This is a genomic window from Nicoletella semolina, assembly GCF_004345745.1.
Lineage (GTDB): Bacteria > Pseudomonadota > Gammaproteobacteria > Enterobacterales > Pasteurellaceae > Nicoletella > Nicoletella semolina.
The window spans coordinates 1-113889 of record NZ_SLXJ01000002.1; the positions used below are offsets into that span (position 1 = coordinate 1).

Below are 113889 nucleotides of genomic sequence, written 5' to 3' on the forward strand. Positions count from 1 at the left end.
CTGAATCCATTCCGAACTCAGAAGTAAAACGCAGTAACGCCGATGGTAGTGTGGGGGCTCCCCATGTGAGAGTAGGTCATCGCCAGAGCTTTATTTAAATAAACTGAATTCAAATAAACTAATTCAAGTAAACTAAAGCAACTAAACCCCTGAGAGGAATCTCGGGGGTTTTTTTATACTCTATTACCTTTCTTAGCCTCTCTCATTTATTACATCATTCTTTTATTTCAATCTCATACAATTTAAATGAAATTCGTTTTGAGGAAATAAAGCTGGTCAGTTTTGCAAGTTTTTTTGCAGTATGAACCGCTACTTTCCTATTTACCTAGATATGTTACTCCAGTATCGGGAAAATCAGTAAAAACACCAGTTGTTACAGCGTTGAATAATGCTTCATACATTTGATTAACCTCACTAAAAAATGTAGGTAGAGCATCTTGGCGAACCGTGTATGGGGGAATGACTAAGGCGTATTTTACTACTTCTGTCATTGCACCGTCTTTAAATAGCCAGTCATAGTTGTAATTGACCCTGTTTCCTTGTGTATCTTTTTCTTCTGTTTTGTGCCAATCGGTGTATACGATGAGATGAGTTGAACTAATTTTAAGTCCATTTTGAGCTTCGGTAATAATTCAGTTTTGATTCTTTTTAGTTCTTTAAAATTAAAGGTTTGCAAATAAACAGAATCGGATTTTTCATCATAACCATATTTTTTCAACGACTTTAATGTTTCTAAAGCAATATCTTTGCCTTCTTTATAGTATAGCCAATGTACTTTTTGGGGTAGATCCCTATTTTCTTGCCTGTAATAGCAACCTCCTAGCTATATCTTTTTGTTGGTAATCTCTTTCTCATCAAGGTTATGACCTGTTCTGTTTTCATAATAAACCCTCTTTTAGTGATGTTTATTTTCTCTTTTACCCTTTTCTATACTCCATGTTTATTCAATGTAAAGTTTTTTATGGTTTTTGATTGAAAACACACAATTTTATGGAATGGGGAAATAACGGAGTAGATTGATAATTTGGGGCTGAAAGAATTAGGTGGCATAGATAGAGGGGGCTAATATGACTGGAGGGGGGAGATGGCAAGTCGAATAAGGTTGTACAAAAATGTCGCAGAGAGTTCCCCAATCGCCAGCGATGTAATTAATTATGGGTGGTGAGATGGGAGCGGGAATTACCAGAGATTGTGAGTTGCGTAGACTTTTTTACGTGTTACTTAAATGGCGAGATATTGCGACAGGAATACAGGGAGAAATCACGGTTTGTTGCACAGTGGTGTGGTTATGCAGTGAATGATGCATAATCCGCTTGAGAGTGTATTGAGGAAAATGCGATTTTAAAAAATATTGCTCGTCATTGCATTGAAGATACTAAGAAGTTGTTTATTACGCTGCGCGAAAACGATCTTGCTTATTAATCAAGCCCGTATTCAGGCAGGTATAGAGGCAGTAGTAATAGAACATGCTCTTGCTGAACGGCTGCAAATATGCGGGATGTGACGGATTTGGGTTGCAAAAAATTACACAAAACAGATCACTGTACTATTGCAGAATGCCCATTACTAGGGATATCAGAAGGCGTAGAAGAGATGCCAAAAAATAATTTCGTTGCTAAATACAATTCGTCGTTCAGTCGTCTATCGGTAAGGTTTACGAGCCACTCGTTTGTTGAACAACTGTACGTTTTTCTCAGCCTCAACCATATCAATCCGTAGGGGGTGCAATTAACGAGTATTGTCAAGTACGAAAAAAAGCGGTACGCTCGACCCAAAACAAGCAGGACCTGACGGTGAGCGTTTACGTTTAAAAAGTGCGGAATTTTATGATGAGACTTTAAAATATTGTACAAACTGTAAACGCTGTGAGATTGCTTGCCCATCAAATGTGAAAATTGGCGATATTATCGTGCGAGCGAGAAATTCGCATTTAGCTCAACAGAATAAACCACTGACACACAAGTTGCGTGATGCGATTTTAAGCAATACGGATTTTATGGGAAAACTGAACACGCCATTCGCCCCAATTGTTAATCAGATCACAAGCCTAAAAACTACTCGTTTTCTATTAGAAAAAACGCTCAATGTGAGCCAACATCGTTCGTTGCCCAAATATTCATTTGGATCATTTCGCAGTTGGTATCTCAAAAAAGAGGCACAACGGCAATCAGTTTTTACGAAAAAAGTCGCTTACTATCACGGCTGTTATGTCAATTATAACAATCCACAACTCGGCAAAGAGTTGATTGATGTGTTTAACGCTCTTGATATTGGTGTGGTATTGCTTGAAAAAGAGAAATGCTGTGGACTGCCGTTGGCGGTTAATGGTTTTCCAAAGCGAGCTAAAGCGTTAGCGGCATTTAATTTGCAGCAACTGGATAAGACTATTGAGCAAAAACTGGACGTGGTAGGGACTTCTTCAAGTTGTACGATGAACTTGCGTGATGAATACCATCACGTTTTGGGTATGGATAACGCAAAAGTTCGTCCACACATTAATATCGTTACTCGTTATCTCTATCAATTGCAAAAAAATGGACAAAAATTACCGCTTAAATCAATGCCTCTGAAAGTGGCTTATCATACCGCTTGTCACGTTGATAAAGCAGGTTGGGCTCCTTATACGTTGGAGGTGTTAAAACAAATTCCTGATCTAGAGATTGTGATGTTGCCAAGCCAATGCTGTGGGATTGCGGACACATATGGTTTTAAAGCCGAAAATTACCAGACTTCTCAAACGATTGGTAAAAATTTGTTCACCTATATCAATGAGGGGGGATTTGATTATGTGGCTTCAGAATGTGAAACCTGTAAATGGCAGATTGATATGTCCATCCGTCTCACTTGTTTTCACCCCATTACGCTATTGGCGGTAGTGTTAAAGGGTAAATAGGAAAATGTGATATCAGGTTGTACCCACCCCTAGCCCCTCTTTGAAAAAGAGGGGAATTTTTTGTCGCTTGTACTTGAAAAAATGTATTTCTTCCCCCAAATACCCCTTGTTTTTTTAACTAGGAATGAAAAATGACAACGATTGTATGTGTTCGTAAAAATGGCAAAGTGGCGATAGGCGGTGATGGGCAAGCGACATTGGGTTCGTGTGTTGAAAAAGGTACAGTGCGTAAAGTTCGCCGTTTGTATCAAGATAAAGTAGTTACAGGTTTCGCAGGCTCGACTGCCGATGCGTTTATTTTGCGTGATCTGTTTGAGAAAAAACTTGAACTGCATCAAGGGCATTTAGTGAGAGCTGCTGTGGAATTAGCGAAAGAGTGGCGGACAGAGCGTTCGCTTCGCCGTTTAGAAGCAATGATGATCGTGGCGAATGAAAGTGAGTTTTTACTCGTCTCAGGTTCTGGCGATGTGATTGAGCCTGAATTTGATGTATTAGCGATTGGTTCTGGTGGGAATTATGCAAAATCAGCGGCATTAGCTTTACTTCGCACGGAGAATGATTTGTCTGCAAAAGAAATTGTCTCGGAAGCGTTGAAAATTGCAGGTGATATTGATATTTACACTAATCATAATCACGTTATCGAAGAAGTATAATTGTATCACGACAATAAAATGGTAGGGACGCAGTGCCTGAGTTCGTGGACACGCAGTGTGTTCCTACGAATGTCGTGATTTATCATTAAGGAATAAAAAATATGTCAATGACCCCTCGTGAAATTGTATCGGAATTAGATGCACATATTATCGGACAAAATGAAGCCAAACGTGCTGTGGCGATTGCCCTGCGTAATCGCTGGCGGAGAATGCAACTGCCTGAATCTCTTCGTCAGGAGGTTACCCCTAAAAATATTCTAATGATTGGACCGACTGGGGTAGGAAAAACGGAGATTGCTCGCCGTTTAGCTAAATTAGCTAATGCCCCTTTTATTAAAGTTGAAGCCACGAAATTCACTGAAGTGGGTTATGTGGGTAAAGAGGTGGATTCGATCATTAAGGATTTGACTGATGTGGCGGTGAAACTTGTAAAATCTGAAGCAGTTGAAAAAAACCGAATGAAAGCACAAGATGCGGCAGAAGATCGTATTTTAGATGTGTTGTTACCGCCTGCTAAAGATCAATGGGGTAATGTACAAGAGAATGAAAGTTCTACCACTCGTCAAACTTTCCGTAAGAAATTGAGAGAGGGGCAGCTTGATGATAAAGAAATTGAGATTGATGTAGAAGCACAGGTGAGTGTTGAAATTATGGCTCCACCAGGTATGGAGGAGATGACCTCACAGCTACAGTCGTTGTTTGAGGGTATGTCGCCAAATAAAACGAAAAAACGCAAAATGAAAATTAAAGATGCGTTAAAGGTGATGTTAGATGAAGAAGCGGCAAAATTAGTCAATCCAGAAGAATTGAAACAGCAAGCTATAGAAGCTGTCGAGCAGCACGGCATTGTATTTGTTGATGAAATTGACAAAATTTGTAAGAAAAGTGAACATTCTGGTGGTGATGTTTCTCGTGAAGGGGTACAGCGTGATTTATTACCGATTATTGAGGGGGCAACAGTGAATACGAAGCACGGAATGGTGAAAACCGACCATATTTTGTTTATTTGTTCTGGAGCATTTCAAGTAGCTCGTCCATCGGATTTATTACCTGAATTACAAGGTCGTTTGCCAATTCGTGTGGAGTTGAAGTCGCTTACAAAAGCAGATTTTGAGCGTATTCTAACCGAACCAAATGCTTCTTTGACATTACAATACCGTGAATTAATGAAAACTGAAGGGGTGGAAATTGAGTTTACGCCAAATGGGATCAGCAAAATTGCGGAATCCGCCTTCCGTGTTAATGAGAAAACGGAGAACATTGGTGCAAGACGTTTGCATACTGTACTAGAACGTTTAATGGACGGTATTTCTTTTGATGCAAACGAGCGTGCAGGCGAGAAAATTGTGATTGATGAAAAATATGTTGCTGAAGCTTTAAATGATGTAGTGGAAAATGAAGATTTAAGTCGGTTTATTCTTTAGTCTCTGTACATTATTTATATTCTTTCATTTATCTATATTTTTTTAGTCTTATTAAGCACGCTGTTAGGTGTGCTTTTTTATCAAGGTGATGAAATTTTGCACATATGTGCTGCCCATAATGAATACCTTCACATTAAGCCTCTCTTACATAGCCCCCGCTCACTTGTTTTATGATACCCATTAATTCTAAATTAAGCAGTTCAATCAGCACATTATCAATTTCAAGTTGGCAGATTTTAGCAAGATCATCAATGGCGATGGGGTCAACAGTGATTTGATTGTATAACGCTTGCTGACAAGCGGTGAGTTCTAGTTGCATTTTTGCAAATTTTGGTGAGGATTTGACCGCTTGTGGAGTGTTGGGGAATGGCGTTTGGTCAAAAAAAGAGGCTTGATGAGTTGGCTGTTGTTGGAAAGCGATTGCATTGAGGATATCGTCAATAGATTCAACTAATACAGCTCCTTCTTTGATCAGTTTATGGCAGCCTTGGCTATAGGGATTCTGAACGGCATTAGGCAGTGCAAATACTTCACGCCCTTGCTCAAGAGCATAGCGAGCGGTAATCAGTGAGCCGCTATTGATAGTAGCTTCAATGACCAGTGTGCCGAGAGAAAGCCCGCTAATAATGCGATTACGGCGAGGGAAATTTTCTGCCATTGGTGGTGTGTTAGGTAAAAACTCGGACACAATCGCACCGCCTGTTTCAAGGATCTGGTTTGCTAGCTTGGTATGTCGAGCGGGGTAGATTTGGTTTAAGCCACAACCCAGCACAGCAACAGTGATGCCATTTTCTTCTACGACCCTCTGATGACAGAATCCATCAATGCCTATTGCTAAGCCACTCGTTACTGCAAATTGGCTTTTGACAAGTTCTGTGGCAAAAAATTTTGCCCAATATTCGCCATAATGGGAGTATTCTCTGCTGCCAATGATCGCAATTTGCGGTTTTGACAGAGCGTTTACCTCGCCTTTTACAAATAAAATTGGCGGAGCGGTACTAATTTGTTGAAGCAAAAAGGGATAGTTTGGATCAAATAAGCTAATCAATTGATTACCTTTTTGTTCAGCCCAATTGAGTGCAGGTTCAATCCAACGCATTTCAGGCTGAAACCAATGTTGAATTTGTTTCTCATTCCAACCTATTTGGCGTAGTTGTGTTTTGTCATAATGACAGAATGTTGCAAAATCAACTTCAGCCAGCAATCGTCCTATTCGTTGAGGACCTAATTGTGGGATTTGCATTAATTTGAGTAATTCAACTGAATAATTCATCGACTTTCTGGCTAAATTTTAATTTCACTAATCGTAATAAAACGTATAGAATAACCAACCCTTTCTTTGTAATTTTTCGATCGAGATCACAAAAATGGCAGTTTTAGAGGTTGTTATTTATCCAGATGAAACCCTTGCGACAGTATGTGAGCCTGTGGCAGTGGTAGATGAGCAATTAGCAAAATTTATTGATGATATGTTTGACACAATGTACCACCACGAGGGAATTGGGTTAGCCGCCCCTCAAGTGGCAGTATTAAAGCGAGTTATTGTAATTGATATTGAAGGCGATAAAACAAACCAAATCGTGTTAATTAATCCTGAAATAATAGAAAGTTCGGGAGAAACTGGCATTGAGGAAGGTTGTTTATCTATCCCTGGTTGTCGTGCATTAGTGCCCCGCAAGGAAAAAGTCAAAGTGGTTGCATTAGACCGATATGGAAAGCCTTTTGAGTTAGAGGCTGATGGCTTATTAGCTATCTGTATTCAGCATGAAATTGATCATATTAATGGTATCCTGTTTGTTGATCATATTTCTGCCCTTAAGCGTCAGCGTTTTCGAGATAAAATGGTGAAACTGAAAAAACAACTAAAAAAAGATAAATAAGTTAGGGAATAGCAGGGGTGGGAAAAGAAACGTGTAAGCGGTGTAATTTGAGCGTTTTTGCAATTGAGGATAGATTATGATTATTGTAACAGGTGGTGCAGGTTTTATTGGTAGCAACATTGTGAAAGCACTCAACGGTGTAGGCAGACGAGATATTTTAGTGGTTGATAACCTCAAAAATGGTGAAAAATTCATTAATTTGGTTGAGCTTGATATTGCAGATTACTGCGATAAAGAAGATTTTATTGCATCAATTATTGCTGGAGATGACTTTGGAGCGATTGATGCAGTTTTTCATCAAGGGGCTTGCTCTGCAACGACAGAATGGGACGGTAAATATTTAATGCAAAATAACTATGAATATTCCAAAGAGTTGTTGCATTTCTGTTTAGATCATCAAATTCCTTTCTTTTATGCCTCTTCGGCAGCAACCTATGGTGGACGGACGGAGAATTTTATTGAGAAACGTGAATTTGAAAAACCGCTTAATGTGTATGGCTATTCAAAATTTTTGTTTGATGAATATGTCCGTCAAATATTGCCAGAGGCAAACTCGTCTGTTTGTGGTTTTAAATATTTTAATGTTTATGGACCAAGAGAGCAGCACAAAGGCTCAATGGCAAGTGTTGCTTTCCACCTCAATACTCAAATGAAAAATGGCGAAAATCCAAAATTATTTGAAGGATCAGAATCGTTTTTGCGTGATTTTATCTATGTGGAAGATGTGGCCAAAGTCAATATTTGGGCGTGGCAAAATAGCGTGTCAGGGATTTTTAATTTAGGGACAGGCAGAGCAGAATCCTTTCAAGCTGTTGCACAAGCGGTGATTGATTTTTATGGCAAAGGCGAGATTGAACTCATTCCATTTCCGCCACACCTCAAATCTCGCTATCAGACATTTACTCAAGCTGATTTAACAAACTTAAGAGCAGCAGGTTATCAGAGCGAATTTAAAACGGTAGCAGAAGGCACACAGGCTTATATGCAATGGCTAAATAGTTGATTCAGATTTATTTATTGCGATCGTAGGGACACGATGCTTCGTTTCCGTAATATGGCACCCACAAGCGGTTAAATTTCAACAAATTTTTGCAAATTAAAAACGGACTCCAAGCGTGGCGTCCCTACTGTTGGTTTTGTGGGGGATTTGTAAAGCAGGCTTCAGTATTGTAGGAGCGAATTGCATTCGCCTTATTGGGAGGAGTATAAAGATGGATTTTTACAGGTATTTTTATTGAGAATGATCCTGATGATCACATTTGGGCGGAACAGGGTCATCTCCACCTTGGCTAAGAGGGTGGCAGCGTAAAATCCGTTTGAGTGTCAGCCAGCTTCCTTTAAATGCACCGTGCAATCTGATAGCTTCTAATCCATATTGAGAGCAGGTCGGATAAAAACGGCAACGAGGTGCTAGAAATGGGCTGATACAATAGCGGTAAAAATGAATGAGAGCAAGGAAGAGATAACCTAGCAGGGAAACCGTAGTTTGAGGCTGGCGAGCTGATGTTATGTGGTTTGTGTGTTTTTTTGTTTGGCGAGACGAATGTGGCGTTGCCATAATTTCTCCAAAGTTTCAAACAGTTCTTGGTTAGTGAGTTTTCCGATTCCTCCTTTGGCAACAAAAACAAAATCGTGGTGAGGTAATTGATGTTGCTTTAAGCGAAAACTTTCTCGCACAATGCGTTTAATGCGATTACGGTCGTGAGCTCGTTTTAGATGTTTCTTCGCTACAGTTAAACCTAAGCGGGGATTCTCAAGGGAAGTTGGGATTGATAAGAGGGTTAGTTGAGGGGTACTTGCACGATCAGGTTGTGCAAAAACAGCCTTAAATTGAGTAGGAGCTAACAAACGTAGCTCCCTAGGAAAAGTTAGCTTATTCACACTATTTTCTTAGATGGAATGACTATATCCTTAGCTCATTTTACGTAGTTAAAGTATTAGACTAAGGCTAGTTCATCTATGCTTATGCAGATAAGCTTTTGCGTCCTTTAGCACGGCGACGTGCCAAAACTTGACGACCGTTCTTAGTTGCCATACGAGCACGGAAGCCGTGTGTACGAGCACGTTTTAATACTGATGGTTGAAATGTACGTTTCATTGTTATCTACCTAAAAAATAATGTTGGCAAAGACCAAATAAAAATATGAAAAACAGAGCCGAAATTCTACTGGTAAAGTGATCAAAGATCAAGATAAATCACAAACTTTCGTGGAATTGTTCATAATTAATGTGAGTATTTATAACTGAGTGAGGTACTCTCGGTGTTGTCTACTCTGAAAAGGTACAATGAGGATCTCATTTTTTTGATTAAGTAACTGATAAAACTGTGGAAAATTGAAATTATCTGAATAGTCACTTTGCTCTAGGTTAATGCTATCAGCGTAGGCAAGAGTGATTTGTTTGATTCTTTCAACTTTTTGTCCAGCACAGTTAAAGTAGCTTTCCAGTTGGTTTTTTTTATCAAGAATATAGACATTAAAGCTCTTATCAGCGTTGTCTTCAAAGAAAAATTGTAGAAAGCCTTCACTAGCGAAATTGTAAATTTCTTTTGGCGGCTTCAGTGCTGTAGCTGTTGTCATATTTGGGGGAAGGGTCATTGAACAAGATGATGGATTAAATAGCATTTGCCACGAATTTCCCTCAAGGCGAATGAGGTAAGGCTGTTTTTCATATAGCGTGCCGAGTTGAACCGAAATGCAGCGATTTACTAGCTCTTCCACAGATTTTTTGATCGTTTTGCTAAATTGACGGCTGTAGCAGAATACATTAACTGATTGAGGGGGGGCGGAGTTGCGATAAATTTTGTTTGAGATAAATTTTAGCATTTTTAATAATGCATCATTGCCCTCAAGATGTTGGGTAATGACTTCGTTCCACATATTGCGGTAAATTAGACTGATGCTGCCGATGATTGGATAGTCTGATGTACTTAGATTGAGTAAATTGATTGCTGAAAATTCGGTACGAGCTGGGATTTCAATTGTAGGATCGCAGGTTAAATTAACCGCAAGAATGAGATTGCGGATCTCGTTTGGGTGATAAAAATCCATATAGTCCATTGTTGGAGCTTTAATCGGAAACGAGTTGCGTAAATCGGTAATAAATTGACGAAGTTTACTTAAGTTTACACATTGACTTACAATATGTAATTGGGTTTCAGCAGTGATGAGACCATTGAAATACGCCCAAGCAACGAGTTTATTTAAGCTTTTTTGATGCTGTACATAGCGTTTAGCCGGATCATAAGGCATTGATGGAGCATTATTGACTAAATACCAACCAGCCTTAGCGGAACCAGTATCAATAACCTCAATAAAAGTAACCTCATCTTCTGCGAGGTTTTGACCTATTTTATCGTTAATTAAGGTAATTTTCCCTGGTAGCACCTCAAAAACGGAATAGAGTTTACGAGCTAGAATATCTGTATCTTGTGGCATAATGCTGGGATCAATTTGGTATTTACGAGCAAAACGAATGAGGTTTCGGTAACTTTGTAATAATTGCTCAATTAACATTTTTTGATGTCGCATTGCTTGTTTAATTTTCCACTGGCTACGCATTTCCAGTAGCTGAATATCGTTTTCTTGCCAGTGCCAAGTGTAGGCTAATGCACGCAATTTTTGTCGTTTGCGGGGATCGGTCTGTTGTTCAATTGCTTTGATGTAAAAACATTGACGCAAGCAGTCTAATCGAGCGAATTCTTTGCAATTTTCTAGGTAATGAGTAGCTTGCTCTAACATTGCTAAATAAGGATCGAAGAGGTTGGGATCGAAATTGCACGCTTGATCCTCAGAAAAGAGTTGTTTTTTTAATTGGCGTGAGATTAAGGTTGTATTTGGGTAGACCTCTGCATAGCTTTCTAGTAGCAAAATTTTGATAGCAGATTTATACGGATTTTCTATGCCTTTATAAAGCTGCCATAGCGTTGCACCAAAATATTCTCCAGCAGATAAGTTATTAAGATCTCCAAAATCAACCCATTCCTCTAAGCGAATAATATGTGCAGCAACGGCTTGATCAACTAAAACTTGGTAGGGGAGAGAGGTTTCAGGCAAATGCAGCCATAAAATAGGCTTACCCGCAAGACGTACGGCGGAACGATAGAACTCATCAAGCAAGAAGTAGTGCTGTGCTGAACCGCTGTGTTCCTCATTTAATTCACTCGTATATCGGTGGGTTTTAAACTCACTAGGGTTCATTAAATAAAGGTTGATTTCCACCCTAAGAGATTGCCCCCACTGCTGAATTTTTACGATTTTTTCTTTTAAAGCGGTCAGTTGAGCATCTGAAAACGGACGAGAGTAGCACAACCATATATCAAGATCTGAAAGTGAAGTCTGTGTAATTGAGCCAAAGCTCCCCATTGCATATAATCCATCAAAGGCAGTTGAATAATAGTAATGTGGTTCATCAAATAACGTAGCGAGGTAACTTGATTGATCTGCATTAGGTAAAAAATGCGCAATGCCGTGGGGAGCATTTGGTGTATAAGCGACTAATGCTGGGTGATTGTAGTGCAACAATATAGGCAAGAGAGAAAAGACCGTTTTAAATGACTCCGAACAATGGCTTAACGCTTGATAGATACGAGCTTGCTCAATTTTCGTAATTCGCCCTTTTGCAATCTCAATAGAATGGCTTAAATCAGCTATATCGTATGAATTATGTGAAGGTAATGAATGAGAATTTTGATAAATCGGTACACGCTTTTCCATATCTCTTCAAAAATGTGTTCTAAAAGGGCGTGTAATCTAACACGTTAAGAAGAAAGATGAAATGAAAACACAAAATCAATCGGTTAAAAACGTTATCATTTGTAAAATTTTTTCACTTCTTGACCGCTTGCAAAAGGACTATCAAATTAACACAGTTTTGTGGTAATCCTTATTGGTAACTTTCCCTTTTGGTTGGACGTGAGATTTATTCGCCTTCTTCTAAAGTAACCCAGCCACTGTCAAGCCAATCGCACAGACTATCTAGCAATAGTTCCAGCGTATCTTGATTTTTTGCTTTCGAAGCCAACTTATTCCACGAGATAGCATCGCCATTGGCAATACGAATGAGTAGATTGGCTTCAGGCTCGGTTAATTCATCAATCCATTCACCATTGACATAAACCTGCTGTGGCTGCTCGGTATAAAGCATTTTGACATTGGCATCTTGCTGAATCCAGCCACCTGATTCAAGCACTTGTTGTACTTCATCAGGGTAAAATTCCCCCTCTTCAAGCAATTGCACATAACGTCTCGTACTCACTGCCGTTGCAACACTATGAGTAAAAAGTGCATCAAATTGCTCAGAATGTTGCAGTAAATCAATCAGTTGCACCTTCAATTGTTTAACCATTTGCGGATCAAGCAGGGCGTTCGGTTGCATTTTAGGCGATAGCCGAAACGGCAAGGCAAACTGTGAATTTGGCAGTGTTTCGCTTTGATGTTCAAGGGTTTTACATAAGTTTTCGAGTAAATCCGCCGCATTAGGGAAACGCAAGCCAAATGAAAAAGTTAAACAATCATCTTGTGCTACACCGTAGTGGGACAAGCGAGATGGCACATACAATACATCACCAGGGGCTAATATTTCATCAAAAATTAACTCGCCCATATCATCAAAAATACGAATTGGTTGATTGGCTTTAAATTCTGTACTTGAATCGCACCATTTCCCAAGCTGCCAACGGCGATGACCATAGCCTTGTACAAGGAACACATCATATTCATCATAATGACGACCGACAGAGCCACCAGCAGGGGCATAAGAGATCATAATATCATCACGTTGCCATTGCGGAATATAGCCAAACGCTTGCCATAACGCTCCCAATTCAGGCGACCACTGTTCTAAGTTTTGTACCAACACCGACCATTGCTCAGGTAAGTCATTAAAATCTTCACAAGAAAGTGGGCTACGTTTTAGCGACCATTTCTCACCCTCTGGTTGTGAGTGAGTAGTAATTAAGCGAGCCGTTACTTCATCTTGCTGTGCCAGCTCAATAATATCTTCAGGCTCGAATAGTCCAATAATTTGAGGCAAGCCATTACGAATTAATAGCGGTCGTTTTTGCCAATAATTTTGCAAAAAATCTTCAGGCGTAATATTTTCTGGGAGACAAAATGGGATATTCATAGCAAGCTCCTTGCACTGGAAATGGTGAGTTTGGCATTATTCTAACGGATTTCCACATTCTAAGGGAATAAATCGTCATTTATCTTATTGATTTATTCCGCTATTTTGCAAAAAATTTACCGTCATTGACCGCTTACAAGCTATAATGAGCAAATTTTACAAAGTATTCTCTGGGAACAAAAAATGAGTACAACATTTAACGTAAAAACTTTCCAAGGTATGATTTTAGCCTTACAAGACTATTGGGCAAATGTGGGCTGTGCAATTGTGCAACCTTTTGATATGGAAGTCGGTGCAGGAACAAGTCACCCTATGACCGCACTTCGTGCCTTAGGTCCTGAACCAATGGCATTTGCTTATGTTCAGCCATCACGCCGCCCAACAGACGGTCGCTATGGTGAAAATCCTAACCGCTTGCAACATTATTACCAATTCCAAGTGGTGATTAAACCATCGCCAGATAACATTCAAGAACTCTACTTAGGCTCGCTTAAAATGCTTGGTTTCGATCCAACGCAGCACGATATCCGCTTTGTAGAAGATAACTGGGAAAACCCAACACTTGGTGCGTGGGGTCTAGGCTGGGAAGTATGGCTCAACGGTATGGAAGTTACCCAATTCACCTACTTCCAACAAGTAGGCGGTTTAGAATGTAAACCTGTTACAGGCGAAGTAACCTACGGCTTAGAGCGTTTGGCAATGTACATTCAAGGCGTGGACAGCGTGTACGATTTAGTTTGGGCAGATGGTCCGCTTGGCAAAACCACCTATGGCGATGTGTTTCACCAAAACGAAGTCGAACAATCAACCTACAACTTCGAATACGCAGACGTAGATTTCTTATTCGAAGCGTTCGAACAATACGAAAAAGAAGCAACCGAGTTATTAGCGTTAGAAAAACCGCTACCGTTACCAGCCTACGAACGCATTTTAAAAGCGGCACACAGCTTCAATATGCTAGATGCACGCAAAGCGATTTCAGTAACCGAACGCCAACGTTACATTTTACGAATCCGCACCTTAACCAAAGGCGTAGCAGAAGCCTATTATGCGAGCCGTGAGTCATTGGGTTTTCCAGGGTGTAAGTAAGGTTAAATCCCCCCTAACCCCTCTTTACTAAAGAGGGGGATCGGATCTCCAAAATGTTGAGATTTGTGTTCTTCATCAACAATAGAAATTTTAAAATGCGGATTAGTCCACAAAACTGAATTTCTGCACAAACCCAGTCCCCCTCTTTAGCAAAGAGGGGCTAGGGGGGATTTAGCAGAAATGAAAAATGAAGTGTGATATAGCATATTTACAAGACAATTTAAAAAGAGATAAACAATGACAACACAAAACTTCCTCGCCGAGATCGGCACTGAAGAGTTGCCACCGAAGGCACTCAAAAAATTAGCGACCGCATTTGCACAAAATGTAGAAAACGAATTAAACCAAGCAGGTTTATCATTCGAGAAAGTGGAATGGTTTGCTGCACCACGTCGTTTGGCGGTAAAGGTGTTGGGTTTGGCGACGGCTCAACCAAGCAAAGAAATTGAAAAACGTGGTCCTGCGGTGTCGGCGGCGTTTGACGCAGACGGCAAGCCAACTAAAGCGGCAGAAGGCTGGGCGAGAGGCTGTGGCATTACCGTGGATCAGGCAGAGCGTATCGCCACCGAGAAAGGCGAATGGTTAGTTCATCGTGCAGTGATTGAAGGTCAGCCGACTAAAAACTTATTGGCAGACATCATCAGCCGTGCGTTGGCGGGCTTGCCGATTCCAAAACCAATGCGTTGGGGCGACAAAACCGTGCAGTTTATCCGTCCTGTGCATACGGTAACGATGTTGCTTGGCGATGAATTGATCGCAGGCGAAATCCTTGGCGTAGCGAGTGGCACGACTATTCGTGGTCACCGTTTCCTTGGCGAACGTGAGTTCCAAATTTCACACGCAGACCAATACCCAGCATTGCTGAAAGAAAAAGGTATGGTCATTGCCGATTTCAACGAGCGTAAAGCGTTGATTCTTGCAAAATCGCAAGAAAAAGCGACCGCTCTCGGTGGTGTGGCGGACATTGAAGAAGACTTACTCGAAGAAGTAACCTCGCTGGTGGAATTTCCAAACGTTCTCACCGCAAAATTTGAAGAACGTTTCTTAGCAGTGCCTGCAGAAGCCTTAGTTTACACCATGAAAGGCGACCAAAAATACTTCCCAATCTATGCAAAAGGAGAAGGTGATAAAGACGGCAAATTATTACCGCACTTTATCTTTGTTTCGAATATCAACCCAGATGATCCAACAGCGATCATCGCAGGTAACGAAAAAGTGGTACGCCCACGTTTGAGTGATGCGGAATTTTTCTTCAATACTGATAAAAAACAGCGTTTAGAAGACTTATTACCACGTCTTGAAACAGTTTTATTCCAACAACAATTAGGTACATTATTGGATAAAACCAAACGTATTCAATCCCTTGCAGGCGAAATTGCCACCCAAATTGGCGCAGACAGAACCAAAGCGGAGCGTGCAGGCTTGCTTTCTAAATGTGATTTAATGACCAATATGGTATTCGAGTTTACCGACACGCAAGGCGTAATGGGTATGCACTACGCTCGCCACGATGGTGAAGATGAAGAGGTGGCAGTGGCGTTGAACGAACAATATATGCCACGTTTTGCAGGCGATGAATTGCCGAAATCGTTGGTGGCTTGCTCGGTGGCGTTGGCGGATAAATTCGACACGCTCACGGGGATTTTCGGTATCGGTCAAGCACCGAAAGGCAGTGCCGACCCATTTGCTCTACGTCGTGCGGCATTAGGCTCACTTCGTATTATCGTTGAGAAAAATTTACCACTTGATATTGAAAACCTTGTTCGCAAATCGGCAGCATTATTTAGCGATAAATTAACCAATGCGAATGTGGTTGCGGACGTGGTGGACTTTATGCTTGGTCGTTTCCGTGCGTGGTATCAAGATGAAGGCATTGCGGTGGACGTAATCCAAGCGGTATTAGCTCGCCGCCCAACCAAACCAGCAGATTTTGATGCTCGTGTGCGTGCAGTGTCGCATTTCCGTACCTTAGATTCAGCCCAAGCGTTAGCGGCAGCGAATAAACGTGTAAGCAACATCTTAGCGAAAGTAGAAGGCGAAATTTCATCAGAAATTCACTATTCGCTGTTAGTCGAGGTGGAAGAAAAAGCCCTTGCAGAACAAGTACTTGCACTGCAAGCCGAACTTGCTCCAGTCTTTGCCAGTGGGGAATACCAAGTCGCATTAGACCGCTTAGCGAGCTTGCGTGAAACAGTGGATAATTTCTTCGAAAAAGTGATGGTCAATGCAGAAGATGAAAGCCTTCGCCGTAACCGTCAGGCAATTTTGAATAATCTGCGTAACTTATTCTTACAAGTGGCGGATATTTCCGTTTTACAATAATTTTTCTTAAACTGACCGCTTACTACGAGCGGTCAATTTTTATCAGAAATTTGCAAACACAAGGAATAACGATGACAACCAAAATCGAACATTTATTCAGCAATCAATGGGACGTGCGTGTAAGCGATCCTGGCTTAGAGGGAGCTATCAGCCACTATTTTGAAACGGTCTCTCTAACCTTAGATGCCCATATTGATGATAATGGTACAAAGTATGAATTTACTCGAACTGTTGAGAAAAAAGTACAAACGCATTGTGTATTTAGTGAGATTGATGAGCTGTTTAAGTTTCTTGCTGAATATCTTGGACCTGTTGCATTAGGCAATATCGGCGTCAAAATTGGTAAATTAGGGCTGGCTTAATGAGCGAACTTTACGCCCAAACTGCTCCCTACTGGGATTTTTTGCGTATTGAAAAACAACTCAGCCCCCATACGCTGAGCAGTTATCAGCGTCAATTGCTTGCAGTCTGCCAGTTATTGAATGAAGTCTCGGTCAGTGATTGGGAAAACGTTGATACGCACGCTATTCGTTGGCTGCTATCTCAAAGCCATAAACAAGGTTTAAGTACCAAAAGTATTGGGCTACGCCTTGTAGCACTTCGTCAATTTTTGGCTTTTTTGGTTGAGCGAGGGACATTATCGGTCAATCCCGCTCTTGGCATAAAATCACCTAAAGTGGGTAAACGCCTACCTAAAAATGTTGATGCTGAACAAGTTGCACAATTGCTAAATTTTGATCCAAACCAACCGCTTGATGTGCGAGATAAAGCAATGATGGAATTGATGTATAGCTCTGGGTTACGCCTGTCCGAACTACAGCAGCTAGACTTAGGCGATATTGATTTTGCCTCAGGCGAAGTGCGAGTGTTGGGCAAAGGGAATAAAGAGCGTATTGTACCTGTCGGATCAAAGGCAATTATGGCGGTTCAAGCGTGGTTAAAGGAACGCTTAATGTTTCAACCTCAAGATAGTGCATTATTTATCAGCCAGCGAGGGAAACGAATTTCGCACCGCAGCATTCAACTTATAATGAAAAAATGGGGACAAAAGCAAGCGTTGGATAGCCACCTTTACCCCCATAAATTACGCCACTCTTTTGCAACCCATATGCTTGAGGGCAGTAGTGATCTCCGAGCTGTGCAGGAGTTGTTAGGACACAGCAGTCTTGCCACTACGCAAATTTATACGCATTTGGATTTTCAGCATCTTGCCAAAATTTATGATAACGCCCACCCAAGAGCAAAACGCAAAAAAGAGACGGAGTAATAGCTTGGCTAAGCTAGTAGGAAAAACTTCAATGATCATTGGTTGCAAATACGTCTAACGCCAACTTAGTGAGAGCATCTGCAAGCATTAGCTCTAGGTTAATAGCATTGACTTCACGGATAACTTGTTGAGTTTGAAGAATAATTTGATAACCTTTGAGCAATGATTGTACACTTAAGGCTTGGCTAAAGGGAAGAATACCATTGCGTAAATCAGGGTTTATCCAAGTCGATTGTACGGTCATTTTCGCTTTCAGAGCATCACTGAAAAAGTAACTAATCCAGTCTAATTGTCGCAATATGTCCTCTTTTTCTTTGCCAAACTCACTTAACAATAACCAAATGTCGTGGCTTTTGTAAAATCGCCAAAAATTTTGCAGAAAGCGTTTTCGCTGTGATAAGCGGTCAGTTTCCAAAAAATCTTTGCAAACAAGTGGACGCTGATGACATAGACGAAGAGCAATTTCAATATCGTCCAAAGTGAGTGCAGGACATTGCTCTTGTAGCCATTGATATACAATTGAAAAGCTAGGTGGCTGAACCAGCCAAGATTGGCAACGGCTTTGAATAGTTGCTAACAAGGGACTATTTAAGGGAGCTTCTAGCAGAAAATAGACATTATCGTGCGGTTCTTCCAATATCTTGAGTAGAGCATTGGCAGCTGCTTCTGTTAAGCGTTCAGCTGAGGCAATGTAGATCGCACTGTTGCCACCTTGCTGGGCAAATTGTTGTAATTTCGTATTCTGATCACGGATTTGATCGACTCCAATGTCTTTTCCTTCAATGGACTCAATGAAGTGAAAATCAGGGTGATTGCCACTTTGCATTAATAAGCAGCTTTTGCAAGTGCCACACGAAACAGCATCTTGTGGCGTATGGCATAATAACCTTGTGGCAAACTGTCGAATGAGAGTTGGCGTACCCAGTCCGCTCTCTGTTTTAAATAACAAAGCGTGGTGTCCGTGTCCTTGCTCAAAGGCAGAAACAAGCTGCTGGTAGATTGGCTCAAGCCAAGGGTAAAGTGCCATATTAGTTTGCAAAATTAAAGAAAGAAATCACCGCTTGTCGTATCTCTTCAGAGACCTGCTCCATCGATTGTGCGGCATTGATAATGACAGCTTTAGGGTGATGCTGACAGAGGGTTAAATAACGCTGGCGAGTTCGCTGGAAAAATGCAATGTGCTGCTGCTCTATGCGATCTAATTGCCCACGTCCTTTCGCTCGAGCTAGCCCCATTTCAGGATCGAGATCGAGATAAAGCGTCAAGTCTGGTTCAAACTCACCTAAAATAGCGTGGCTGATTTGTTCGACTAAGCCTACTAAACCTCTCCCTCCCCCTTGGTAAGCTAAACTTGACATATTATGCCTGTCGCCCACGACCCACTTTCCTGTGGTTAAGGCTGGCTCAATCACTGTTTCAAGTAGCTGGGTTCGAGCGGCAAACATCATCAGCAGCTCTGCCTTATCCGTGGTATGTTCGCCATCAACGCCTTGTTTCCATAAAGTGCGTAATGCCTCAGCAATCGGTGTGCCACCAGGTTCACGAGTTTGCACGATGTCCAGCCCCTGTTTTGTCAAAAGCTGGCTGACAACCTGCTGGGCATTCGATTTTCCTGCCCCTTCTAAACCTTCTATTGCAATAAATTTGCCACGCATTTGTTACTCTCTTATATTCTATTGTAAGTTATGGTTCATTTCTGAAAGCAGTTGCCAAATGGCAACACGGATTTCTGTCAATTTTACGCTATTTATTCAGGTTCTCACGTTGTTTTTTTCTTTCGAGCTGAATCCATTCTTGCACAGCTCGATTATGTTCAGCTAAAGTTCGACTAAATTTATGCCCTCCAGAACCATCAGCCACAAAATAGAGATAATCAGTGCTGTCTGGTTGAGCCACCGCTTCAAGTGAGGCACGGCTTGGCATAGCAATTGGGGTTGGGGGTAAGCCATCAATCACATAAGTATTATATGGCGTGGCTTCTAGCAGATCTTTTTTACGAATATTCCCCTTGTAATGCTCGCCCATACCATAAATAACTGTCGGATCAGTCTGTAGTTTCATCTTTAAATTGAGACGATTAATAAACACCGATGCCACTTTTGGGCGTTCAGAAGCCACAGCGGTTTCTTTCTCGACAATGGAAGCCAAAATTAACATTTCATAAGGGCTAGCGAGAGGCAAGTCGATTTTTCTTTGCTGCCAAATTTGGGATAGTGCCTGTTGCTGCTGCTGATAGGCTCGTTTGAGCAATGTAAGATCATTGCTATAAGGCACATAACTGTAAGTATCAGGGGCAAGCCAGCCTTCCAATTTTGTATGCGGAATCGCCAATAATTGTGCAATTTCTTGTTCAGATTTGTCCGCTAATGTCTGAGTTAAATAGGGTGTGTTTCGGAGTTGTTCACGCCAGTCCTTGAACGTTTTTCCTTCAATAAATTGTGCATTCAGTTGCACTTCTTTGCCGCTATTTAAATGAGCAAGCAGTTCACTAACAGTGTGAAGATTTTCCAGTGAGTAAACTCCTGCTTTGAATTTGCCTAATGAAGGCGAAAGGCGTAAAAAATATGGCAGCCAATGGGTTTCAGCTACAATATTTCTTTCTGCCAACAGTTGTGCCAATTTTTGGCTTGATGTGCCTTTTTCAATGACCAAAAAGGGCTTGGGCTGGCTCATTAAAAATTGAGGATTTAAAGGCTGATTAGCAAAATTGATAATTTTAACGTAGAAGAATCCCCCTACCCCTATAGCAATCACCAATAATAAACACAATGTAACAAAGATTTTTTTTAACATGCCAAATCAAATAAAAAATAGCGAGCAAATGCTGCTGTTAAACACGGTATTTGCTCGCTTAATGGTTATGGATTACGTTTAAACTTAGCAAAATTTGGCGGACGTTTTTCGTTGAACGCATTGCGTCCTTCTTGCCCTTCTTCTGTCATATAAAATAACATTGTCGCATTACCTGCCAATTCTTGTAGACCTGACTGACCATCACAATCGGCATTCAGTGCTGCTTTTAAGCAACGCAACGCAATTGGGCTGTTACGCAACATTTCACGACACCAACGCACCGTCTCTTTTTCCAAATCTGTATAAGGCACAACCGTATTGACTAAACCCATCTCTAACGCTTCTTTCGCATCGTATTGGCGGCATAAAAACCAAATTTCTCGAGCTTTTTTCTGTCCAACAATGCGAGCCATATAGCTTGCCCCCCAGCCGCCATCAAAAGACCCCACTTTTGGACCTGTTTGCCCAAAAATTGCGTTCTCAGCAGCAATGGTTAAATCGCAAATCATATGCAAAACGTGTCCACCGCCAATCGCATACCCTGCCACCATTGCCACAACAGGTTTCGGACAAGTCCGAATATCACGCTGAAAATCCAAGACGTTTAAGTGATGGACGCCACTGTCATCTTGATAACCACCATAATCACCACGCACTTTTTGATCACCCCCTGAACAGAACGCTTTTTCTCCCTGCCCTGTCAGCACAATCACGCCCACATTTTCATCAAAACGAGCATCAGAAAACGCTTGGATCATCTCTTTCACCGTTTGTGGGCGGAATGCATTTCTAACCTCAGGGCGATTAATTGTAATTTTAGCAATGCCATCGGTTGATTTATGATAAAGAATATCCGTGTAGCCTGTACTACAATCTTGCCATTCTACAGGGGCATAAAGCAGATCATCTTTTGCATTTTGCATTGTGTATTCCTTAATAAAGAATGAATAAAACGGAAAAACTCATAAAGTGGTGTGATTATACTCTAATTTGCAAAAATTTGGGCAAATCGCACCGCTTAGGGCTTGTAATCCGCTCATTTATCCCCATACTACGTCAAATCATTCCTCCAACCTGACAATTCAATTTATAAGGAAACACTATGTCATTAGATTTAAACACAATCTCGCTAGAAAGCGTTGAAGCACAGGGCGGCTACGGTATCGGTTTACAGATTGGTGAACAATTACTGTCCAGCGGTTTAGATATTGAGCCGAACGCAGTAGCAAAGGGACTGTTAGATGTATTAAATCAAAATCCGCCTGCATTAGATATTCAAGTAGTCAGTCAAGCATTACAAACCTTACAACAACGAGCAGAAACAGCTCAACGAGAAGCCTTTAAAGCACTTGAAACAGAAGGCAAGGCATTCTTAGCAGAAAACAAAAAACACCCTAATGTTGTAGAAACAGATAGTGGCTTACAATATGAAATTCTCACGCAAGGCACAGGCAAAGTTCCGACTAAAAGTGACAAAGTGCGAGTGCATTACACAGGTTCATTGATTGATGGCACAGTATTTGACAGCTCAGTAAAACGTGGCAATCCAGCAGAATTCCCTGTAACAGGCGTGATTGCAGGCTGGATCGAAGCATTGACGTTAATGCCTGTTGGCTCAAAATGGCGTTTAACTATTCCACACAACCTTGCCTATGGCGAACGTGGTGCTGGAGCCTCTATTCCGCCATTTAGCACACTGATTTTTGAAGTAGAATTGCTTGATATCGTATAATTTAGGGATAATCTAATTACTCTTTTTAACTTTCTATTTTTAGTACAAGCGGTTAGTTTTGCACAAATATTTGCAACTAACCGCTTTTGGAGTTCATAATGAAAAACGTTCTCTCTATTCAATCGCACGTTGTATACGGCTACGCAGGCAACAAAGCCGCTGTTTTTCCAATGCAATTATTGGGCGTAGATTCTTGGGCATTAAATACCGTGCAATTTTCCAACCATACACAATACGGCAAATGGAAAGGTATGGTTGTCCCTAAAGAACAAATTGGGGAAATTGTGCAAGGGATTGATGAAATTGATGCATTGCACGAATGTGATGCTGTTTTGTCAGGCTATATCGGTGCGGCGGAACAAGGGGCAGAAATCCTTGCGGTGGTCGAAAAAATCAAAGCTAAAAATCCAAATGCCATTTATTTTTGCGATCCTGTAATGGGACACCCCGATAAAGGCTGTATTGTTGCCCCAGGTGTAGCGGAATTCTTGCGTGATGAAGCTATGGCAAAAGCAGACATCATCGCCCCTAATTTAGTCGAATTGCGTGAATTAACAGGCTTATCCGTTGAAAATTTCGATCAAGCGATTGAAGCCATTCAAGCAATCCGATCCAAAGGCGTAAAACGTGTGCTCGTCAAACACTTAAGTAAAGTCGGACAAGATCCAAGCCAATTTGAAATGGTACTGGCAAACGACGCAGGTATTTGGCATATCAGCCGACCACTCCACGAATTTGTTGGTCGTGATCCTGTTGGTGTGGGTGATCTCACAAGTGGTCTATTTTTGGCAAATGTACTCAACGGAAAATCTGATCTCGAAGCCTTTGAACACACGGCCAATGCAGTGAATGATGTGATGAGCATCACTCAGCAACGTGGCAAATATGAGCTACAAATCATTGCTGCTCGGGAGCTAATTGTAAATCCAACCAGCCGATATAGAGCAGTTAAATTGGTATAATCTACGGATTTCTATCTTGGTAAGCACTTAGACATCTTTCCTCTTTAGATTATCTTTTTATCAATGCAAAGAGGAAGGTGATTGGTTTCGGAGTTATTCTGTTATTTATTTGTTTTCAGTAATCCAACTAATTCTTTTAATATCTCAATTTCAGCATCTTTTTGTTTTAATAATTCATCTTTCATTTTAAGTAACGCATTTAATTTTTCGACTTCCGCACTTAACGCTTCATTCGTTCCAAAATGGCTATTTGTTAAGTTATAAGAATTATCGCCACCGACAGCGAAAAAGATGGAGTGATCTTTGCTAGTAATTAATGCACCCATATCAATGTTAAAGACATTAGCAATTTGTTGTAATTTTTCAAGGTTAATATTGCTCTGTCCACGTTTAATTTTTGCGTAGCCATTTGCGGACATAGATAGCCTCTCCGCCATTTCTTCCTGCGACCATTGATTAATCTCTCTCATTACTCTGATTTTATCGTGGACTTTCATTCTTATTCCTTAAAGTGAGGTTTTATGAAGTAGTAGGTTAGATTTTAATACTGTTGGTTTATTGTTAAAGGAACCCAACAAGTGTAGCATAAAGATACTACTTGTTTAACTAAAAATAAAAAAGACAATGTAGTAGAAAATCACGGTATTTGCCTATATGTATTCTTACTCTGTCTTTCATAAAGGAAAAATCAACGATGAATTTTTTTGAAAATCCTATTAGGTTAGCACTTTTTGGGGTGATGCCAGCTCTTGCTGTAATAGTAATTTCTACTGATGCTGTGGCACAGGTGGGAAATATAAATACTCATAAAGTAAATAATGATATAGAACTTAAACAAGCACACTGCACCACTGGTTGGCAAAGATAGCTCCAAGCTAATTGACACCACAGAACAACAGCAAAATACAGTTACACCAAATCAAGAACAACACATTGTAGAGTAGCATCAAACACTGCTGCAATTAATGGTAAAAGAACGCATGAATGCGGCTCGCCGTGCAATGTTATGTAAACCACAAAATCTAACGTGGCAATTTGAGCCAGAAGGTTTGAAATTGCAATTTTATCTACTTGCAGGCAGCTACGCCACCGCATTAGTGCGTGAACTAATTATGCTATCAGTCGAATAAATCCGAGGAAATACTATGAAACTTCCCAAAAGCCAAATAGCCTTTACTCTTGCAACAGCCTTCTCCGCCATCACCATACCCACCACATTAACCCTTATCCCGCAAATGGCTTATGCTCAAGCGACAGGGATTACTACACCAGCAGAATTGATTGCTGCCATTGGTCGTGCTAAAAATGGGGACACCATCACATTAGCTCAGCCAAGTTTTGTTATAGGTTATGGTAATGGTGGCTACCTTGGTTCAATCAATGAGCAGACGGCTAGGGGTAAGTTATATACATTTGATAAAGATATTACTATCGATCTTAACGGAAATGAGTTAATTTTTAGAGGTGTAACGGTAATTAACGAAGGCAGCCTTACCCTTAAAAACGGCACGATTGGTATAATGGACGAGGGAAATTCGGTTGGTAATATATTTAATGACGGGACTTTAACCATCACAGGTTCTGCAACAGAGCGTAACAATGGTTCAAAATTAACGGCTGCTGAATTTATTAATAGTGGTACATTGTTCATCGATCCAAACAGCAATCAAAATATTCAAGATGTGCAAGATCAAGGTGGTACATACAATCGTACTGCTCCACAACCACAATTTTCCCCAGCAACGCCTGCAGTAACTCAACCGCTTGTGCAGTCGCCACCGCCACAACCACCCCAGCCGCAACCACAGGTACAGACCCAGCCACAAGAAACACCTGCGGCTAAAAAAGCTCCAGAAGCTCCAAAAAACCAAGAAGCTGAGGCATTAAAACGCCAGCAAGAAGAAGCCGACCGCAAAGCCGAAGAAGCACGCCTTGCCAAAGAAGAAGCCGATCGCAAAGAGCGTGAACGCCTAGAGCAAGAGCGTTTGGAAAAAGAAGAAGCCGACCGCAAACAGGCAGAAGAAGCCAAAGTGCGTGAAGAAGCAGAAAAAGCCCGCTTGGCAAAAGAGGCAGAAGATAGACGCCTAGCGGAAGAAGCACGCAAAGCTAAAGAGGCTGAGGATAAACGCAAAGCTGATGAAGCGGCTGCAAAAAAATTGGCAGAAGAAACCGCTCGCCAAGAGGCGTTAGCTCGTCAAAAAGCAGCGGAAGAAAAAGCCAAAGCTGATGAATTGCAACGCCAAAAAGAGAAAGAGGCACAAGCACAAAAAGAGCGTGAGCGTTTGGCAGAATTAAAACGCCAGCAAGAAGAAGCGGAGCGTAAACAGGTAGAAGAACAGCGTAAACTTGAAGAGCAAAAAGCCAAAGAAGAAGCCGACCGCAAACAGGCAGAACAAGAAGCCAAAGTGCGTGAAGCGGCAGAAAAAGCCCGCTTGGCCAAAGAGGCAGAAGAAAAACGCAAAGCTGATGAAGCGGCTGCAAAAAAATTGGCGGAAGAGACCGCTCGTCAAGAGGCGTTAGCTCGTCAAAAAGCGGCGGAAGAAAAAGCCAAAGCTGATGAGTTGCAACGCCAAAAAGAGAAAGAGGCACAAGCACAAGAAGAGCGTGAGCGTTTGGCAGAATTAAAACGCCAGCAAGAAGAAGCGGAGCGTAAACAGGCAGAAGAACAGCGTAAACAACAAGAAGCCGACCGCCTAGCTGAAGCGGAAAAACAGCGTAAACTTGAAGAGCAAAAAGTCAAAGAAGAAGCCGACCGTAAACAGGCAGAACAAGAAGCCAAAGTGCGTGAAGAAGCCGAAAAAGCTGAAAAAGCCCGCTTGGCAAAAGAGGCAGCAGACAGACGCCTTGCTGAACAAGCACGCCGTGCCGAAGACCCAGCCAATTTTGCGGTGTTAAATCACTTGTTGCAGGATTCTGCCAGATTGTTGGCTCAAAAAATTGAAGCACGCCAATATACCGCTCGTGTTGATGGCGAGCAGGCGGTGTGGGCAAAAGGCTTGGGAGCTTGGGGAGTGTCTGGCGATGCCAAAACCCAGCATCAAGCGGTGATTGTGGGGGCGGATAAAGCCTTAAGCAATTCACGCATTGGGGTGGCGGTGGCGGTCAGCCAAGATGTCGCCAAAGCCGCTGCTCACACACTCAAAGCCCAGACGGTGTATGGCTTTGTGTATGGCGATTATCAGCTTGACAAGGTGCAACTAAACGGCTTGCTTGGGGCAAATCACAGCCGTGTGGACAGCGAACGACACAGCCAAATTGCCGCCCAAAGCGTGGCTGGCAAGACAAGTTTAACAGGGCTACAAGCGGGCGTGGGGGCAAGCTATGCGTTAAATGACGCCGTTACGCCATTTGCTCGCCTAGACTGGCAAACCAAGAACGCCAAAGCGTTGCACGAACAAGGCGAAGGCGTGGCGTTTACGCAGCAAATTGAGGCAGCACCTTCGGCAGTTGTGAAAGTGGGAGCAAATCTTAGCTTGCCATTGTCTGCAAAAATTCGCCTAAATTCTACCGCTGCTGTAGGGGTGGATTTGTTGCACAAACAGCCACGAACCGTTCAACCTCAAGTTGGCAAATCCTTGCTCAACATCGGTGTGGGCGTGGATTATCAGCTAAGACCAGACTTGACGCTGACCGCCGCCTACCAAACCGAGCAGCGTAAACACATCAACAACCACAGTGCCAATGTGAATGTGAAGTGGCGGTTTTAGTTTTCTCTTCCTCTGCTTGCAGAGGAAGAGAATTTAATATTGATCTAGATTGTTTGAGTTCAGCAAGTAGCGATTTGCTAAATTCAGTTAATTGATTTGACTTATGAAACAATTTTAGGCACGTTTGCCATTCAAAGTGAGCGTTTTTATTCAGTCGATAGGTAATACTTGAAGAACCAAAAAGAAAGGGAACGAAAGCGATCATCCCTTAGATTCAGGTTCAAAAAGTGTGTTCCCTACTTTAATTATTCCGTATTTTCTGAAGGTTCTGTAGTAACTTGAGATTGTGTTGCGTTATTATGGCTTACTGATCGTGCTGGTACGACGGTGGAAATGGCGTGTTTGTAAACCATTTGGCTTACAGTATTTCTCAGTAAAATCACAAACTGATCGAACGATTCAATTTGCCCCTGTAATTTGATGCCGTTCATTAGATAAATTGAAACAGGAATTCGCTCACGGCGTAGTGCATTTAAATAAGGATCTTGTAAAGATTGACCTTTTGCCATTTTATGTTCCTTTTAGTTATTGTTGATTATGGTATGCCAAAGGCGATGTGATGTTACTACAAATTTTGGCATTTTTGCAGCAATTTCTCTTGTATTCTAATGCACGCTTGTTCTGGTAACAAGCTATCAAGCCACTCTAATTCACTGCTCCAACCTCTTAGCCAGGTTATCTGACGTTTAGCAAGCTGGCGAGTTGCACAAATTCCTTTAAAAACAGCTTCATCAAGTGAAATATCGCCCTGTAAATATTCCCACATTTGACGATAACCTACGCAACGAATCGATGGCAAATTAATGTGCAAATCTTTGCGTAAAAACAACCGCTTCACTTCGTCCTCAAATCCTTTGTCGATCATCTTATGAAAACGCTGTTCAATGCGTTGATGAAGTACGCTGCGTTCAGGGGGGGTAATAGCAAACTGAAGAATATCATATTCGATACTCTCGCCCTGCTGTGCGGTTAATTCCGTCATTGTTTTGCCAGTTAGGTAAAATACTTCCAACGCACGATTGATTCGCTGACTATCATTAGGATTGATGCGATTGGCTGAGATAGGGTCAATCTGTGACAATGTTTGGTGCAGCACTGCCCAACCGTGCTGTTTAGCTTGTTGTTCGATCTGTGTTCGAATAAGCGGATCAGCAGAGGGTAAGGGTGATAATCCTTCAAGCAATGCTTTGAAATAAAGCATTGTGCCGCCTACAAGCAGCGGAATTCGCCCACTAGCAGTAATCTGTGCCATTTCACTCAGGGCATCTTCACGAAAATTCATTGCCGAGTAGCTATCGATAGGATCACGAATATCCATTAAACGATGAGGGGCTAAGGCTAATTCTGCTGTGCTTGGTTTTGCTGTGCCGATATCCATTCCTTTATAGATCAAAGCAGAATCAACACTGATGATCTCAACAGGTAAACACTGGCGTAAAGCAATCGCTAGATCTGTTTTCCCTGAAGCGGTCGGTCCCATTAAAAAAATTGCAAGAGGTTTTTGCTTTATCACACTGATTAATAAATTGCCAATAATGCGTAAGATTTTAAATTATTCCCTTCCAAAGGCATAGCAAAAAGAGTGAGAGCGTGAAAATATTTATTTGTACGAGTGTATTAAAGCAATCTGTAGGGACGCCACGCTGGCGTCCGCTGGTTGTTAATTGCTCATTGCAAAAGCAAGGAGGGTTTAGGGAGGGTAAATGGGCTTAAAACCGCCACTTCACATTGATATTGGCACTGTGGTTGTTGGCGTGTTTACGTTGCTCGGTTTGGTAGGCGGCGGTCAGCGTCAAGTCTGGGCTTAGCTGATAATCCACACCCACACCAATGTTGAGCAAGGATTTACCGACTTGAGGTTGAACGGTTCGTGGCTGTTTGTGCAACAACTCTACCCCCACAGCAGCACTTGAATTTAGACGAATTTTTGCAGATAATGGCAAGCTAAGATTTGCCCCCACCTTCGCAACTGCCGAAGGTACTGCCTCAATTTGCTGCGTAAACGCCACGCCTTCGCCTTGTTCGTGCAACGCTTTGGCGTTTTTGATCTGCCAATCTAGGCGAGCAAATGGCGTAACGGTGTCATTTAACGCATAACTTGCCCCCACGCCCGCTTGTAGCCCTGCTAAACTTGTCTTGCTTCTCGTTGCTTTAGCTCTTCTGGAGCTTTGTTAGCCACAGGTGTTTCTTGTGGCAGGGGTGGTTGTGGAGCAGTACGATTGTATGTGCCATTATTGATAAATTCAGCAGCCGTTAATTTTGAACCATTGTTACGCTCTGTTGCAGAACCTGTGATGGTTAAAGTCCCGTCATTAAATATATTACCAACCGAATTTCCCTCGTCCATTATACTAATCGTGCCGTTTTTAAGGGTAAGGCTGCCTTCGTTAATTACCGTTACACCTCTAAAAATTAACTCATTTCCGTTAAGATCGATAGTAATATCTTTATCAAATGTATATAACTTACCCCTAGCCGTCTGCTCATTGATTGAACCAAGGTAGCCACCATTACCATAACCTATAACAAAACTTGGCTGAGCTAATGTGATGGTGTCCCCATTTTTAGCACGAACCAATGGCAGCAATCAATTCTGCTGGTGTAGTAATCCCTGTCGCTTGAGCATAAGCCATTTGCGGGATAAGGGTTAATGTGGTGGGTATGGTGATGGCGGAGAAGGCTGTTGCAAGAGTAAAGGCTATTTGGCTTTTGGGAAGTTTCATAGTGTTTCCTTGGATTTATTCGGCTGGTAGCAGAATCAACTCACGCACTAATGCAGTGGCGTAGCTGCCTGCAGGTAGATAAAATTGCAATTTCAAACCTTCTGGCTCAAATTGCCACGTTAGATTTTGTGGTTTACATAACATTGCACGGCGAGCCGCATTCATGCGTTCTTTTACCATTAATTGCAGCAGTGTTTGATGCTGCTCTACAATGTGTTGTTCTTGATTTGGTGTAACTGTATTTTGCTGTTGTTCTGTGGTGTCAATTAGCTTGGAGCTATCTTTGCCAACCAGTGGTGCAGTATGCAAAATATCGCCCTCAATTAACCGCTTGTTCAGACTATCTAGTTCAGATGGTTGTGCAATAAACCAGCTATTTGTGCCAGCCAGTTGTAGCACATCGCCTGCATAAACTTGTTGCCAACTGTTACTGGCAATGCGTTGTGAGACCACTAGGTTGAAGATTTCACTGCGTGCGGCAGAGAGGTAAAAGCTGCGTTTTTTGCGATCTTTGACACTGATCTCGCCTTTCGCCCAACGCTGTGCCTGCTCTAGATTATGTCCATCACGTCCAAAGCGTTGTTCTGTAAAATAATTAGGAAATCCGACCGCTTGTAGTTGTTGTAAGCGGTGTATTAATTCGTCTTTTTCGACTACATCTCGTAGCAAGATATCAAAATGATTGCCTGCAAGGCTGCCAATGCGAATTTTGCGGTTGTGGCGAGTAATCTCCAAAATTTCTATGCCATCGCAGTCAAACGAGCTAAAGTCAGGCGTTGCCTTGCCTGCGAGGTGTAAACAGAACCATTGCTCGGTGATGGCGTGGCGATCTTTTAAACCAGCATAACTCATGTTTTTGGCAGAAACTCCGACAAATTCAGCCAGTTTTTCCCCAACAAAGAGGGTGTTAGCGTTGATTTTGCGGATTTTTACTGCAACAAATTCCCCCTCACCAGCGAGCGGATAGCCAAGTTCTTCACGCACGATAAAGTCTGCAAATTCTTGCTTTAATCTGCCCGCTTGTTGGGGTTCGCCCCATAAATAGTTGAGTGTTTGCATTGCTTGTGTTTTGTTGGTTGTATTCCGATAGATTATGAATGAATGTGATTTGTTAAACAACGGTACTATTCGTTAAAAAATCAAGCGATTTTAGCCGTACACATTTTATCAGCTATTTATCTGCCTTGTTATAATTTTTTGGAAAAAAATCTTTCTTTATTTTGTAAATCCTTGTGTAAATTTGATATAGTTGGCTAGGTTTTTATAGGTTTTATTTTTTAATATTAGGAGAAAAAAATGGCTCGTCGTCCGCTTGTAATGGGAAACTGGAAACTCAATGGAAGTAATGCGTTCACGAAAGAGTTGATCGCTGGTTTAAAAGCTGAACTGCACGATGTTGCTGGGTGTGATGTAGCGATTGCTCCGCCAGTAATGTATTTGGCTGCGGCACAAAGTGCGTTAAATAGCTGTGGTTGCTCAGATAAACAGTTAATTTCCCTTGGCGCACAAAATGTCGATATAAATGTACAAGGTGCTTTTACTGGTGATATTTCAATTGAAATGCTCAAGGAGTTTGATGCGAAATATATCATCATTGGACATTCAGAACGTCGTACTTATCATCAAGAAAGTGATGAGTTTATCGTCAAAAAATTTGAAGCGATTCAAAAAGCGGGTTTAGTTCCCGTATTATGCATCGGAGAGACAGAAGTGGAAAATGCAGCGGGTCGTACTGAGTCCGTTTGTATGAGGCAGTTAGATGCTGTACTAGATACACTAGGTGTTCAAGCTTTTAATGGAGCGGTGATTGCCTATGAACCTGTTTGGGCGATTGGTACGGGTAAATCTGCTACTCCAGCACAGGCACAAGCTGTTCACGCCTTTATTCGTGGGCATATTGCGGCGAAATCGCCAGCTGTTGCTGAGCAAGTGATTATTCAGTACGGCGGTTCAGTAAATGAGACAAATGCTGCAGAATTATTTGCACAACCAGATATTGATGGAGCTTTGGTTGGTGGTGCTTGCCTTAAAGCTCCAGCCTTTGCAGCGATTGTCAAATTGGCGGCAAAAGCAAAAGTAAGATAATTTCATACATATCAAATACAAGGATACGATACCTCGTATCCTTGTCCAAATTAAGTGCTTTAATGAGGAGATTAATGATGAAAAAGAATATTATAGCTTTAAGTATTTTGGCTGCCATTGGGCTTGTGGGGTGCGGCAGTGGCGGCGGTCAGAACCACGCTGCCCCAAACACTCAAACGAATAAAGCAGTCGAAAATAAGTCTGTTGAAAATAAAGTTATCGAAAATGAACCTGTCGAGAACAAATATAGCTATGTCATTTCTGTTCCTAAAACAGCAGGCAATACAAGAGAAAAGGATTTCTCTGATTTAGCAGATCTAAATCAGCTTTATATCGAAGATGAGCAACAAATATTCACGATATATAGAAATGATGAGTTAAATAAAACTGATCTGAAAATTGATAATTCAACAAATAAAGATCGCATTTATCCCAATAATTATTCACTTTATGGCTTAATCAGCCAAGAAAATTTAAGAAATCATTATTTGTTTCTCCGTGGTACTCAGCCTTATGACACAACGAATTTAACAGGTATTGTAACTTATGAAGGAAATGCTATTCAGCTCAAATTAGACGAAAATACAAATCTTAATGGTTTCACAAATGGCAAAGTCAATCTTGTAGCGAATTTTGATAACAAGACATTAAATGGGGCGGTAACAGGTGATTTTAAACCTGTAGAGATTGTTGCTACGATTAAGGGAGAAGCATTCCAAGGTGGAAAAGAGAATTTTACGGTTAAGGGTATATTCTTTGGACCTGAAGCAGAAGAGGTTATCGGACGTTATACAAGAAATAAAACCGCTGATCCGAAAGACACCACTATCGGTGTTTTTGGTGCAACTAAAAAATAATATAAATTGTGATATTTAATAAGCATACGCGACAGTGAAATCCACAACACCTCCTAGGACTGAGACCAGTAAGACTTCCAAAAGTAAAAAAAGGAAGGCTCACTTTGTGCCAATCTGTTTAAAATTATTGCTGCTTGCTGTCAGTTATGTAGGATTTTATGGTATTTATCTTGATGGTAAAATTCGTGAAAAGATGGAGGGGCAGATTTGGCAGCTACCTGCACAGGTCTACAGCCGTATAGAACAAATTTCTCTTTCTGAGCAGCCTGCCTTTGAGCAGGTAAAGTTGCGTTTATTAGACAATGGTTATCGTGACGTGTCGCAGATTGCTACTCCTGGGGACTTTAAAATTGAAGGAGATGTTATTGAGAGCAGTATCGTACTTTTACGTCGAGCATTTCAGTTTCCTGATATGCCAGAGGCACAACGTTTATTGCGATTGCGTTTTACTCACAACACTTTAACTCGTATTGAAGATTTAGTCAGGGTGCGCCAAATTAGTTCATTTCGTCTTGACCCGAAACTGATTGCAATGTTGCATTCAGATAATGATGAAGAACGTGATGCTCTGCGTTTACATCAGTACCCTCATTTATTAATTGAAACGCTGTTACTGACCGAAGATAAGCGTTTTTTCCAGCACGATGGTATTAGCCCTATTGGTATTGTTCGAGCTATTATCAGCAACTATCAAGCAAGGCGTACCGTGCAAGGCGGTAGCACGCTGACACAGCAATTGGTTAAAAATCTTTTTCTTACTCACGAAAAATCATTACTGCGAAAAGCGAATGAAGCCTTGATGTCGCTGATTTTAGATTTCCGTTACGATAAAAATCGTATCCTTGAAACCTACCTAAACGAGATTTATCTCGGACAAAATGGCAACCATCAAATTCACGGCTTTGCACTAGCAAGCCAATTCTATTTTGGTCGCCCAATTCAAGAACTTAATTTAAATCAAATTGCTTTTTTGGTCGGCATTGTCAAAGGTCCATCGCTCTACAATCCGTGGAGAAACCCAACAGGGGCATTGGAGCGTCGTAATGTAGTATTGCGTATATTATTAGAACATCAAACGATCAACCAAGAATTGTACGAATTTCTCTCAAAGCAACCGCTTGGCGTACAACCTAGAGGTCAGATTTATCGCCAACAACCTGCATTTATGCAAGCGCTCCATTCTGATTTAAAAAATGCAATTGGGGAGGAAAAAATTGCACAGCTATCAGGGGCAAAGGTTTTTACAACGCTCGATCGTAAACAGCAACGTTCAGCAGAATTAGCCGTGATCAATGGTGTTGCAGAATTAGAAAATAGTAGTAAAAAAGTCAAGGATCTGCAATCTGCTGTGGTGGTGGCAGAATATGGTACAGGTAAGGTTCGTGCTATCGTCGGCGGTGTACAAACTCAATATGCTGGGTTTAATCGTGCCCTACAAACTAAACGCCAAATCGGCTCGTTAGTTAAACCTTCTATCTACGCAATTGCATTATCTCACCCTGAACAGTTTCGTTTAAACACGCCAATTGATAATCAACCGATTACGATTAACGTAAAAGGCAGCCCACCTTGGTCACCACGCAATTATGATCGCAAATTCAGTGGTTCAGTGATGCTAATGGACGCTCTTGTCCGCTCGCTAAATATTCCAACAGTCAATATTGGTATGAAAATTGGCTTATCAGATGTGATTGCAAAACAGAAAGCAATGGGCTGGGATCAGGCTGAAATTCCACTCTATCCTGCCACCTTGCTAGGCTCCTATGCAATCTCACCTTATGACGTAACAAAATCCTATCAAGTCATTGCCAATAGTGGTACAAAAATTCCACTAACTACGATTGAAGCGGTACTGGCTGACAATGGTAAAATCCTATATCAATCCGATACCAATCCTAAAAAGAATCAAATTCTACCTGAACCTGCTGCTATTCAAACTCTTTATGCTATGCAACAAGTCGTTGAAAGAGGAACGGCACGAAGCTTGCAGAATGAATTTTCATCACTTCATCTAGCAGGAAAAACAGGTACAACCAATAATGCCCGTGATACTTGGTTTGTGGGCATTGACGGAAAAAATATCACCACTGTATGGCTCGGTAAAGACGACAACAGTGACACATATTTAACAGGGGCAAGTGGTGCATTGCGTGTTTATCAAGAGTACCTTAAACGTGCGGAACCATCGCCATTTCAGCTCCCCACTTCACCATACATTCAATGGGTTGGCATTAATCAATATGGCGGCTGGGATTGTAATAGCACAAGAAAAATCCCTGTTTGGCAACATAACGGACAACCTCTCTGCTTAACATCAAATGCAACCGATAATCTACGCCCAAGCGTATGGGACGCTCTCTCTTTCAGTCAGCCCTAACAGTGCTGACGCAAAACAGCCTCAAAAGGAAATTGATTGATACCCCTAGCCATTGCAAGATAGATCAGAAATTTACTATCGAATTTTAATTATTTGAATACGACAGATTGAGAATACTATGCAGACTCTCTTATTAGCACAATCAATGGTCTCTTCCCCCTTTCCACAAGCAGTGCTGACGTGGTTTAGGTTATATGGGCGTAAGAACTTACCTTGGCAGCAAAATAAAACTTTATACAGCGTGTGGTTATCTGAGGTGATGTTACAGCAGACGCAGGTTGCGACGGTGATCCCTTATTTTGAGCGGTTTATTCGACGTTTTCCTACAGTAGTTGATTTGGCTGATGCACAAATTGATGAGGTGTTGCACCTTTGGACTGGACTTGGCTACTACGCTCGTGCGAGAAATTTACATAAGGCTGCAAGACAGATTCGAGATGAATTTAATGGTGAATTTCCCTCTGACTTTGATTCCGTTTTGGGGCTATCAGGTATCGGCAGAAGTACGGCAGGTGCAATTTTATCCTCTGTGTTAGATGCTCCTTACCCTATTTTGGACGGTAATGTAAAGCGAGTGTTGGCTCGTTATTTTGCGGTTGAAGGTTGGAGTGGTGAGAAAGCTGTGGAAAATAGGCTGTGGGAATTGTCGGCCCAAGTTACGCCTCAGAGTCAAGTGGCTGATTTTAATCAGGCAATGATGGATTTAGGGGCAATGATTTGTACACGTTCAAAACCGAAATGCTCACTTTGTCCTATTGCTAATACCTGTGAAACTCATCGTTTAGAGGCTTGGGAACGATTTCCAACCAAAAAGCCTAAAAAAGTATTACCTGTGCGTGAGGGCTATTTTTTAATTCTAAAGCAAGGCTCGAAAGTTTGGTTAGAGAAGCGTGAAGATCAAGGGATTTGGGGTGGATTATTTGCTTTTCCACAATTTGATTCACTAAACATACTCAAGCGGTCAATTTCTATGCAAAATTTGCAAATTTCCCAGCACTTAATTGCTTTTCGTCACACATTTTCGCACTTTCATCTTGATATTTTTCCTATTCTTGTTGATGTGCCAATAAATTTTGTGGAAGAAAAATCAGGAAATTACTGTTCTATCATATCTTCAACCGCAGATTGTTGGTATGATTTATGTCAGCCAAGTTCGGTGGGATTGCCAACACCGATTAAGCAAATTTTAGATGAACTATCCATATTAGTGAGGAAAACATAATGTCTCGAACAGTTTTTTGTGCATTTTTAAATCAAGAAGCGGAAGGTTTGGATTTCCAGCTTTATCCAGGTGAGTTAGGTAAGCGTATTTTTGATTCGATTAGTAAACCTGCGTGGGCAGAGTGGATAAAAAAACAAACAATGCTAGTGAATGAAAAAAAGTTAAATATGATGAACCCTGAACACCGCCAGCTACTTGAAACTGAAATGGTAAATTTTTTATTTGAGGGAAAAGACGTGGTGATTGAAGGTTATGTACCAATAGTCGCAGAATAATTTGAGTATTGTGATGAAAAAATTAACTAAATTTTTACCCTTTTTAGTCATTATACCGTTTCTCGCCTCTTGTAGCAGTTCGCCAAAAAAGCAGAAAACGGGACGGATAAAACCCGATTATGGTAAGGATACCAATGGTCTAGATATTTTAACTGGGCAATTTTCTAGAAATATCGATCAAATTTGGGGAGTAAACGAATTATTACTTGCCAGTCGTAAAGATTATGTGAAATATACCGATCGATATTACACTCGTAGTCATATTAGTTTTGAGGAAGGACAAATTACTATTGAGACGCTCGGCGACCAAAACCATTTACGCAACTCCATTATTCATACCTTACTAATGGGGTCAGACGCTTCAGGTATTGATTTATTTGCCTCGGGTGATGTGCCAATCAGTAGTAACCCATTCTTAGAGGGGCAAGTAGAAGATCAATTTGGTCGTCAGATCTCAAATGTAGCTATTGCCAATGATTTTGCCAGTTATTTGCTTCAACATAAGCTAAAAACACGCCGACTTGCTAACGGATACAATGTTACTTATGTAAATATCCCAATGACTGCCAATCACGTTGAGGTGCGAGCAAGACGTTATTTACCTTTAGTAAGAAAAGCCTCAAAGCGTTATGGGATTGATATGAGCCTTATTCTTGGTATTATGGAGGTTGAGTCTTCTTTCAACCCTTATGCCGTGAGCTATGCCAATGCCATTGGATTAATGCAGGTTGTACCTCGTACAGCAGGGCGTGACATTTTTGCTCGTAAAGGTTTGAATGGTGAGCCAAGTAGTGATTATTTACATAATCCAACACAGAATATTGATGCTGGTACATTGTATCTAGCCATTTTGCGAGATGAGTATCTATATGGCATTACAAACCCTGTGAATAAACAGTATGCAATGATTTCTGCTTATAACAGTGGTGCAGGTGCGGTGCTGCGAGTATTTGATCGAGATAAATTAAGTGCGATTAACAGACTAAATAATTTACAATCTGATGCGGTTTATCATATATTGACAACCGTGCACCCCTCAGCACAAGCTCGTAATTATTTACAGAAGGTAACGAAAGCACAACAAAAATATAAAAATGTGAGATGAGTTATCTGTTTTTTAATCAAATCGCATAAAAAGCGATCTGTTAAACATCTTTTTGTAATATTTTATAAAAATATGTTTGACGAAGGCGGTAGAAATCAGCATAATGCCCCCCGAAAACGACGAGTCGCCTCGATAGCTCAGTCGGTAGAGCAGGGGATTGAAAATCCCCGTGTCGGTGGTTCGATTCCGCCTCGAGGCACCATTTCTACTCCTCCTTAGTTCAGTCGGTAGAACGGTGGACTGTTAATCCATATGTCGCTGGTTCAAGTCCAGCAGGAGGAGCCAACTTTGTTGGTTAGTAATGTTACAAAATCCTATCTAATTCCTAGTCGATACTTCATTAACAATAGTTTTGTTAAGAGAGTATCAAATGGAAAACTTAAACTTATCTAAAAAACCATTCATTATTACCATCGCCTCAACCAAAGGCGGTTCAGCAAAAAGTACAAATGCAGCGAATATTGGTGCATTTTGTGCAGATCACGGGTTAAAGACCTTATTAATTGATACCGATACGCAACCGACACTCAGTGCTTATTTTGCCTTAGATTATGTTGCACCAGGTGGTATCCACGAGTTCTTGACCTATCAAGATGTCGATCCCGCCCATATTATTTCAAAAACAACCCTGTCAAATTTAGATTTAATTCAATCCAACGATCCCACAAATAATGTCAGCCAGATGCTACGCAATGCCCCTGATGGGGCAATACGGTTTAGCTTTTTGCTGAAAAAGCTCAAAGGCTATGATGTGATTATTGTGGATACACGCGGAACGCGAGATATTACGGTAGATATGTCCGTACTTGCTGCAGATTTGTTATTTTGTCCTATCTTGCCACATATTTTATCCGCAAAAGAATTTATTCGCGGTACGATTGGAATGTACCAAGAATTGCAGACCTTTGAAGCATTTGGCTTTTCGCTCCCGCCGCTCAAGGCTGTGCCTAACTGTGTCGATCATACCAATGATGTTAAATTTGTGCTTGGTCATCTCAAACAGCTTTTTGAACAAAACTTGAGCGCAGATAAAACCCTCCTTGATTTCCATATTCCCGATAAAGTGGCTTACCGTGAAGCGGCAACCTATTCACTGCCCGTCTATCGACATAGCAAAGCAGAGTATGCCGTAATCCAAGCCCTTTGTATGCATTTATTGCCTCAATTTGCTCTCCAATTTGAGCAAGGGTTAGGAGGGCATAATGCGTAAAACGAAAAAGTTGTCCGCTGAGCTTTATTCGCTTGAGGCAGAACATTCGGTCATTGGTGGGCTATTGATTAATGCAGATTGCTTTGATGATGTGGCGATCATTCTCAATGCTGAAGATTTCTATCTTATACAGCATCGCTGTATTTTTGAAACTATCGCATCACTTGCGAACCAAAATAAAGCCGTCGATATGCTTACGGTGTCGGAATATTGCAAAGAAAAAGGCACCTTGGAAGAAGTTGGTGGTTTCGCTTATTTAGCTGAAATGGCACATAACACGCCATCGGTTGCCAATATTGTGGCTTATGCGGAGCTTGTCAAACAATATAGTCGGCAACGTCAATTTCTAGCCTTGGGGCAGTTTATTTTAACTGAAATGACCGAGCCTAAGAATGCGGAAAATTTGGCAGCACTTGCCGAGCAAATTGAACAGCGATATACGCAAATTTCGTTAAATCAAACCGATAAAAGTGCGGTGAAATTAGCGGACATTTTTTCGCAAATGTTTGACAAGATGGAGCAATCAACCTTAAGTGCTGACCCCGTTACAGGCACACCATTAGGTATTCAACAAATTGATGAGTTGACCACTGGTGGGCAAGCGGGGGAACTGATTATCATCGCTGCTCGCCCTGCGATGGGAAAAACGGCACTTTCTCTCACGGCAACGGCAAGTATTCTGGATAAGATGACAGATCAACCCGTGTTTTATTTCAGTCAGGAAATGCCTGCCGATCAGATTTTGCAACGTTTTATGGCAATGAAATCAAGAGTAAGCCTGCAAAAGATTCGTCGAGCAACAGAACTTGCGGAAGAAGATTGGAGCAAAATTACGGATTCTGCGGGCGATATTAAACAAAACTGGGACAAGCGTTTAATTATTGATGATGAGGGGGCATTAACGATCCCTCGATTACGCAGTAAAGTTCGTCAATATAGCCGACAATATGGCTTGCCTGCAGCGGTATTCATTGATTATCTCCAATTAATGCGAGGCACTGGCAGAGTAGAGAACCGACATCTTGAAATCACGCAAATTTCAGGGGCATTGAAAGCCTTAGCCAAAGAATTAGGGCGTCCTGTTTATGCCCTTTCACAACTCAATCGTAGTTTAGAACAACGCACCAATAAACGCCCTGTCAATGCGGATTTACGCGAATCTGGCTCGTTAGAGCAAGATGCTGATGTGATCCTATTTATCTATCGTGATGAAGTCTATCACCCAGAAAGTGTTGATCGGGGGCTAGCTGAAATCATTATCGGCAAACAACGTAATGGACCATTAGGGAGCGTGAAATGCCGTTTTTATGGTGAGTTTAGTTTATTTGAAAATGAAATGAATTTAGGTGGATATTACGATGAACACTAAGAACAAAAAATTATCAGATGCCGTGGCACGAAATTTAAATGTTGCACCAATGGTGAATACCTCGCCTTCTTATGTGGGGGTGGCTGCGACGCATTACCCAACAACCTCTCAGTACATTACGGTAACTTTAGATAAATTACGCCCTTATGAGCATAACCCACGCAAAACCCGTAATCCTAACTTTGAGATGATCAAAGAATCCATTCGACGTCGCGGACTCGATCATAAGCCCAATATTACCCAACGTCCAGGTGAGCCGTTTTATATCATCGCAGACGGGGGAAATACACGGATTCAAGCCTTAAAAGAGCTATTTAGTGAAACTCAAGATCAACGTTTTTGGGCGATTGAATGCTTGTATAAACCTTGGAAAGGGGAGACTGCGGACAGTGTGGAAGCTGAACTGGATTTGCTGATCGGTCATTTAATTGAAAATGATACCCGTGCAGATTTAACCTTTATTGAGAAAGCCCTAGGGATTCAGCAGGCGAAGGAGTATTACGAGAAAAAATTGGGGCGTTCATTATCCGCTCGAGAGCTTTCAACTGAATTGGAAAATGATGGGTATATTATTCATTATACAATGGTATCTAAAATGGGACGTTGTTTAGAATTCTTATATCCATTTATTCCTGATGTATTATTTAATGGATTAGGCAATAGCCCGATTGATAAACTCTTAGCCATTCGCAATAACGCCCTTGAAGTTTGGCAGCAATACCAATTTGATACAGAAATCACGTTTGAAGCCATTTGGCAAAATAGCCTGTCTCGTTGTAATGATGATTACCCATTCAATGTGAAAACCTTTCAAGATGCGTTAATTAATGAGATGACGGATGCCCTTGAGGGCAAAGTCAGCTATGAAATGCTCTATATGGAAGTGGATCTCGATGAGCGTAAATTCCAAAAATTGGCGAAAAAGCAGCAAGAAATTGATGCCCAAATTCAGCATAGTGAAGAAGATGTAGCGAGATTTCAGCAACAGCAATTGGAAAAATCCCTTTCTGAACCTGTTCAAAACATTGAGATGACCGAATCAGAAAGCACAAATGTCATTACGCCAATCTTTGATGAACGTGCCGAAAATGCAGAAAAAAATGACCGCACTTTTGTAGAAGATGCCAACCACGATAGTTTAGAAACGGAAGCAGTCAATGACATGGTGAATACTGAAACAGTTGATGAGGTTTCTAGTTCTGAACCAACCCAAGATCTCGCCCAGCAATTTGCCCAAAATTACGGTATTACGCCAGGAATGAGCATTCAGACTCAACGTGAGCAGCAAGCCATTGCAAATGGGCTGGAATTTGCTTGTGTAGGTCGTCAACCTGTTGCGGATATTTGGCAAGTGTACCCAAGTCGCCAACATAAAGCAGAAGCCTATTCGCTTGCCTTAGATATTGCCGAGCAGTTTGGGTTAGATGAACTCGTTGAACACGTTGTGAACCAACCTGTCGATTATAGCTTTCAGATGAAAGCCGTCGAAGATTCTTTAAAAGATGATACCCAACGTACCATTTATGAGTTACTCAGTATGTTGCAAACACAGAATCTAGCCTATTCGGAAGCCTGTTTTCTTGATACGGCATTATTGTTAGGTTCAACTGATCGAGAACCTAAAATTGATGATGTTACCTTGGTGAAATTATTTCGACTCATTCGTCTTGTTCGCTATTTGCGGGCTTCAGCTTAAGGGAGGCGTTATGCTTGATAATTTAAATAAAGTGATTTTAGACCACATTGTAAATAATATCCGCGAAGGCAATGTGAATACCTGCCATCACCTTGGCTTTTCAACGGCAGAACTCAGTGAAATCCAACAGCTAAGCATTGATGAAATGTACGATATTGCCCAATCTAAAGTGCCGATTGCGGCGATTAGTATCGATCACAGTGCCTTTTGGAAAATGGTCAAAATGGCACAAGTCAATTCGCAGGAACGAATGATTATTGATCGTGCTTTACTCCTTGGTGCGTCTATCCAGATGTTGAATGCCTACTTTGGTTTGAGTACGACGAAAGTCTCAGCAAGACGCAGTTTATTGGGGATTCGTGAAGAGCCTGGACGAAAAGCCACAGCCACAGATGAGCAAAAGACGCTTTTATGGGAGTTATGGTGTCAACATAAAGGCAGTATCCAGAGTTTAGAATCAATGGAAGGTCTGGAATTATTAATGTTGTTTGCGGAAGAAACGCAAATTAATTTGACTGCGATTTGGCGTGCAGTTGAGCCTTGGTATCGTCATAAAAAATAAAAAAGAGTCCCCCAAGGTGAGTATCAGGCTCTTCTTGGGGGATCGGGATTGCTATATGGAGCATTCCCTTATAAGTGGCTTTGTTAAGAAAGCGAAAGCATTATAACGAAATACAGACCCAAAACAATCGGAATAATTAAATACAGGTTTTGGAGAATTAAATATGACAATTTTTGAGCAAATCACCACATCGCCCAATACAGAGCAGGGGTTACTGTTTTTTGGGAATCAGCACGAAACCGTGCCCACACGGCTACTTTATGATCCTTATTTAACCCCGCGAGCCAAATTTGCTTGGCAGCTTATCAAGCATAAGGCGAGGGAGTTTCAAGGGGGATTATTTCCATCTTACGAGGTGTTGGGAAAACTGCTTTCAGATAAGCCTTACCTGAATGCGAGCCTATCGCGTAAAACCGTCAGCCAAACCTTATTACTGCTACGCCTAACAAGGTGGTTGACCCTTTGTGAAACCGTGCGTAATGAATTAGGGCAAGTAAAAGGGAATGTCTATTTACTGCACGATGAGCCTATTCCCATATTAGATGCAATTCAACTTAACGAAGATTATTTACATTTACTCCATTCAGCCACAAAACATAAAGACGTTGTAGTGAGAGGGGTTGCAACGCATATTGTCGATAATATTCTTTCAGATAAAACCCAATGGCATTATGTTTCGCATATTGATTGGATGCAAGCTCGTTATCAAGATTATTGTTCTCGTCTCGGAAATGAAAAAGAGGCTGATTTTTCTCATTTAAATTTAGATACTGTGCAGCAGAATTTGCTGCGTTCCAATAAGGAACGCAGTCAAAACAGCAGGGAACTCAGTGAAAAAACAATCAATTTACCGAGTTCCATTAAGGAACTCAGTCAAAATGACCTAAGTTCCAATAGGGAACTCTGCCAAGAAAAACAGGCTAAGTCATTGATTTTAGGCTCAGTTCCATTAAGGAACTCAGCAAGTACCTCGTACAAGTATAGTACGGTATTTATAAATAAATACTGTACAGGTACGGTAGAGGAAATTGATTGGACGCTCAACTTAACCCCTTTTGAGAAACGTACTGTAGTTAAAGCAATGGAAGGGCTTGATTTGGGGCTGTGTCAAGCTATTTTGTTTGAAGCGGGTGAACGCCTTGCAAAAGGAACCATCAAGAAACCACAGGGATATTTGCTAAGCCTAGTGAGAAAAGCTCATTTAGGGCAATTTAATCCCTATTTACTTGAACAACACTTAAGCCAATGTCATACGCCTGCGGTGAATCAATCTCAGCCACAAGCGATTGTGCCAGAGCGAGAACAAACGCTATCGTCTGTGCCAACGCTTGAACAACGTCAAGCGAGAGCGGCAATGATACGGAAATTTAAAGCACAGTTGTTGAATTGAGAACAAAAAATAAGCACTGTGTAGGGGCTACACAAAGTACAAAAAATAGCCGCTGTAAAGGGGCTTTACAAAGTACAAAAATTAATCACTGTAGAAGGGTTCTACAAAGTACAAAAAATAATCACTGTAGAAGGGTTCTACAAAGTACAAAAAATAATCACTGTAGAAGGGTTCTACAAAGTACAAAAATTAATCACTGAAAAGGGACTTTTCAAAGTATAAAAATTAATCAGTGAAGCGGGACGCTTCAAAGTACAAAAATTGACCACTAAATAGGAGTATCAATATGACAACCACTGATCTTCAAAATCAACGACCAGGACCACTACGCAGCGCACCTGAAATTACCATCAATACCCATCATGCCTCTAAATTATGGGTGGGGCGTGCAGCTGTACGAAATGAACAAGGCAAAATTACCCGTGCAGGGATCATCAGTATGCCGAACTGCCTGAGTTTATTGAGTCAAATTCAGCGTGCGGCAACGAATGATGATCCTTATGCAGATGACTATTTACTACGGTTTGAAACCAAAGTGCTGGGTTATCGTCAGGAAATGCAGCAATTGGTTGATAAGGTAAATTACCTTTATAGTGAACAAATCCCTGCAGCATTTCATATGGAAAATTCAGTATCAGTAGAGCCCGCACGTTATGCATTGACCTTTAATTCTCAACTTGGCTATCAATTAATTTTCCTTTTTTTGAAATTTGATGAGCTCGCTTGTGCGGTAATGGCCGCATCTCATATTGCCTTAATAACCCGTAGCGAAGCCTCGGATTGGATTGAAGCTGGGGCAAAATTAATTCGTCAGTGTTTTGGCTTGGTTGAAAATTATCGTCATTCAGGGATTACCCGCCGCGATGCAATCGAAAATAATGCACGCTATAAAGCTGCGATAAAACGAATGAAGTATGAATTATCCCCTGAAATTTTATCGGGTGAAAAACGTGCAAATTTTGCTCCAGTCATAAAAAATGCCTCGTCATCTGAGGCTGAACCAGAACAAGATGAGTTTGTTGAGAATGGCTCAGAATAAAAGAACATCATAAGAATGGCACAGTGCTAAGAGGGAAAGAATGAAAAATGAGTTAATTCCAAAAAGTATGTACCGTGATTTAGCGGTGCATACCCCACTTAATTTGGCATTGAAACAGTTTTTTAGTGAGATAGCCAGCATAGAGGATTGCGAACAATTACAGCTCTCGCTTTATCAAGTGAGAGAGCATTTAATCAGTCAACATCAAGATGTTGTCCAGAAACTGAGAAGCAATGAAATTACAAAAGCCTTAGGGTTTCGTTTAATGCAAGATAAAGCCTCTTCTTCAGGGGGCCATTTTTTACGTTGGCGTATCACTATTGGGCAAACTAACCAATCCGCTGAAAAAGGCGGGTTGATTTGGAAAGGATTGGTTGAAGATAGTGCGGTATCTGACGGCATTAAAAAACGTATTGCTCAGATGGAAAAAGAACGTTTAGTGTTAAATATGCAAATGTCGGTATTAAATTCGATGATGCGACAATTATCCGCAACCATTGATAAATTAACCGAAGTTGAAGCCATCATTCAAGGTGAGCTGTCGCCTAATTAAAAAGTTTGTAATGGCTGGATTTTCAAGTTTGTACTCATTGGATTTTCAAAGTTTGTACTCACTGGATACAAAAGGCCTTTTAAAGGTAAGGGGACAAGCCCCTTACCTTAACGAAGAAAAAGCCTTTACCTTTGAACAGCTTGTCGGCTCTGATATATTATACAGAGCTAGCTATGCAATCAATAAAGAACGATTTGAGAGGGAATTGAGATGAAAACTCCAAAAGAAGTAATCAAAATAACTGTTATTACTCTAGTTATTATTCTAGCTATTATATCCCTTAGTTACGCATTATATTTTAGTTATGCCTACTATTTTGACCACGCGTTCCAACCACAAGAAGGGATAGCCAGATTGATTTATATTTTCGATATTTTTATGTTTATGTTCTTATTAGCTGGAACAACGTATTATATTAGACTTTTAATAATGCTTTTATCAGTAATTATTGGTCTATTTAAATGATTTGATGCGGCAATAAAGGATTCGCCAAAGGTAATACTAAGTTTTTCTGACATATTGGATATCCTATTTTTGTTGTAGTAGATAAAAATGGAAATTCAATATACCACATAGAGTCGGTGTGGCTAAATCTTCTCGAAATTCATTTCAATGGAATTTTAATTAAATGATTTTTTCTTAAACTGAATCAAGTTTAATAAGCTAAATATAATTCATTAAGGAGCAAAACAATGGCGGGCGTAAATAAAGTGATTATTGTTGGATACCTCGGTAATGAGCCTGAAGTGCGAACTATGCCAAATGGTGAGGCTGTAGCCAATATTAGTGTCGCAACCAGTGAAAGTTGGATAGATAAGAATACAAGTGAAAAACGTGAATTAACCGAGTGGCATCGTATTGTGTTTTATCGTCGTCAAGCTGAGATTGTGGGAGAATATTTACGCAAAGGCTCGAAAGTTTATGTCGAGGGGCGATTAAGAACCCGTAAATGGCAAGACCAAAATGGGCAAGATCGATACACCACAGAAATCCAAGGCGATGTACTTCAAATGTTAGATAGCCGTCCTGAGCGCTATCAAGCAGGGCAGGCAACGCAAGTTGGAGCGGCACAACAAGGTCGTAATCAATATGCGCAACAGAGTCAGCCTGCCTACCAAACACCACAAACTCAAACTTCAGCATCTCAGCCTGTACCACCGCCTATCCCTGATGATGGCTTTGACGATGATCTGATTCCTTTCTGAGTTGCAATGATGAATATTGAACATTTAATTATTTTGGGGTGGAGTTAAATGCCATTCTGGCTAGCAATTCGGAGTTGATATAATGAAAACATTAAAAATAACGACCGCACTTTTTATATTAGGCATTCTCTCAGGTTGTGCAGAACTTTCTGCGTTCAATCAAAAAGTGGGCGATTGGGCAGGAGAAATTAATCGTACGCTCAATGCAGATAAACAACAATTCTCGGATACCTTAACGTCTAAACGAGATATTGATACCCTGTATGTACGCATTAAGCGTAATGTAGGGTTTGAAACAATGGAAGAAATGTTGAAATGCGATCCTGAATCAAATAAGAACTGTGCCTGGAAGAAAGCTGCAATTGCCGAAGGCGGCTATGTTCATGAAAAAACGCCTGGTGTTTATTATCGAATGGCGGATTCTTTTGGTAAAGAGGGGCGATATTATGCCGCAGTTACCTTAGAAAAAGAGGGCAGAAATACCCTTATTTCTTGGAAAGTGAAAGGCTCCCAAGACTTTGCTAATCAAATCAAAGCAGATATTTTAAAAGCGGTTAAATAGGTTTATTTGCTCAAAAACCTCAGTATTGCCCAATCTTGATGATTGGGCTTTTTTGTTTGATATGTAATAAGAATTAAGAGATGCAATTAATCTCTCTTTATATATGATTGAAAATAAATCATTTTTTAGGTAAATGGGAATGAAACAATCTAATTCTATTGATATTAATTTACTTTTTGATACTCTTTTAGCTGTCAGTGAGTTATCTTTAAAGCTAAATTTTCTTTTGAAAAACGCCCAAGATCCTATAAAAATCACTAAGATAATTAATGTGATGAGCAATCTTACATTAATTAGCTCAGCTTATACGGAGAACGGGATTGATATTGACAGTCTAGCGTTATTCCGTTCGATGATTAATGATTTAGATTATCCAGAGTTAAATAGGTTAAATCATATTATTAATAAAGCTATTGTGGCTCATAAAGATTAATATTAGTTAGCTTTTCAAGCTCTTTGTTTAGCTCTAGTAGCCCATAATATCCTTCTGAATATATACCTGCATATTTTGCAAGTAAAATAGCATCTTCTTCACTGTAAGTATAGACTGGAAACTGCTGTACACCATTGGCAAGCAACCAAATGGTTCGCGTTATTCCATTGATAAAGGAGCAAGCGGTTTTAGTATTTTGAGTATATCCAATTAATTTATTAAACCAAAGAAATTGTTTAACATATACAGGTTCTTGTTCTATATATTGCTCACAGCTTACCTCGGCAAGTGGCACTGGATTTGAGTGACCATAGCTAAATCCTTTTTCTGCATACTGGAATTTATCGTCATTACGCCAATCTGCTTCATTTCCAAAGCTAAGTTTAGGCACTTGTGGAAATTGCATATTTCTCCACATATTTAAAAATTTTGTTGATTTAACAAAAACGATATGCTTTTCATTATCGGGGGCAGGATAAATAGGGTGCTTCATATAGACAAATCTTTGCGTATTTGTCATCAGCTCAAAGACGAGATAATTTTGGAGGTGGTAAGTAGGACGATCAATATAGATATTATGATAGAGAAATTTTTTCAGTTCCATTTTTGATTGCCTCATTCATAGAATATTAATTTGATAAATTCTCTAAATTGATAGTTGAGTTCTTTCTTGTGAATGGATTGTCATTTATGAACAATAAATTGTCAAGAATATCCAGATAATTAGAGGAACTAATGAAATTATTTTTATGTGAAAAACCCAGTCAAGGACGGGATATTGCAAAAGTGCTGGGGGCAACACAAAAAGGGGAAGGTTATTTATCTACTACTGATGGCACAATCGTTGTGACTTGGGCAAGAGGGCATTTAGTTGAACAATTCTCGCCAGAACAATACGATCCTGCCCTTAAAGCGTGGCGATTAGATACCCTCCCGATTATTCCTTCACAATGGCAAGTTTCCCCTAAACCCGATGCAAAAAAAGAATATAAAACCGTGATGACATTGCTGAAAAAAGCACGCACGGTAGTAATTTCAACCGATATTGATCGTGAAGGAGAAACGATCGCCCGTGAGTTATTAGATATTGCGGGCTATCGTGGACATATTCAGCGGCTATGGATCACCGCACTTGATGAAATCAGTGTGCGTAAAGCACTCAGCCAACTTAAAACCAATGAAGAAACCTTGCCACTTTATTATGCTGGGCTTGCCCGTAGTCGGGCAGATTGGTTAATTGGAATGAATTTTAGTCGAATGTTTACCCTTTTGGCACAACAACAAGGCTATCAAGGTCCGCCGCTTTCGGTGGGGCGAGTGCAAAGCCCTACATTGGCTCTCGTAGTGAATCGAGATAAGGAAATCGCGAATTTTGTGCCAAAATCTCATTATGCCCTGCTCGTTCAAGTAAGCGCTGACAATGCGACCTCTTTTTCTGCAACGCTTTTTGTACCAGAGCAATATTGTGATGAAGAGGGACGTTGTTTAGAGATAAAGGTTGTTCAGGAGGCAGAACAACAGATTCGTCAGGCGGGTCAAGTGTGCGTGCAGAATGTAGAAACAAAGCGAGAAAAAGAAAGCCCGCCGTTACTTTTTGCATTAAGTGATTTGCAGGCAGAATGTAATCGCCTCTATGATTTAGGCACGCAACAAGTGCTTGATATTGCCCAATCCCTCTATGAAAAACATAAGGCAACTACCTATCCACGTACGGATTGCGGTTATCTCCCTGAAGCACAATTACTTGAAGTGCCTCAGGTCATCGGTAGCCTAATGCAGTCAGATCCTAAGTTACAACCTTTGCGAACACAGCTTAATTTGAGCCAAAAATCCCGTGCGTGGAATGATAAAAAAATTACCGCTCACCATGGGATTATACCTACTACACAGCCCGTCGATATTAGCAAAATGGACGAGAATGAGTTTAAGGTTTATGACTTAATTCGTCGTCGTTATCTCGCTCAATTTCTACCGCACTTTGAAGTGGATAAAACCCAAATTCGGTTATCTTGTGGCGAACATCAATTCATTGCCAAAGGTCAAGTGATTGTGGTTTCAGGGTGGAAAGCCTTGTTTCGTGCGTCTAAAGAAGAACAGGGAGAGAAACAAGGTTTGCCAATACTGAATAGTGGGCAAATATTGCAAGTGATGAATACAGAAGTTAAATCACTTAAAACCACACCACCTGCACATTATACAGAAGGCACCTTGCTCACGGCAATGGTGAATGTTGCCCGTTTTGTTACCGATGAACGGCTAAAGAAACAATTACGCGAAACGGAGGGGCTGGGGACAGAAGCCACCCGAGCCAGTATTATGAAAACCCTTTATGATCGCGGTTATATCAAGAAAAAAGGGAAATCCATTGTGGCGACAGAGGCTGGTATGATGTTGATTGATAATTTACCGACGGTATTAAAAGATCCTGGTTTAACGGCATTGTGGGAACAAGCCTTAAACCAAATTGCCGAAAACCAAATGAGCTTGCAAGGATTTATGCAAAAGCAAGAACAGTTTATTCGGCATCTTATTCAAACCTGTGGGCATCAAGGTATCAAAATGGGCAAGATAGACATTAAAAAATGCCCGCAATGCGGTAAGGGACTTCGAAAAATGAAAGGGAAAAATGGGGACTTCTGGGGTTGTACGGGCTATCCACAATGCAAATATATTGAATCAAACGCCAAGAAAAAATCCTCTGCCAGAAAAGCAACACCAATTAACCTTTCTCAACAATTTGCAAATTTGCGTCAATCTGTCAAATAAGGTAGTATGGCAGGCAAAAGTAAGCCGTTTTAACATTGTCGGTCATCAATGTTGTGCCGAAATACCCTTAGCACTCTGAAAGAGGGTTCAGTGATATTGGGAGTGTGTGTTTTATCTTTTTATCGACAATCGCGTGATTGCTAAGTCGTCATCGCATTTTATTAAGTGTTATGACGACTTAGCAATACGTTGCTTCTTTATCCCAGCCAGAGCCCACTGGTGAAAAATTGGGTGCCCTTTGTATCGATTGAGATGCCTCCGTTATACTGATTAAAGACCACAATGTAATCAGGTAGATGCGATAGGAAATCAAACATTGTAACGAAGATGGGAAGATTTCAATCATCCATTTATATTGGTCTGTCATTCACACAATTTTTTCAAATTGTTATCTTAAAAAGTAAATAAGCCATAAGTGAATTGTTCATTTATGGCTTATTTACTTTTGGATCAAAATTCTTTTCTATTAATATTTAATTCTTTCTATACGAGAGAGACGATTTTGCGGTTTAATGTGGGTATTAAGTCGCTACGTTGTAGCCCTTAGAAGTTGCCAAACACTTGAAAGAGCAACGGACTAGCCCGCAGTGGTAGTTGTGTTAATACCAGCCGAAATGTCATCAGCATTCTGAAAGATGACGCTGTGAAAACAGGAATGCTGCCTCATCTGTTAACCCTGGCGGGGAACATTTTTCCCGTGTTGGGTAAGGATGTTTCTCCGCTTTTTTTATTTTTACTCTAGGAGAAACATTATGTCTAACTCATCTACACAAAAAAATTTCTTTGACCTTCATACTCAAGGTTTAGGCTACTTGAACAATATCCGTTTAGTGGAGCCGAAAAAAGGAACGCCTTTCTACTCTTGTGATATTGCTGCATTAGTAGGGGAATCATCTCAGCCTGAATACCGTTTTTTCAACTGTAATGTGGTTGGAAAAGATACGGCAAATCTGGTTAAACGTTGTCAAGATGCTGTAAATGCTAACAAAAAAGTCCTGATCGCCTTTGTGATGTCAGACCTTTGGTTTGATACGTTTACCTATCAAAAAGACGGTAAAAATCACAAGAAAGGTGATACAGGCGTGGCATTGAAAGGTCGCTTGATTAACATAAAAATGGTTAAAGTTGATGGTGAACTCAAATACCCTAATCCGACGGAAGCAAAAACAGAACATGTTGAAAATGCCAACGTAGAATTAGCCACACCAAACGCTTAATCATTACACTCAACGGAAAGACTGGCACGCTTGTCAGTCTTTTTCTTTATCCTCATTTTTCTTTTTAGTAGGAGAATACAATGAAACAAGGTATTTATGTTAACGGAAAACCTGTTTTCACTCAGATTGCTCACGGCAATGTGAAAAATATGGTTGTCTCATCACAAACTATTTCAATAGAAAATGGACAAGTGTCAATCCAAGCCCCACAGCTTACCATTGATGGTCAAGTGATTGTGCTTGAAAAAGCACCTGTCTTACACATCGAAGTTTTCGGTAATGTGAATCACATTGATGCTGGCAGTGTCGCCGATATTGCGGTAACAGGTAATGTCGAACGCATTGAAACGGTCAGTGGTGATGTGTCGATACACGGTGATGTGTCTGGTAGTGTAAAAACCGTAAGTGGTGATGTACAAGCACAACGGATACAGGGTGCAGTTAATACGGTTTCAGGTGATATTTATCGCGATGATTAACCGTTGATTGCCTGTTTTAACATTCACTCAACCCCACATAGGGAATGATGTCCCTTGTGGTGTCGTTCCCTTAATTTTATGAAAGGCGGTGAACGATATGTTTACTTTTAAGCGGAACCATCAATTTAACCATCGATGGAATCTCAAAACCCTTCGTCGTATCGGAGAAGATTTGCGTAAGGCGGGGGCGATTACTGGTGTCGGATTTGTTGGATTGGTTTTACCAAATGATAATATTGGATTGAGTGAGTCTTTGTTACTTGCACTATTTGGCATATTATCGTGGGGTATTGGCTTGTACCTAGAGTATGTAGTCGATACAATATCACCGAAATCACGACAGTCTTTCTATAAAAGAAATAGAAAGGCTAATCAACCATAGGAGGCGATATGAATGTATGGCTGATTGCAGCAATGGCAATGATTTTAGTGCCTGCTATCACCTTAGCCGCGTGGGTAACTTGGGATTATCGAGATATTTTGTTTGAAAACAAAAAAGCACGAAAAACCCGTTAACCTTATTCACATTAAATCTACCTATTTTTGAATAGGTCGATTCCAACTTTACCCATAGGGGAATATTTTCCCTTGTGGGCAGATATTCCCCGTTTTATTAGGAGAATATCTTATGTCACTTAACACTTATGCAAAATTTGTCCCAAACGTATTTTTGGCGAAATGTGCTGAACCTCATCAACGAGGCGAAACCATTACACTAACGAGCAAATATGGCAAAGAAACAGAAGTAGAAATCTATAACCTTGTGAAGCAACAAGATGACTTCTATTTTTATTCTTTCGTGCGTTGTGATGGATTAAACCGTCAGACCTATGCACTTAAAAAAGCTGCACATTATCAAACGGTGGCAGACAATGCACAAACGCGTAGCGAACAGTATTGTGAAGCGGCAAATGAAGGACGTGAGTTTTTAAGCCTGGGTGAACCCATTAAAGTGGGACATCATAGTGAAAGACGACATCGTGCTTTAATTGGGCGTAATGCTAAACGTATGGATAAAGCAGTCGAAGAAATGCAAAAAGCCGAGCACTATGAGGACAAAATCCCTTATTGGCTAGAGCGTGCAGAAGTCATTGATTTATCTATGCCAGAAAGTCTTGCGTATTTTCAGTTCGAGTTGGAAAAAGCCAAAGCTAAGCATCAAGAACTAAAAGAAAATCCAGAAAAACGCTTGAGTCGATATTCATTAACTTATGCTAAAAAAACAGTTAATGAATTGGCGAAAAAAGTTGAGCTAGCTCAGCAGCTTTGGGGCTAATTGCATTTATCTTTAACGTTAAAAGTGCAGTGAAAATTGACCGCACTTTATTCACCCATAGGGGGAAACATTCCCTTATGGGGCGTTTCCCTTTCATTTTTTATCAATTAAGGAGAAACACCATGACAACATTAACGGTAAACCAAGTTTTGGAAGCTGCTCAAATTTACGATGAAACCGTAAAAAATATTCAGCAACGATTCATCTATTTAACCTATAAACTCTGCGATCGCGTTAGTGAATTGACGCATCTGTCCTCAGTGAAAAGGTTTTATCATCAATTATCACAATGCCAACGTGAAATTGAAAATGATGAATCAACGAGTATGGATTTTGCCTGTATTCAGGCGTTTGAGCCAGAACATGCTTGTTTTCAAAAAACAATGCAAAACCAAGCCTTTATTCAACAATGTCAACAATTGTTAAATGGCAACCATGCACTTTTAGCCTTTGGGCGTCCATTTGAGCTCAAACCAACGCACTGGGATTTTCAACTAATCTCAGAGCAGGCGTTAGAGGCAATGGAACAAATTAATGCACAAATGTGTAATATCTCTTTTACTTCGCCAGGTAAAACCTATTTGGTTAACAGTTTAGTCATTGAGCTTGAAAGTATTATGCATAAAGCACAATGTGTTATTGATCTTGTGAAACAACGTGGTTTTGCTGAAGTACCACAAAATCCGTGGGAGTTATTACAACAGTGGAAAAAGCAAATCCATTTTTTGTTGAATGATGCACTTGTAATTATTCAGCAGGAAAAAGGACGTGCTATTTTACATACCTTAGCAAATCAATAATTGCAATAATATTCAACCCCAAAGGGAAACATTCCCTTTGGGGGCGTTTCCCTGAATTTTATCTTTTAAGGAGAAACGCGAATGTATTATCAAAAAACCTATAACACGATACCACGGCTTTATATGGGCGGGGTGAGTGAAAATTTAGCAGGTTGGGAAGATATTCTCTTTCATTTTGATGTCAGCATTGAAGATGACGAGGTTTGGGAGATTGCTCGAGGTTGTAAGGAAATTCCTCACCTTGGTAATATTTACCAAAGCCTGGTTATTGGACGGCTCGAAAGTCTCTTCTTTGAGCATATTGGTTTAGAGGAGGACAATGAGCGGGTTAAGGTGTTCACCTTTGTGAATGACTTTGATAGCCATTTTTGCATTGATGGTGAAGCGATTAACACGCTTGATGCGTTTATGGCAAAAGTGGAAGAAATTAAGTCCACATTGCACTGATATCAACGTATCGTTGATATTTATTTTACTTATTCCTAAGCCCATTTATTTTTTAATAAATGGGTTTTTTATTTATGTTCTGTAAATAATAAATCATTCCACTTCTGCCTTATCTTCTCCATAGTAAAGCCACAATTTATCAATTTATGCCTTGGAGAAGAATAATGAAAAAATCCGCTTTTTCACTTTTAATCGTAGGGTGTGTGAGTGCGACAATAATCGGCTGTGTTCAACGCCCACAACAAGATTTGTCTGCTACCGTTGAAACGCAGCCCTTGCCTGTTACAGAAGTCGTTATTGAACAGAATGCCTTTCAACCTTCAGCGAAGTTTGAGCAAGTTATTGTGCCAGATATTTATCAAGGCTTAGATGAATCGAAAACCCAAATCATCCGTCAAGGTCGTTATACCCTGGTGAACACCTCACCTGAAGAAGGACAAAAGTATTTATTAGAGCAAATGGTTACGGTAAATATGAAGCCAAAACGAAAAGGGGGGAGCATAACAACTGTTGAGCAAGGATTAAAAACAACGCTATCGGGGACAGGGTTACGTCTTTGTCTTGGTTCTTCACTAAATCAAACTACCGCACTTTTTTCTCTGCCACTACCTAAAATTCATCAGCAATTTGGTCCGATTAAACTTCGTGAAGCCCTCCAAATGCTGGCAGGGCCTGCCTATTATGTTACGTTAAATGATATTACGCGTACCGTCTGTTTCAAACCGCGTGAAACGCCGATTAATATTGAACAAAAACGTATAGAAATTATTTTAACCACAACCGAAACCGAGGTGATCAATGAATAAGGTTGCCCCGTGGGTTGGTTTATCGCTGTTAGGGTTGTTCGTTTCATTGAATGGGAATGCTGATACTTTAAGCCGTAACTCGCCTTTACTTTCAGCAACGTCAAATCAGACGACAACGCTTGAAAAACAGTTGGATACAAACACGCTGACTCAATCAGCACTACAACAAAACGCCCAAGAATGGGGATTAACGACGGAAGAATGGCTACGTTACCTTCAATTAAAAAAAGGTGAACGTGGAGTATGGTCGCCGAATCTTGATCCATTAACTACGTTGGGCATTGAGGCGAAAACGGAGGCAGACCGCAATCGGTATGCCGAAATGTTGGTGCGCAAGATGTATGAACGGATTGAGCGAGAGCTAGCCTTCCAGCGAGCTTACGATAAAGCCTTTGCCAAGCTTTATCCGAATGAATTACCTTTTGAGGTTGAACCTCATATTTCTCAATCCGCTGGACGGGTGATTTATTTTACTCGTTTAGATAATTGTGCCAAATGTGAGATTGATGTGAGCCGTATTCTTTCTCATGTAGGCAATAGTACCCCTGTTGATATTTATGTTGTTGGCAGCAATGATAAGGCGATTCGTGAGTGGGCGAAGAAGCATCAAATTGATCCAATTAAAGTACAAAAACGTTTAATTACCTTAAACCACGATAAAGGGTATTGGCTGCAGTATGGGAAAGGCAAAATACCTGCTGCGTTTCAAATTCAACAGGACGGACAATGGCAATCACTCGTTTATTAGTGGGTATTTTTCTATTGAGTACCTGTACGGTTTCAGCACAGGCGTTTAGTTTTGGTCGAGATATAGATCAAGATATTCATAATGCAGCACGATACTATCAAGTGAGCGAGGAGATGTTAAGAGGTTTGGTGAAGATGGAAGATGGTTGGTATGGAAAACGCTCTCCTACAGGTGCATTAGGCGTTGGGCAGTTTACGCAAAAAACATGGAATTGGTTAGCGCAGACAGCGCGAGGGAAAGCGCTTGGCATGAGATTAATTACATCCTCAAATCGAGGTACCGCATCCGATCCTCGCCGTCATCATCGCACTAATACCTATGCCACGGCACTATTGGTCCGTTGGCATCTGGAACAATTTGCACAACGAGGCATAAAGCCTACTGATGAGCATCTTTATCTTGCTCATAACATTGGTTTAGAAGGGTTACATCGCGCTTTATTAGGACGTGCGAATAACGAAGATATCCGCAATATGCGTCGTAATGGAATGCGTAAGGGAATGTCAGTGACACAATTTTTGGTTTATCAAGGCCAGCGTTATCGAGTGCATAAACAAATTGCCAATAACCAAATCCATTTAAACGAACAGAATTATGCTTGGGTTGTGTCTAAAAGTGCGGTGCAAAATCAAGATATTTTTTGGGTTGAACCACAAAGTACACCGCTTGTTTGGGTTGAGCCAAAATAGGAGAAAAATATGATGAAATATATTATTGATGCTGTGAGGGCAGATATTCAAGGATATTTATTTAATTGGCGATTAACGCCTTATGTAAGCACATTTTTTGCAATTTGTATATTCCTGAAATGTATTTTGGTCATTGCTTTTAATACATTAGCATTTGCCTTTATTTTATTATGTGGACGACTTATTCAGAGCTTGCCAATTACCATTGATTCATCAAATGACTTAGAGGCCATAATAATGGATATATTGGCTGAGAGTTTTTATTTATGTTTATCCATCACAATATTTATGTATGTATTTAGATTTTTTAAATACATTATCAACATAGAAGAAAAATGGCGAGATTTGAAAAATGATGAATAAAAGAATGACTGCCATTATCAAATTTATTTTCAGCGTTGGGGTTTGTTTTCTTGTCGTTTATGGTTGTGTATGGCTGTATTTTTTCTCACCCGCTCATTTTGAGACAACGATAGCCCAATTAGCCAGATTGCAAGGTTATCCTTTAGCCTATCAAGCCTTATTTAATCAGATTTATCAAATTGCATTACTCATTGGTGTGCATTTTGCAATAGTCGTTTATGCCATCCGTTTTCTTTATATAAGGAGAAAATAAATGAAACGCTTTATTTCATTCATTTTGGTCTCTATAAACTTCCTTTTAATAACAGGGAGTTGTGTATTGGGTTTTTATGGTTATTTTTTCTACTCACAGGAAACAAGAGAGCAGCTGGCTAATATCTTGTTAGCTCTTAATACTCTCCTTGAGCTACTTGAGCTATTTGTTCCTTCAGTCTATATAGGCTCAATATTAGGTTTAATAGGTGGCGTGATTTATTTCTTTCATGGGAGAAGATAAATGACCCGATTAAGTTTAGTCTTTTGGGGAATGATGCTTTTAGGCGTAAGTCCTGTTTCGGCAGAACTGCCCGTCATTGCCGATTTAGGGGGTGAAAGTGCGGTGCGTTTTTATGAAGGAATTCAGCCTGAGGCGGATGAAAATACCGCCCATTTCCCGAATGCAATCCCTGATACCATTAGTGAGGCCGATATGCTCCCTGTGGTTTCCCATCGTTTAACCCCTGGCAAAGTTAATCCAATAGCCCTTGACTTGACAGGAATGTCGCCACTGTTTTTAGTCGGCGTCGATAACTTATCTCGTCAATGGCTTAAACAACATTATGACGTATTATTAGCCAATCAAGCAGTGGGATTAGTGGTGAATGTGGCAACCCTTGAGGAATTGACCGCACTACGCGAGCTTGCCCCAAATTTGCCATTATTACCAACCAGTGCGGACGATTTAAGCCGCCGTTTGAAGCTGAATCATTATCCTGCACTGATCACTGAAACAGGAGTATCACAATAATGGCATCGAAGTATTTATTAGAAGGGCTACTGCGTCCCCCTGTGGAATTTTATCCCGCTGCGGCTCATGCTGCTTGTGCCTATATTTGTGCGGTAGCACCTTGGTCTCTTGCCTTAAATCCGATGATTGGCTATGGGCTTGCCGCAGGCTTTGGCGGGATCAGTTATTTTCGCTTTCGACAAGGGTGGCGTATTGTGCGTTACCATCGGAATTTAAAGCGATTGCCTTATTATGCGTTAACCAGTCGTCAAATTCCTGTTAGCCAGAAATTTTTATTTCTGGGGCGCGGGTTTGAATGGCAACCTGAACATACTCAGCGATTGTATGATTGCTTTTCAGCAGAGGGAAAAAAATACCTTCGCCCATCTAAACTCTTTCTGCGTGCTAGAGAATATGAAAAACATCACGATAATGTGATCACCAAGTTCACCACCTCAGATTCTCCTTTTAATCCCGTCAGACCCTTACCGCCTGTTGAGGGGATCCCCGCAATTCACGGGATTGAAGTCAATGAAATTGATGTGATGCAGCCGTTAAATTCACGCGGTGGGCATACAGCAGTTTTTGGCACGACGGGGGTAGGGAAAACCCGTTTTGCTGAGGTCCTTGTTACGCAAGATATTCATCGAGGAAAAACGCAAGCCGAGCGTGAAGTGGTTGTCTTTTTTGATCCCAAAGGCGATCCCGATATGTTAAAACGGATGTATGCCGAAGCGAAACGGGCTGGGCGTGATAAGGAATTTTATATGTTCCATTTGGGCTATCCTGAACGTTCAGCACGCTATAACCCGATTGGACGCTTTGGGCGTGTTTCAGAGGTTGCAGGGCGGATTTCAGGGCAGTTAAGTGGGGCGGGCAATTCTGCCGCCTTTAAAGAATTTGCTTGGCGTTTTGTCAATATTGTGGCAAGAGCCTTGGTTGAAATGGGGGAGCGTCCAAATTATTCGCAAATCTCTCGTTTTGTACAAAATATTGATTCTCTGTTTCTTAATTATGCGAAAACCTATTTTGATACCCGTGATCCTGCACTTTGGCCACAGCTATTAAGCATTGCCGCAGGCGTTGATGTAAAAAATTTATCCTTTGGTATGAAAGACCGCCCACTGATTTGGGTGATCAATCAATATATTTTGGAAAATAAAATCTTCGATCCTGTGCTTGAAGGATTGGCGACGGCGGTACGTTATGATAAAACCTATTTTGATAAAATTGTGGCGTCATTATTACCGCTCTTGGAAAAATTGACCACGGGGAAAATCGAAGAGTTATTATCGCCAGACTATACGGATGTGAATGATGAACGACCAATTTTTGATTGGGAAGAGGTGATCCGTAAACGGGGCATTGTGTATGTTGGGCTTGATGCACTTTCTGATGCCACGGTTGCAGCGGCGGTAGGTAATAGTATGTTTGCCGATCTCGTTTCAATGGCTGGACATATTTATAAGCACGGTGTAAATGAAGGATTACCTGAGGCATTTGGCGGTCCAAATAAACCTGTAAAAATCAATTTACATTGCGATGAGTTTAATGAGCTAATGGGTGACGAATTTATCCCCCTTATCAATAAAGGACGTGGGGCAGGAATGCAAGTGACTGCCTATACCCAAACCATTGCTGATATTGAAGCCCGTTTAGGCAATCGTGCCAAAGCAGAGCAAACTATTGGGAACTTTAATACCTTGATTATGTTTCGGGTTAAATCGCCTGCAACCGCAAAATTGCTTACCGATCAACTGCATCGGGTGACGATTTTACAGAGTATGGTTACCTCAAGTGTGACCGACTCAAGTAATCCTGATGATGACAAAGCCTTTACCTCCAATACAGGAGAGCGGATTTCACAAAAAGAAGTGCCGTTATTAGATGTGGCAAATGTCACTAACCTCCCTAAAGGACAGGCATTTATTCTGATGAACGGGAGTACGTTATATAAAGTGCGAATGCCGTTGCCTGCCATTGATAAAAACGATGTAATTCCAGCCTCAATGCAGGAACTATTGGAGAAAATGCAAAAGCATTACCATGTGGCGACAAATTGGTGGGAGCCTGCGTTTAAGGAATATACCCCTTCAAAAGATATTGCGAGTTCATTTGAAGAGATGATTGCAGAAGAACGCATTGCCAAGGTAGAGGTGGATTGGGGGAGCGATATTGATATGCCCGAAGAGGAAAGTGATGCCATTAGTCAAGTGGATACCGATGATGATATAGGAGAAGAATGATGTTTGAAAATGAAACCAATGTGCTTGATTTACCGAATCAATATATTAATTTTGAAGCGAATTTTGCGGTGTCAAGTGGGCTACCAAATGCCGAAGCGTTGCTTTTTTATCTCGAGCCCTATTTAAATAAATGGGTCGAAAGCCAAGATTCCGTACATCAATTTGCCACAAAGTATGCCGATGAGGGCATCTCACTGTGGACAGCCAGTGATGTTCCTTTACGCGAAGAAGATATTGCAAAACAACGAACCTGCTTTTATTTAGTGTCAACGAAAAATGAGCAAGGTTACGTCCTTATTCACTGTCAGTTATCGTATAAGGAAGCACTTCAGTGAGTGAACAAACCTCAAGTTCAAGCAAGAAAAAGGGGCCTTGTCATACAGTTTCAGCCTTATTGGCTGCATTGTTTATCTCCCTATTATTAAGCATTCTCTTTGAATGGTTAGGGATTGCCTTTATTTGGCCTGAACAAGGTCATCTGCATAGCCAAGCGATGATGATTCAGGAATTAGGCTGGATTTCAGAAAGTGCAACACGCAGCCTCTTTAGTTATTCACCCAGTGAACTTGCCAATACGCTCACCTTAACTGTGCACGATTGGCTGTTTGTGAAAACAGGGTTTCAATCTTGGTTACAGTCGCCCAACAAACACAGTGATTGGGAATACCTGATTTACCATTATACGCGAGCCTATTTAGAGTCCATTATTTATGTGTCGATTACCTTTGTTGTGCGGTTGATTGTGATTATTTTTACCAGCCCGTTGTTTTTATTAGCTGCCTTTGCGGGCTTTACGGAGGGGTTAATGATGCGTGATTTGCGTAAATTTGGCTCAGGACGAGAATCAAGTTTTTTGTATCACCATGCAAGACGCTACATTAAGCCTGTGATGATAGGTTCTTGGGTACTTTATTTGTCCATTCCTGTTTCTGTTTACCCGAATATTATTTTAATTCCAGCCGCCTTTTTATTTGGTTTATCCATTTGTATTACGGCAGCGAGCTTTAAAAAATATTTATAACCTCGCACTGCATAGAATGAAGTTTGAAGGAAATAGCCAAGATTTCCTTCAAAATGTATGAATATGTTTGTAGGGATTACGCATCTCTTTCGAGAGACTCGTCAATACCTTTGGAGCGGTGTTTATTTTATGTTAGGAGGAGGTATGTTGGCGTTAGGATTGCATTTTCTGTCCCCGTTTTGAAATATACTCACTGTTGAATTTTAGCGAAACGGTGTTTCCTTGATAGATGAGTTCGTTAAATCAGAAAGTTCGGTTTCATATTGTGAGAGAATATCATTTAGTATTTTCTGTGAACTTGCTCTCGTAACCCCTGTTTTGATTTTCTGTATCTCAGTTTCTAGCCAAGCTATACGAAAGTGACGGGATTTATTAACGAGGTGAAATTCATCTAAAAAAACAATCTTGTTCATAAATGCACATACCCATTATTCTATTCTTATATGATGTAATAATAACATAACAATAACCTATATATCTTTAATTTTTTTCCTAAAAACTCTCTCAATTCTGAATAGAATTTCTCATTAAATTCCCATTGTGTTTTTGGCAACCTTAACCCGAGTCAATTTAAGTTAAGGAGTTGTCGATGAATACGTTAGGAAAAAAGGTTTTACTCACCGTCTCTGTGTCTATGATGGTATTGACTGTACAGGCTTCCGAAAATGCCCAGTTAGCTCAGGCTATCAAGCAACTTGAAGCCGCTCAGCATTCGCTTACGCGTGCGGAGGTTCTGGCTCAGACCTCGGAGAAAAACCGTGAATATTTTGATTATCAAGCTGCACGTCGAGATATTAATGCGATTAAAAGTGGCATTAATCAATATATCAATCCAACACGTGCCATTCCTCGCGATCCCAACGCCTCTCGTCGCTTGCAAGAAGATTACACCAAATTAAGACATTAAGGAGGACAGTATGGCAAGTGATTATACCCCGCTTAAGGCCTTTGAAATTGCCAGTGGCTTAAATGCCACAGAGCTTCGTGCCTTCTTTGCGATTATTTTCGTGGCATTGTTGCTGTTTGCTTATGTGTGGGCAATGAAAAAAGGTTATAGCGGGTTATTTAGTGGGTTTAAGGGAGATCTCTTTGACTACTTAAAATTGATTCTGAAAGGGGCAGCAGTGTTAATTGTTGTCGTGCTATTTTTCGTTTCTGAGAGGTAATTATGACTCTTTTCCATTCTTTTTTTCAGCAAGTAAAACGCACTTGGCAATGGGGTGCACAGCGTTATTTGGCTTTTTCAGTTCTGTGTTTTGGGGCAGTGCAAAACGCCTTAGCCGCAGGACCTGACGCATCCAAAATTCCTGATTTTAAAATTCCTGGCATTGATAGTAATACGACAGATCCCCTTGAAATAGTTTGGATTGTATTCAAAGGTGTTGCAGTGATTGCGGCAGTCTGTATTGCAGCATTATGTATTTTGGTTGTAGCAAAATCCTTAATTAAGACCTATAACCAAGCAACGGAAGAAGGAGACAAAAAAGGTTGGACACCTTTCATTATTGCATTGATTGTAGGGTTTGTGATGATTTTCTTCACCCTCTGGCTCGTAAAAATGGCGATTGGTTTGTTTTAATCTTTTTCGTTCACAGGATAAGTTATGTCACATCAAGACAACATTCAATTTTTACCCACCCGACTTAATCGAGAAGCGACCGTGTACGGTGGGATGACAGTGCCTGAATTTGGTATTGCCGCAGCGATCGGATTTGGGGTTGGGTTGGTGATTGGCATTATGCTGTGGGCGATAGGTGCATCTTGGATTCTCGCCCCTGCTTTTGCGATGTTGATGTGCATTATTTTTGTACTGATTGGCAAAGTGCTGTTCGCACGCTTAAAGCGGGGAAAGCCTGAAGCCTATTTAAACCGTCTGATTGAAGAACGCATGGATTCGCTTTTAGGCGGCAATAAATTTATTCGGCGTGTCGGCTTTTGGGCCACTCGTCGTTCTTCAAGAGGACTGTTCTAAATGAGTAGATTGAAAAGTGAACTGAATCATAAAGATCGCCAATTAACCGTCGCCAAGATTGCGATCGTTTGCATCACCCTTATTTGTTTTGCCTTAATGTTTATTATTTACACCTTCCCAAGTACCTTGAAAATCTTACTTCCCCCTGATTTAAGGGCTGGCAGCCAGCGACCTTGGTGGGAAGTGCCAACATCAACCGTCTATGCCTTTGCCTATCAAACCTTTCAGCAACTTAATCGTTGGACACTTGATGGGACTCAAGATTACGAAAAAAACATTGAAGCACTTAAGCCTTTTTTAACCCCCTCTTGTGAAGCCTTTTTGCAACAAGATTATGAGGATCGCCAACGTCATAGTGAATTGCGTGATCGTGTGCGTGGCGTGTATGAAATCCCAGGACGGGGATTTAGTGATGATCGCGTGATTGTCCATAGCCGAGATAGCTGGACGGTGAATTTGGATTTAAGTGTCGATGAGTATTACAAAGACGAACCTGTCAAACGTGTTTTAACCCGTTTCCCTATCAGTATTGTGCGAATGGATATTGATTCACAGCGTAATCCTTGGGGATTAGGTTTTAACTGTTATGCCTCCATACCCTTACGTTTAGAGGCAAGTGAGAGTGGGGAGAAAAAATAAATGAAGCGAAAAACCTTACGAAATTTGACCGCACTTTGTGCCGTTATCGCATTGAATGCCCAAGCCGAGCTTTTAATGAAGTGGCAGCGTCTTCCTTTGCCGATTGATTTGCAGGTGGAGAAAGAACGGGTCATTTTGGTCGATAAAAACGTCAAAGTGGGCTATCCAAAAGCCTTAGAGGGGAAAATCCGTTTACAATCCACAGGTGGGGCGGTGTATCTTAAAGCCTTAGAACCCTTTCCTACCGCACGGTTACAGCTCAAAGATATGCTGACCAACGAAATTATTTTGCTAGATATTACCGCAAAAGAAAAGGTGGCCAATCCTCAAGAAACCGTTCGCTTACTTTATGAGGGAAAAGTAGAAAATCAATCAGGCAGTCTAAATCAAGATGAAGAGGGAGAAGAACAGGCCTTAGCCTCCCCTCAATTACCTGTACCTGCTGCCCTGACCCGTTATGCCGCCCAGATGCTTTATGCCCCATTGCGTACGGTTGAATCCGTTCCAGGTATTCGCCAAATTGCACACGGCTTGCCGTCAAAAATCACCACGTTATTACCTGCATTACCCATCACTGCAACGCCATTAATGAGCTGGCAATTAGGGGATTATGTGGTCACCGCCATTCGCCTACAAAATAAAGGCGCCTCACGCCTTGACCTCGACCCGCGTGAGCTGCAAGGGCGTTTTTATGCGGCGACTTTTCAACATCATTGGTTGGGAGGTAGCGGTTCAACGGAAGATACAACAACCCTTTATTTGGTCACGGAAGGGCGACCAAATCAAGCTATCATTCCTGAATCGAAAAAATATGCGCCACCGAAAAAAGTCAAACGCACCAAAATTGTGGTGAAAAAAGTGATTGAGCAAACTCGCTCTGCAACAGTGAAGGAGGCACAGAATGAAAGCCAATAAGATGTTTATTGTCATTGGTGCGATTATTTTCCTTATGGTCGGTGGTGTATCCTATCTCTTATTTAGTGGTTCGTCATCGTCTTCAAGCACAAAACCCAGTGTGTTGGATACCGCACTTAAAGATCTGACCCCTGAAGAAATCCGTCAATTGGGTTTAGAGGGGGATACCAAAAATGACACGGTACGCACGTTAATTGGGGCGGCGAAAGAAAGTAACCGTCGTTATGAGAAAGTAATCTCGCAAAATGAAAAAATCCTCAAAGAAAATGAAACCTTGCGTAAACGTGAGCAAGATGTGCAGCAACAAGTTGATGAGGCGGTACAAAGCAAAACGCGAGAGCTACAAAATATGGTGGCGATACTTCGCGAAGAAATGTCGCAGTTAGTTCAAGGTCGCACGTCCTCTAATGAGTCAAGCACTTATCAGGGCAATACAACCAATGGGATTGGCGTTGAGGAGGATACTCCGCTTCCTATCGGAAATGGTCAAGGGGGAACGGGGACAGCGGAAAACGGACAGCGCGTTGAATGGGTTAATCCTGATGATCAAATCGAAGATGAACGTAACCCTGCTAAAATTGGCTTCCCAAACCTTAACGTATCCAATACCACATCGGGTAAAAAGGGATTACCTTTTATTTCAGGCAGTGATGAGAATGACCGTGGCACAACCTCTTCAAGCTCATCGAGTGGGAAACAAAAAAATAAAATTGCGGTTTACACGATCCCTGAAAATTCAACGTTGATGGGCTCAACGTCAATGACCGCCTTATTAGGGCGTATCCCAATTGGTAATTCAGTAAATGACCCTTACCCGTTTAAAGCCATTATTGGACGGGATAATTTAATTGCCAATGGGATTGAACTGCCTGACATCGAACAAGCTATTGTGTCAGGGACGGCAACAGGGGATTGGACCTTATCTTGTGTGCGTGGTAAGGTAAAAAGTCTGACGTTTGTATTTAGTGATGGACGGATTGTTACCCATGGCAACCTTGGCAAAGGGGATGAAAACATTGGCTGGTTATCCGATCCACACGGTATCCCTTGCATTCCTGGGGAGCGAAAAACCAATGCCCCTGAATATTTAGGCACGCATTTCTTGTTGGCTGCCGCAGGTGCTGCCGCACAAGGTTACTCACAAGCCCAAACCACGACAGTAGTTGATGGCAACACGGTTGTCGGTGCAGTAACAGGGCAACAAGGCAAATATGTGGTCGGGCAAGCACTTGGGCAAGGTATTCAAGAAACCGCAAATTGGTTTAAAGAGCGTTATGGGCAGAATTTTGATGCCATTTATGTGCCACCTGGCCACCCTATTGCGATCCACATTGATAAAGCCATTGACATTGATTACGACCTCAACGGACGTAAAGTGAAATATGCCCAATTTTCTCGTTCCACTCAGCTTGATTAAGACTTCAATTAAGGAATTTGCTATGAAAAGAAGACAAATTTTTACCGCACTTATTACGTTTTGTGTATTGTCTGCGTGCTCAACCTCACAGAAAGCCTTATTGCCAACGGGTGAGGAAACGATGCAGGCGATTTGGAATAAAGGGGGCAGTGGCGCACAGTTACAGGTTTATCGCGATAGCAATAACCGTCAGCTTGATCCTGTCAATTATATCGAATTTAAAGAACAACGGGATTATACTCGCACGGCAGAAAATGAAATTAAAAACCTTTTTCCCAAGCTCCCTAATCCAGATTTAATTATGTATGTGTATCCTCATTTATCGGCATCAGGTGAGCCAATGCCGATCCCAGGGTATTCCACGGTGATCCCCTTTTATAGTCGCGTACAGTACGCACAACCAGGCGAACGGACAAGGGGGTTATAATGGGCGTGTTTTCAGAGGTATTGGCGTCCTTTTTTCCTGATAAGGTGGCGTCTCGTCCAGAAAAAAGCAATTGCGTAGAAAAAAACGTTGAGAAAGAAACGCATTCAGTTGAGCCTGCATCTGAGCTTTCCGTGCCTCACACTGTGAAGCGGAGTGGAAAATTAACCCAAGCGGCACATCATCAGCGACTATATAGCAAGCAGCCCTCTTTTGTAGATTATTTGCCGTGGGGCGAATTTTTAGAACAAGAAGGCGTGATGTTATTAGATGATGTACGCAGTGTTGGTGTGGTATTTGATGTTAAACCTATTGGTACGGAAGGGCGTGGCGAGGACTATTTAAGTCGTGTACGCAGCCTTGTTAAAGACGCACTGCAAGACAGTTTTGATGAATTAGATAATTACCCGTACGTTGTGCAGTTTTATTGTCAAGATGAACAAGATTTACGCCCTTATGTGGAAAGCCTGAAAGCCTATATTGCCCCTGAAATTCAACAAAGTGCGTTCACGCAAGAATGGCTGAAAAATACGGCGAAGCATTTAAAGGATATCAGCAAGCCAGGGGGATTATTTGTTGATGATCGCATTACTAATACGCTCTGGTCTGGGCGTATTCGCCGTACGCGAATGGTCATTTACCGTTATGTGGGAAAAAATGAAGAACAAAGTGCGGTAGAAAGTTTAAATAATGCCTGTGAGCGGGTGGTTGGGGCATTGACGACTGCAGGCCTTCATTTAACACGCCAAACAGGCGAGCAAATTCATCAATGGTTACTCCGTTGGTTTAACCCCAATCCTGCGATGGCGTTTGATCTCGATAATGGCAGCTGCTATGACAAACTGCATCAACCAACAAGCGATGATCTGCCGTTTGTTGGGCAAGATTTTTCTGAAAATCTCTTTTATAACCAGCCTGAAAGCAAACAGGATTATTGGTATTTTGATGGGCTACCCCACGAAGTGGTGGTTGTTGACAACCTAAGAAATACCCCAGCCATCGGGCATTTCACAGGTGAGGTTCGGCGTGGTAAGAATATTAATGCCTTATTTGACTTGTTGCCTGAATCGACCATTATGGTGACAACCATTGTGGTATATCCTCAAGACAAATTAGAAGCCCATCTTGAACGAATCAGCAGCCGTGCGGTAGGCGAAAATTATGAATCGATTTACCTGAAACAAGATGTCAAAACCGTGATGGAATACCTCAAAGATGGCCACAAGCTCTATCAAGCAAGTCTAGCGTTTTATCTTCATGGTAAAGATGAAAAAGAGCTCAAACGACGTTCTCGTGAACTTCGAACCATTTTACTGAGTAACAATCTTGTGCCTGTCAAAGAAAATGCTGAAATTGCGCCGTTGAACAGTTATCTCCGTTGGTTGCCAATGAATTTCAATCCGCAGTTGGATATGAAAACCCATTACTATACCAAGTATTATTTTGTGCAGCACCTCGCTAACATGTTGCCTGTCTTTGGGCGTGAAACAGGCACGGGACACCCTGGCATTACCTATTTTAATCGCGGTGGTTCCCCCCTGGATTTTGATCCCATTAATCCGAAAGACAGAGCCAAAAATGCCCATAAATTGCTGTTGGGGCCAACAGGGTCGGGCAAATCAGCCACATTGAATGCTCAAATGGCACAACTGATGGCAGTACATCGACCACGTCTCTTTGTGGTTGAGGCAGGAAACTCCTTTGGCTTATTTGCCGATTACGCCCAACGTTATGGTTTAACGGTCAACCGTATATCCCTTGAGCCGAGCAGTGATATTGCTTTACCGCTTTTTTCCGAAGCCCATAAACTCCTCGAAATGAACGTCGATGTTGAGGCGGTTATTGATGAGGAAGAGGACGATGAAGAGGGCAGTGAGCAACGTGATTTATTAGCTGAAATGGAATTGACCACACGCTTAATGATCACGGGCGGCGAGATGAAAGAAGATGACAAAATGAGTCGTGCCGACCGAGCCCAAATCCGTCGTGCCATTATGATGGCCGCCGAAAAAACCTATGCTGCGGGGCGACAAACCCTAGCTGGTGATATTCGCGATGCTTTAGAGGCGTTGAGTCAACACCCCGATACTCGAGAAGAACGACGTGCAAGATTGGCTGAAATGGCAGAAGCGATGGATATGTTTTGTACGGGAATTAATGGGAAGTTTTTTAACCGTGAAGGGGAAATTTGGCCAGAGGCAGACATCACCCTTGTGGATTTAGCGATGTTTGCCCGTGAAGGCTATGAAGCCGAGCTTTCCATTGCGTATATATCCTTAATCAACCATATCAATAGCCTTGGGGAAAAATACCAGCACAGTTTTCGCCCTATCGTCAATATTACCGATGAATCCCATATTATCACCGTCAATCCCTTGCTTGCTAAATTCTTGGTAAAAGGGTCAAAAATGTGGCGAAAATTGGGCATTTGGTTGTGGCTGGCTACGCAAAATATGGAGGATTTTCCGAAAGAGGCAGCGAAATTGCTCAGTATGATTGAATGGTGGGAGTTGCTGAATCTCACCAATGATGAGATCGAAGAAGTGAACCGTTTTCGTCGTCTTTCTGAAGCACAAAAATTGATGCTGCTGTCTGCGAAAAAAGCCGATAAAAAATATACCGAAGGAGTGGTGCTGGCAACGAATATGGAAGCTTTATTCCGTGTCGTGCCACCGAGTATTTATTTGGCTCTGGGTATGACAGAAAAACACGAGAAAGCACAACGCCGAGCCATTATGGCTGAGCATCAGTGCAGTGAACTTGATGCAGCCCTGATAATGGCAAAACAGATTGATAAAGCAAGAGGAATTACTGATGAGCCAACCTAAGACAAGTCGTGTCGGCCTCTTATTTCAAGCTGACCCAATTATTCGTCCTTTTAATCTTGAGCCAGTTTTGCAAGATTTAGAGCGGCTTTGTAAGCAGATTTTAGCAAGAGTAGGGAATGTACAACAGTTTATTTTGTATCCGCATCGTGTGTTCAAACAACGTGCGTGGCATATTAAGGTGATTGGCGAGAAAGGGATCACTTATCTTTTACTCAATATTGGTGGGTATTATCAATTTGTTAGCGAGATGAATGCCACACGGCTTTCTTTAAGTGTTGCCGATGACATTGATGCCTTTTGGTTTGCCTATGCGTTGAGTGAAAAACTCGAGATTTCCCCAACCATTCCGACTGGGCTATTTGGAGGAGACACACAATGAAACCCCGTTCAAAAACACGCAAAATATTGGCCGCACTTTTAATCGGCGTATTGCTCTTTTTAAGTGTGCTTTTACTTGGCGTGGTATTGGTTACCTATATGCCAGGACTTAATTTAACACAGTGGCTGCAGGAAACCGCCAATGGCTGGTTTGCTTGGCGGCTTTTCTTGTATGCAGTGGTGATAGGATTAATGTATCGCATTTATCGCATTCGTCCGTTCCCCGTTCAACTTTGGCGATTAGTGATAGCGGTATTCCTCATCGTTGAAGGGCTGAATGTACTCTATCGATTATAAATGGGAGGAAAAGATGACGTTTAATGTGGACAGCTATCTTGAATATTTTCTTACATTATTGGGTTGGATAATCAACAATGGTTTATTTGGATTGCTGGTCAGTACAGGCTTATTTATTGCTCCTTTAATTGGTGTACTGATCAAAACGTGGTTAGAGGTGAAAAAGCAAGGGGCAGATGAGGGAAACAAAGGCGAATTGCTGATTGATTGGCTAGGCATGCAATTTTTTCCTGCAATGCTGGTGATTGTGATCACCCTTGCCCCAATGTTACCGATTTCGCTCAATAATATGGCTTACAATGTGGAGCAATCGAAGCATTGTGGCTATAAAGTGCCATTAGCCCCTGAAAGAACAGGTTATGCCAATATGGTGAGTGAATTTGCCGATAAACAAGCCAAAGTGCCCTTGTTGTGGGGCTTGATGCACGCGGTGAATAAAGGGATTTTACACGGTGCGGTTTCAACCATTCCTTGTAAGCCTGATTTGCGTCAAATCCGTTTTGAAGTGCAACACGAAAAAATTAACAACCCCGCACTGCTGACCGAAGTCCGTCAATTTGTGCAGCAATGTTATTTGCCTGCTCGTCGTAAAGTGTTGGATAGCCAAGTAGCAATGAATGCCGCACAAGCTAGAGAGGTAAGCTGGCTTGGCGGGAAAATTTTAGTGAATAATAGTGAACTTTATCCTCGTTATCGTGCGATGCAACCGATGCAACGTTGGGCTTATGACCCTAACCGCGATCAGGGATTACCCAATACGGGCGAGGGCGGTTTCCCTCATTGCGATGAATGGTGGGCAGATAGCCAAGTGGGGCTAAAAGATATGCTACTTACGGATATGCGGCAAAACCTATCGGTGAAATTAGGCGAGTTGTTTACTGATGCAAATATTCAAGATGAGGCGTTACTTCGCACCTTATTACGCCCTGAAAATATTAATATCTCAAGGGGGAAAGCCTATGAGGGGTACGGCGGTAGTTTAGATTCTACGCTAACCAATAATGTTTCTTCTGTGGTATCCGCATTGGGGATTACTGCGGGCAGCCTTGCTGCTTACCCTGGTTTTGATGCAATGCGTAATGCGTTGCCTATGATCCAAGCCTTGCTGATTATGGCAGTCATTATTTTAACGCCGATTGTCATTATATTTAGTGGGTATTCCTTAAAAGCGATTGTAACGTTGATGTTTGTGCAGTTTGCATTAGTGACCGTGTCATTTTGGTGGGAGCTAGCACGTTGGTTGGATTCGTTTCTGATTAGCATTTTGTATAATTCCCCTAGTCATCAATCAGAAATTAGTTGGGCGTTTCTCCAAAATAGCCGTGATGATGTGATTATGAGCTTTGTGTTAGGGGTAATGTTTTTGGTTTTGCCTGGGGTTTGGGTTACGGCAATGTCTTGGGCTGGAGTAGGGCTAGGAAATTTGGCGAGTCATTTTGCTAATTCATCGAAACAGGTTCAAGCTAGTGGTTCTGAGGGGACAAAACTACTAAAACCTAAGACTAAATAATCTAAAAAAGAGCGAATTAGCTCTTTTTTAGAACTTAATAAGATAAATTTACAGATATCAATCATGGAGTTTTATGTCGTTACTATCGTAGTAACCGTAACCAGAGTGCCCCACTCTATACCCTTCATCTAGACTGTAATCAAACTCATATTTATTGCTGTTATCATTATTTGATAGTATTTCACCTAAGAAATTTCTCACTTCTTTTGGGAGAAACACGAAGGCAATAATTAAAGCGAAGACAACTATCAGTGTAGTTAAGTAGTAGAATAATGTAAAGAGCAAAACAGAAATGCCGAGAATGATAACCGCTTTAAGCCATTTAGACACCTGCCAGCATTTAAATTTGTTAATCACATTTTCTGTCTTATCAACGAATTTCGCAAAACCTGTCATTTTCATTTTTGCCTCCCGTTATTGGACGTTATCCATTAATTTTTTTGAATAAATAATTTTATTATCTTTATCTTTAAGAGTATAACTGAGAACCGTTCCTGTTAAATTGTCTAGTCCATCGGCAGAATTAAACTGAATATTTACAGATAATACTATGTTTCTATTAATATTACCAAATTGATCTTTTCTGTGTTGTATAAATTTTTTGGCTTCTGCTTTAGGCATTTGAATACCGTCAATTACTTCTGGGTTAGATACATAAAGATTGATTCGTCTTGGTAAAGTTTTGGTATAGTGAGTAATTAGCCCCCCATCTATATATAAATGACCATTCATTAACGGTTGATAAGTAAACTGATTTTTTTCAAAATCATACTCGCCAAATTGAGTATCAACTAAAATCGTAAACTCAGGGGAGAGCGGTGCTTTTTCTACCAAGGTTTTCAGTTTTTTCCCAGCTTCTTCCACTTTATCTTGGAATTCAAATTCATCATTCTTATACTTATGGTAAGTCGGTTTATCACTATATAGCAGCCACTCTTCAGCAAGTGGTTTAAAATCTGTGATATTATTTAAACGCAATGACTCAATCAATATATTGTCATAATTAAATTTTTTTACTGCAGCAAAAGTTGAAAGGGGGATGAGTAAAAAAGTTCCGATAACTAATAAGGCTAATTTTTTGGCAAAGAAAAACATTTATGTCTCCTTGGTTAATGATAAGTGGTGAGGTTGATTGTATGGTTTAAACGCTATCTATAGAGAAATTTACAATTTATATTTCTTTAGTCCAATCAACAACTTTTAACCCTTCTACTTTTGAAAACTCTTTAATATTATTTGTTACGATAGTTAAGCCTAAACTTCTTGCATGGCCTGCAATCATAGCATCGTATGGACCAATAGGTTGCCCTTGCTTAGCTAATTCTGCTCTTATTTGCCCACTATGGTATGCAGCCCTTTCATCATAATTTAGAATAGTCAATCTTGAGCAAAAAGACTCAATAACGGATAAGTTATGAGCTACTTTGGCACTTTTTTCTGCACCATAGATGAGTTCCATTAGGACTATTGAACTCATACAAATCATAGTCTGATTTTCATTAAATAGAGGTAACATATGCACAGGTTTGTTTTTTATCGTAAAAATCGCGATATTAGTATCTAGCATATACTTTAGCATTAGAACGATTCTCTTTCTTGCATCTGTGGTTGTTCTCTATCAAGCATAAAATCATCTGATACGGTATGCACATCATTAAACCAACTATCCCAAACTTTATTGATTGGAGTGATAATACGAGTATTGCCCTGAACAATAATATTTACATTTTTTATTTTTTCGGGCAATTCTGCAGTTTTAGGGATTCTAATTGCCTGACTTTTATTGTTCATAAAAATAGTTGCGGTTACTATACTCATACTAATCTCCTGCTTGTATATGATTTTTGTATATACTATGCGATGTGTAATGTATTGTAAAGTAAAAAGCACATAATTTAGACAAATTTAATTATGTGCTTTTATTATTTAGTGTTGTTATTTTCTACATGCTGCTTTTAAAGACCTGTTCGCCGAATCTGTGTTGAAGCGAAGTTTTGTTTAATCGCTTTTTTTACATTACATTCGATAGAGTCGTCATATTGCCCATTCTTGTAAATGTCAACGCTAGGGTTGTCAATCGTGTTGGTACCTCTACCTTGAAGAAAACCAACACGGTAAGAAATTCCGTTATTTTTAAGTTCCATTACATTCGTAATAAATCCTGAACCTACTGAAATTTCAGAGTTTTCATTGGCAATAACTTGTTTGATTGGATTTTTAAAGCTAAGTTGGCCATAGCTGTATTCATAATCATTGCCAACTTTTTTCACCATGATGGGTTTACCATCTGTTGCTGTGCAAGAAAAAATAATATTGCTATTATTTGCCGCAAATGCCGTAGTAGAAAAAAAGGCAGCTAAAATGATACTTGAAAAAAGAGATTTACGCATAAAAAACTCCTATTGTCTGTGTGTTAATAATGTACCAATGAATGATTAAAAATGCGACTATTTTTTAATTTGTTCTATTCATTACATAATCAGCTTCTTGATTTCGGCGTCGAGCATTTATTCCACCGTTATCAACTTGACGTCTTCTGATTGCGTTAGCTAATGCTGTCATATCTCCTGTATTTGCTGAAACATTCGCTGCTTTTACAACTGATTCTAATTTAGTCAGAGAGCCGTAATTATAAGCCATTGAGATTAAAGCTGCTTGTGCATTTGGGGGTAATTTATCCCAAGTTGCTGCGGAGACATTTTTTCTTGCAATATTTGCAAACTCTTGGGTTCTTCGTGTTAAATCTCGTTCCGCATCTTCCCGAGTTACTGTCATTCCAGGTTGGACTTTGATCACTGTACCATCCGCTTTGGTAATAGTGTCTGAGCCGTAGCCTAGGCGATGGGCATTGACGTCCCAATCTGCTTTACCAATGAATCCCTCAAACTTTCTTAATAACCCTGTTGCTTGATCAAGGGAGGAGCCACTAATGGGGGTGATAGGCTTATAATTACCTGAATTATTTCCTCCTTGACGACTGCCCGTATTATAAGGTGGTCTGTAAGATATTGTATTGTTTGTCATAGGAATATCCAGAGCAATATTGTGGCGAGGTAAGGAAATATCGCTTGCCTCTATATGATCTTCGGTATTTGGCGTGCCGTAAACTAAATCATTCGCACGTTTGTCCACGCTGTCATAGCTATTTCCATGATTACCTACATTGGCTTCACGATTGAGTTTGTTTTGAATCACCACAGAAGCCGTATTGCTAGTGATCATCTTTTGCATATCCATTTCAAGTTTTACTTGAGAAATTTCTAAATCAATTTTATTTAAGGCTTTTTCTAGCTCCTGTTGTGCATTTTGATCGGCGGCCACATAAGGCTCTCGCATTCCCGCAAGTATTGCTCGGCGCGCTAATAGCATTTTTTCCATCACTTTGGCGGTGGCAATTTCTGCAGATAAACGCTGACTGAGAACCTCTACATCAGGATCTTCGCGTAAGGCTTCAATTAACCCCCGGGTAACAGGGATAGTATTTGAACTGAGTTCGACTAATATTTCTTTACTTGGTGTATCCATATTTAGCACTTGTTCAAGTTTTTCTATGGTTTGGATATTTTCTTCTTCAATAGCTGGACCAAGCCCTGTACCTGCTCTTGAACTCGTTTGGGGACCGCAATCTGCTGTACAGGTGGAGATGGACTGCTCACCAATGATTCTTGTTAGGAACTCTGAGAGTTTTTGTGGTGAGTCGAAAGTTTGACAGAGAGCTCCCGTACACGCTTTTCCTGTAAGTTGGCTGGCATCTAAAGCTTGGCGATTTTGTAATAAGTTATATCCTGCTTTAGAGACATCTTCGATGAGTTTAATTTGCTTTTGATATTCGCCCCCTCGCTTTTCACCGCCAACCCATTCTTTTCCTTTTTTACCTTTATTCTCTTCTGAGCTCTTTTGTGCTTTTTGCGCATCTGGCTCGGTCGCTACGATATCTTTATAGTTTTCCAAGTCGGCGGATTTTGCCCAGCGACCATTTAGCGTATAGTCAGCAAGTTGTTTAGACATCGCTTCACAGCTGGTTTTTAGACGGTTGAAGTCAATGCGGCCTTGATAAACTCCATTTGTTAGAAGATCATAGAGTTGAGGATTGGCACGCTGGATAACCATGGCAGGCAAGCTTGCGACAGCGCCTTTAGCAGATTCAATAACATTGCCCATTAAATCTTTAAAGCCTTCTGTCAGGCCATTTAATTGGTTTTTTACTGTTGTCTTAATATCAAAATTACCGCACATTAAGTTAGCTTTCCAACCAATCCCAAACTCAATCGCTTTTAGCGATTTTGCGCGAGTAGGTGGCGTCATATAGCCTGAACCACCGCCGATTTGATAGTAAATTTGGTCTGATAAGACAGAGTCTGATTTATTAAATTGAACTTTATCTAACAGTGAGTCATCAGCGTAAATGGATGAAGTACTGAGTGCTAAAAGGACTGCAATACTCACTTTATTGAGTTGTTTCATTGTATTTCCTTTTCTTCGTTATCGTTGTACCAATCAATACTATAGAGAAAGGTTTGGCCGCGACGTTTACAGCATTTATAAGGACGCCATAATGCCCAGGCATAATTCCCTTTTTCAGATAACATTGTGGGCGGGGTATCGGGGAATGCGCTACACGATTGTTGCGTTTCAGGGAAGAGTTGTTGCCATTTGTGGTTTTTAGCATTGCCTTCTTTTACCGGCTTTGGATACCAAGTACCTGCACCGCCCGTTCTGGCCGCAGGTTGATAAATATGTAATTGCCCCATACGAGTAACAATATCTGCAACACGCTGTGCAATAACCGCTGAAGCCTTGTAATCATGAACTTGAGTAACAGCACCGCTACGAGGGAAAATATTTCCCCACATCTCAGCACTAGAACGCACTTCTCGCATTCCCGGTGTGAATGCTTCCGGATAGAACATTTCAGGTAAATTTTTTGTCCAAGCAAAATAGTCTAGGCTGCTTAGGAAATAAGGCATAAAAGAGGTCGTCTGGCTTTGACAGTAGTAGCCAGTATTATTTAACATACTGGATATAGCGCCTTGTGGATGCCCAATGGCAGTTGCGTTTTTAAAGTTAAACTGGCTGTAATTTTTTTGTGGAGAGCGATACTCACCGCCTTTGACCCCTTGAGACATCACATTCATTTCTGACCACGGATTTTGCCCATCGTGGTTATAGGCTGAAATCACCATTTCAGGTAAAAAGTGGCGTACTTTTGTTGAGGTGCGAACTTTGCAGCCAAAATAAGTGCAGAAGAGCCAAAAACAGGTCCCTACCACCTTGTATTCTAAGCAGCTAGTTGAAGCACTTGATGCCATAATGGTTGCGGTATTGATCTCACCTTGTACCGTTGTCGTAAAGGCAAGTGCGGTACAAAGTGCGGTCAGTTTTTGAGGGCATTTTTTTATCATCTTATTTCTCCCCTTTTTGCTGTATCCATTGTTCCCAAAGTGTTATTGCCTGTTGCACATCATTTACCCCATAAACCACCGCTTGACCAAATTGCGGGCTGTCAAATAACACTGCAGGCACTTTGCGAATACCCATTTGCCAGCCGATAATCACGCCTTGATAAGCCTGTTGTAATTCACGGATTTGGGGTTGGCTATCAGGACGTTGAAAGAAAGCTTTCGCTTGACTTTCCGCTTGTGTGGGATTGCTACTTAAGGTTTGGCTAAGCGCATCTTCCCATTGTTCGACACGGTCGATATGGTAAAGATGCTGAGCCAGTTGGGCATTTTGAATGGGGTAGGCTTGCGTGCTGAAAACCGTGATATTGACTTCGCTTGGAAGTTCAGCCCAAGCCGCTATGCTGATGCCTAAACATACAAGGAGCGTTCGCTTTATCATGACCTTTTACCAAATGAAAGAGAAATAGCCCAACCTTAGCGAACTTCCAAAATGAACTGAATAATTAATTCTCTTTGAAATAAAAACAATTATTGTGCAAAGAAACAGCAAAAAAGGATTTTTTTATGGAAGTGAATTTTGTATGATAAGGGCATTAAGTCAGCTACCTTGGTAGCCCTTAAAACGTTGCAGAACACCTGAAATAGCAACGGACTAGCCCGCGGTGGTAGTTGTGTTCATTGCCGAAATAACCTCAGCATTCTGAAAGAGGTTTCAGTGATTACACTGTGAATGTGTCTTTTATCTCACCTGTTCAGGGAAAACTGTCCCTGCAGGGCATTTCTCCTTGAACCTATGTTTAACTTCAATGGAGAATGCATTATGAGCAATTCACTTCCTTTCGATCCGTTTGGATCATCTCAACAACCTGAAAAAGCCAAAAAATCTTTTTCCTACGTTTTAGGGCGGGGTTTAGGCAAAGCCGTGGTTTTTGCACGCAACAAATTATCAGGCGTGAGCCAAGCGGTTCATCATAGTATTGAAGATGATGTTCAGCGACGTTTGGCTGAGCAAGAAGCCTTTCACGAAATGTTGCAACAGCAACAGGAAATTTCCTATTGCGAAGAAATCGAAAAACTTAAGCGGCGTCATTTAAAAGTCGTTCTCTCAATGAGCTTAATTGGCTTATTAATGGGAGCCGTGTCCGCAGCTATCTTATTTTGGTATTACTAAACTAACGTTTAGATAACCTTGCTACGTCCTTTGGGGAAACACATTGCTTCCCACAAGGAGGTTGTGTTTCCCCACTATTTTTAAGGAGAAACACAATGAGAGTGCAAATTTTACTCTCGGCAATTGGAGATTATATGCCGAAATATCAGCATCTTGATACGAAACCCCAGCAAGCCTTGATTGATGAAGTTATTCAGCAAGCTAAGGCTGTTTGGGCTGCTCGCCAACCACAAGAAAGTGCGGTGCGATTTTTACAAAAAATGCCTGCTCAGAATGGTTCACATTTTCGTTTTTTAGAGGTGACTCAAAAAGACGAAAATACCTTGTTGGTTTCAGGAGGGCGAACAAGATGAAAGCCAAGCTAAAGGCATTATTCCATCATTTACAGACAGTAACGTTATTACGCTTAAGTGGTGATTTACGCAAAGGGGCTTACCTGATGGGACTTGGACTTGTAGGAACGGTTTTATCTTCAGACAACGTTTCTGTTCTTGAAGGGATTTTTCTCTTTCTTTTTGGTGCAGTTACTTGGATAATAGGTCATCTTTGTGCTTATTATACAGATATTAAGTCAAAACATACGCAAGGAGAGAAAAAATGAACTGGCCACTCTTTGTTATACTCGGTTTGTCAACGCTCTTTATAGGCACGTTTGTTGGGCTTTTATATTGGGCGAATTGGGATTTAATTAAAGCAGAGTTTTCAGAAGATGAAGCACTTGCTGACAAAGATCCCGAAAACAAATCGAATTAACCTTTCAACACCTATCTTAATCGTATCACGATAAGATATTCCTATCCTTAGGGGAAAACGTTTCCCTTGAGGAAATGTGTTTCCCCTTTTTATTTTGGAGAAACATAATGAATATTTTACACACTTATTTTGACAATAAATTGGTTGAAGCTGGCTTTCCAAGTGAATTAACGATTGAAAGTTCGCTTTCTTATAGCCAAGGCGATGGCGTTGCCTTTTATGGTCGGCTTTATTCTGATGATTGGATTAATCTGTATAAACACATTTATCCTGAACAAACAGAGAAAGCCTATCGCCGATTTGCATTTATTGCCGAATATATTGGGGCGAATGAGTATTTCAATGTGCTTGACATTACGCGTAATCATTTCGGTTATCGCTATTCCCATTGTAATACGATGAGCCTTGATACGCGTCCAGCGGAAGAAGCGTTCTGCTTTCGAGATATTCGCAACAAAGATAAAGCTATATTCAGAGAAATCTGGGACAACTTTATTGCGGATTTGGGCGAATACATTAAAGACACCTCAACAATACTGGAACGTCTTGGGTATCGTTTGTTGGAATCAATGTATATTGAACCAGAAGAAAAACGTCGCACCATTAATACTAAGCAGTATCGCATTGAATTTACGGTTGAACCCGTGCCTTTTCATTATGGCTATTTTAGCTCAGAAGATTTTGGCTATGAGGATACCAATCAATTTTGCGAAGCCATTTTGAATGGCATGAAAATCGTTGATTTAAGTGCTACGGTCTATCACAAAGCACTCGACATTCAAATGGGCGAAAGTTCATTAGGTTGGTGTACTTACTTGAGTGAGGATACCACTTACGGTGGCAATCAACGTTATTTAATCCTTGATGCCATTCGTGAAGCGAGAACTTTTGCACACAAGCTGGCAGGCTTAACGCAATTACGTCAGTCTCAATAAATTGACTTTCTTTTCAACCCAATCGGGGAACATTCTCCGATTGTGGAGTGGTTCCCCTTTTTATTTAGGAGAACCACAATGAAAAATTCAACACAGAAAAAAGATATTTATCAAGAAATTACTGATAGAATTATCACCGCACTTGAAGCTGGCACGGTTCCTTGGCTAAAACCTTGGGATAACCCAGAGGGCAATTTAGGCATACCTTGCAATGCCGTGTCAGGACGATACTATCAAGGAATAAATATCTTACTTTTATGGATTGCTGGCGCAGAAAATGGCTATCGACAATGTAAATGGATCACCGCACGGGCCGCTAACAAATTAGGTGGCTATGTGCGTAAAGGTGAGAAAGCCACTATTGTCGCCAGTTATTGCCCGATTGAGCGTGAAAAATGTGATGACGAAGGTAACCCGATTTGTGATGAAGAGGGCAACCCTGAAATGGAGCAGTTTGCCATTTTAAAACGTTATCCTGTTTTCAACATCGAACAATGCGACGGTTTGCCGAAAGCAATGTTTGATAAAACGCAAGAACGTGCAGTAGATGCTGAGCTGACCCAATACCAGATTTACGCAGATATTCGCAAAATTATCGACGGTATGTCGCTAACGGTTAATATCGGGCCAAGCCCTAACGCTTTTTATCGACCGAATGCCGATAAAATCGTGATGCCTGAAATGAAGCAATTCCATTCAGAGCAGGATTTTTACAGTGTACTTTTGCATGAAATGACGCACGCCACAGGGCACGCCTCGCGTTTAAATCGAGAAGGTATTGCCTCAGGTAAAGCCAAATTTGGCAACAAAATCTATGCCTTTGAAGAGCTAATTGCTGAAATGGGCGGGGCATTTTTATGTGCACATCTTGGGTTTAATCAAGTTCCACAAAATGCCGCCTATATTCAAAGTTGGCTCAAGATTTTGAAAGAGGATAATCGTGCCATTCTCAAAGCCTCAGGATTTGCCCGCAAAGCCTGTGAATATATGCTTGAGACACTTGATGTTCAAAAACAATATGAACATTACTATCCTGAAGCAGCGTAAACTATACGGAGTGGCATCATTTAATGATGCACCTCTTTCTTTCAACCTTTAAAAGTGCGGTTAAATTTCACCGCACTTTTTCCCAATGGGGATAAAGTGGTATTACAAGGTTGTGATAGTACTATAAAGAGCAAAGGATATATTACTCTTTCGGAGCCTTGCTGTGGATCAGGTGTTATGGTGATCGGTTGTGTTAATACACTGTATGAATATGGATTTAACCCTCAAAAACAGTTTTGCGTGCATTGCCAAGATGTTGATTTCACAGCTGCGATGATGTGTTATATACAACTATCACTTCTGCACATTCCCGCTTGTGTCGTTGTAGGGGATACCTTATGTGATGAACAACGTATCTGTATCTATATGTTAGCGTATGTTATGGGGGATTGGTCATCAAAATGGGCACTCAGTGATATTCAAAATAAAGTAGAGGCAGATATTGTCGATGCTGAAGAACGGATTGAAACTAAATCGACATTAAAGCCATCGTTTTTCCCAGCCATTTTGGAAGAGGAAGAAGTACTTGATGAAGATGAAGTGATTTTTTACTGATAGAACAAAAGCACTCAATAATGAGTGCTTTTTACTATTACGGCAATGTCAAATACATTAGATTGGTATATAGACTTACTGCTTTCTAAGCATGTATTCAATATTATCCAATGTGTCCAATAGTGCTGTTACAAGTACTTTGTTGTCTGATTTCTTTTGTAGTAATTTAGATATACATCTGTTGAAGTAGGTTGAATTATGCATTAACAATCCAAAATTTGGAGCGGTTGTTATCGTTGCCGTTTTGATCTCATTTCTAAATTTAAAAGTAAAATCTATAACATTATCTCTACAATAAAATGCGAATATCATGCATAGAAAACAGAATAATAAATTTATAAATCCTGTCTGTGTAAAGGCACAATATAAAGCAAAAAATAAACTGCACATAAGAAAGCCAGAACATATATAAATTAGGATATTACTATTCTGTCTAATTTTCCGTTCTCTTTCTTTTAAGAATTTCCTTAAGTAGTTAGAAAATTCAGTAAACTCAAATAGATACTTTATTAATTCTTGTTTTTCGTTCATTTTGTTTTTTCCTATGTGCATCTTTATTTAATAGGACTATTTTGAGTAAATGTCGCATTCAGTTTTAAAATGTTATGGTTCATGATATTCCTCATTACCGTTTTTAATTATATTAAGTTTTATATTTTCGCCAAACCCGTAATACCGTACTTTCACTTGTATTAAGGATCGCCGCAGTCTTTTTGATAGTCGTGCCATTTTTACGCTGTTCAATGATGGCGTTATGTAGCTCAATGTTAGGTTGCCGACCACGGTATTTTCGTTGCTTTCGAGCAAGGGCAATACCTTGATGCTGTCGCTCTTTACGTTTTTGATAATCGTTATAGGCAACACTGACCGCGAGCTTAAAAAACATATTTTGCAGTGCTGAAAATAAATCAGACATCAAAAAGTGAGGATCAAATACGCTAGCTTGTCCCCCAATACTTTGTGAGAGGGTATTCATATCAAAGACTTCGGGGACTTGAATTTTTGCTCCTTTCGATTGTATGGCATCAATCAACTCAAGAGCTTTTTTCGGCTCTAATCGTGTTAAACGATCTATACTCTCAGCAATCACGACATCATTTTGTTGTAAATCCCCAATCAATCTTGCAAGTTCTGGGCGTTTTTCCCATTCCGTTGTGCCTGAAATTTTTTCACGATAAACCGCAACCACATAAAATCCTTTTTGTTTTGCGTCTTCGATCAATTTAATATCATAAAGAAATAAATAATTATTTTTAGCCTTTTATCCTAAAATAATAGGTGTGCAGAAATCTGGTTTCTAGTTAGGTGCAAATGAATTGGTGCATTTCTCATCTTAGTCAGTTTTTTTCTGCTATTAATAAATGCTTGCCAGTTTGTTAGTGACTCAAGGTAAATGTAGTCGATAGTAGTGATAATAATTGGATTTCTTAAGGTTTCTAATTGCTTTATGATGATATTCAATTCTTGAAAGTTTGAAACATCGAGACCTAAAATATCCTTGTCATTTAGATTAGGGGCTTTATTATTTAAGTCAAGTAGTGAATTAATCAAAACTACGCTTTTGAGTTTTGCTATTTTGCTTAAGAGAGTTGATTTTCCTGTTGCAATTTTTCCAGAAATAATCACCAATATAGAGCTGGTGATGCTATCAAGGTGTTCTTCTAAATAGTTATTAAAACGAATATTAATAGGACTATTTTGAGTAAATTTCGAATTAAGTTTTAAAATGTTGTGCTCCATGATATTCCTTATTATTGTTTTTTAATTATATTAAGCCTTATATTTTCGCCAAACTCTCAATACTGTACTTTCACTTGTATTAAGGATTGCCGCGGTCTCTTTAATGGATGTCCCATTTTTTCGCTGTTCAATAATGGCGTGGTGCAATGCGATATTGGGTTGCCGCCCTCGATATTTTCGTTGCTTTCGAGCAAGAGCAATTCCCTGATGTTGTCGTTCTTTTCGTTTTTGGAAATCATTGTGCGCCACACTGACGGCGAGTTTTAGAAACATATTTTGCATTGCTGAGAAGAGGTCTGACATTAAAAATTTAGGGTCAAAAACCTCTGCACTTGTACCGAGGCTTTGTGACACGGTATCAAAATCAAATACCTCAGGAACCTGAATTTTTGCCCCTTTTGATTGTATGGCATTAATTAACTCAAGGGCTTTTTTCGGTTCTAATCGTGTTAAACGGTCGATACTTTCTGCAATCACGACATCGTTTTGTTGCAAATCACTAATTAACCGCGAAAGTTCTGGGCGTTTTTCCCATTCCGTCGTGCCTGAAATTTTTTCACGATATACGGCTGCCACATAAAAGCCTTTACGTTTTGTATCATCGATCAGCTTTTCTTGCCGTTGTAGATCTTGCTCTTCGGTGGAGACTCTCATATAGATTCGTGCGAACATAAAATACTCAACATACCTTCATTAAGGTCATTTTTTTATGACCCTGTTATTGAACCCCATTTTCAGTCTAAATGACGGGGGCATTTACTGGATTTTTGCCAGTGTCATTGAGGTATACCCTAATGACGGTCACTATTTTGCAAAATATCAGGGGATTTTAGGAGAATTAATTGTTTTGAAATTTCAGAGAATTTAGGAGAGGAAAAGTCATTTAGGATAAATATACTGGAACAGGAGGAATGAGATCACATAACAATGAGAGCTTTGATTATCGTTATACCCCTTCTTTTTTCAAGTTGGGCCAATGCTCAAATTCAAGCGAGCCAAATTTGCCACGCTGATCCTGAAGTGACAGCGTATAACTATGCAGGCTTATGGGAAAAATTTGAAGATGGTTGGATTTGTAACTATTGGCAGTTTTTATCAGAAGATGAATGGGAAGAAGTGATTATAGAGGAAGAAGGATTGGAAGCAGAAATTGATGAATAAAAATAAACCCCAATTTCATCAATTGGGGCTATCTCTTTTGCAAAGGGGGGTCCAGCTAATCAATGATCGCTATCTTCACAGTCCCTAAGTCTTCCTATATGCTATACTTCAATGATATCGTTGTCAATGTGTTAATTAATATGGCTTAAAATTATGGCATTTAAAATTAGTGAGCTTCACACTCTATTATCCCAAGCAAGAATAGAAACGTATCTGTCTTACTTCAAAGATGAAGACGACCTTTCATTAAAAGATATGCAGGCATATGAACTCTATATTTGGAACATACAAATAAGTGCCGCACTTTTGGAAGTGATTAGCCTATATGAAGTAGCATTACGAAATGCCATTATTAATGCGCTAGAACCTAGTTATAGGGCACATAGTATTTTAAATGATAACTTTATTCGAGCATTAAAACCTGCAACAAGAGAAGAATTGCTCCGAATTGTAAATAAGTTGTCTTCACACAAAACCTACGAATTCCATTTCACCAATGGACGCTTACAGCCATTAAGAATAGATACTAATGAGATTTCGCCAGGAAAAGTTGTGGCAGAGCTTAACTTTATATTTTGGGAAAATATGTTATCACGAACTCATCGAGAGAGATGGATAAGTCATTTTAATAAAGCATTCCCTAATGCTTGTATTTCCTCCCCTAATGAACGTGATTTAATAGTGAATGAGATACATAACATAACAAGCAGAGTGCGTTATCTAAGGAATAGAATTTGTCACCATGAGCCAATTTTCGATGAAAGTAAGATTGATCTTATCAACGTATTTAATAATATAAAACAGGTGTTATGGTACATTTCGCCTAAAACGGCAGACATATTGGAGCAACTTGAGCGTATAAGTCAAACAATCGCACGAAAACCTCAAAAAGGAAAAGGCATAAGGGAAATCCCCTAAGGGATTTAATTTAAGGGGAATCTTTCCAAGGGGAAAGGACTCACTCAAAAGGGCCAAAGGGCTTGTGTTTTTGTAAATAAAATTATTTGTGGCTGCATTAACAACTCTATCAGGCATAATTTTCTTTGTAATTACAGGGAGTAAGGTATTGGTCTTGTTGTTTTCAACAACCGTATAAACTTTTCCTTCTCGTTTCAACATACCAAAATAATTTCCATCAAGTTTGATTCCATCAGTAAAAACTTCATTGGCATCTTGTAGCTGATCACTTCCTTGATTTTGTAATAAAACAAGGCTTCAGAATTAGGGTTAATTTCCAATAAATTTACTGTGGAACGGGGTGTCACTTTAAGCACAAAAAACTAGCTTTTATGTGTAAATTTCTTTATTTTACAATGGGTTACTCTAATTTTATAGGCGGATATAGCTGCTAATTCAATACAAATCAAATTATTTTATAATTTTTCCTTGCAAAAATTTCATTAATATGATAGGTTTCTAATTGGTTGTTTTTTGATCGCTTATTGCTTTTTGGTTTTTCAGTGCTGGAGAAAAATATGTATAGATATGATTGTCATACTGTAGCGACGGAATTAGAGATGAGTTCATTGCTTTGTTTATATAATCAACAATTCTATAAGAAGTTATCTCAATCTGAATTAACTAAGCTCATTAACCAGCATATAGAGCAAAGTAATGCAGACTATGTTTTGCCCATCTCCATTTACAAAAACGATAAAATTATATCTTTTTGTATTGTTCATCTTTATAAGAAAGAAAAAATAAAAAATATTGGAAACCTTACTTTCTCACTATTAATAAGCGATTTAAAAGAGGATTCTATATCGTTATTATTTAGTAGCATATTTAAAGAAATTAGAAGTCAAGGTTTCAATTTAGATCATATTGTTGGACCAATACACAATTCTATCTTAATTCCTAGAGGGTATCGTATTTTTGATGACAACATATATACTTATGGGATGCCAGATAACAATTTAAAGACTATTTTAGCATTGGAGAATTATGGTGCGGTAAAAAGAAAAGATATTGTTGAAATTTTATATAAATATAATAAATATGACTTAATTTTAACATCACTAGATAGTAAATTTTTAAGGAGAATTACAGATTGTAAATTCGAGTTAATAGATAAAGATAAAATAAAGAAAAATAGTTTAGAACTTGCAGAGGCTTATAATCAGATTTGGAAAGATAATTGGGGATTCAGTGGAATTACTTCAGAATTAATATTAGTAGCTGCTGAAAGCATACCAAATATTCTAGGGATGATTGCAAAGAAAGATAATAATATTATAGGTTTTACGATGATGCAATATTGTGAAGGTATGGGGAGAGCTTTTATGGCTGGAGTCCTTAATCTATATAAAAATAAAGGTCTTTCTATTGCTCTGATATCTCATTTATCTAAAACATCTATTAGTAGAGGTGTTTCTATGTATAGTATAGGATGGATGTTAGAAGATAATAAGCAAATCATAAATACTATGAAGAAATTTACTAGAAATGGTAATTCAAAACTTAGAAGCTACAGAATATATGAAATTAAATACAATGTCTAAAATTAAGAGGAATGATTATGAATATTTTTGAGGTATATTATAAAAAATCACTTAAAAAAATACCAAAATTCTTTCCTAGAATAAGATCTCATACAGATAGAGTCTTATTTTTAGAGGATGGTACTATTAAATTAAATTTTTCTTCTTGTGATTATTTAGGATTATCAAATAATAGCAAGATGAAAAAAGCGGCTATAGAGGCGATTAAAGAATATGGGACAAATATTAGTGGCCCGATGGTTTTCTGTGGATATACTAAGTATCACGAAATGCTAGAAAATGAATTAGCTAGAATATATGGCGTAGATGAAGGGATTATATACACTACTTCATATCAAGCCAATATAGGTGTAATTCCTGTTATTGCAAAAGAAGTTGATCTTATTGTGATGGACAAACTGAGCCATGTATCACTATATAATGCGGTAGCTATAAGTAAAAAACCTTTTCGGGTATACCCACATAATAATTTAGAGTTCTTAGAAAAAATTATAAAAAATAATAAAGATAAAACTATATTAATTATATCTGATGGTGTTTTTTCTGCTGATGGTGATTTTTGTGATATAAAAACACTTTCAAAATTAAAAGAATTATATGGAAATATTTATTTATATATAGATGATGCTCACGGCGTAGGTGCTCTTGGAGAGAATGGTTTAGGTCTTGCTGAAAAAGAAAATTGTATAAATAGCATAGATATATTAGTCGGAACAATGAGTAAGGCATATGGTTCTACAGGAGGGTTTTGCATAGTTAGAGATCCTATTCTTGCTAAAAAGATAAAATTAAATAGCTCTACATATAATGCATCGAGAGCCGTTTCACCAGGAGTAGCTGCAGCTTCATATATGTCTCTAAAAATCAATGAAGTAGAAGGAAGAAATCGGAGGAATAAATTGGACTCTATAGTTAAATATGCTCACGATATGTTAGATAGTTTAGGTATAAATAAATTATACTCTAAGTCTTATATAATTCCTATTGTATTTAATAGCCCAGAGAAAGCTATTGAAGCAAATAATTATCTAATAGAGAAAGGAATTTTATCATCGCTATTTATTCCACCATATGTAGAAAAGAATAAAACTAGAATAAGAATAACTATATCTTATAATCATTTGAAAAAAGATATAAAAAAATTATGTGAAGAACTCAGAATGTTGAAGATTAAGGGATTTCTATAATAATGTATATCTATTTAGCTTATTCTATTTTTACATTACTTTTCCTTTATTGGCTGCTTTGTTCTTTCTTAGGTAGAATTGCAATTAAGTACAATGTAAAGATTAATTATACTAGAAAAATAGGACATTTTTCAATGTTTATATTTCCAGGGCTAGTTTATTATTTATTTAATATTCACGATGGTTATGAAAAGATAATCATTGTAGCAATATCAACAATTTTGTTTTTTCTTAGTTTGTCAAATTTATTTAGAAATAGGTGTAGGTATTTACAATTGGCTTTTTATTCTTGGAATATTTGGGTATATATGGACCATGTACAATATACCATTAGAATTAATGTATATTACAATATTGACGACGACTATAGGAGATGGCTTAGCTGAGCCTATTGGAGTTAGATTTGGAAAGCATAAATATAATGTAAAAGGAATTCTAGTTAATCGAGATTATTTTAGAAGTTATGAAGGAAGTTTAGTAGTATTCTTTTTTTCATTAATAATATATATTTTTTATATGCCTTATTTTAATGATAGTTTATATAAATGGGTTGGATTAATAATATATCCTATTTTTATGACTATTACTGAAGCTAAATCTCCGCATACATGGGATACCCCTTTTTTATTCTTTATTGGTAATTTTATTATTTCAATAATATATCTAGGATAGTTTATGGCTATACTTATGGTAAGACATGCAACCCCTAATATAGACTACGGTAAATGTGGCTACAAAGAGGCAATATCAAGATTAATAGATTATGATTTAGTAAAAAAAATCATGATTAATGAGATTAATATAGAGTTAATTAGAAGAAATATCGAATTTAATAAAAAGCTAGATATTTTATGTTCTTCTAAGAGTAGAGCTATATTAACGTGTCGTCAAATATTAAAAATGTTAGATGTAGATCATGAGCCATTTATTACTAATGATTTAGATGAAATAGAAATGAAAATTATGAGAATCCCATTTATTAAAATGAATCTTACTAGTTGGTTCTTGATTTCAAGAATAAAATGGTTATGCTTATTCTACATGAAAAATAAAGTAGAAATATATAATAAATGCGGAAATATAATTTCCTCAATATTAGAGAAAGACAATGCTATTATTGTCTCTCATGGAATGCTATTATTTTTTCTAAAAAAAGTATTAGAAGATAAAAAATATAAAAAAATAGATATATATAAGAAAGGATGTTTTACCATAGAGGTATGGAGTCATGAAGCTTAATATAATAATTTTAGGGGCGACTGGATTTATAGGGAAAGAAGTCTCTAATTACTTAGATGCTACAGGTAAGTATAATGTTATCAGACATTCAAGGAGTAATGTAGGAGATGATAGATTCTTATGTTGTGATATTGGTGATGATGTATGGAGACATAAAATAAAAGAAGTTTGTGATCCTATAATTATTAATTGTGCCGGTATTGGTTTGGCAAAATTAAAATCATCTTCTGTTCAGAATAATACATTATTAGCTCATAAATTGGTTAATTCTTTAAATATTTCCCATAAAAAATATAAATTAATTTATCTTAGCTCTATAAAGGTATTTAATCCTAATAATTATGATGATTTTTATTCTATTGATAAATTAAGAGCAGAAGATATCCTGATTAAAAGTGGATTGTTTTGTGGTGAAATAATTAGATTGCCAGTTGTTACTGGAAAAAATGATAAAAACTTTATTCCATTAACGATTTTGTCAAAAATGAATATTTTATTTGGTGTAAAATCTAAACTGCCTAGTTGGCATTGTATTTCAAATGTTGATGTAGCCAAATATATAGAAATGTGTATAGATAGTAGTTTATTTGAAGATAATAGATTGTCTTTGAAATATTTATTAAGTACGAATAAATTTAATATAAATGATTTTATAGTGTATATAAATAAAATTAATGGAAAAAAAACAAGGTTTATTTCATTAAGAAATATGAAAATAATATTTAATTTTTTAAGTATATTTTCTTTACTTAGAAATAAAATGAAATTTTCCTCACTTCCTAAAGAAAGATTTCTTGATTTGTTTATCAGAAAATGGGAGATAGAGGAGGGTATTAAATCTAGTGAATTTTATTTCAATCAAAAGGAGTGGGGGAAAAATTATGAATAAATATAAAACTATTTTAATTTTGTCATTTGTAACTCCTTTAATACTTTCTTTTTGTTTTTCTTATTTATATAAGCATGAGTATCTATACTATTATATTATTCCTTTTTTGGCTGTAGTTAATGAATTGGCTTTCTTAAAGGAAACAGATTGTTTTTATTCTAAACATATAAAAGATAAAGGGATCATAAGTGCATTTGTTATAGCTGTTATTTATTCTTTTATAATATGTATTGTAAGCAAGTATGGTGTTGGTGGGGTAAGTTTATTTATTTCATTATTATTTATTTCTATTGGTAGTTGGTTAAGAAGTTTATCTAAAATATATTTAGGTTATTATTTTTCTCACTCAATCAGAGTTGAAAAAGATCATAAATTAATAAAGGATAGAATTTTCAAATATATTCGCCACCCAGCCTATACGGGAACGCTATTTATACTTTTTGGATTTTCTTTAATGATTAACATAGTTTTTGCTATATTTATATTTATTTTATTTTTTATATTAGCTCTTAAGAGAATAGAGAAGGAGGAAGATCTTTTAGTAAGAAATTTTGGAAATGAATATCTAGAATATAGAAATTATAGTTGGAAATTATTTCCTTTTATTATTTAAACCAGGAGAAAAAAATGAATCAATTAGACATTGAATCACGCGTAAAAGAGTTAGTCGCTGAAATACTAGAAATATCACCAGATGAACTTATTTATGATAATGTTTTATTTACTGAGCAATATGGGGCTGATTCAATTACAGGTATTGAAATTTTAGCTGCATTAGAATCTGAGTTTGGAATTCAAATTCCTGAGAATTTTATAACTGAGATGAATAGCTTGTCTACAATTAATAATTTAATGAGCAAGCTAATTAAACAAGCTTAGGGATTATATATGAACTATATTAAAAAAGAAAGGATCGTTATTACTGGTCTTGGGCCTGTATGTGGCTTAGGTATTGGCAAAGATAAATATTTTCAATCTTTAGTGAACGGAGTGAATAGTGTAAAGGAGACCACATCAATAAATATTGATAATTATTCTCATAGGTTTTCATCTGAGGTGGATTCATTAGAATTTGAAAAGTATAGTTCGAATTTTCAAGAATATAATAAGGCAACTAAGTATATTTTGTTAGCTACACAACTAGCTATATTAGATGCACAGCTAAAATTATCAGATTTAAAAGGCGAGCCTATAGGATGCTTTATTGGGACAACGGACGGCGAATCTCAAGCATTAGATTTATTTGTAAAAAATAGATTAATAAATAATAACTCTCTTTGTTCTCAAAAGCTAACAGATATTACACATGGAAAAATAAGCAAGCATGTAAGATCTTATATAGGATCTAGTGGACCTGCTTATACTATAGGTAATGCCTGTTCAGCAAGTAATGCTGCAATAATATCTGGATTTGAATATTTACAAAATAGTGAAAGTAATTTTGCTGTTTGTGGTGGTGTTGATCTTTTGTGCAGAAAAACTTTTTCAATATTTCATAGATTATCAGCCATTTCGGATAAAGTTTGCATGCCATTTGATATAAATAGAAAAGGAATTATCCCTTCTGAAGGTGCTAATATTTTAATTTTAGAGAAGTTATCATCTGCAATTAAAAGAGGTGCTAATATATATGGTGAAATTGCTGGTTATAGTATGAATTGCGATGCAAATCATATGACAAATTTGAATTCAGAAAGGATAGCTCAATGTATGTCTAATTGCCTGAGATTAGCGGGTTTATCTCCTAGCGATGTTGATTATATTTGTATGCACGGTACTGGTACAAAAGCTAATGATTATAATGAATATTTAGCAATTAAGAGTGTATTTAAGGAAAATATTCCTAACTGCGGCTCAATAAAATCAATGCTTGGGCATTCTATGGGGGCTTCAGCTGGATTTGGTGCAATCGCTTGTTTATTCGCATTAGAGTATGGAATTCCCCCCACTATAAATTTAACTACTCAGGATCCAGAGATTGAGCTAAATATTCCTATCAAATTTATTCCAAAGAAGGTTAATGTTGCATTAAATGATGCTTTTGCATTCGGTGGAAATAATTCAATTATAGCATTTAAGAAGGTGAATTTAGATGAAAATTTATATTAAAGACTGGTGCTTTTTTCAAGATGAAATGATGTATCATGGAATAGATAATAGCTATAAATTAGCTTATGATATTATACTAGCTGGAAAAAGAATAAGAAATTTAGATATACAAGCAAAAAGCCTTCTTTGTTGCTTTGAGGTGATGAAAAGGAAAAATAATTTTGATCAGTTTTCCTCTATTATTAATTGCACTTCTTTTGGTTCATTTGATAGTGTTACTAAATTATTAGTTGAGAGTTATCAAAATTCACGACCTTATCAAATATCACCAGGGAATATCCCTAATACAGTTATTAATTCTTCCGCTGGAATCGCGGCTATAGAATATAATATACAAGGGCCAAATATAAGTATTTCTGCAGATGAACTTTCATTTTATTCATCTTTAATTAAAGTTAAAAGTATTTTTTTAAATTCACAATCTGATGAGATTTTCTTATCTGCAATTGAAAATTGGGATAACAGTTATGGAGAAGAGTTACTGTTAGAATTTGGTGTGAAAAGTAGAGAGAATTTGCCATTTTCCAAAGTGTATGCGAATTTGTTTCTATTGAGTAAAGCCAGTAGTAGTGTATCTATAATTTTTACTAAAATGGGGAGAATATTTAATTTAAGTAACATAGATAGTGTTATTATGGAAATCATAAATTATTTAAAAATAGATAAAAATAAAATTATTTACTCTAATATATGGTCTTATAATCCGATAAGCTCACCTATTTTTAATGATATTAATAATGCAAGCATTCTTCCTAGAAAATATGGATATTTGATGGCAGCCTTAGGTTCTTATCAATGTAATGATATCATTCAACATTTAGTGCCCTCCACATATGGAATGCAATTAACAATTGATAAAGATGGTTTTTATGGCATCTGTATATTATATAAGGATTGACTTATGCAAGAATATAATCTATCATACTCCTTTAAAAGAACTTATACTTCTGATGATTTCAGATTTTTAGGTCACTTCCCTAAAAATTCAATTTTTCCAGGTGTTTATTTATTAGATGAGGTTTTATCTTATCTTAGGAAAAGATATGTTTGGGATAATTATTCAATATTGCAAGCAAGATTTATAGATAAAGTAGTTCCTAATATGTCTTTAGTGTTTAATTTATCTTTAAATATAAATGAGAAGACTTTAAATTTGATAGCAAATGTTTTTTCTGACATGAATAAGATAGCAATGTTTAAAATACTTCTATATAAAAAGAATATATAATATGGATTTGAGACTTTTAAAGTTAATTTTTAATAATCCTCATCGATTCCCTATAAATTTAGTAGATAAATTGAGAGAGAGGTCCGATTCAAAAATTATCACTGAAAAATTTATTGCAGCTAATGATTATTTTTTTAAAAATAAAGATTTTATGCTAGATGAAGATTTCTTTTATTCTGAGCTATTGATATTAGAATCTTTTTTTCAATCTGCTGGATTATTTATTAATGACGTGAATAGAGAGAGAACTCCATACGTTATATGTTGTAAACATGTTAATATTTTAGGACGACCAGTTATCGGTTCTATAGTTCAGAATCATGTTGAGTTATTGTCTAAAAAAGAGAATTTGATAATAGTGAGAGGGAAATCTCAAATTGATAATAATCCAATTATGGAGTATAAAGAAATCTATATTGGTTATTAGGATTTAAATAGTTTCTTAATTTATAGGGTATTTACGTAATGTTTTTGATTGGATTTTTAAGATTTTTTTGTATTGCCATATTTATAATTCTTAGCTCTATTTTAATGATTTGCGTTAGTTTACTAAGACCGAGGAATATAAATAATAACTACATAGCTATAATAATGTATCGTTCAATAGCTTATTTATTAGGCATAAAAATAGAAGTGCTTGGAAAAGAAAATATTCCTGATACAGGTTGCATATTTATTGCAAATCATCAGAGCAATTATGATATATTTTTAGTAACAAATGCTGTACCAAAAAAAACAATTGCTATTGGGAAAAAATCAATACTATATTTTCCTTTTTTTGGTTTGATTTATTGGTTGGGTGGTAATGTATTAATAGATAGAAATAATAGGGAAGCTGCTCTTAATGTACTCAGTTCTTTAGAAAAAAGAATGAAAAAAGAGAATATTTTTGTTTGGTTTTTCCCCGAGGGAAGTAGAAATTATGGGAAGAAACTTCTCCCTTTTAAGAAGGGAGCTTTCTATATGGCAAAAAACTTAGATTGTCCAGTTATTCCTGTTTGTGTCAGTACATATTACACTAGTTTTAATATTAATAGAATTAATAATGGAAAAATTATTATTAAATATTTATCTCCCGAAAATGTATATGAGCCATTAAAGAGTTGTGTCTATGATATTCGTCATAAAATGGAGAATGAAATATTTGATTTAGACAAAAGTTTAGACCAAAAATGAAGCTTTGGATGTATCCGAGTTATTTAGTGTATGGTCTTAATTTTTATTTAACTCGGATAATAAATGTGGCAAATGAAAAGAAAAGGTCCAATGATTTTGTTATCTACTGATGTAACTCAAATTCCTTACCTCCGTCTGAAGTAATAGTCTTTTCAATCCCTTTTTTCATTGTCTTTACGGATATACTCGTCAAGAATTTGCTTCTTTTGGCTGGCTTTTCATAACACAAACATTGATTTGTATTTATTAGCTAATAGCTAAGATCAGTAGACAGGAATTGGCAACTAACCCCTGCATTCTTAATCTTCATTTTTCAGATCTTAATTTGTTTCTTATGGCAAAAATTTTTGCTTTGGGTAATAATATTTACGTTTCAATTGATCGCTTATCATGCTTATGAGACCAGGATAGGACTGACTTTAATTCTTTAAATCATGAGAAATTTTCGGTTTATACTGCTTTAAGTGCTTGGTGATACTTATTATAGTGAGGTGTTTTTGTGTGTAAAGTTATTATCTTTTCATATTCAGTTAGGATAAGATCTTTGTAGGATATGTTCATTTTTAATCCTTATTGTTATGGAAATTTAATAATATATTAATCTGATGCTCCAAAGTTAAACCGAAATTCACATTCTTGCAAGAATACAGGAAAATATTTTTTATCAATTCTATTATCTTCGCACTTGTTTGCCTTATTCCATAAATTTTCAATCTTATTAATGTGATTTTTCGCTTCTAAAAAATGGGTGGAATGATTAATTATGAAATGCTTAAATTCACTCACGTCCAGCATATCGTAACTGTGATTATACTCAGTATAAACAACGCTATTAAATATAATTTCCTTTTTAATTACAGAGAGTAAGGTATCAGTCATTAATATTTTCATATGACCTTTTCTTTCTCATTTTATCATACAGAAAACTGTAGTTTTAGCCCTAACAGCCCCTCTCCTTTTTTCTACCAAAATAACTTTCATTAAATTCGATTTCACTTATAAAAATCTCATTGGTATCTTGTGCCAAATGATAACGAATTACTTCTCTAATTTTGAGATAAAACAAGGCTGAATAATTTCTTTTAAACTGTTAGAGAATTTATTATTGTTAATAATATAAATTTAGAATAAATATCTACTACAAGGAACAGAGTTAAGTTGATTCATAATTAGATTTGAGAAGGAATTTATGCTTGAGAAATTTTTATTTTAAAGGATTTGAAAAAATTTTTATTTTTCACTATGTAATAGGACATATAATGGTTAAATTATTTTCATATTTTTTTAAATTAGGAGCAGATAGATCTGATGCTATACCTGAGAAATTCTTACCTAAGCAAGACGTGAATGGCTGGATAATGCCTTACCCTGCAAAAATTTTACTCGATACGAAATTACGACAACGCTATCTTGGTTTGCTTTGGCAACAAGTTTCAATGACAAGGGAAATGTTTGAACATTTGTATCAAGAGCCCATTGAACGTTATGCAGAGATGGTTCAGCTATTGCCAGCCTCAGAATCACATCATCACGCCCATTTAGGTGGGATGCTAGATCACGGTTTAGAAGTCATTTCTTTTGCGGCTAAATTACGCCAAAACTATGTACTGCCATTAAATGCAGCTCCAGAGGAACAAGCAAAACAAAAAGATGCTTGGACTGCGGCTGTGATTTATTTAGCCTTAGTCCACGATATTGGTAAATCTATTGTAGATATTGAAATACAGCTACAAGATGGGAGGCGTTGGTTCGCTTGGAATGGCATACCGACATTGCCTTACAAATTTAGGTACATTAAGCAGAGAGATTATGAACTCCACCCTGTATTAGGGGGATTTATTGCAAACCAATTAATTGATAAAGAAACTTTCGATTGGTTGGCAACCTACCCAGAGGTATTCTCTGCGTTAATGTACGCAATGGCAGGACATTATGATAAAGCGAGTGTATTAGCTGAAATTGTACAAAAAGCCGATCAAAATAGTGTTGCATTGGCTTTAGGTGGCGATATTACTAAATTGGTTCAGAAACCCGTCATTTCCTTTGCGAAACAACTTATTTTGGCTTTACGTTATTTAGTTTCACAAAAATTCAAAATTAGTGCCAAAGGTCCTGGAGATGGCTGGCTTACGGCAGAAGGATTGTGGCTAATGAGTAAAACCACCGCGGATCAAATTCGAGCTTATTTGATGGGACAGGGGATTAGTGTACCGAGTGATAATCGTAAGTTGTTCGATGAAATGCAGGCTCATCAAGTCATTGAGAGGACCTCGGAGGGGACGGCAATCTGGTATTGTCAGCTAAATGCAGACGCAGGTTGGAAACCCAAAGATAAGTTTAGTTTATTACGCATTAAACCTGAGGTAATTTGGGATAACATTGACGCTCGCCCAGAATTATTTGCTGGAACAATTTGTGTTGTAGAAAAAGAAAATGAGTCAGAGGAAAAAATATCAAATACAGTAAATGAAGTACAGGATACTGTGCCAGTAAACAAAAAAGAAAATAGAGAACTTACTTCAAATTTACAAGAGGAAAATACCGCACTTCAATCGCTGAATCCCTCTCAAAATCCTGAGTCAGTTGTAGAAAATCGTGAGAATAACAGTGTTGATTTTTTACTAAATATGTTCAGCGATAACAATGAGCAACAAGTGGCGAATATCCCCTCTGCTGACGCTGAAGCTGGAACAACGATATTAAAACCTGAGCCAGAGGATTTGAATATGCATATCGACATTGAAGCAAATGCTATTCCCGAGCCTTCAATATCTCCAACAAACGATGACTCGCATTTCAAATCCGAAGGGCAGAAATTTGTGGATTGGTTAAAAGAGAAACTTCTTAAAAATCAACTCACTTTTAATGATCGCACAGCAAAAGTCCATATCGTTAAGGATTGTTTGTTTATTGTCAGTCCAAGTTCCTTTGAACTCTATTTACAAGAGAGGGGAGAGCCTTATAATGAAGAAAGTGTAAATAATTTACAATATGAATTTCAATCACTCGGCTTGCATAGAAAGCGAATCATCAAAGATGATACCGTAAACTTTTGGCGTTGTAAGGTGATCGGTCCCAAAAAAGAATCCTTCTTAGTGGGCTATCTTGTTCCCAATACCCGATTATTTTTTGGTGATAAGATTTTAATCAATAATAGACATCTATTACTAGAGGAGTAAAGCTATGCAAAATACCAACACAACATTTGAGCTCTTATTACAACAATTTTTTTTCACAAGCATTTACGCTTAGATACGAAGAAAAGCTATGAAAAAGCAATACGGCAGTTATGTCGGTGTTGTGATGTGGTTTACCCAAATGAAATTACGCGTACTCATTTACTTAATTGGCGTAATACGGTTGTAGGAGAAGGGATTAAACCAATCACTTGGAATAGTTATTTACGGCATTTAAAGTGCCTTTATAAATTTGGGATTGAGAATGATTTACTCATTTATAAGGAAAACCCATGTGACAAATTATTTTTGCGAGTAGGGAAGCCAAAAAGAAAAATTCTTACTGAGCGACAGTTAATAAAATTAGACTTTTTTCTTAGTAGTGAAGAAAATTTGCCAACAGTATTGAATCCCCAATGGTTTATCCAAGCATTAGTTAATACATTTCGTTTTACTGGGATTCGCCGGGCCCAATTACTTCGTTTGAAAATAGGTGATATTGATTTATATCAGAAAGTTATTCATATTTCTCCAGAGATTAATAAAAACCATGAATATCATTGTATTCCTATTTCAGAGAGATTATTTCCTTATATTGAAAGATTGGTTCTTGAACTAAGAAAATATAAACAGTCTTCTGATTCTCAGTTATTCAATATTAATATATTTCGCAAAACTCGATATAAAGGTCAAACCACAACAGAATATCAAATGAGCCACCTTTTTAGAGTAATTTCAAATAAGTTAGGTTTTCAAGTTTCTCCTCATCGTTTCAGACATACTGTAGCGACCAATCTGATGAAAAATCCAGATAATCTTTATGTTGCGAAACAATTACTTGGACATAAAGATGTGAGAGTTACATTAACTTATATTGAAAGTGATGTTGAAATGCTTAGAGAAAAAGTGAACTCAGATTTATTATAAAATATCACTATCCAGCCTTTACAAACTCTAGATTTTGTGTAAGATCGGATCAAGATTGGTATGTTACAGGGCTAATCAATCACGGTGTATCGGCTGGGTATTTATAGTGAAAGATCCTGTAGCATTACTTATAGCAGTTTTTGTGCTTGTAGAGGTTTTACGCAAAGGATTGAAAATCCCCGTGTCGGTGGTTCGATTCCGCCTCGAGGCACCATTTAAAGTTTATTATTCCTATTCCTCCTTAGTTCAGTCGGTAGAACGGTGGACTGTTAATCCATATGTCGCTGGTTCGAGTCCAGCAGGAGGAGCCAATTTTCATCATTAGATCACGCCTTAATAATTTATAGAATTCCCATCTAGACATATAATTTGGTTCTTGTACATTTTGTAGTTAATCCAATTCAGAAACATACCTATTGTTGCTTTATGATTAAGTATCGTAGAATGTAGTATCTAAGTGGTAGTAGGGCGAACGCAGTTAGTTATCACGAAAATCTTTACCGAAGGGGTAGGACTAATTGCAGGAATAACTAGTTTTACCGCTACAGACAATATCGTGAGTGAGAATTAAACGTCAAACAGCTCCATATTACCAATATCCAAGCAGGGGAAGGCAACTTTATATTCGCTATGGCTACTTAAATGGAAAAGTAAACTATTTAAGTTTTGAAGCAATACAAGATGAAAAATTGGGATTGGTATTTCCAGTTACGATCTTAATGGAAAAAAGCCATCTGACGATTGAACAGAAAAAGGTTGATCTGATTGCTGGAATGGCAGTAACCGCAGAGATTAAAACGGGAGAAAGAAGAGTGATTGATTATCTACTCAGCCCATTTAAAACAGCACTTGATGAAAGTTTTAAAGAACGTTAGCCATTGGCATTAATAGGCTAGAGTGCCTCCTCTTTCTTGTCTCGCATTCTATTTTTCCTTACAATTTAAAATCTATTACTAAACTCACAAACCTAAAATAGGCATTTAAATGGGGCGGAAATTTTACAATGCGTGAACAGTTACTAGACGGTGTGCCACTGACTGCTTTATCTGGTGTTGGGGCAGCGATTGCAGAAAAACTCAGTCGAATTGGTATTAATAACGTGCAAGATCTGCTATTTCATTTGCCTTATCGCTACGAAGATCGCACCCGCATTACCCCAATTGCTGATGTGCGTCCAGAAAGTTTTGCCACCATTGAAGGCATTGTACAGCTAACCGAGGTGCAGTTTGGTCGCCGACCTATCTTATCAAGCGTGCTGTCCGATGGCACAAGTAAAATAACCTTAAAGTTCTTTAATTTCAACGCAGGAATGAAAAATAGTCTTGTGGCAGGCGTAAGGGTGAAAGCGTTTGGGGAGGTGAAGCGAGGGCGGTTTATGGCGGAAATTCACCACCCCGAATATCAAATTATTCATAATAATCAACCGCTCGTATTAGCTGAAACTTTAACCCCTATTTACTCCACCACAGAAGGATTAAAACAGGCTTCACTGCGTAAATTAACGGATCAGGCATTAGCACTGTTAAATAAAATAAATGTACCAGAACTGCTACCAAACCAATATAATCCTCACCAATACAGCCTCAAAGAAGCTCTACAATTGCTCCACAGACCTCCGCCGAGCATCTCAGCTCAACAGCTAGAACAAGGCGAACACCCAGCTCAAAAGCGATTAATTTTTGAAGAATTGCTCGCTCATAATTTGGCAATGCAAAAAGTAAGACAAGGGGTAAGCGAATTACAAGCAACGCCACTTTGTTATCAAACGGATCTGAAAAGCTGCTTTCTTGCCAGCCTCCCCTTTCAGCCAACCAATGCTCAGCAGCGTGTAAGCGGTGAGATTGAACAAGATCTTTGCAAATCATCGCCGATGATGCGGCTTGTACAAGGCGATGTTGGATCAGGCAAAACGCTTGTTGCGGCGTTAGCGGCATTGTTGGCGATTGACAACGGCAAGCAGGTCGCATTAATGGCACCCACTGAAATTTTAGCAGAGCAGCACGCCAATAATTTTGTGCATTGGCTACGACCCTTTGGCATTGAAGTCGGCTGGCTGGCAGGAAAAGTAAAAGGGAAAGCACGTTTGGCTCAGTTGGAAGCGATCAAAAATGGCACAGTGCAAATGGTTATTGGCACACACGCCTTATTTCAGGACAGTGTAGAGTTTCATCAACTTGCCTTAGTCATCATTGATGAACAGCACCGTTTTGGTGTGCATCAACGCTTAACACTACGAGAAAAAGGGGCAAAAGCTGGCGTCTATCCCCACCAATTAATTATGACTGCAACCCCCATTCCTCGCACATTAGCAATGACTGCCTATGCCGATTTGGATACCTCAATTATTGATGAGTTACCCCCAGGGAGAACTCCCATTACCACAGTTGCTATTTCGGAGGAACGGCGAGATGAGATCGTCAAGCGTGTTTACCAAGCGTGTAAAAATGAGCAACGGCAAGCCTATTGGGTTTGTACATTGATTGATGAATCCGAGGTACTAGAGGCACAAGCGGCGGCGGCAATTGCAGAAGATTTACAGCGAGCATTGCCTGATTTACGCATTGGCTTAGTACACGGTCGAATGAAGCCACAAGAAAAACAAGCGATTATGGCGGAATTTAAAGCTGCAAATATTGATTTGCTGGTTGCGACCACGGTGATTGAAGTAGGCGTTGATGTGCCGAATGCTAGCCTAATGATTATCGAAAATTCCGAACGTCTAGGCTTGGCTCAGCTTCACCAGCTACGAGGACGAGTTGGACGAGGGGCGACAGCCTCACATTGTGTTTTGCTGTATAAACCACCACTGGGTAAGGTTGCGAGTCAGCGTTTACAGGTATTGCGAGACAGTCAAGATGGTTTTTATATTGCTGAGAAAGATCTTGATATTCGAGGGGCTGGCGAAATGCTTGGCACAAAACAGACAGGACTTGCGGAGTTTAAAGTGGCTAAACTGATGCGAGATCGGAAAATGATCCCACTCGTGCAGCGTTATGCTAAGCAAATTATTACTGAAAACCCACCGCTTGCACAGGCATTAATCAACCGATGGCTGGCTGGCAGAACAGAATATACCAATGCGTAATGGGAGAACGTTCTTTTATAAATATAAGTTGAGAAAAGGATTTCTCCGCTATTGCAAGGACAAATCTCCTTCGTCTTGCTTTTTAACGTATTTCGTCAAAAACCTCACTATCACGCAGTAGGTGAATATTGCCTTTACGTCGTAAGAAGCCCAACGATCGACATATTCAATCAGCTGAACAGTGAGTTTTCGTCCATATTGAATGTGATCTCGTAGCTGATTAACGGAAATTTCGCCGTGCTGTTCAATAAATTGTTTGATAAATTGAGCAAATTCGGTGATTTGTTCGTGAAGTAAAAAACGATCTCGAACGATAGGCACAAGATAGCCTAATTTTCCTGCTTTATAGAGCAAATTCCGCATCTTTGTTTCATCAATTGACAACGCCTTGGCGAATCAATTTCCAGCACTTCTGCTCCTGCAAGAGTTTGGCTATCATCGCCTGTGCGTAAAATCAACCTGTCTCCAACACAGATATGCAGCGGCGTTTCAAGCTGAATTTCTGCAAAAATTTGCCCTAAACGCACCGCTTGCAGATGGCTCTCTTGCGGATAACCCACTTGCTTAACATTCAGCAGCGACAATTTACCTGTCGTGTGGCTAGCGTAGTGGTAAATATGCACTGCACTACTCTCTTTGAGTGGCTGTATATTTTCCAAGCGAACAGTGAGGCGATCACTTACATAACAAGGAGCAAGCTCGGTCAGCCAATCGCCTCGCTTAATTCCCTCTTTTTCCCCCACCACATTCAATGCGAGATGCTGACCTGCGTCTCCTGCCGTTGCAGCGTGGTTCTGTGCCTGTAACAACAACGCCAGCTCCCTTAAGGTGAAAAACACGATCAATGGCATAACGATGAAGCAAGTTATCTTGTTGTTTTAGCCGAATTAAATGTTGTTTGAGCGTTTCAATCCCCTCACCTGTACGGGCAGAAGTAACGAAAAAGCTGTATCTGCTTTTGTGATCACCACCATTATCTGCGAAAAATGCAGCAGTCTAAGCAGCATTAAATGTTCCTGAGTCTGTGGCTTAATCCCTTCCTGTGCAGAGATAACCAACAACGCATATTGCACGCCACCCAGCCCTGCTAACATAAAACCCAGTGTATCGCCTGCTATCGGCAAGTAAGCATAACCTAAATCAATCGTCAGTCCTCGCTTTTTTTCCTCAGGCAAATGTGCCGTATGCGTCCCTGTCAAGGCTTGTAACAACGCTGTTTTTCTGTGATCAACGTGTCCTGTGGTTACAAAAATCATATTCCCTCCAATGATTTATTCTCACTGTGGTTGCTACGTTTTATTTTATTTTGCTAAAAATCATAAAAATTTTTCAGTGTCTCGCTATTTTGTTTGCAATTTGAGTAAATCTAAAAATCTAGGGTAGAATAGTAGAAATTTTTATAATGTGAGAGAAATAATGTTAAACCGAGTTTCAGAGAGTTTGCTTGCACCCAGTGGGCTAACGTTGTCGCAATTAAGCCAAGTGCTTGACTGCTTTTCCAATCGTCAAATTGACTATGCCGATCTCTATTTTCAGCTTAGCCAAGATGAGAGTTGGTCATTGGAGGATTCGATTATCAAGGAAGGCGGGTTTTATATTGATCGAGGCTTTGGCGTACGAGCAGTGTCTGGCGAAAAGACGGGGTTTGCCTATGCGGATCAAATTAATCTCTACCAGCTTGAGCAATGTGCGGCGGCGGCACGTTCAATTACCAATGTAAGCGGTCAGTTATTGGTAAAAAATTTCAAGCAGACCGAGGCAATTCAGCGTTATGCGGCCATCAATCCATTGGATTCTATCAGCCGTGAACAAAAAGTTGAATTATTACATCTTGTTGATAGCGTCGCTCGTGCAGAGGATAAGCGAGTCATTCAAGTGAATGCAAATTTGTCCGCTGTGTATGAGGAAATGTTGGTAGCAGCGACTGATGGCACACTGGCGGCGGACATTCGCCCATTAGTTCGTTTATCTATCTCGGTTTTAGTCGAGCAAGATGGCAAGCGTGAACGAGGCTCTTCTGGAGCTGGTGGGCGATTTGGGCTAACTTGGTTTTTTGAGCCACATCTCTCAGGATTCAGCCGTGCAGAGTGGCTTGCGAGAGAAGCGGTACGTCAGGCAGTGGTCAATTTGGGCGCTATACCTGCTCCTGCGGGTTTGATGCCGATTGTATTGGGGGCGGGCTGGCCTGGAATTTTACTTCACGAAGCCGTTGGACACGGTTTAGAGGGCGATTTTAATCGTAAAGCATCTTCGCTCTTCACTGACAGAATTGGAGAGCAAGTTACCTCACCTCTTTGTACTATTGTTGATGATGGCACGATTCCAGATATGCGAGGCTCAATCACTGTTGATGACGAAGGCGTTGTTTCGCAACGAAACGTCTTAATCGAAAATGGTGTATTAAAAGGCTATATGCAGGATAAGTTAAATGCTCGTTTAATGGGCGTGGCTCCAACAGGCAATGGTCGCCGAGAATCTTACGCTCACTTGCCGATGCCACGAATGACGAATACTTATATGACAGAGGGAAGCCACGAGTTTGATGAGATGATTGAATCCGTTGATTTTGGGATTTTTGCGTCCAATTTTAGTGGCGGACAGGTCGATATTACATCAGGAAAATTTGTTTTTTCTACTTCTGAAGCCTATTTGATTGAAAAAGGAAAAATTACTCAACCTGTTACAGGAGCGACCTTGATCGGGAGTGGCATAGAGGCAATGCAACAGGTCTCAATGGTGGGTAAAAAAATGGAACTTGACCTTGGCGTTGGCACTTGCGGTAAGGAGGGGCAGAGCGTCCCCGTCGGTGTTGGGCAGCCTACAGTGAAGTTGGATAAAATCACTGTGGGTGGACGAGGGTAATCAACGAGCAATCGAGTAAAATGGACTAAGTTTGCACTTTAAGCATATCTGCGATGTATTTAAATGACTTTTCAATATTTTCTGCACGATAGCCAACAGATCGAATTAGTATGCCATTCTGGTTCAACTGCGAAATACCCAGCATTAATTGTGGTGTTGAGCTAAATTCTGCCTGTAGCTCATTCGTTAATTTTTTGAGCTGTTGTTCTGAAAAAGATAAATTTATATACACCAACGTGCCTTGATGCGTAAAATCCTCCATTTGACTTAAGGCTGTCAGTGGCATACTTTGGGGCTGCCATTGAATGCGATCGGAAAGTAGAGGCTTACCTTGAGAGACAATCCGTAGGTAAGAGGAAAAATGGCGAAAGGCAAATTGTTCGTGGTTTAATATTCGCCCCACAGCGATAATTTCACCATAAATCAGCTGATTACGTTCACTCAGTTCAATCAGAGTAGTTTGTTTGAAGGCACTTTCTTTATGCAGAACCAAAGGGTGTGGCAAATAGAATAAACGACTGTCTGGTGCCAGTTGGATATGTGTATTCTGTTCGGCATATCCATTATGGTTCATCGCTTGTACTCGAGTAAATGCTTGTGTAGAGAGCGAAAGTGATGTTTTTGGTGCTAATGAAACACGGACATTTAGTCTATCTCCTCCTAGTAGCCCTGGTGAAGAACTCATTTGCACAGCATTTAATTCATTATGCCAGCTTGTTGTATATGTGGCTGGCAAAGTGAGCAATTTGAATGGCGGAGAGACAAAACAGCGATCTAATTGTGTTTTGCCTGAAGCGGTGAGTTTAGTCGAAATTATTAAATCGCTATGCATAATTTATTATATGATGGGTGAATAATAAAAATGATTGTTTAAACGCTATGTTGATATCATAGCGTTTGTGCTGTTATCTAATTAAATTAGTAGGCTCATCGCTTTGCTGAAGCAGAGCATACTTTTCAATCCAGCCGATCACTCCATCAAGATTTTCATTTTTCATTAAATTGGTAAAAATAAATGGCTGACCATTACGCATACGACGAGCATCACGTTCCATTACGCCTAAATCCGCTCCAACGAATGGTGCGAGATCCGTTTTGTTGATCACTAACAAATCGGAACGAGTAATACCAGGTCCACCTTTACGAGGAATTTTCTCCCCTTGTGCCACATCAATCACAAAAATAGTCACATCGGCTAAGTCAGGGCTAAATGTTGCAGATAAATTATCGCCACCCGACTCAATAAAAATTAACTCAACCTCTGGGAAGCGAGCGACCATTTCATCTACCGCTTCTAGATTCATTGATGCATCTTCACGAATTGCCGTATGAGGACAACCGCCTGTTTCCACACCCATAATTCGTTCAGATGGCAACAAACTATTTTTGGTTAAAAACTCTGCATCTTCTTGTGTGTAGATATCATTGGTAATTACGGCTACACTATACTTGCTGGCAATTTCACGAGTTAAACGCTCAATTAGTGCTGTTTTACCTGCTCCCACAGGACCCGCCACCCCGATTTTAATATACTGACGCATTGATTTTGTTCCTTTTCACTATGGACACGAAGCATCGAGTCCCTATAATAAATTAAAATAACGTGTCCCTACCGATCACACAGAATTAATATCAACGCAAATCTCAAATAATCCGATCAGTAAGGACGCCACACGATTGGCAGACGTCCACCAAATCAAGACATATAAAGCCGTGTATAAAGCTGCTCGTGTTGCATTGAGCGGATATCACTGGCAATTGTTGCCGCTCCAAGCCATTGAGAATCAGGATTTAGGCTATTTTCGACCGCTTGAGCGATAGGATTTCTAAGTGCGAACAGAATATCCTGCCCGTCCATTTGGCTTAATGGCACAAGTTTCACACCATTGGTTACTGTTCCTACTGCTGCGTTGTAGTAGAACGCATACAGACTTTCAGCTTTGTCGAGTTTCATCGCTTGTGCCACCATCGCAAACACGATGGGAAAGTAACCTTGACAACGCTTTTCAATGATTGCTTGCTGAAATTTGCTCAATAATGGGTGATTTTCATAGCGAATAAAAATCTTAAGTAACCGAACACCCAATTTGTAACTTCCTTCACGGCTTTCGCGAGCAATTTTGGTGGCAGCAAGTTCTTGATCTAACGCCAGCAAGCGGTCTAAATCGTGGTTTATCATTGCATCAAATGCTAATGACAAATACGCACCATCATTATAAATCCAGTTCTGCATTAGTTGTGTCTGAACATATTCCTCAAGCGTCTCTCGACTATTCACCTTGCCTTGTTGCACAAAGGTTTCCAAGCCGTTGGAATGGTTGAAACCACCAATCGGCAGGGTAGGATCAACAAGGTGTAGCAATGCACCTAACTGGGTTAATCCAGCTTGTGTTAGTGTTTGTGCCAATTGCCATCTCCGTGATGATGATAGCCGTGATGATCGTGAGAACGGCTATGAGAATGCCCCTGTGCAGAGTTCGCTCGCAGTGCTTGGCTTAAACGGCGTTCTGCTTTTTTCGGCTCAAATCCAGCCGCTTGTAACCATTCAAACATTGGTTTATCGTAAGGTAATGTTACCTCATCACCGTCCAAAAACAGCGGTGAATGTTTATTGCCGATTTCATAGCAAGCACGAGCCATTTCAGGCAAGGTTTGTGGCGAAAGCACGATAACCTCCGATGGTATAATCTCAATTGCAATCACTAATGTATCACTAATAAACACGACATCATTATGTTTTAAACGTTGCCCTTCTTTCAATAAACGAAACGCCACCTCACGCCCAGATTGGCTTTTTTTCCGCAAAATATTACGTTCACTCTCGTACCATTCAAGCGGCACATAATCAATTTTTTGGGCTGTAATTTGACCACTGTCTTGAAGTGCAGCCAAATTGCCTAAAATTTCTTCCATAATAGGCAGGATTGGGTTAATTATTTGCATTATTTTCTCCCAGCTGTATTTCTACTCCATACTTACATATAGAGAATTTGGGGACGCAAGCATTGCGTCCCTACCAATCACGCTGAATTAAGAATGAATGTAAGGACACACTGCGTGTGTCCGCTTTTCGGACGTAGGCACACTATCCCTACATTCACGTTATCAGAACAAGAAATACCGCTGTCCGAGTGGCACTTTTGTTGCAGGTTCACAGGTGATATGTTCGCCATCGACTCGCACTTCGTAACGTTCTGGATCCACGGTAATCTCTGGTGTTTCACTGTTATGCACCAGATCTTTCTTGCTGATATCTCGACATTTTGTTACTGCAAGAGTCTCTTTTTCTAAACCATATTGTGTTCGAATATCTGCCTCTACGGCAGCTTTAGAAACAAAAAATACGGCACTTTTTTCAACCGCTTTACCCTGTGCACCAAACATTGGGCGGTAGAGTATCGGTTGTGGTGTCGGAATAGAGGCATTCGGATCGCCCATTTTGGCGTAGCTAATTATTCCTTTTTTCATCACAAATTCTGGTTTTACGCCAAAAAAGGCAGGTTTCCACAATACAATGTCTGCCAATTTACCCACTTCAAGCGATCCGACATAGTCGCTAATGCCGTGTGCAATTGCTGGATTGATAGTATATTTGGCAATATAACGTTTAATACGGAAATTGTCGCTGTCAGTGCTATTTGTGAGTTTATCCTCTGCTAATATGCCTCGTTGTGCTTTCATTTTGTCTGCTGTTTGCCAAGTGCGAATCACGACTTCGCCTATCCGCCCCATTGCCTGTGAATCTGAACTCATTATGGAAAAAACGCCAATATCGTGCAGAATATCTTCTGCGGCAATCGTTTCAGGACGAATACGACTATCCGCAAAAGCCACGTCTTCAAGAACTTGCTTATCTAAATGGTGGCATACCATTAACATATCCAAATGTTCATCAATGGTATTGACCGTAAATGGGCGAGTTGGATTAGTTGAAGCTGGCAACACGTTTGGATACATCGCTGCTTTGATAATGTCAGGAGCGTGCCCACCGCCTGCACCTTCAGTATGGAAAGTGTGGATAACACGCCCATTAATCGCTTTTATCGTATCTTCTAAGAAGCCACTTTCGTTAAGTGTGTCCGTGTGAATCGCCACTTGAATATCCATTTCATCTGCCACTTTCAAAGCTGCATCAATCGTCGCAGGCGTCGCTCCCCAATCTTCGTGAATTTTTAGCCCTAATGCCCCTGCAACAATTTGTTCTTTTAACGGCTCAAGGGTTGAACAATTTCCTTTACCAAAAAAGCCAACATTGACAGGTAACGCTTCCGTAGCTTGAAACATTCGTTCCATATTCCAAGCACCTGATGTAACGGTTGTGGCGTGTGTACCATCAGCAGGACCTGACCCACCACCGATCAACGTGGTTACGCCACTTTCAATCGCGTGTTGTGCTTGTTGCGGACAAATGAAATGTATATGGGTATCGATACCGCCTGCGGTCGCTATCAGATGAGTCCCATTATGAACCTCTGTACTCGCCCCAATAATCATATTTGGCGTAACGTTATCCATTGTATCTGGGTTACCTGCCTGCCCAATACCCACAATGCGTCCATCACGAATACCAATATCGGCTTTGATAATCCCTAATTTTGCGTCAATAATCATCACATTTGTAATGACAAAATCTAATACATTCGGATCGCTGCGAGTCGCTGTGCCTGATTGTGCCATACCATCACGAACACTTTTACCGCCGCCAAATTTACACTCATCGCCTTTAGTGAGCAAATCTTGTTCAATAGTCGCCCATAAATCGGTATCGCCAAGACGCACTTTATCCCCTATGGTTGGTCCATAGGTTGCGACATATTGCTTGCGGGAAATCGTTAATGCCATTATTCGTTCTCCAACTTTTCTTCTGTGTCCAACTTTTCACCCTCATCTAACTTTCCATCAACCGCATTATGGAAACCATAAATAATGCGATTGCCACCAAATGCAACCAGCTCAACCTGTTTTGCCTCGCCTGCTTCAAAGCGGACAGCATTGCCTGATGGTATATTAAGTCGCATACCATACGCCAACGATCGATCAAAATTCAGTGCATTATTGGTTTCATAAAAATGGTAATGTGAGCCGACTTGAATCGGTCTATCACCCTGATTGACAACATCTAATAAGATGGTTTTACGTCCTTGATTAGCGAGAATATCGCCATCTGCGAGTTGGTATTCACCTGGAATCATAATATCCCCTTAACGAATTGGATAGTGTACGGTAACGAGTTTCGTCCCATCTGGGAAAGTCGCTTCAATTTGTACTTCGTGTATCATTTCTGGTACGCCTTCCATCACATCATCAACGGTTAATAGTGTGGCACCATACTGCATCACTTCCGCTACAGACATTCCATCTCGTGCTGCTTCTTGCAAATGGCTGGCGATATAGGCAATAGATTCAGGATAATTGAGTTTTATCCCACGATTTTTACGCTTAATGGCTAACTCTCCTGCAAGAAATAGCATTAATTTTTCTTGTTCTCTTGATGTTAAGTGCATAGTTACCTTCTAATTTTCATCTTTTATCTGCAATATTCCCTGATAAACAAACACAACAAAATGCCATACACAAGCGGTCGCAAAATAGAAAAATTTTGCAAAGACAAGCTTTTCAATGTGCTAAGAAGAGGTTGAATATCAATAATGAATAGATAATGGAAGCTAAGCGTATTCTACTCTTGCTCTATCAAAAAAGAAAGCAGGTGAGAGAAGTAATAGGTAACAATAGAGAAAGCATTTACCCCAAAGATAAGCAACGATCCGCCATTTTATCGATAAAAAAGTGATCGTGAGAGGCTATTAACATTGGTAGACCCAATTCAGTTAAAAGCACGATTAATCTTTCGCTATTTTTTCTGTCTAACCCATTAGTGGGTTCATCAAGTAATAATACTTGAGGCTGCATTGCTAATACACCGGCAAGTGCAGTGAAATTTTGTTCGCCGCCAGATAAGGTACTGACTGAACGATCTCCTAAGTGTGCAATCCCCAACTTTTCCAGCTCTTCTGCCGCTATTTGATAAGCGACAGAGTGTGATTTCCCCTGATTTAATGGGCCGAAAGCGACATCATCAAGCACAGTTGGACCAAATAATTGATCCGCAGAATGCTGAAAACATAAACCAACTTGATGCCCTCGCAACGGCACAAAATCACGATCTTGTTGGCAAGACTTACCAAACCACTGAATGCTACCTGCTGTAAATGAAATAAAGCCTAGCAGGGCGTGCAACAGCGTAGATTTGCCTGTACCAATCTCACCTTGTAAAAATAGTCGCTCTTGTGCCACCAACTGAAAAGAGAGATTGTCAATAATGGTTTTGCCATTGCGTTGTAATTGCAGTTGGCTAACGTTCAATAATGGGTTAGGTGGTAAAAGGGTCATTTTAAGTGCGTTTTCTGTTAGTAGATGTTTGGCGATGAGCACAATAAGATAGCGGTTGAAAACCTCTCGCTTTTAACGCTCGTTCACTTTGCTCGACTTTGAGTAATGCGTGGATTAACAGTAATGCTACACGCTGCACCGTCATCTTAATCGTTCTGAAATTGCATTTTGCTTGATAGCCTCTTGCTTTCATTGCCAATTCCATTTTCGTATTGAGTTCAGAAAATAACGCAATGTAACGCACTGTCAGCACAAATAAATGCTGGAATTTTATCGGTAATGGTAGACGTTTTACTGCCTGTAATAACAAGGTGTCATTCACATTTAGCAGCAACAGCCAGCTAGAGCAGAGAATAAGGTTCATTCGTAGACTAATTAATGTTGCTAAATGAACGCCATTGGCATAACAAATAATACCATTACTCTCCATTTTCCAACTTAAGGTGAGCCAAACCCCAAGCGTAAAAAAATGAAATTGACACCAACGTTTCAGATATTGTTTGAGGGGCTTGCCGTGATAAGTCAGAAGTAATAATAAAATAAACATTACGAGACTATTTAGCCCAACTAATATATCAACGTGCTGAATAGCACTGACGAGAATACCCCATAAAAAAAGATAGACTAAACGCCAGTGGGGGGCAAGTAAACCGCTATGCCCTGATAAACCACTACGCCCTAATAAATCATTACGCCTTAAGAAACTTGCTATTTTCATCTTAAATTTCTCAATGCCAATGGATACATTTTCGTTAAAGACAGCAACACACCTGCACTAATAAGACTATCCGTAATAAAAACAGGTATATGCGTAATAACCAACAAGATAATTAAATCGCCATATTCTCGTCCACCATCAATAGCAAGAACTAGCGAAGCAATCAGTACCGAACCTAATATGCCTATCGTACCTGCTAGACAGCCTGCGAAAACAAATGGTTTTTTAGAAGGATTTGATGTGTTGCTGTGTCGTGAGAGGTAGTGGCGTAAAAGGTAATGCACGATGACAGATGGTAATGCCATAATACATAGGTTGATCCCCAATACAGAAAACCCACCAAATGAGAAAAACAGAATTTGCAGAACCAAAGCAATCAGAAAGGCAGGAAACACCGCCCAGCCAATAAACACGCCAGCTAAGCCATTTAAAATTAGATGAACGCTGCCAATACCAACTGGAATATGAATGGTACTGGCAACAAAAAAAGCTGCAGTAAACAGTGCAACGAAAGGCAGCTTGTCATATTCCATTTGACGCAAACCAATAACAACGCCAACGGTTGCGACCGTAGCCCCTACCAATAAGGTAGGCATTGACAAAACGCCTTCAGAAAGGTGCATTAATACTTGTCCTTATTGAATGGTTGAGGAGATTTATCATCAAAACGCTTTTGTTTCTGTCGCAATTTTTTCTGTAGCAACGCCCACACACCAAAAAAACCCAGAATGTAACCGATGCCGCCTAAAATATCACGCAGATAGATTTTATCTCTTAATTGAGCAATCTCTTCACGAATCAGCAATAATTCACCCTGTGAAGAAACCTCACTTGATGCAGTCAGGTGATAAGCCAAGGTTGTTGCACGATGCCCTTCCATACCTTCAATCACGACCGTATAACGGCGATTACCTAACGCTGATGGAGGCAAGGCAGGCAGCGAAAAATAGCCTAAAGTATCGGTTTTGCCTTCAATGATCTCAACTTGGCTTTCATCTGCTGCTTGTAAATAGGCTCTAATATAGGTCTGTGCCGCAGGCGTCATATCAGAATAGTAGGCTTTGCCGACAATTGCATTGCCATCGTATTGAGCAAATAGATGTAAACTGTGTGCCATTGCACTTTTAAGCGGAAAACTTAAAAATGCAACGACAACCAAAAAAAAGTTGATGAATCTAAGTATATTATGCATCGCTATTTTGCATCAAAAGTCAGCATATACTCAATCGAACGCTCATCATAATCAGGGTTATTCACTGTTTTTTCACTAAATTCTGCCCAAACCTTGTTCAATCCTTTCGTTGGGGTAAACAATGCGATCCCTTGTTCATTACTTAAATTAAACGGCTCATCTTCACCTAACCCAACTTTCACGCCAGCGAGAGGCTGACCTGCTTTTAATACTAAAATAGACAATGGCTCACCTGCTTTTGCCACTGCCTGCGGAACAAGCTCATAATCGGTGTGTTGTGGAACCAACGCTTGTGCGTTCCAAACTAAAATCGCTTTCCCTATTTTGAATGCATTTAAGCTAATTTCTGCATTCGGCACTTCTTTTTTCGTTTTTTGCACATATTTACCATTAGGTAATTTCGACCATACGCCATTATCAAATTTCATCAACACCATAGTCGCATTAGGCGCAGAAAAATACGCTTCACTCTGCTTGAATGTGACTTGAGCAGGACGGCTATCACCACTTGAATCAAGCAATTTGACCTCTTTCAATTTATGTTCAGGGTAGCCCTCGGTCTTGGTATGTCCAAATTTTACGACATACTCTGCATTATGAGTAGTTGGTTCAATCCAAATGTTATGAGCATTTGCGATGTTACTTCCCAATAAAGCCCCCCATATTAGAGCCGCTTTTTTTATAGTTATTTTGGTATTTTGTACAATTTTCA

125 protein-coding genes, 3 tRNA genes, 1 rRNA gene and 7 pseudogenes are annotated in these 113889 nt (G+C 39.6%); 90 read left to right on the plus strand and 46 right to left on the minus strand.

Annotated elements, in window-relative coordinates:
• Positions 1-88, plus strand: a 5S ribosomal RNA gene (gene rrf / locus EV693_RS01295); the annotation flags it as partial.
• Between the two features lie 229 nt (positions 89-317).
• Here rrf and EV693_RS01300 read toward each other — a convergent pair.
• Positions 318-807 (minus strand): annotated as a pseudogene (locus EV693_RS01300) (glycerophosphodiester phosphodiesterase family protein); the annotation flags it as partial.
• Positions 808-1084: 277 nt separating this feature from the next.
• Here EV693_RS01300 and EV693_RS09580 point away from each other — a divergent pair.
• The 4 genes and pseudogenes from EV693_RS09580 to hslU all read left to right on the plus strand — a co-directional run.
• Positions 1085-1489 (plus strand): annotated as a pseudogene (locus tag EV693_RS09580) (anaerobic glycerol-3-phosphate dehydrogenase subunit A); the annotation flags it as partial.
• A 282-nt stretch (positions 1490-1771) separates the two neighbouring features.
• Positions 1772-2893: pseudogene (gene glpC / locus EV693_RS01305) on the plus strand (anaerobic glycerol-3-phosphate dehydrogenase subunit GlpC); the annotation flags it as partial.
• A gap of 131 nt (positions 2894-3024) precedes the next feature.
• Positions 3025-3546 carry an ATP-dependent protease subunit HslV gene (gene hslV / locus EV693_RS01310; protein WP_132500606.1) on the plus strand — a complete coding sequence of 174 codons (522 nt, stop codon included), beginning with the start codon at positions 3025-3027 and terminating at the stop codon, positions 3544-3546.
• Positions 3547-3647: 101 nt separating this feature from the next.
• Positions 3648-4970, plus strand: coding sequence for an HslU--HslV peptidase ATPase subunit (gene hslU, locus EV693_RS01315; protein WP_132500607.1), 1323 nt, complete (start codon positions 3648-3650; stop codon positions 4968-4970).
• A gap of 133 nt (positions 4971-5103) precedes the next feature.
• Here the strand turns inward: hslU and dprA are convergent, their stop codons facing one another.
• Positions 5104-6243, minus strand: a complete 1140-nt coding sequence (gene dprA / locus EV693_RS01320; protein ID WP_132500608.1) for a DNA-processing protein DprA — start codon at positions 6241-6243, stop codon at positions 5104-5106.
• A gap of 94 nt (positions 6244-6337) precedes the next feature.
• Between dprA and def the strand changes: the two genes are divergently transcribed.
• Together def and rfaD are read left to right on the plus strand one after the other, a co-directional pair.
• On the plus strand, positions 6338-6850 hold the full coding sequence (def, locus tag EV693_RS01325; RefSeq protein WP_132500609.1) for a peptide deformylase: 513 nt from the start codon (positions 6338-6340) through the stop codon (positions 6848-6850).
• Positions 6851-6926: 76 nt separating this feature from the next.
• Positions 6927-7853 carry an ADP-glyceromanno-heptose 6-epimerase gene (gene rfaD, locus EV693_RS01330; protein ID WP_132500610.1) on the plus strand — a complete coding sequence of 309 codons (927 nt, stop codon included), beginning with the start codon at positions 6927-6929 and terminating at the stop codon, positions 7851-7853.
• 228 nt (positions 7854-8081) lie between these two features.
• Here rfaD and yidD read toward each other — a convergent pair whose 3' ends face one another.
• The 5 genes from yidD to EV693_RS01355 all read right to left on the minus strand — a co-directional run bounded on the left by yidD (position 8082) and on the right by EV693_RS01355 (position 12976).
• Positions 8082-8408, minus strand: a complete 327-nt coding sequence (yidD, locus tag EV693_RS01335; RefSeq protein WP_132500611.1) for a membrane protein insertion efficiency factor YidD — start codon at positions 8406-8408, stop codon at positions 8082-8084.
• Positions 8357-8731: a ribonuclease P protein component gene (gene rnpA / locus EV693_RS01340; RefSeq protein WP_132500612.1), complete on the minus strand. Its 375-nt coding sequence runs from the start codon at positions 8729-8731 to the stop codon at positions 8357-8359. Before rnpA ends, yidD begins: the two co-directional genes overlap by 52 nt.
• 82 nt (positions 8732-8813) lie before the next feature.
• Positions 8814-8948: a 50S ribosomal protein L34 gene (gene rpmH / locus EV693_RS01345; protein ID WP_005599701.1), complete on the minus strand. Its 135-nt coding sequence runs from the start codon at positions 8946-8948 to the stop codon at positions 8814-8816.
• Positions 8949-9087: 139 nt separating this feature from the next.
• Positions 9088-11565: a class I adenylate cyclase gene (locus tag EV693_RS01350; RefSeq protein WP_132500613.1), complete on the minus strand. Its 2478-nt coding sequence runs from the start codon at positions 11563-11565 to the stop codon at positions 9088-9090.
• A 205-nt stretch (positions 11566-11770) separates the two neighbouring features.
• The gene (locus EV693_RS01355) at positions 11771-12976 is read right to left on the minus strand and encodes a ribosomal protein uL16 3-hydroxylase (protein WP_132500614.1); all 1206 of its coding nucleotides are present in this window, start codon (positions 12974-12976) and stop codon (positions 11771-11773) included.
• Between the two features lie 183 nt (positions 12977-13159).
• Between EV693_RS01355 and glyQ the strand changes: the two genes are divergently transcribed.
• The 4 genes from glyQ to xerC all read left to right on the plus strand — a co-directional run bounded on the left by glyQ (position 13160) and on the right by xerC (position 17654).
• Positions 13160-14065 (plus strand): glycine--tRNA ligase subunit alpha, encoded by a 906-nt coding sequence (gene glyQ / locus EV693_RS01360; RefSeq protein ID WP_132500615.1) that lies wholly within the window; start codon positions 13160-13162, stop codon positions 14063-14065.
• Between the two features lie 237 nt (positions 14066-14302).
• A complete protein-coding gene (glyS, locus tag EV693_RS01365) occupies positions 14303-16387 on the plus strand; it encodes a glycine--tRNA ligase subunit beta (RefSeq protein ID WP_132500616.1) in 2085 nt (694 codons plus the stop codon).
• 71 nt (positions 16388-16458) lie between these two features.
• Positions 16459-16749 carry a DUF5377 family protein gene (locus EV693_RS01370; RefSeq protein WP_132500617.1) on the plus strand — a complete coding sequence of 97 codons (291 nt, stop codon included), beginning with the start codon at positions 16459-16461 and terminating at the stop codon, positions 16747-16749.
• The gene (gene xerC / locus EV693_RS01375) at positions 16749-17654 is read left to right on the plus strand and encodes a tyrosine recombinase XerC (protein WP_132500618.1); all 906 of its coding nucleotides are present in this window, start codon (positions 16749-16751) and stop codon (positions 17652-17654) included. The genes EV693_RS01370 and xerC overlap by 1 nt, the downstream gene beginning before the upstream one ends.
• Positions 17655-17682: 28 nt before the next feature.
• On the opposite strand, the gene EV693_RS01380 is transcribed toward xerC, so the two are convergent.
• From EV693_RS01380 to menB, 4 genes are all read right to left on the minus strand, one after another.
• Entirely contained in the window at positions 17683-18681 is a 999-nt protein-coding gene (locus EV693_RS01380) for a DNA polymerase III subunit delta' (RefSeq protein WP_132500619.1), read from the minus strand.
• A 1-nt stretch (position 18682) separates the two neighbouring features.
• Positions 18683-19309 carry a dTMP kinase gene (gene tmk / locus EV693_RS01385; RefSeq protein ID WP_132500620.1) on the minus strand — a complete coding sequence of 209 codons (627 nt, stop codon included), beginning with the start codon at positions 19307-19309 and terminating at the stop codon, positions 18683-18685.
• Between the two features lie 88 nt (positions 19310-19397).
• On the minus strand, positions 19398-20447 hold the full coding sequence (mltG, locus tag EV693_RS01390) for an endolytic transglycosylase MltG (RefSeq protein WP_132500621.1): 1050 nt from the start codon (positions 20445-20447) through the stop codon (positions 19398-19400).
• A 65-nt stretch (positions 20448-20512) separates the two neighbouring features.
• Positions 20513-21370 carry a 1,4-dihydroxy-2-naphthoyl-CoA synthase gene (menB, locus tag EV693_RS01395; RefSeq protein ID WP_132500622.1) on the minus strand — a complete coding sequence of 286 codons (858 nt, stop codon included), beginning with the start codon at positions 21368-21370 and terminating at the stop codon, positions 20513-20515.
• Positions 21371-21549: 179 nt separating this feature from the next.
• Here menB and bamJ point away from each other — a divergent pair, with 179 nt between their 5' ends.
• Both bamJ and pdxY read left to right on the plus strand, forming a co-directional pair.
• Complete coding sequence (bamJ, locus tag EV693_RS01400) at positions 21550-22179, plus strand: BamJ family beta-barrel-assembly machinery protein (RefSeq protein ID WP_132500623.1); 630 nt, start codon at positions 21550-21552, stop codon at positions 22177-22179.
• A gap of 98 nt (positions 22180-22277) precedes the next feature.
• On the plus strand, positions 22278-23141 hold the full coding sequence (gene pdxY, locus EV693_RS01405; RefSeq protein ID WP_132500624.1) for a pyridoxal kinase PdxY: 864 nt from the start codon (positions 22278-22280) through the stop codon (positions 23139-23141).
• Positions 23142-23242: 101 nt separating this feature from the next.
• Here pdxY and EV693_RS01410 read toward each other — a convergent pair whose 3' ends face one another.
• On the minus strand, positions 23243-23638 hold the full coding sequence (locus EV693_RS01410) for a helix-turn-helix domain-containing protein (protein ID WP_132500625.1): 396 nt from the start codon (positions 23636-23638) through the stop codon (positions 23243-23245).
• 197 nt (positions 23639-23835) lie between these two features.
• Between EV693_RS01410 and EV693_RS09450 the strand changes: the two genes are divergently transcribed.
• The 3 genes and pseudogenes from EV693_RS09450 (at position 23836) to EV693_RS01420 (ending at position 26848) form a co-directional block, all read left to right on the plus strand.
• Positions 23836-24009: a hypothetical protein gene (locus EV693_RS09450; protein ID WP_165904858.1), complete on the plus strand. Its 174-nt coding sequence runs from the start codon at positions 23836-23838 to the stop codon at positions 24007-24009.
• Positions 24010-24085: 76 nt separating this feature from the next.
• Positions 24086-24271, plus strand: a pseudogene (gene truD / locus EV693_RS01415) (tRNA pseudouridine(13) synthase TruD); the annotation flags it as partial.
• 15 nt (positions 24272-24286) lie between these two features.
• On the plus strand, positions 24287-26848 hold the full coding sequence (locus EV693_RS01420) for an autotransporter outer membrane beta-barrel domain-containing protein (RefSeq protein WP_132500627.1): 2562 nt from the start codon (positions 24287-24289) through the stop codon (positions 26846-26848).
• Between the two features lie 245 nt (positions 26849-27093).
• Here the strand turns inward: EV693_RS01420 and hfq are convergent, their stop codons facing one another.
• The 6 genes and pseudogenes from hfq to truD (EV693_RS01445) form a co-directional block, all read right to left on the minus strand.
• A complete protein-coding gene (hfq, locus tag EV693_RS01425) occupies positions 27094-27357 on the minus strand; it encodes an RNA chaperone Hfq (RefSeq protein ID WP_132500628.1) in 264 nt (87 codons plus the stop codon).
• Positions 27358-27413: 56 nt separating this feature from the next.
• The gene (gene miaA / locus EV693_RS01430; protein WP_132500858.1) at positions 27414-28358 is read right to left on the minus strand and encodes a tRNA (adenosine(37)-N6)-dimethylallyltransferase MiaA; all 945 of its coding nucleotides are present in this window, start codon (positions 28356-28358) and stop codon (positions 27414-27416) included.
• Positions 28359-28557: 199 nt separating this feature from the next.
• Positions 28558-28962 (minus strand): annotated as a pseudogene (locus tag EV693_RS01435) (autotransporter domain-containing protein); the annotation flags it as partial.
• Between the two features lie 11 nt (positions 28963-28973).
• Positions 28974-29435: a hypothetical protein gene (locus EV693_RS01440; protein WP_132500630.1), complete on the minus strand. Its 462-nt coding sequence runs from the start codon at positions 29433-29435 to the stop codon at positions 28974-28976.
• Positions 29413-29571: a hypothetical protein gene (locus EV693_RS09455; RefSeq protein ID WP_165904859.1), complete on the minus strand. Its 159-nt coding sequence runs from the start codon at positions 29569-29571 to the stop codon at positions 29413-29415. The genes EV693_RS01440 and EV693_RS09455 overlap by 23 nt, the downstream gene beginning before the upstream one ends.
• Positions 29572-29586: 15 nt before the next feature.
• Positions 29587-30630, minus strand: coding sequence for a tRNA pseudouridine(13) synthase TruD (gene truD, locus EV693_RS01445; protein WP_132500631.1), 1044 nt, complete (start codon positions 30628-30630; stop codon positions 29587-29589).
• Between the two features lie 237 nt (positions 30631-30867).
• On the opposite strand from truD (EV693_RS01445), the gene tpiA reads away from it, so the two are divergent.
• From tpiA to EV693_RS01535, 18 genes are all read left to right on the plus strand, one after another.
• The gene (tpiA, locus tag EV693_RS01450) at positions 30868-31656 is read left to right on the plus strand and encodes a triose-phosphate isomerase (protein ID WP_132500632.1); all 789 of its coding nucleotides are present in this window, start codon (positions 30868-30870) and stop codon (positions 31654-31656) included.
• Between the two features lie 77 nt (positions 31657-31733).
• On the plus strand, positions 31734-32513 hold the full coding sequence (locus tag EV693_RS01455) for a transferrin-binding protein-like solute binding protein (protein ID WP_165904860.1): 780 nt from the start codon (positions 31734-31736) through the stop codon (positions 32511-32513).
• Positions 32514-32547: 34 nt separating this feature from the next.
• A complete protein-coding gene (mrcB, locus tag EV693_RS01460) occupies positions 32548-34890 on the plus strand; it encodes a penicillin-binding protein 1B (RefSeq protein WP_132500634.1) in 2343 nt (780 codons plus the stop codon).
• Positions 34891-35008: 118 nt separating this feature from the next.
• The gene (mutY, locus tag EV693_RS01465) at positions 35009-36112 is read left to right on the plus strand and encodes an A/G-specific adenine glycosylase (protein WP_132500635.1); all 1104 of its coding nucleotides are present in this window, start codon (positions 35009-35011) and stop codon (positions 36110-36112) included.
• Positions 36112-36387: an oxidative damage protection protein gene (locus EV693_RS01470; RefSeq protein ID WP_132500636.1), complete on the plus strand. Its 276-nt coding sequence runs from the start codon at positions 36112-36114 to the stop codon at positions 36385-36387. The genes mutY and EV693_RS01470 overlap by 1 nt, the downstream gene beginning before the upstream one ends.
• Before the next feature lie 13 nt (positions 36388-36400).
• Positions 36401-37492 carry a membrane-bound lytic murein transglycosylase MltC gene (gene mltC, locus EV693_RS01475; protein ID WP_132500637.1) on the plus strand — a complete coding sequence of 364 codons (1092 nt, stop codon included), beginning with the start codon at positions 36401-36403 and terminating at the stop codon, positions 37490-37492.
• 126 nt (positions 37493-37618) lie between these two features.
• Positions 37619-37694, plus strand: a tRNA-Phe gene (locus tag EV693_RS01480).
• 7 nt (positions 37695-37701) lie between these two features.
• Positions 37702-37777 (plus strand) — tRNA-Asn (locus EV693_RS01485).
• A gap of 85 nt (positions 37778-37862) precedes the next feature.
• Entirely contained in the window at positions 37863-38702 is an 840-nt protein-coding gene (locus EV693_RS01490) for a ParA family protein (protein WP_132500638.1), read from the plus strand.
• Positions 38695-40071 (plus strand): replicative DNA helicase, encoded by a 1377-nt coding sequence (gene dnaB / locus EV693_RS01495; RefSeq protein WP_132500639.1) that lies wholly within the window; start codon positions 38695-38697, stop codon positions 40069-40071. The genes EV693_RS01490 and dnaB overlap by 8 nt, the downstream gene beginning before the upstream one ends.
• Entirely contained in the window at positions 40061-41767 is a 1707-nt protein-coding gene (locus tag EV693_RS01500) for a ParB family protein (RefSeq protein WP_132500640.1), read from the plus strand. The genes dnaB and EV693_RS01500 overlap by 11 nt, the downstream gene beginning before the upstream one ends.
• Before the next feature lie 10 nt (positions 41768-41777).
• Positions 41778-42329, plus strand: a complete 552-nt coding sequence (locus EV693_RS01505; protein WP_065189233.1) for a DUF2857 domain-containing protein — start codon at positions 41778-41780, stop codon at positions 42327-42329.
• 163 nt (positions 42330-42492) lie between these two features.
• On the plus strand, positions 42493-43719 hold the full coding sequence (locus EV693_RS01510; RefSeq protein WP_132500641.1) for an STY4528 family pathogenicity island replication protein: 1227 nt from the start codon (positions 42493-42495) through the stop codon (positions 43717-43719).
• Between the two features lie 286 nt (positions 43720-44005).
• Entirely contained in the window at positions 44006-44758 is a 753-nt protein-coding gene (locus tag EV693_RS01515) for a PFL_4669 family integrating conjugative element protein (protein WP_132500642.1), read from the plus strand.
• A gap of 40 nt (positions 44759-44798) precedes the next feature.
• A complete protein-coding gene (locus EV693_RS01520) occupies positions 44799-45311 on the plus strand; it encodes a DUF3158 family protein (protein ID WP_110478423.1) in 513 nt (170 codons plus the stop codon).
• Between the two features lie 692 nt (positions 45312-46003).
• Entirely contained in the window at positions 46004-46516 is a 513-nt protein-coding gene (ssb, locus tag EV693_RS01525; RefSeq protein WP_132500643.1) for a single-stranded DNA-binding protein, read from the plus strand.
• Positions 46517-46598: 82 nt separating this feature from the next.
• On the plus strand, positions 46599-47078 hold the full coding sequence (locus EV693_RS01530) for a hypothetical protein (protein WP_132500644.1): 480 nt from the start codon (positions 46599-46601) through the stop codon (positions 47076-47078).
• 139 nt (positions 47079-47217) lie between these two features.
• Positions 47218-47511 (plus strand): hypothetical protein, encoded by a 294-nt coding sequence (locus EV693_RS01535; protein WP_065189242.1) that lies wholly within the window; start codon positions 47218-47220, stop codon positions 47509-47511.
• On the opposite strand, the gene EV693_RS01540 is transcribed toward EV693_RS01535, so the two are convergent.
• Complete coding sequence (locus EV693_RS01540; RefSeq protein ID WP_132500645.1) at positions 47489-48115, minus strand: plasmid fertility inhibition factor family protein; 627 nt, start codon at positions 48113-48115, stop codon at positions 47489-47491. The genes EV693_RS01535 and EV693_RS01540 overlap by 23 nt on opposite strands.
• 131 nt (positions 48116-48246) lie before the next feature.
• Here EV693_RS01540 and EV693_RS01545 point away from each other — a divergent pair, with 131 nt between their 5' ends.
• From EV693_RS01545 to EV693_RS01625, 17 genes are all read left to right on the plus strand, one after another.
• Positions 48247-50277, plus strand: a complete 2031-nt coding sequence (locus tag EV693_RS01545; RefSeq protein WP_132500646.1) for a DNA topoisomerase III — start codon at positions 48247-48249, stop codon at positions 50275-50277.
• 752 nt (positions 50278-51029) lie between these two features.
• Positions 51030-51494 (plus strand): STY4534 family ICE replication protein, encoded by a 465-nt coding sequence (locus EV693_RS01550; RefSeq protein ID WP_194743054.1) that lies wholly within the window; start codon positions 51030-51032, stop codon positions 51492-51494.
• An 80-nt stretch (positions 51495-51574) separates the two neighbouring features.
• Complete coding sequence (locus EV693_RS01555; RefSeq protein ID WP_132500647.1) at positions 51575-51973, plus strand: heme utilization protein; 399 nt, start codon at positions 51575-51577, stop codon at positions 51971-51973.
• A gap of 390 nt (positions 51974-52363) precedes the next feature.
• Positions 52364-52489 carry a hypothetical protein gene (locus tag EV693_RS09670; RefSeq protein WP_260771284.1) on the plus strand — a complete coding sequence of 42 codons (126 nt, stop codon included), beginning with the start codon at positions 52364-52366 and terminating at the stop codon, positions 52487-52489.
• A gap of 112 nt (positions 52490-52601) precedes the next feature.
• Complete coding sequence (locus EV693_RS01565; RefSeq protein WP_110478419.1) at positions 52602-53249, plus strand: DUF3560 domain-containing protein; 648 nt, start codon at positions 52602-52604, stop codon at positions 53247-53249.
• A 122-nt stretch (positions 53250-53371) separates the two neighbouring features.
• A complete protein-coding gene (locus EV693_RS01570) occupies positions 53372-54049 on the plus strand; it encodes a hypothetical protein (protein WP_132500648.1) in 678 nt (225 codons plus the stop codon).
• A gap of 81 nt (positions 54050-54130) precedes the next feature.
• Positions 54131-54496: a hypothetical protein gene (locus EV693_RS01575; protein ID WP_132500649.1), complete on the plus strand. Its 366-nt coding sequence runs from the start codon at positions 54131-54133 to the stop codon at positions 54494-54496.
• A 164-nt stretch (positions 54497-54660) separates the two neighbouring features.
• A complete protein-coding gene (gene pilL2, locus EV693_RS01580; RefSeq protein ID WP_132500650.1) occupies positions 54661-55302 on the plus strand; it encodes a PFGI-1 class ICE element type IV pilus protein PilL2 in 642 nt (213 codons plus the stop codon).
• The gene (locus EV693_RS01585) at positions 55295-56050 is read left to right on the plus strand and encodes a TIGR03759 family integrating conjugative element protein (protein ID WP_132500651.1); all 756 of its coding nucleotides are present in this window, start codon (positions 55295-55297) and stop codon (positions 56048-56050) included. The genes pilL2 and EV693_RS01585 overlap by 8 nt, the downstream gene beginning before the upstream one ends.
• Positions 56029-56739, plus strand: a complete 711-nt coding sequence (locus tag EV693_RS01590) for a lysozyme family protein (protein WP_132500652.1) — start codon at positions 56029-56031, stop codon at positions 56737-56739. Before EV693_RS01585 ends, EV693_RS01590 begins: the two co-directional genes overlap by 22 nt.
• 9 nt (positions 56740-56748) lie before the next feature.
• A complete protein-coding gene (locus EV693_RS01595; protein ID WP_132500653.1) occupies positions 56749-57102 on the plus strand; it encodes a hypothetical protein in 354 nt (117 codons plus the stop codon).
• Between the two features lie 4 nt (positions 57103-57106).
• On the plus strand, positions 57107-57355 hold the full coding sequence (locus EV693_RS01600; protein ID WP_132500654.1) for a hypothetical protein: 249 nt from the start codon (positions 57107-57109) through the stop codon (positions 57353-57355).
• Entirely contained in the window at positions 57356-57598 is a 243-nt protein-coding gene (locus EV693_RS01605) for a hypothetical protein (protein WP_065189253.1), read from the plus strand.
• Entirely contained in the window at positions 57599-58108 is a 510-nt protein-coding gene (locus EV693_RS01610) for an integrating conjugative element protein (protein WP_240763241.1), read from the plus strand.
• Complete coding sequence (gene traD, locus EV693_RS01615; RefSeq protein ID WP_132500655.1) at positions 58108-60333, plus strand: type IV conjugative transfer system coupling protein TraD; 2226 nt, start codon at positions 58108-58110, stop codon at positions 60331-60333. Before EV693_RS01610 ends, traD begins: the two co-directional genes overlap by 1 nt.
• The gene (locus tag EV693_RS01620; protein WP_132500656.1) at positions 60330-60668 is read left to right on the plus strand and encodes a hemophilus-specific protein; all 339 of its coding nucleotides are present in this window, start codon (positions 60330-60332) and stop codon (positions 60666-60668) included. Before traD ends, EV693_RS01620 begins: the two co-directional genes overlap by 4 nt.
• The gene (locus EV693_RS01625) at positions 60665-61354 is read left to right on the plus strand and encodes a TIGR03747 family integrating conjugative element membrane protein (RefSeq protein ID WP_132500657.1); all 690 of its coding nucleotides are present in this window, start codon (positions 60665-60667) and stop codon (positions 61352-61354) included. The genes EV693_RS01620 and EV693_RS01625 overlap by 4 nt, the downstream gene beginning before the upstream one ends.
• Before the next feature lie 203 nt (positions 61355-61557).
• On the opposite strand, the gene EV693_RS01630 is transcribed toward EV693_RS01625, so the two are convergent.
• Positions 61558-61767 carry a hypothetical protein gene (locus EV693_RS01630; protein WP_132500658.1) on the minus strand — a complete coding sequence of 70 codons (210 nt, stop codon included), beginning with the start codon at positions 61765-61767 and terminating at the stop codon, positions 61558-61560.
• Positions 61768-61988: 221 nt separating this feature from the next.
• Here EV693_RS01630 and EV693_RS01635 point away from each other — a divergent pair, with 221 nt between their 5' ends.
• The 12 genes from EV693_RS01635 to EV693_RS01690 are packed head-to-tail and all read left to right on the plus strand — an operon-like array spanning position 61989 to position 71734.
• The gene (locus EV693_RS01635) at positions 61989-62261 is read left to right on the plus strand and encodes an integrative conjugative element protein, RAQPRD family (RefSeq protein WP_481850131.1); all 273 of its coding nucleotides are present in this window, start codon (positions 61989-61991) and stop codon (positions 62259-62261) included.
• 10 nt (positions 62262-62271) lie between these two features.
• The gene (locus EV693_RS01640; protein ID WP_132500660.1) at positions 62272-62520 is read left to right on the plus strand and encodes a DUF3262 family protein; all 249 of its coding nucleotides are present in this window, start codon (positions 62272-62274) and stop codon (positions 62518-62520) included.
• 2 nt (positions 62521-62522) lie between these two features.
• Entirely contained in the window at positions 62523-62933 is a 411-nt protein-coding gene (locus EV693_RS01645; RefSeq protein WP_132500661.1) for a DUF2976 domain-containing protein, read from the plus strand.
• 24 nt (positions 62934-62957) lie between these two features.
• A complete protein-coding gene (locus EV693_RS01650; RefSeq protein WP_132500662.1) occupies positions 62958-63326 on the plus strand; it encodes a TIGR03750 family conjugal transfer protein in 369 nt (122 codons plus the stop codon).
• Complete coding sequence (locus EV693_RS01655; RefSeq protein ID WP_065189262.1) at positions 63327-63965, plus strand: PFL_4703 family integrating conjugative element protein; 639 nt, start codon at positions 63327-63329, stop codon at positions 63963-63965.
• On the plus strand, positions 63966-64880 hold the full coding sequence (locus EV693_RS01660; RefSeq protein ID WP_132500663.1) for a TIGR03749 family integrating conjugative element protein: 915 nt from the start codon (positions 63966-63968) through the stop codon (positions 64878-64880).
• Positions 64867-66297 carry a TIGR03752 family integrating conjugative element protein gene (locus EV693_RS01665; RefSeq protein ID WP_132500664.1) on the plus strand — a complete coding sequence of 477 codons (1431 nt, stop codon included), beginning with the start codon at positions 64867-64869 and terminating at the stop codon, positions 66295-66297. The genes EV693_RS01660 and EV693_RS01665 overlap by 14 nt, the downstream gene beginning before the upstream one ends.
• A gap of 22 nt (positions 66298-66319) precedes the next feature.
• A complete protein-coding gene (locus tag EV693_RS01670; RefSeq protein WP_132500665.1) occupies positions 66320-66724 on the plus strand; it encodes a TIGR03751 family conjugal transfer lipoprotein in 405 nt (134 codons plus the stop codon).
• On the plus strand, positions 66724-69549 hold the full coding sequence (locus tag EV693_RS01675; protein WP_132500666.1) for a conjugative transfer ATPase: 2826 nt from the start codon (positions 66724-66726) through the stop codon (positions 69547-69549). The genes EV693_RS01670 and EV693_RS01675 overlap by 1 nt, the downstream gene beginning before the upstream one ends.
• Complete coding sequence (locus EV693_RS01680) at positions 69536-69928, plus strand: hypothetical protein (protein ID WP_132500667.1); 393 nt, start codon at positions 69536-69538, stop codon at positions 69926-69928. Before EV693_RS01675 ends, EV693_RS01680 begins: the two co-directional genes overlap by 14 nt.
• Positions 69925-70224: a hypothetical protein gene (locus tag EV693_RS01685; RefSeq protein WP_132500668.1), complete on the plus strand. Its 300-nt coding sequence runs from the start codon at positions 69925-69927 to the stop codon at positions 70222-70224. Before EV693_RS01680 ends, EV693_RS01685 begins: the two co-directional genes overlap by 4 nt.
• Before the next feature lie 13 nt (positions 70225-70237).
• Positions 70238-71734, plus strand: coding sequence for a conjugal transfer protein TraG N-terminal domain-containing protein (locus EV693_RS01690; protein ID WP_132500669.1), 1497 nt, complete (start codon positions 70238-70240; stop codon positions 71732-71734).
• A 57-nt stretch (positions 71735-71791) separates the two neighbouring features.
• Here the strand turns inward: EV693_RS01690 and EV693_RS01695 are convergent, their stop codons facing one another.
• The 8 genes from EV693_RS01695 to EV693_RS01730 form a co-directional block, all read right to left on the minus strand.
• Positions 71792-72136 (minus strand): hypothetical protein, encoded by a 345-nt coding sequence (locus tag EV693_RS01695; RefSeq protein WP_110478403.1) that lies wholly within the window; start codon positions 72134-72136, stop codon positions 71792-71794.
• Positions 72137-72148: 12 nt separating this feature from the next.
• Positions 72149-72829 carry a DUF4852 domain-containing protein gene (locus EV693_RS01700; RefSeq protein ID WP_132500670.1) on the minus strand — a complete coding sequence of 227 codons (681 nt, stop codon included), beginning with the start codon at positions 72827-72829 and terminating at the stop codon, positions 72149-72151.
• 76 nt (positions 72830-72905) lie between these two features.
• Positions 72906-73313, minus strand: coding sequence for a type II toxin-antitoxin system tRNA(fMet)-specific endonuclease VapC (gene vapC / locus EV693_RS01705; protein ID WP_132500671.1), 408 nt, complete (start codon positions 73311-73313; stop codon positions 72906-72908).
• Complete coding sequence (gene vapB, locus EV693_RS01710) at positions 73313-73552, minus strand: type II toxin-antitoxin system VapB family antitoxin (protein ID WP_132500672.1); 240 nt, start codon at positions 73550-73552, stop codon at positions 73313-73315. Before vapB ends, vapC begins: the two co-directional genes overlap by 1 nt.
• Before the next feature lie 137 nt (positions 73553-73689).
• Positions 73690-74124 (minus strand): hypothetical protein, encoded by a 435-nt coding sequence (locus tag EV693_RS01715; protein ID WP_207906462.1) that lies wholly within the window; start codon positions 74122-74124, stop codon positions 73690-73692.
• Positions 74125-74188: 64 nt separating this feature from the next.
• The gene (locus EV693_RS01720; protein ID WP_132500673.1) at positions 74189-76198 is read right to left on the minus strand and encodes an integrating conjugative element protein; all 2010 of its coding nucleotides are present in this window, start codon (positions 76196-76198) and stop codon (positions 74189-74191) included.
• Positions 76195-77136, minus strand: coding sequence for a TIGR03756 family integrating conjugative element protein (locus EV693_RS01725; protein ID WP_132500674.1), 942 nt, complete (start codon positions 77134-77136; stop codon positions 76195-76197). The genes EV693_RS01720 and EV693_RS01725 overlap by 4 nt, the downstream gene beginning before the upstream one ends.
• Position 77137: 1 nt before the next feature.
• On the minus strand, positions 77138-77575 hold the full coding sequence (locus tag EV693_RS01730; protein ID WP_110478398.1) for a TIGR03757 family integrating conjugative element protein: 438 nt from the start codon (positions 77573-77575) through the stop codon (positions 77138-77140).
• A 381-nt stretch (positions 77576-77956) separates the two neighbouring features.
• Here EV693_RS01730 and EV693_RS01735 point away from each other — a divergent pair, with 381 nt between their 5' ends.
• The 7 genes from EV693_RS01735 (at position 77957) to EV693_RS01760 (ending at position 81597) form a co-directional block, all read left to right on the plus strand.
• Positions 77957-78307 carry a hypothetical protein gene (locus EV693_RS01735; protein ID WP_035686545.1) on the plus strand — a complete coding sequence of 117 codons (351 nt, stop codon included), beginning with the start codon at positions 77957-77959 and terminating at the stop codon, positions 78305-78307.
• Between the two features lie 95 nt (positions 78308-78402).
• Positions 78403-78660, plus strand: a complete 258-nt coding sequence (locus EV693_RS01740; RefSeq protein ID WP_103854629.1) for a hypothetical protein — start codon at positions 78403-78405, stop codon at positions 78658-78660.
• Positions 78657-78908, plus strand: coding sequence for a hypothetical protein (locus EV693_RS01745; RefSeq protein WP_132500675.1), 252 nt, complete (start codon positions 78657-78659; stop codon positions 78906-78908). The genes EV693_RS01740 and EV693_RS01745 overlap by 4 nt, the downstream gene beginning before the upstream one ends.
• Complete coding sequence (locus tag EV693_RS09460; RefSeq protein WP_156127753.1) at positions 78905-79060, plus strand: hypothetical protein; 156 nt, start codon at positions 78905-78907, stop codon at positions 79058-79060. The genes EV693_RS01745 and EV693_RS09460 overlap by 4 nt, the downstream gene beginning before the upstream one ends.
• A gap of 107 nt (positions 79061-79167) precedes the next feature.
• Positions 79168-79995, plus strand: coding sequence for a hypothetical protein (locus tag EV693_RS01750; RefSeq protein WP_132500676.1), 828 nt, complete (start codon positions 79168-79170; stop codon positions 79993-79995).
• Between the two features lie 78 nt (positions 79996-80073).
• Positions 80074-81042 carry an ArdC family protein gene (locus EV693_RS01755; protein ID WP_132500677.1) on the plus strand — a complete coding sequence of 323 codons (969 nt, stop codon included), beginning with the start codon at positions 80074-80076 and terminating at the stop codon, positions 81040-81042.
• A 96-nt stretch (positions 81043-81138) separates the two neighbouring features.
• Positions 81139-81597 carry an N-6 DNA methylase gene (locus tag EV693_RS01760; RefSeq protein ID WP_132500678.1) on the plus strand — a complete coding sequence of 153 codons (459 nt, stop codon included), beginning with the start codon at positions 81139-81141 and terminating at the stop codon, positions 81595-81597.
• Between the two features lie 643 nt (positions 81598-82240).
• On the opposite strand, the gene EV693_RS01765 is transcribed toward EV693_RS01760, so the two are convergent.
• From EV693_RS01765 to EV693_RS01775, 3 genes are read right to left on the minus strand one after another with little or no spacing between them, the layout of a single operon-like run.
• Positions 82241-82819, minus strand: coding sequence for a recombinase family protein (locus EV693_RS01765; protein ID WP_132500679.1), 579 nt, complete (start codon positions 82817-82819; stop codon positions 82241-82243).
• 44 nt (positions 82820-82863) lie between these two features.
• Positions 82864-83337 (minus strand): hypothetical protein, encoded by a 474-nt coding sequence (locus tag EV693_RS01770; RefSeq protein ID WP_132500680.1) that lies wholly within the window; start codon positions 83335-83337, stop codon positions 82864-82866.
• Positions 83338-83367: 30 nt separating this feature from the next.
• A complete protein-coding gene (locus tag EV693_RS01775; RefSeq protein ID WP_207906463.1) occupies positions 83368-83991 on the minus strand; it encodes a recombinase family protein in 624 nt (207 codons plus the stop codon).
• 273 nt (positions 83992-84264) lie between these two features.
• Here EV693_RS01775 and EV693_RS01780 point away from each other — a divergent pair, with 273 nt between their 5' ends.
• Both EV693_RS01780 and EV693_RS01785 read left to right on the plus strand, forming a co-directional pair.
• Complete coding sequence (locus EV693_RS01780) at positions 84265-84498, plus strand: hypothetical protein (protein WP_132500682.1); 234 nt, start codon at positions 84265-84267, stop codon at positions 84496-84498.
• A gap of 153 nt (positions 84499-84651) precedes the next feature.
• Complete coding sequence (locus tag EV693_RS01785) at positions 84652-85416, plus strand: Abi family protein (protein ID WP_132500683.1); 765 nt, start codon at positions 84652-84654, stop codon at positions 85414-85416.
• An 87-nt stretch (positions 85417-85503) separates the two neighbouring features.
• Here EV693_RS01785 and EV693_RS09585 read toward each other — a convergent pair.
• A pseudogene (locus tag EV693_RS09585) lies at positions 85504-85772 on the minus strand (IS1595 family transposase); the annotation flags it as partial.
• 201 nt (positions 85773-85973) lie between these two features.
• Between EV693_RS09585 and EV693_RS01790 the strand changes: the two are divergent.
• The 12 genes from EV693_RS01790 to EV693_RS01845 all read left to right on the plus strand — a co-directional run bounded on the left by EV693_RS01790 (position 85974) and on the right by EV693_RS01845 (position 94827).
• On the plus strand, positions 85974-86999 hold the full coding sequence (locus EV693_RS01790; protein ID WP_132500684.1) for a hypothetical protein: 1026 nt from the start codon (positions 85974-85976) through the stop codon (positions 86997-86999).
• Between the two features lie 17 nt (positions 87000-87016).
• Positions 87017-88186: an aminotransferase class I/II-fold pyridoxal phosphate-dependent enzyme gene (locus EV693_RS01795; RefSeq protein WP_165904861.1), complete on the plus strand. Its 1170-nt coding sequence runs from the start codon at positions 87017-87019 to the stop codon at positions 88184-88186.
• 339 nt (positions 88187-88525) lie between these two features.
• Positions 88526-88858: a hypothetical protein gene (locus EV693_RS01800; RefSeq protein ID WP_207906464.1), complete on the plus strand. Its 333-nt coding sequence runs from the start codon at positions 88526-88528 to the stop codon at positions 88856-88858.
• A 3-nt stretch (positions 88859-88861) separates the two neighbouring features.
• Positions 88862-89425 carry a hypothetical protein gene (locus tag EV693_RS01805; RefSeq protein WP_132500687.1) on the plus strand — a complete coding sequence of 188 codons (564 nt, stop codon included), beginning with the start codon at positions 88862-88864 and terminating at the stop codon, positions 89423-89425.
• Positions 89415-90314 carry an NAD-dependent epimerase/dehydratase family protein gene (locus EV693_RS01810; RefSeq protein ID WP_132500688.1) on the plus strand — a complete coding sequence of 300 codons (900 nt, stop codon included), beginning with the start codon at positions 89415-89417 and terminating at the stop codon, positions 90312-90314. The genes EV693_RS01805 and EV693_RS01810 overlap by 11 nt, the downstream gene beginning before the upstream one ends.
• A complete protein-coding gene (locus EV693_RS01815; protein ID WP_132500689.1) occupies positions 90307-90927 on the plus strand; it encodes a methyltransferase family protein in 621 nt (206 codons plus the stop codon). The genes EV693_RS01810 and EV693_RS01815 overlap by 8 nt, the downstream gene beginning before the upstream one ends.
• Before the next feature lie 14 nt (positions 90928-90941).
• Positions 90942-91193, plus strand: coding sequence for an acyl carrier protein (locus tag EV693_RS01820; RefSeq protein ID WP_132500690.1), 252 nt, complete (start codon positions 90942-90944; stop codon positions 91191-91193).
• A gap of 9 nt (positions 91194-91202) precedes the next feature.
• Positions 91203-92423, plus strand: a complete 1221-nt coding sequence (locus tag EV693_RS01825) for a beta-ketoacyl-[acyl-carrier-protein] synthase family protein (RefSeq protein WP_132500691.1) — start codon at positions 91203-91205, stop codon at positions 92421-92423.
• Positions 92407-93321: a hypothetical protein gene (locus EV693_RS01830; protein WP_132500692.1), complete on the plus strand. Its 915-nt coding sequence runs from the start codon at positions 92407-92409 to the stop codon at positions 93319-93321. The genes EV693_RS01825 and EV693_RS01830 overlap by 17 nt, the downstream gene beginning before the upstream one ends.
• A 3-nt stretch (positions 93322-93324) precedes the next feature.
• A complete protein-coding gene (locus tag EV693_RS01835) occupies positions 93325-93651 on the plus strand; it encodes an ApeI family dehydratase (RefSeq protein WP_132500693.1) in 327 nt (108 codons plus the stop codon).
• A gap of 1 nt (position 93652) precedes the next feature.
• Positions 93653-94078 carry a hotdog family protein gene (locus EV693_RS01840; protein WP_132500694.1) on the plus strand — a complete coding sequence of 142 codons (426 nt, stop codon included), beginning with the start codon at positions 93653-93655 and terminating at the stop codon, positions 94076-94078.
• Positions 94079-94242: 164 nt separating this feature from the next.
• Positions 94243-94827: a lysophospholipid acyltransferase family protein gene (locus EV693_RS01845; protein WP_165904862.1), complete on the plus strand. Its 585-nt coding sequence runs from the start codon at positions 94243-94245 to the stop codon at positions 94825-94827.
• 597 nt (positions 94828-95424) lie between these two features.
• Here the strand turns inward: EV693_RS01845 and EV693_RS01850 are convergent.
• Positions 95425-95706, minus strand: coding sequence for a transposase (locus tag EV693_RS01850; protein ID WP_165904863.1), 282 nt, complete (start codon positions 95704-95706; stop codon positions 95425-95427).
• 380 nt (positions 95707-96086) lie between these two features.
• On the opposite strand from EV693_RS01850, the gene mobH reads away from it, so the two are divergent.
• From mobH to recG, 5 genes are all read left to right on the plus strand, one after another.
• Positions 96087-98006 carry a MobH family relaxase gene (gene mobH / locus EV693_RS01855; protein WP_132500697.1) on the plus strand — a complete coding sequence of 640 codons (1920 nt, stop codon included), beginning with the start codon at positions 96087-96089 and terminating at the stop codon, positions 98004-98006.
• Between the two features lie 126 nt (positions 98007-98132).
• On the plus strand, positions 98133-98930 hold the full coding sequence (locus EV693_RS01860; RefSeq protein WP_132500698.1) for a tyrosine-type recombinase/integrase: 798 nt from the start codon (positions 98133-98135) through the stop codon (positions 98928-98930).
• A 235-nt stretch (positions 98931-99165) separates the two neighbouring features.
• Positions 99166-99241 (plus strand) — tRNA-Asn (locus EV693_RS01865).
• A gap of 249 nt (positions 99242-99490) precedes the next feature.
• On the plus strand, positions 99491-99805 hold the full coding sequence (locus EV693_RS01870) for a beta-barrel domain-containing protein (protein ID WP_207906465.1): 315 nt from the start codon (positions 99491-99493) through the stop codon (positions 99803-99805).
• A 128-nt stretch (positions 99806-99933) separates the two neighbouring features.
• Entirely contained in the window at positions 99934-102015 is a 2082-nt protein-coding gene (recG, locus tag EV693_RS01875; protein ID WP_132500699.1) for an ATP-dependent DNA helicase RecG, read from the plus strand.
• An 82-nt stretch (positions 102016-102097) separates the two neighbouring features.
• Here recG and EV693_RS01880 read toward each other — a convergent pair.
• Positions 102098-103271 (minus strand): annotated as a pseudogene (locus EV693_RS01880) (SelB domain-containing protein).
• A gap of 160 nt (positions 103272-103431) precedes the next feature.
• Between EV693_RS01880 and tldD the strand changes: the two are divergent.
• Positions 103432-104877 (plus strand): metalloprotease TldD, encoded by a 1446-nt coding sequence (gene tldD, locus EV693_RS01885; protein WP_132500700.1) that lies wholly within the window; start codon positions 103432-103434, stop codon positions 104875-104877.
• A gap of 25 nt (positions 104878-104902) precedes the next feature.
• On the opposite strand, the gene EV693_RS01890 is transcribed toward tldD, so the two are convergent.
• The 12 genes from EV693_RS01890 to EV693_RS01945 all read right to left on the minus strand — a co-directional run bounded on the left by EV693_RS01890 (position 104903) and on the right by EV693_RS01945 (position 113866).
• Positions 104903-105709 (minus strand): urease accessory protein UreD, encoded by an 807-nt coding sequence (locus EV693_RS01890; RefSeq protein WP_132500701.1) that lies wholly within the window; start codon positions 105707-105709, stop codon positions 104903-104905.
• A 73-nt stretch (positions 105710-105782) separates the two neighbouring features.
• Entirely contained in the window at positions 105783-106418 is a 636-nt protein-coding gene (gene ureG, locus EV693_RS01895) for an urease accessory protein UreG (protein WP_132500702.1), read from the minus strand.
• Between the two features lie 155 nt (positions 106419-106573).
• On the minus strand, positions 106574-107284 hold the full coding sequence (locus EV693_RS01900; protein ID WP_132500703.1) for an urease accessory protein UreF: 711 nt from the start codon (positions 107282-107284) through the stop codon (positions 106574-106576).
• Positions 107269-107820 (minus strand): urease accessory protein UreE, encoded by a 552-nt coding sequence (gene ureE, locus EV693_RS01905; protein ID WP_132500704.1) that lies wholly within the window; start codon positions 107818-107820, stop codon positions 107269-107271. The genes EV693_RS01900 and ureE overlap by 16 nt, the downstream gene beginning before the upstream one ends.
• A gap of 162 nt (positions 107821-107982) precedes the next feature.
• The gene (gene ureC / locus EV693_RS01910) at positions 107983-109719 is read right to left on the minus strand and encodes an urease subunit alpha (protein WP_132500705.1); all 1737 of its coding nucleotides are present in this window, start codon (positions 109717-109719) and stop codon (positions 107983-107985) included.
• Complete coding sequence (gene ureB / locus EV693_RS01915) at positions 109719-110069, minus strand: urease subunit beta (protein ID WP_132500706.1); 351 nt, start codon at positions 110067-110069, stop codon at positions 109719-109721. Before ureB ends, ureC begins: the two co-directional genes overlap by 1 nt.
• Before the next feature lie 9 nt (positions 110070-110078).
• Entirely contained in the window at positions 110079-110381 is a 303-nt protein-coding gene (ureA, locus tag EV693_RS01920; RefSeq protein ID WP_132500707.1) for an urease subunit gamma, read from the minus strand.
• Positions 110382-110619: 238 nt separating this feature from the next.
• On the minus strand, positions 110620-111267 hold the full coding sequence (locus EV693_RS01925; protein WP_132500708.1) for an energy-coupling factor ABC transporter ATP-binding protein: 648 nt from the start codon (positions 111265-111267) through the stop codon (positions 110620-110622).
• Position 111268: 1 nt separating this feature from the next.
• Positions 111269-111985 (minus strand): energy-coupling factor transporter transmembrane component T family protein, encoded by a 717-nt coding sequence (locus tag EV693_RS01930; protein WP_132500709.1) that lies wholly within the window; start codon positions 111983-111985, stop codon positions 111269-111271.
• On the minus strand, positions 111982-112608 hold the full coding sequence (cbiM, locus tag EV693_RS01935) for a cobalt transporter CbiM (RefSeq protein WP_132500710.1): 627 nt from the start codon (positions 112606-112608) through the stop codon (positions 111982-111984). Before cbiM ends, EV693_RS01930 begins: the two co-directional genes overlap by 4 nt.
• A complete protein-coding gene (locus EV693_RS01940) occupies positions 112608-113177 on the minus strand; it encodes a carboxypeptidase regulatory-like domain-containing protein (RefSeq protein WP_424991501.1) in 570 nt (189 codons plus the stop codon). The genes cbiM and EV693_RS01940 overlap by 1 nt, the downstream gene beginning before the upstream one ends.
• Positions 113178-113179: 2 nt before the next feature.
• Positions 113180-113866 carry a DUF4198 domain-containing protein gene (locus tag EV693_RS01945; RefSeq protein WP_424991502.1) on the minus strand — a complete coding sequence of 229 codons (687 nt, stop codon included), beginning with the start codon at positions 113864-113866 and terminating at the stop codon, positions 113180-113182.
• Positions 113867-113889 lie beyond the last annotated feature (23 nt).

Excerpts from the sequence above, each read along its gene's own strand:
- hslV (WP_132500606.1), top strand. The coding sequence starts at position 3,025 with ATGACAACGATTGTATGTGTTCGTAAAAATGGCAAAGTGGCGATAGGC.
- hslU (WP_132500607.1), top strand. The coding sequence starts at position 3,648 with ATGTCAATGACCCCTCGTGAAATTGTATCGGAATTAGATGCACATATT.
- dprA (WP_132500608.1), bottom strand. The coding sequence starts at position 6,243 with ATGAATTATTCAGTTGAATTACTCAAATTAATGCAAATCCCACAATTA.
- def (WP_132500609.1), top strand. The coding sequence starts at position 6,338 with ATGGCAGTTTTAGAGGTTGTTATTTATCCAGATGAAACCCTTGCGACA.
- rfaD (WP_132500610.1), top strand. The coding sequence starts at position 6,927 with ATGATTATTGTAACAGGTGGTGCAGGTTTTATTGGTAGCAACATTGTG.
- yidD (WP_132500611.1), bottom strand. The coding sequence starts at position 8,408 with ATGGCAACGCCACATTCGTCTCGCCAAACAAAAAAACACACAAACCAC.
- rpmH (WP_005599701.1), bottom strand. The coding sequence starts at position 8,948 with ATGAAACGTACATTTCAACCATCAGTATTAAAACGTGCTCGTACACAC.
- EV693_RS01350 (WP_132500613.1), bottom strand. The coding sequence starts at position 11,565 with ATGGAAAAGCGTGTACCGATTTATCAAAATTCTCATTCATTACCTTCA.
- EV693_RS01355 (WP_132500614.1), bottom strand. The coding sequence starts at position 12,976 with ATGAATATCCCATTTTGTCTCCCAGAAAATATTACGCCTGAAGATTTT.
- glyQ (WP_132500615.1), top strand. The coding sequence starts at position 13,160 with ATGAGTACAACATTTAACGTAAAAACTTTCCAAGGTATGATTTTAGCC.
- glyS (WP_132500616.1), top strand. The coding sequence starts at position 14,303 with ATGACAACACAAAACTTCCTCGCCGAGATCGGCACTGAAGAGTTGCCA.
- EV693_RS01370 (WP_132500617.1), top strand. The coding sequence starts at position 16,459 with ATGACAACCAAAATCGAACATTTATTCAGCAATCAATGGGACGTGCGT.
- xerC (WP_132500618.1), top strand. The coding sequence starts at position 16,749 with ATGAGCGAACTTTACGCCCAAACTGCTCCCTACTGGGATTTTTTGCGT.
- EV693_RS01380 (WP_132500619.1), bottom strand. The coding sequence starts at position 18,681 with ATGGCACTTTACCCTTGGCTTGAGCCAATCTACCAGCAGCTTGTTTCT.
- tmk (WP_132500620.1), bottom strand. The coding sequence starts at position 19,309 with ATGCGTGGCAAATTTATTGCAATAGAAGGTTTAGAAGGGGCAGGAAAA.
- mltG (WP_132500621.1), bottom strand. The coding sequence starts at position 20,447 with ATGTTAAAAAAAATCTTTGTTACATTGTGTTTATTATTGGTGATTGCT.
- menB (WP_132500622.1), bottom strand. The coding sequence starts at position 21,370 with ATGCAAAATGCAAAAGATGATCTGCTTTATGCCCCTGTAGAATGGCAA.
- bamJ (WP_132500623.1), top strand. The coding sequence starts at position 21,550 with ATGTCATTAGATTTAAACACAATCTCGCTAGAAAGCGTTGAAGCACAG.
- pdxY (WP_132500624.1), top strand. The coding sequence starts at position 22,278 with ATGAAAAACGTTCTCTCTATTCAATCGCACGTTGTATACGGCTACGCA.
- EV693_RS01410 (WP_132500625.1), bottom strand. The coding sequence starts at position 23,638 with ATGAAAGTCCACGATAAAATCAGAGTAATGAGAGAGATTAATCAATGG.
- EV693_RS09450 (WP_165904858.1), top strand. The coding sequence starts at position 23,836 with ATGAATTTTTTTGAAAATCCTATTAGGTTAGCACTTTTTGGGGTGATG.
- EV693_RS01420 (WP_132500627.1), top strand. The coding sequence starts at position 24,287 with ATGAAACTTCCCAAAAGCCAAATAGCCTTTACTCTTGCAACAGCCTTC.
- hfq (WP_132500628.1), bottom strand. The coding sequence starts at position 27,357 with ATGGCAAAAGGTCAATCTTTACAAGATCCTTATTTAAATGCACTACGC.
- EV693_RS09455 (WP_165904859.1), bottom strand. The coding sequence starts at position 29,571 with ATGAAACTTCCCAAAAGCCAAATAGCCTTTACTCTTGCAACAGCCTTC.
- truD (WP_132500631.1), bottom strand. The coding sequence starts at position 30,630 with ATGCAAACACTCAACTATTTATGGGGCGAACCCCAACAAGCGGGCAGA.
- tpiA (WP_132500632.1), top strand. The coding sequence starts at position 30,868 with ATGGCTCGTCGTCCGCTTGTAATGGGAAACTGGAAACTCAATGGAAGT.
- EV693_RS01455 (WP_165904860.1), top strand. The coding sequence starts at position 31,734 with ATGAAAAAGAATATTATAGCTTTAAGTATTTTGGCTGCCATTGGGCTT.
- mutY (WP_132500635.1), top strand. The coding sequence starts at position 35,009 with ATGCAGACTCTCTTATTAGCACAATCAATGGTCTCTTCCCCCTTTCCA.
- EV693_RS01470 (WP_132500636.1), top strand. The coding sequence starts at position 36,112 with ATGTCTCGAACAGTTTTTTGTGCATTTTTAAATCAAGAAGCGGAAGGT.
- mltC (WP_132500637.1), top strand. The coding sequence starts at position 36,401 with ATGAAAAAATTAACTAAATTTTTACCCTTTTTAGTCATTATACCGTTT.
- EV693_RS01490 (WP_132500638.1), top strand. The coding sequence starts at position 37,863 with ATGGAAAACTTAAACTTATCTAAAAAACCATTCATTATTACCATCGCC.
- dnaB (WP_132500639.1), top strand. The coding sequence starts at position 38,695 with ATGCGTAAAACGAAAAAGTTGTCCGCTGAGCTTTATTCGCTTGAGGCA.
- EV693_RS01500 (WP_132500640.1), top strand. The coding sequence starts at position 40,061 with ATGAACACTAAGAACAAAAAATTATCAGATGCCGTGGCACGAAATTTA.
- EV693_RS01505 (WP_065189233.1), top strand. The coding sequence starts at position 41,778 with ATGCTTGATAATTTAAATAAAGTGATTTTAGACCACATTGTAAATAAT.
- EV693_RS01510 (WP_132500641.1), top strand. The coding sequence starts at position 42,493 with ATGACAATTTTTGAGCAAATCACCACATCGCCCAATACAGAGCAGGGG.
- EV693_RS01515 (WP_132500642.1), top strand. The coding sequence starts at position 44,006 with ATGACAACCACTGATCTTCAAAATCAACGACCAGGACCACTACGCAGC.
- EV693_RS01520 (WP_110478423.1), top strand. The coding sequence starts at position 44,799 with ATGAAAAATGAGTTAATTCCAAAAAGTATGTACCGTGATTTAGCGGTG.
- ssb (WP_132500643.1), top strand. The coding sequence starts at position 46,004 with ATGGCGGGCGTAAATAAAGTGATTATTGTTGGATACCTCGGTAATGAG.
- EV693_RS01530 (WP_132500644.1), top strand. The coding sequence starts at position 46,599 with ATGAAAACATTAAAAATAACGACCGCACTTTTTATATTAGGCATTCTC.
- EV693_RS01535 (WP_065189242.1), top strand. The coding sequence starts at position 47,218 with ATGAAACAATCTAATTCTATTGATATTAATTTACTTTTTGATACTCTT.
- EV693_RS01540 (WP_132500645.1), bottom strand. The coding sequence starts at position 48,115 with ATGGAACTGAAAAAATTTCTCTATCATAATATCTATATTGATCGTCCT.
- EV693_RS01545 (WP_132500646.1), top strand. The coding sequence starts at position 48,247 with ATGAAATTATTTTTATGTGAAAAACCCAGTCAAGGACGGGATATTGCA.
- EV693_RS01550 (WP_194743054.1), top strand. The coding sequence starts at position 51,030 with ATGTCTAACTCATCTACACAAAAAAATTTCTTTGACCTTCATACTCAA.
- EV693_RS01555 (WP_132500647.1), top strand. The coding sequence starts at position 51,575 with ATGAAACAAGGTATTTATGTTAACGGAAAACCTGTTTTCACTCAGATT.
- EV693_RS09670 (WP_260771284.1), top strand. The coding sequence starts at position 52,364 with ATGAATGTATGGCTGATTGCAGCAATGGCAATGATTTTAGTGCCTGCT.
- EV693_RS01565 (WP_110478419.1), top strand. The coding sequence starts at position 52,602 with ATGTCACTTAACACTTATGCAAAATTTGTCCCAAACGTATTTTTGGCG.
- EV693_RS01570 (WP_132500648.1), top strand. The coding sequence starts at position 53,372 with ATGACAACATTAACGGTAAACCAAGTTTTGGAAGCTGCTCAAATTTAC.
- EV693_RS01575 (WP_132500649.1), top strand. The coding sequence starts at position 54,131 with ATGTATTATCAAAAAACCTATAACACGATACCACGGCTTTATATGGGC.
- pilL2 (WP_132500650.1), top strand. The coding sequence starts at position 54,661 with ATGAAAAAATCCGCTTTTTCACTTTTAATCGTAGGGTGTGTGAGTGCG.
- EV693_RS01585 (WP_132500651.1), top strand. The coding sequence starts at position 55,295 with ATGAATAAGGTTGCCCCGTGGGTTGGTTTATCGCTGTTAGGGTTGTTC.
- EV693_RS01590 (WP_132500652.1), top strand. The coding sequence starts at position 56,029 with ATGGCAATCACTCGTTTATTAGTGGGTATTTTTCTATTGAGTACCTGT.
- EV693_RS01595 (WP_132500653.1), top strand. The coding sequence starts at position 56,749 with ATGATGAAATATATTATTGATGCTGTGAGGGCAGATATTCAAGGATAT.
- EV693_RS01600 (WP_132500654.1), top strand. The coding sequence starts at position 57,107 with ATGACTGCCATTATCAAATTTATTTTCAGCGTTGGGGTTTGTTTTCTT.
- EV693_RS01605 (WP_065189253.1), top strand. The coding sequence starts at position 57,356 with ATGAAACGCTTTATTTCATTCATTTTGGTCTCTATAAACTTCCTTTTA.
- EV693_RS01610 (WP_240763241.1), top strand. The coding sequence starts at position 57,599 with ATGACCCGATTAAGTTTAGTCTTTTGGGGAATGATGCTTTTAGGCGTA.
- traD (WP_132500655.1), top strand. The coding sequence starts at position 58,108 with ATGGCATCGAAGTATTTATTAGAAGGGCTACTGCGTCCCCCTGTGGAA.
- EV693_RS01620 (WP_132500656.1), top strand. The coding sequence starts at position 60,330 with ATGATGTTTGAAAATGAAACCAATGTGCTTGATTTACCGAATCAATAT.
- EV693_RS01630 (WP_132500658.1), bottom strand. The coding sequence starts at position 61,767 with ATGAACAAGATTGTTTTTTTAGATGAATTTCACCTCGTTAATAAATCC.
- EV693_RS01635 (WP_481850131.1), top strand. The coding sequence starts at position 61,989 with ATGATGGTATTGACTGTACAGGCTTCCGAAAATGCCCAGTTAGCTCAG.
- EV693_RS01640 (WP_132500660.1), top strand. The coding sequence starts at position 62,272 with ATGGCAAGTGATTATACCCCGCTTAAGGCCTTTGAAATTGCCAGTGGC.
- EV693_RS01645 (WP_132500661.1), top strand. The coding sequence starts at position 62,523 with ATGACTCTTTTCCATTCTTTTTTTCAGCAAGTAAAACGCACTTGGCAA.
- EV693_RS01650 (WP_132500662.1), top strand. The coding sequence starts at position 62,958 with ATGTCACATCAAGACAACATTCAATTTTTACCCACCCGACTTAATCGA.
- EV693_RS01655 (WP_065189262.1), top strand. The coding sequence starts at position 63,327 with ATGAGTAGATTGAAAAGTGAACTGAATCATAAAGATCGCCAATTAACC.
- EV693_RS01660 (WP_132500663.1), top strand. The coding sequence starts at position 63,966 with ATGAAGCGAAAAACCTTACGAAATTTGACCGCACTTTGTGCCGTTATC.
- EV693_RS01665 (WP_132500664.1), top strand. The coding sequence starts at position 64,867 with ATGAAAGCCAATAAGATGTTTATTGTCATTGGTGCGATTATTTTCCTT.
- EV693_RS01670 (WP_132500665.1), top strand. The coding sequence starts at position 66,320 with ATGAAAAGAAGACAAATTTTTACCGCACTTATTACGTTTTGTGTATTG.
- EV693_RS01675 (WP_132500666.1), top strand. The coding sequence starts at position 66,724 with ATGGGCGTGTTTTCAGAGGTATTGGCGTCCTTTTTTCCTGATAAGGTG.
- EV693_RS01680 (WP_132500667.1), top strand. The coding sequence starts at position 69,536 with ATGAGCCAACCTAAGACAAGTCGTGTCGGCCTCTTATTTCAAGCTGAC.
- EV693_RS01685 (WP_132500668.1), top strand. The coding sequence starts at position 69,925 with ATGAAACCCCGTTCAAAAACACGCAAAATATTGGCCGCACTTTTAATC.
- EV693_RS01690 (WP_132500669.1), top strand. The coding sequence starts at position 70,238 with ATGACGTTTAATGTGGACAGCTATCTTGAATATTTTCTTACATTATTG.
- EV693_RS01695 (WP_110478403.1), bottom strand. The coding sequence starts at position 72,136 with ATGAAAATGACAGGTTTTGCGAAATTCGTTGATAAGACAGAAAATGTG.
- EV693_RS01700 (WP_132500670.1), bottom strand. The coding sequence starts at position 72,829 with ATGTTTTTCTTTGCCAAAAAATTAGCCTTATTAGTTATCGGAACTTTT.
- vapC (WP_132500671.1), bottom strand. The coding sequence starts at position 73,313 with ATGCTAAAGTATATGCTAGATACTAATATCGCGATTTTTACGATAAAA.
- vapB (WP_132500672.1), bottom strand. The coding sequence starts at position 73,552 with ATGAGTATAGTAACCGCAACTATTTTTATGAACAATAAAAGTCAGGCA.
- EV693_RS01715 (WP_207906462.1), bottom strand. The coding sequence starts at position 74,124 with ATGCGTAAATCTCTTTTTTCAAGTATCATTTTAGCTGCCTTTTTTTCT.
- EV693_RS01720 (WP_132500673.1), bottom strand. The coding sequence starts at position 76,198 with ATGAAACAACTCAATAAAGTGAGTATTGCAGTCCTTTTAGCACTCAGT.
- EV693_RS01725 (WP_132500674.1), bottom strand. The coding sequence starts at position 77,136 with ATGATAAAAAAATGCCCTCAAAAACTGACCGCACTTTGTACCGCACTT.
- EV693_RS01730 (WP_110478398.1), bottom strand. The coding sequence starts at position 77,575 with ATGATAAAGCGAACGCTCCTTGTATGTTTAGGCATCAGCATAGCGGCT.
- EV693_RS01735 (WP_035686545.1), top strand. The coding sequence starts at position 77,957 with ATGAGCAATTCACTTCCTTTCGATCCGTTTGGATCATCTCAACAACCT.
- EV693_RS01740 (WP_103854629.1), top strand. The coding sequence starts at position 78,403 with ATGAGAGTGCAAATTTTACTCTCGGCAATTGGAGATTATATGCCGAAA.
- EV693_RS01745 (WP_132500675.1), top strand. The coding sequence starts at position 78,657 with ATGAAAGCCAAGCTAAAGGCATTATTCCATCATTTACAGACAGTAACG.
- EV693_RS09460 (WP_156127753.1), top strand. The coding sequence starts at position 78,905 with ATGAACTGGCCACTCTTTGTTATACTCGGTTTGTCAACGCTCTTTATA.
- EV693_RS01750 (WP_132500676.1), top strand. The coding sequence starts at position 79,168 with ATGAATATTTTACACACTTATTTTGACAATAAATTGGTTGAAGCTGGC.
- EV693_RS01755 (WP_132500677.1), top strand. The coding sequence starts at position 80,074 with ATGAAAAATTCAACACAGAAAAAAGATATTTATCAAGAAATTACTGAT.
- EV693_RS01770 (WP_132500680.1), bottom strand. The coding sequence starts at position 83,337 with ATGGAGCACAACATTTTAAAACTTAATTCGAAATTTACTCAAAATAGT.
- EV693_RS01775 (WP_207906463.1), bottom strand. The coding sequence starts at position 83,991 with ATGAGAGTCTCCACCGAAGAGCAAGATCTACAACGGCAAGAAAAGCTG.
- EV693_RS01780 (WP_132500682.1), top strand. The coding sequence starts at position 84,265 with ATGAGAGCTTTGATTATCGTTATACCCCTTCTTTTTTCAAGTTGGGCC.
- EV693_RS01785 (WP_132500683.1), top strand. The coding sequence starts at position 84,652 with ATGGCATTTAAAATTAGTGAGCTTCACACTCTATTATCCCAAGCAAGA.
- EV693_RS01790 (WP_132500684.1), top strand. The coding sequence starts at position 85,974 with ATGTATAGATATGATTGTCATACTGTAGCGACGGAATTAGAGATGAGT.
- EV693_RS01795 (WP_165904861.1), top strand. The coding sequence starts at position 87,017 with ATGAATATTTTTGAGGTATATTATAAAAAATCACTTAAAAAAATACCA.
- EV693_RS01800 (WP_207906464.1), top strand. The coding sequence starts at position 88,526 with ATGTATATTACAATATTGACGACGACTATAGGAGATGGCTTAGCTGAG.
- EV693_RS01805 (WP_132500687.1), top strand. The coding sequence starts at position 88,862 with ATGGCTATACTTATGGTAAGACATGCAACCCCTAATATAGACTACGGT.
- EV693_RS01810 (WP_132500688.1), top strand. The coding sequence starts at position 89,415 with ATGAAGCTTAATATAATAATTTTAGGGGCGACTGGATTTATAGGGAAA.
- EV693_RS01815 (WP_132500689.1), top strand. The coding sequence starts at position 90,307 with ATGAATAAATATAAAACTATTTTAATTTTGTCATTTGTAACTCCTTTA.
- EV693_RS01820 (WP_132500690.1), top strand. The coding sequence starts at position 90,942 with ATGAATCAATTAGACATTGAATCACGCGTAAAAGAGTTAGTCGCTGAA.
- EV693_RS01825 (WP_132500691.1), top strand. The coding sequence starts at position 91,203 with ATGAACTATATTAAAAAAGAAAGGATCGTTATTACTGGTCTTGGGCCT.
- EV693_RS01830 (WP_132500692.1), top strand. The coding sequence starts at position 92,407 with ATGAAAATTTATATTAAAGACTGGTGCTTTTTTCAAGATGAAATGATG.
- EV693_RS01835 (WP_132500693.1), top strand. The coding sequence starts at position 93,325 with ATGCAAGAATATAATCTATCATACTCCTTTAAAAGAACTTATACTTCT.
- EV693_RS01840 (WP_132500694.1), top strand. The coding sequence starts at position 93,653 with ATGGATTTGAGACTTTTAAAGTTAATTTTTAATAATCCTCATCGATTC.
- EV693_RS01845 (WP_165904862.1), top strand. The coding sequence starts at position 94,243 with ATGTATCGTTCAATAGCTTATTTATTAGGCATAAAAATAGAAGTGCTT.
- EV693_RS01850 (WP_165904863.1), bottom strand. The coding sequence starts at position 95,706 with ATGACTGATACCTTACTCTCTGTAATTAAAAAGGAAATTATATTTAAT.
- mobH (WP_132500697.1), top strand. The coding sequence starts at position 96,087 with ATGGTTAAATTATTTTCATATTTTTTTAAATTAGGAGCAGATAGATCT.
- recG (WP_132500699.1), top strand. The coding sequence starts at position 99,934 with ATGCGTGAACAGTTACTAGACGGTGTGCCACTGACTGCTTTATCTGGT.
- tldD (WP_132500700.1), top strand. The coding sequence starts at position 103,432 with ATGTTAAACCGAGTTTCAGAGAGTTTGCTTGCACCCAGTGGGCTAACG.
- EV693_RS01890 (WP_132500701.1), bottom strand. The coding sequence starts at position 105,709 with ATGCATAGCGATTTAATAATTTCGACTAAACTCACCGCTTCAGGCAAA.
- ureG (WP_132500702.1), bottom strand. The coding sequence starts at position 106,418 with ATGCGTCAGTATATTAAAATCGGGGTGGCGGGTCCTGTGGGAGCAGGT.
- ureE (WP_132500704.1), bottom strand. The coding sequence starts at position 107,820 with ATGCAAATAATTAACCCAATCCTGCCTATTATGGAAGAAATTTTAGGC.
- ureC (WP_132500705.1), bottom strand. The coding sequence starts at position 109,719 with ATGGCATTAACGATTTCCCGCAAGCAATATGTCGCAACCTATGGACCA.
- ureB (WP_132500706.1), bottom strand. The coding sequence starts at position 110,069 with ATGATTCCAGGTGAATACCAACTCGCAGATGGCGATATTCTCGCTAAT.
- ureA (WP_132500707.1), bottom strand. The coding sequence starts at position 110,381 with ATGCACTTAACATCAAGAGAACAAGAAAAATTAATGCTATTTCTTGCA.
- EV693_RS01925 (WP_132500708.1), bottom strand. The coding sequence starts at position 111,267 with ATGACCCTTTTACCACCTAACCCATTATTGAACGTTAGCCAACTGCAA.
- EV693_RS01930 (WP_132500709.1), bottom strand. The coding sequence starts at position 111,985 with ATGAAAATAGCAAGTTTCTTAAGGCGTAATGATTTATTAGGGCGTAGT.
- cbiM (WP_132500710.1), bottom strand. The coding sequence starts at position 112,608 with ATGCACCTTTCTGAAGGCGTTTTGTCAATGCCTACCTTATTGGTAGGG.
- EV693_RS01940 (WP_424991501.1), bottom strand. The coding sequence starts at position 113,177 with ATGCATAATATACTTAGATTCATCAACTTTTTTTTGGTTGTCGTTGCA.